The organism is Phenylobacterium sp. FG114, assembly GCF_057809855.1.
The window spans coordinates 217,991-328,846 of sequence record NZ_JBMDKU010000002.1 but is presented as its reverse complement, the minus strand read 5'-3'; the positions used below and the strand labels follow the sequence as shown (position 1 = coordinate 328,846).

Annotated in this window: 110 protein-coding genes (2 of these 110 only partly in view); 61 read left to right on the top strand and 49 right to left on the bottom strand. The window is 69.0% G+C overall.

Features of this window, described 5'->3' with window-relative positions:
- Positions 1-928, bottom strand: partial view of an Rv3169 family protein gene (locus ACODSY_RS04645; protein ID WP_488950487.1) — the 5' portion only. It extends 146 nt beyond the left edge of the window; 928 of the gene's 1,074 nt are visible here — the first part of the coding sequence; the start codon lies at positions 926-928; its stop codon lies beyond the left edge, outside the window.
- Positions 929-1,062: 134 nt separating this feature from the next.
- Here ACODSY_RS04645 and ACODSY_RS04640 point away from each other — a divergent pair, with 134 nt between their 5' ends.
- The 4 genes from ACODSY_RS04640 to ACODSY_RS04625 all read left to right on the top strand — a co-directional run bounded on the left by ACODSY_RS04640 (position 1,063) and on the right by ACODSY_RS04625 (position 4,067).
- Complete coding sequence (locus tag ACODSY_RS04640; RefSeq protein WP_488950486.1) at positions 1,063-2,361, top strand: cytochrome P450; 1,299 nt, start codon at positions 1,063-1,065, stop codon at positions 2,359-2,361.
- A gap of 19 nt (positions 2,362-2,380) precedes the next feature.
- Positions 2,381-3,409 (top strand): phosphotransferase family protein, encoded by a 1,029-nt coding sequence (locus ACODSY_RS04635; RefSeq protein ID WP_488950485.1) that lies wholly within the window; start codon positions 2,381-2,383, stop codon positions 3,407-3,409.
- Positions 3,406-3,789 (top strand): hypothetical protein, encoded by a 384-nt coding sequence (locus tag ACODSY_RS04630; protein ID WP_488950484.1) that lies wholly within the window; start codon positions 3,406-3,408, stop codon positions 3,787-3,789. Before ACODSY_RS04635 ends, ACODSY_RS04630 begins: the two co-directional genes overlap by 4 nt.
- A 104-nt stretch (positions 3,790-3,893) precedes the next feature.
- A complete protein-coding gene (locus ACODSY_RS04625; RefSeq protein WP_488950483.1) occupies positions 3,894-4,067 on the top strand; it encodes a hypothetical protein in 174 nt (57 codons plus the stop codon).
- Between the two features lie 13 nt (positions 4,068-4,080).
- Here ACODSY_RS04625 and ACODSY_RS04620 read toward each other — a convergent pair whose 3' ends face one another.
- Complete coding sequence (locus tag ACODSY_RS04620) at positions 4,081-4,389, bottom strand: NIPSNAP family protein (RefSeq protein ID WP_488950482.1); 309 nt, start codon at positions 4,387-4,389, stop codon at positions 4,081-4,083.
- A gap of 102 nt (positions 4,390-4,491) precedes the next feature.
- On the opposite strand from ACODSY_RS04620, the gene ACODSY_RS04615 reads away from it, so the two are divergent.
- Complete coding sequence (locus ACODSY_RS04615; RefSeq protein WP_488950481.1) at positions 4,492-5,190, top strand: ArsR/SmtB family transcription factor; 699 nt, start codon at positions 4,492-4,494, stop codon at positions 5,188-5,190.
- Here ACODSY_RS04615 and ACODSY_RS04610 read toward each other — a convergent pair.
- The 3 genes from ACODSY_RS04610 to ACODSY_RS04600 all read right to left on the bottom strand — a co-directional run bounded on the left by ACODSY_RS04610 (position 5,187) and on the right by ACODSY_RS04600 (position 7,704).
- A complete protein-coding gene (locus ACODSY_RS04610; RefSeq protein WP_488950480.1) occupies positions 5,187-5,774 on the bottom strand; it encodes a hypothetical protein in 588 nt (195 codons plus the stop codon). The two genes, ACODSY_RS04615 and ACODSY_RS04610, sit on opposite strands and share 4 nt — an antisense overlap.
- Positions 5,775-5,867: 93 nt before the next feature.
- The gene (locus ACODSY_RS04605) at positions 5,868-6,299 is read right to left on the bottom strand and encodes a DUF1810 domain-containing protein (RefSeq protein WP_488950479.1); all 432 of its coding nucleotides are present in this window, start codon (positions 6,297-6,299) and stop codon (positions 5,868-5,870) included.
- Between the two features lie 10 nt (positions 6,300-6,309).
- Positions 6,310-7,704 (bottom strand): Gfo/Idh/MocA family protein, encoded by a 1,395-nt coding sequence (locus tag ACODSY_RS04600; RefSeq protein WP_488950478.1) that lies wholly within the window; start codon positions 7,702-7,704, stop codon positions 6,310-6,312.
- A gap of 262 nt (positions 7,705-7,966) precedes the next feature.
- Here ACODSY_RS04600 and ACODSY_RS04595 point away from each other — a divergent pair, with 262 nt between their 5' ends.
- From ACODSY_RS04595 to ACODSY_RS04565, 7 genes are all read left to right on the top strand, one after another.
- On the top strand, positions 7,967-9,559 hold the full coding sequence (locus tag ACODSY_RS04595) for a flavin monoamine oxidase family protein (protein ID WP_488950477.1): 1,593 nt from the start codon (positions 7,967-7,969) through the stop codon (positions 9,557-9,559).
- A gap of 5 nt (positions 9,560-9,564) precedes the next feature.
- On the top strand, positions 9,565-9,969 hold the full coding sequence (locus ACODSY_RS04590; protein WP_488950476.1) for a c-type cytochrome: 405 nt from the start codon (positions 9,565-9,567) through the stop codon (positions 9,967-9,969).
- Between the two features lie 87 nt (positions 9,970-10,056).
- Positions 10,057-10,902 (top strand): hypothetical protein, encoded by an 846-nt coding sequence (locus tag ACODSY_RS04585; RefSeq protein ID WP_488950475.1) that lies wholly within the window; start codon positions 10,057-10,059, stop codon positions 10,900-10,902.
- Positions 10,903-11,013: 111 nt separating this feature from the next.
- Entirely contained in the window at positions 11,014-11,421 is a 408-nt protein-coding gene (locus ACODSY_RS04580; RefSeq protein WP_488950474.1) for a Zn-ribbon domain-containing OB-fold protein, read from the top strand.
- Positions 11,422-11,426: 5 nt separating this feature from the next.
- Complete coding sequence (locus tag ACODSY_RS04575; protein WP_488950473.1) at positions 11,427-12,575, top strand: thiolase C-terminal domain-containing protein; 1,149 nt, start codon at positions 11,427-11,429, stop codon at positions 12,573-12,575.
- 268 nt (positions 12,576-12,843) lie between these two features.
- Positions 12,844-15,366, top strand: a complete 2,523-nt coding sequence (locus tag ACODSY_RS04570; protein ID WP_488950472.1) for a TonB-dependent receptor — start codon at positions 12,844-12,846, stop codon at positions 15,364-15,366.
- Between the two features lie 175 nt (positions 15,367-15,541).
- Positions 15,542-16,969 (top strand): CehA/McbA family metallohydrolase, encoded by a 1,428-nt coding sequence (locus ACODSY_RS04565; protein WP_488950471.1) that lies wholly within the window; start codon positions 15,542-15,544, stop codon positions 16,967-16,969.
- Here ACODSY_RS04565 and ACODSY_RS04560 read toward each other — a convergent pair.
- Positions 16,966-19,461 carry an ATP-binding protein gene (locus ACODSY_RS04560; RefSeq protein WP_488950470.1) on the bottom strand — a complete coding sequence of 832 codons (2,496 nt, stop codon included), beginning with the start codon at positions 19,459-19,461 and terminating at the stop codon, positions 16,966-16,968. The genes ACODSY_RS04565 and ACODSY_RS04560 overlap by 4 nt on opposite strands.
- Positions 19,462-19,539: 78 nt before the next feature.
- On the opposite strand from ACODSY_RS04560, the gene ACODSY_RS04555 reads away from it, so the two are divergent.
- Both ACODSY_RS04555 and ACODSY_RS04550 read left to right on the top strand, forming a co-directional pair.
- Positions 19,540-20,439: an NAD(P)/FAD-dependent oxidoreductase gene (locus ACODSY_RS04555; RefSeq protein ID WP_488950469.1), complete on the top strand. Its 900-nt coding sequence runs from the start codon at positions 19,540-19,542 to the stop codon at positions 20,437-20,439.
- Between the two features lie 95 nt (positions 20,440-20,534).
- Complete coding sequence (locus ACODSY_RS04550) at positions 20,535-21,728, top strand: Gfo/Idh/MocA family protein (RefSeq protein ID WP_488950468.1); 1,194 nt, start codon at positions 20,535-20,537, stop codon at positions 21,726-21,728.
- Here the strand turns inward: ACODSY_RS04550 and ACODSY_RS04545 are convergent.
- Together ACODSY_RS04545 and ACODSY_RS04540 are read right to left on the bottom strand one after the other, a co-directional pair.
- Positions 21,687-22,439, bottom strand: coding sequence for a PIG-L deacetylase family protein (locus tag ACODSY_RS04545; protein WP_488950467.1), 753 nt, complete (start codon positions 22,437-22,439; stop codon positions 21,687-21,689). The two genes, ACODSY_RS04550 and ACODSY_RS04545, sit on opposite strands and share 42 nt — an antisense overlap.
- Positions 22,439-22,864, bottom strand: coding sequence for an Lrp/AsnC family transcriptional regulator (locus tag ACODSY_RS04540; protein WP_488950466.1), 426 nt, complete (start codon positions 22,862-22,864; stop codon positions 22,439-22,441). The genes ACODSY_RS04545 and ACODSY_RS04540 overlap by 1 nt, the downstream gene beginning before the upstream one ends.
- 119 nt (positions 22,865-22,983) lie before the next feature.
- On the opposite strand from ACODSY_RS04540, the gene ACODSY_RS04535 reads away from it, so the two are divergent.
- The 7 genes from ACODSY_RS04535 (at position 22,984) to ACODSY_RS04505 (ending at position 30,220) form a co-directional block, all read left to right on the top strand.
- Positions 22,984-24,093 (top strand): saccharopine dehydrogenase family protein, encoded by a 1,110-nt coding sequence (locus ACODSY_RS04535; protein ID WP_488950465.1) that lies wholly within the window; start codon positions 22,984-22,986, stop codon positions 24,091-24,093.
- Between the two features lie 3 nt (positions 24,094-24,096).
- Complete coding sequence (gene amaB / locus ACODSY_RS04530) at positions 24,097-25,620, top strand: L-piperidine-6-carboxylate dehydrogenase (RefSeq protein WP_488950464.1); 1,524 nt, start codon at positions 24,097-24,099, stop codon at positions 25,618-25,620.
- 41 nt (positions 25,621-25,661) lie between these two features.
- Positions 25,662-25,949: an Ada metal-binding domain-containing protein gene (locus ACODSY_RS04525; RefSeq protein WP_488950463.1), complete on the top strand. Its 288-nt coding sequence runs from the start codon at positions 25,662-25,664 to the stop codon at positions 25,947-25,949.
- A 38-nt stretch (positions 25,950-25,987) separates the two neighbouring features.
- Positions 25,988-27,019, top strand: a complete 1,032-nt coding sequence (locus ACODSY_RS04520; protein WP_488950462.1) for a hypothetical protein — start codon at positions 25,988-25,990, stop codon at positions 27,017-27,019.
- A gap of 12 nt (positions 27,020-27,031) precedes the next feature.
- A complete protein-coding gene (locus tag ACODSY_RS04515) occupies positions 27,032-27,808 on the top strand; it encodes a peptidoglycan recognition protein family protein (RefSeq protein ID WP_488950461.1) in 777 nt (258 codons plus the stop codon).
- A gap of 86 nt (positions 27,809-27,894) precedes the next feature.
- A complete protein-coding gene (locus tag ACODSY_RS04510; protein ID WP_488950460.1) occupies positions 27,895-28,848 on the top strand; it encodes an AAA family ATPase in 954 nt (317 codons plus the stop codon).
- Positions 28,849-28,858: 10 nt separating this feature from the next.
- Positions 28,859-30,220, top strand: a complete 1,362-nt coding sequence (locus ACODSY_RS04505; protein ID WP_488950459.1) for a vWA domain-containing protein — start codon at positions 28,859-28,861, stop codon at positions 30,218-30,220.
- Positions 30,221-30,223: 3 nt separating this feature from the next.
- On the opposite strand, the gene ACODSY_RS04500 is transcribed toward ACODSY_RS04505, so the two are convergent.
- From ACODSY_RS04500 to ACODSY_RS04490, 3 genes are all read right to left on the bottom strand, one after another.
- A complete protein-coding gene (locus tag ACODSY_RS04500; RefSeq protein WP_488950458.1) occupies positions 30,224-31,708 on the bottom strand; it encodes an MFS transporter in 1,485 nt (494 codons plus the stop codon).
- 75 nt (positions 31,709-31,783) lie between these two features.
- Complete coding sequence (locus ACODSY_RS04495; protein ID WP_488950457.1) at positions 31,784-33,262, bottom strand: MFS transporter; 1,479 nt, start codon at positions 33,260-33,262, stop codon at positions 31,784-31,786.
- A gap of 82 nt (positions 33,263-33,344) precedes the next feature.
- Positions 33,345-34,787 (bottom strand): MFS transporter, encoded by a 1,443-nt coding sequence (locus ACODSY_RS04490; RefSeq protein WP_488950456.1) that lies wholly within the window; start codon positions 34,785-34,787, stop codon positions 33,345-33,347.
- Positions 34,788-34,949: 162 nt separating this feature from the next.
- On the opposite strand from ACODSY_RS04490, the gene ACODSY_RS04485 reads away from it, so the two are divergent.
- Positions 34,950-35,513: a dihydrofolate reductase family protein gene (locus ACODSY_RS04485; protein WP_488950455.1), complete on the top strand. Its 564-nt coding sequence runs from the start codon at positions 34,950-34,952 to the stop codon at positions 35,511-35,513.
- A gap of 16 nt (positions 35,514-35,529) precedes the next feature.
- Here ACODSY_RS04485 and ACODSY_RS04480 read toward each other — a convergent pair whose 3' ends face one another.
- The 6 genes from ACODSY_RS04480 to ACODSY_RS04455 form a co-directional block, all read right to left on the bottom strand.
- Positions 35,530-37,740: a xanthine dehydrogenase family protein molybdopterin-binding subunit gene (locus ACODSY_RS04480; RefSeq protein ID WP_488950454.1), complete on the bottom strand. Its 2,211-nt coding sequence runs from the start codon at positions 37,738-37,740 to the stop codon at positions 35,530-35,532.
- Between the two features lie 3 nt (positions 37,741-37,743).
- Positions 37,744-38,208: a (2Fe-2S)-binding protein gene (locus ACODSY_RS04475; RefSeq protein ID WP_488950453.1), complete on the bottom strand. Its 465-nt coding sequence runs from the start codon at positions 38,206-38,208 to the stop codon at positions 37,744-37,746.
- Between the two features lie 90 nt (positions 38,209-38,298).
- On the bottom strand, positions 38,299-39,291 hold the full coding sequence (locus ACODSY_RS04470; RefSeq protein ID WP_488950452.1) for a sensor histidine kinase: 993 nt from the start codon (positions 39,289-39,291) through the stop codon (positions 38,299-38,301).
- 117 nt (positions 39,292-39,408) lie between these two features.
- A complete protein-coding gene (locus tag ACODSY_RS04465) occupies positions 39,409-40,122 on the bottom strand; it encodes a TPM domain-containing protein (protein ID WP_488950451.1) in 714 nt (237 codons plus the stop codon).
- Complete coding sequence (locus ACODSY_RS04460) at positions 40,122-40,925, bottom strand: TPM domain-containing protein (protein WP_488950450.1); 804 nt, start codon at positions 40,923-40,925, stop codon at positions 40,122-40,124. The genes ACODSY_RS04465 and ACODSY_RS04460 overlap by 1 nt, the downstream gene beginning before the upstream one ends.
- Before the next feature lie 153 nt (positions 40,926-41,078).
- On the bottom strand, positions 41,079-41,741 hold the full coding sequence (locus ACODSY_RS04455) for a LemA family protein (RefSeq protein ID WP_488950449.1): 663 nt from the start codon (positions 41,739-41,741) through the stop codon (positions 41,079-41,081).
- Between the two features lie 83 nt (positions 41,742-41,824).
- On the opposite strand from ACODSY_RS04455, the gene ACODSY_RS04450 reads away from it, so the two are divergent.
- Complete coding sequence (locus ACODSY_RS04450; RefSeq protein ID WP_488950448.1) at positions 41,825-42,592, top strand: class I SAM-dependent methyltransferase; 768 nt, start codon at positions 41,825-41,827, stop codon at positions 42,590-42,592.
- Here ACODSY_RS04450 and ACODSY_RS04445 read toward each other — a convergent pair.
- Complete coding sequence (locus ACODSY_RS04445) at positions 42,589-42,837, bottom strand: hypothetical protein (protein WP_488950447.1); 249 nt, start codon at positions 42,835-42,837, stop codon at positions 42,589-42,591. The genes ACODSY_RS04450 and ACODSY_RS04445 overlap by 4 nt on opposite strands.
- Positions 42,838-42,926: 89 nt before the next feature.
- Between ACODSY_RS04445 and zapE the strand changes: the two genes are divergently transcribed.
- Positions 42,927-44,042: a cell division protein ZapE gene (gene zapE / locus ACODSY_RS04440; protein ID WP_488950446.1), complete on the top strand. Its 1,116-nt coding sequence runs from the start codon at positions 42,927-42,929 to the stop codon at positions 44,040-44,042.
- A gap of 85 nt (positions 44,043-44,127) precedes the next feature.
- A complete protein-coding gene (locus ACODSY_RS04435) occupies positions 44,128-46,203 on the top strand; it encodes an ATP-binding protein (RefSeq protein ID WP_488950445.1) in 2,076 nt (691 codons plus the stop codon).
- Here the strand turns inward: ACODSY_RS04435 and ACODSY_RS04430 are convergent.
- The gene (locus ACODSY_RS04430) at positions 46,200-47,081 is read right to left on the bottom strand and encodes a LysR family transcriptional regulator (RefSeq protein ID WP_488950444.1); all 882 of its coding nucleotides are present in this window, start codon (positions 47,079-47,081) and stop codon (positions 46,200-46,202) included. The genes ACODSY_RS04435 and ACODSY_RS04430 overlap by 4 nt on opposite strands.
- 254 nt (positions 47,082-47,335) lie before the next feature.
- On the opposite strand from ACODSY_RS04430, the gene sdhC reads away from it, so the two are divergent.
- The 6 genes from sdhC (at position 47,336) to ACODSY_RS04400 (ending at position 53,183) form a co-directional block, all read left to right on the top strand.
- Positions 47,336-47,743 carry a succinate dehydrogenase, cytochrome b556 subunit gene (gene sdhC / locus ACODSY_RS04425; protein ID WP_488950443.1) on the top strand — a complete coding sequence of 136 codons (408 nt, stop codon included), beginning with the start codon at positions 47,336-47,338 and terminating at the stop codon, positions 47,741-47,743.
- Positions 47,743-48,126 carry a succinate dehydrogenase, hydrophobic membrane anchor protein gene (gene sdhD / locus ACODSY_RS04420; RefSeq protein ID WP_488950442.1) on the top strand — a complete coding sequence of 128 codons (384 nt, stop codon included), beginning with the start codon at positions 47,743-47,745 and terminating at the stop codon, positions 48,124-48,126. Before sdhC ends, sdhD begins: the two co-directional genes overlap by 1 nt.
- A 4-nt stretch (positions 48,127-48,130) precedes the next feature.
- Entirely contained in the window at positions 48,131-49,918 is a 1,788-nt protein-coding gene (gene sdhA, locus ACODSY_RS04415) for a succinate dehydrogenase flavoprotein subunit (RefSeq protein ID WP_488950441.1), read from the top strand.
- Positions 49,919-49,936: 18 nt separating this feature from the next.
- Positions 49,937-50,719, top strand: a complete 783-nt coding sequence (locus ACODSY_RS04410) for a succinate dehydrogenase iron-sulfur subunit (RefSeq protein ID WP_488950440.1) — start codon at positions 49,937-49,939, stop codon at positions 50,717-50,719.
- Between the two features lie 121 nt (positions 50,720-50,840).
- Positions 50,841-51,203 (top strand): endonuclease domain-containing protein, encoded by a 363-nt coding sequence (locus tag ACODSY_RS04405; RefSeq protein WP_488950439.1) that lies wholly within the window; start codon positions 50,841-50,843, stop codon positions 51,201-51,203.
- Between the two features lie 144 nt (positions 51,204-51,347).
- Positions 51,348-53,183: a DUF885 domain-containing protein gene (locus ACODSY_RS04400; protein ID WP_488950438.1), complete on the top strand. Its 1,836-nt coding sequence runs from the start codon at positions 51,348-51,350 to the stop codon at positions 53,181-53,183.
- Here the strand turns inward: ACODSY_RS04400 and ACODSY_RS04395 are convergent.
- Together ACODSY_RS04395 and ACODSY_RS04390 are read right to left on the bottom strand one after the other, a co-directional pair.
- On the bottom strand, positions 53,180-53,758 hold the full coding sequence (locus tag ACODSY_RS04395) for a TetR/AcrR family transcriptional regulator (protein WP_488950437.1): 579 nt from the start codon (positions 53,756-53,758) through the stop codon (positions 53,180-53,182). The genes ACODSY_RS04400 and ACODSY_RS04395 overlap by 4 nt on opposite strands.
- A gap of 17 nt (positions 53,759-53,775) precedes the next feature.
- On the bottom strand, positions 53,776-55,050 hold the full coding sequence (locus ACODSY_RS04390) for a cytochrome P450 (protein ID WP_488950436.1): 1,275 nt from the start codon (positions 55,048-55,050) through the stop codon (positions 53,776-53,778).
- Between the two features lie 208 nt (positions 55,051-55,258).
- On the opposite strand from ACODSY_RS04390, the gene ACODSY_RS04385 reads away from it, so the two are divergent.
- Positions 55,259-56,491, top strand: a complete 1,233-nt coding sequence (locus ACODSY_RS04385; protein WP_488950435.1) for an NAD(P)/FAD-dependent oxidoreductase — start codon at positions 55,259-55,261, stop codon at positions 56,489-56,491.
- Between the two features lie 23 nt (positions 56,492-56,514).
- Positions 56,515-56,835 carry a 2Fe-2S iron-sulfur cluster-binding protein gene (locus ACODSY_RS04380; RefSeq protein ID WP_488950434.1) on the top strand — a complete coding sequence of 107 codons (321 nt, stop codon included), beginning with the start codon at positions 56,515-56,517 and terminating at the stop codon, positions 56,833-56,835.
- A 72-nt stretch (positions 56,836-56,907) separates the two neighbouring features.
- On the opposite strand, the gene ACODSY_RS04375 is transcribed toward ACODSY_RS04380, so the two are convergent.
- Positions 56,908-57,654: a glucose 1-dehydrogenase gene (locus ACODSY_RS04375; protein ID WP_488950433.1), complete on the bottom strand. Its 747-nt coding sequence runs from the start codon at positions 57,652-57,654 to the stop codon at positions 56,908-56,910.
- Positions 57,655-57,778: 124 nt separating this feature from the next.
- Here ACODSY_RS04375 and ACODSY_RS04370 point away from each other — a divergent pair, with 124 nt between their 5' ends.
- Positions 57,779-58,123 carry an ArsR/SmtB family transcription factor gene (locus ACODSY_RS04370; protein ID WP_488950432.1) on the top strand — a complete coding sequence of 115 codons (345 nt, stop codon included), beginning with the start codon at positions 57,779-57,781 and terminating at the stop codon, positions 58,121-58,123.
- A gap of 7 nt (positions 58,124-58,130) precedes the next feature.
- Here the strand turns inward: ACODSY_RS04370 and ACODSY_RS04365 are convergent, their stop codons facing one another.
- Positions 58,131-59,651, bottom strand: coding sequence for a M20/M25/M40 family metallo-hydrolase (locus tag ACODSY_RS04365; RefSeq protein WP_488950431.1), 1,521 nt, complete (start codon positions 59,649-59,651; stop codon positions 58,131-58,133).
- A 79-nt stretch (positions 59,652-59,730) separates the two neighbouring features.
- Between ACODSY_RS04365 and ACODSY_RS04360 the strand changes: the two genes are divergently transcribed.
- On the top strand, positions 59,731-60,243 hold the full coding sequence (locus ACODSY_RS04360) for a DOMON-like domain-containing protein (protein WP_488950430.1): 513 nt from the start codon (positions 59,731-59,733) through the stop codon (positions 60,241-60,243).
- Here the strand turns inward: ACODSY_RS04360 and ACODSY_RS04355 are convergent.
- Positions 60,240-62,561 carry a sensor histidine kinase gene (locus ACODSY_RS04355; RefSeq protein ID WP_488950429.1) on the bottom strand — a complete coding sequence of 774 codons (2,322 nt, stop codon included), beginning with the start codon at positions 62,559-62,561 and terminating at the stop codon, positions 60,240-60,242. The genes ACODSY_RS04360 and ACODSY_RS04355 overlap by 4 nt on opposite strands.
- Before the next feature lie 134 nt (positions 62,562-62,695).
- Here ACODSY_RS04355 and ACODSY_RS04350 point away from each other — a divergent pair, with 134 nt between their 5' ends.
- The 5 genes from ACODSY_RS04350 (at position 62,696) to mmcB (ending at position 66,108) form a co-directional block, all read left to right on the top strand.
- Positions 62,696-63,262, top strand: a complete 567-nt coding sequence (locus tag ACODSY_RS04350) for a hypothetical protein (protein ID WP_488950428.1) — start codon at positions 62,696-62,698, stop codon at positions 63,260-63,262.
- Positions 63,255-63,665, top strand: a complete 411-nt coding sequence (locus ACODSY_RS04345; RefSeq protein WP_488950427.1) for a metallopeptidase family protein — start codon at positions 63,255-63,257, stop codon at positions 63,663-63,665. The genes ACODSY_RS04350 and ACODSY_RS04345 overlap by 8 nt, the downstream gene beginning before the upstream one ends.
- A 138-nt stretch (positions 63,666-63,803) precedes the next feature.
- The gene (locus ACODSY_RS04340) at positions 63,804-64,931 is read left to right on the top strand and encodes a ferritin-like domain-containing protein (protein WP_488950426.1); all 1,128 of its coding nucleotides are present in this window, start codon (positions 63,804-63,806) and stop codon (positions 64,929-64,931) included.
- A 157-nt stretch (positions 64,932-65,088) separates the two neighbouring features.
- The gene (locus tag ACODSY_RS04335; RefSeq protein ID WP_488950425.1) at positions 65,089-65,616 is read left to right on the top strand and encodes a lipocalin family protein; all 528 of its coding nucleotides are present in this window, start codon (positions 65,089-65,091) and stop codon (positions 65,614-65,616) included.
- Between the two features lie 45 nt (positions 65,617-65,661).
- Positions 65,662-66,108 carry a DNA repair putative endonuclease MmcB gene (mmcB, locus tag ACODSY_RS04330; RefSeq protein ID WP_488950424.1) on the top strand — a complete coding sequence of 149 codons (447 nt, stop codon included), beginning with the start codon at positions 65,662-65,664 and terminating at the stop codon, positions 66,106-66,108.
- A gap of 4 nt (positions 66,109-66,112) precedes the next feature.
- Here the strand turns inward: mmcB and ACODSY_RS04325 are convergent, their stop codons facing one another.
- Together ACODSY_RS04325 and ACODSY_RS04320 are read right to left on the bottom strand one after the other, a co-directional pair.
- Positions 66,113-66,670 (bottom strand): ActR/PrrA/RegA family redox response regulator transcription factor, encoded by a 558-nt coding sequence (locus ACODSY_RS04325; RefSeq protein WP_488950423.1) that lies wholly within the window; start codon positions 66,668-66,670, stop codon positions 66,113-66,115.
- A gap of 70 nt (positions 66,671-66,740) precedes the next feature.
- Positions 66,741-68,093: an ActS/PrrB/RegB family redox-sensitive histidine kinase gene (locus tag ACODSY_RS04320; protein WP_488950422.1), complete on the bottom strand. Its 1,353-nt coding sequence runs from the start codon at positions 68,091-68,093 to the stop codon at positions 66,741-66,743.
- Between the two features lie 39 nt (positions 68,094-68,132).
- Between ACODSY_RS04320 and ACODSY_RS04315 the strand changes: the two genes are divergently transcribed.
- The 3 genes from ACODSY_RS04315 (at position 68,133) to ACODSY_RS04305 (ending at position 70,982) form a co-directional block, all read left to right on the top strand.
- A complete protein-coding gene (locus ACODSY_RS04315; protein ID WP_488950421.1) occupies positions 68,133-68,744 on the top strand; it encodes an SCO family protein in 612 nt (203 codons plus the stop codon).
- 99 nt (positions 68,745-68,843) lie between these two features.
- A complete protein-coding gene (locus ACODSY_RS04310) occupies positions 68,844-70,172 on the top strand; it encodes a polyhydroxyalkanoate depolymerase (RefSeq protein ID WP_488950420.1) in 1,329 nt (442 codons plus the stop codon).
- Positions 70,173-70,229: 57 nt separating this feature from the next.
- The gene (locus tag ACODSY_RS04305) at positions 70,230-70,982 is read left to right on the top strand and encodes a M48 family metallopeptidase (RefSeq protein ID WP_488950419.1); all 753 of its coding nucleotides are present in this window, start codon (positions 70,230-70,232) and stop codon (positions 70,980-70,982) included.
- On the opposite strand, the gene ACODSY_RS04300 is transcribed toward ACODSY_RS04305, so the two are convergent.
- Complete coding sequence (locus ACODSY_RS04300) at positions 70,983-72,983, bottom strand: transglycosylase domain-containing protein (protein ID WP_488950418.1); 2,001 nt, start codon at positions 72,981-72,983, stop codon at positions 70,983-70,985.
- A 348-nt stretch (positions 72,984-73,331) separates the two neighbouring features.
- On the opposite strand from ACODSY_RS04300, the gene ACODSY_RS04295 reads away from it, so the two are divergent.
- The 9 genes from ACODSY_RS04295 (at position 73,332) to ACODSY_RS04255 (ending at position 80,261) form a co-directional block, all read left to right on the top strand.
- Positions 73,332-73,673, top strand: a complete 342-nt coding sequence (locus ACODSY_RS04295; protein WP_488950417.1) for a DUF8200 family protein — start codon at positions 73,332-73,334, stop codon at positions 73,671-73,673.
- A 297-nt stretch (positions 73,674-73,970) separates the two neighbouring features.
- On the top strand, positions 73,971-74,525 hold the full coding sequence (locus ACODSY_RS04290; RefSeq protein WP_488950416.1) for a F0F1 ATP synthase subunit delta: 555 nt from the start codon (positions 73,971-73,973) through the stop codon (positions 74,523-74,525).
- Between the two features lie 5 nt (positions 74,526-74,530).
- The gene (gene atpA, locus ACODSY_RS04285) at positions 74,531-76,063 is read left to right on the top strand and encodes a F0F1 ATP synthase subunit alpha (RefSeq protein WP_488950415.1); all 1,533 of its coding nucleotides are present in this window, start codon (positions 74,531-74,533) and stop codon (positions 76,061-76,063) included.
- A 26-nt stretch (positions 76,064-76,089) separates the two neighbouring features.
- Positions 76,090-76,962, top strand: a complete 873-nt coding sequence (locus ACODSY_RS04280) for a F0F1 ATP synthase subunit gamma (protein ID WP_488950414.1) — start codon at positions 76,090-76,092, stop codon at positions 76,960-76,962.
- A 16-nt stretch (positions 76,963-76,978) separates the two neighbouring features.
- Positions 76,979-78,514 carry a F0F1 ATP synthase subunit beta gene (gene atpD / locus ACODSY_RS04275; RefSeq protein ID WP_488950413.1) on the top strand — a complete coding sequence of 512 codons (1,536 nt, stop codon included), beginning with the start codon at positions 76,979-76,981 and terminating at the stop codon, positions 78,512-78,514.
- 5 nt (positions 78,515-78,519) lie between these two features.
- On the top strand, positions 78,520-78,783 hold the full coding sequence (locus ACODSY_RS04270; protein WP_488950412.1) for an ATP synthase F1 subunit epsilon: 264 nt from the start codon (positions 78,520-78,522) through the stop codon (positions 78,781-78,783).
- Between the two features lie 100 nt (positions 78,784-78,883).
- Positions 78,884-79,582 carry a hypothetical protein gene (locus tag ACODSY_RS04265; RefSeq protein WP_488950411.1) on the top strand — a complete coding sequence of 233 codons (699 nt, stop codon included), beginning with the start codon at positions 78,884-78,886 and terminating at the stop codon, positions 79,580-79,582.
- 1 nt (position 79,583) lies between these two features.
- A complete protein-coding gene (locus ACODSY_RS04260) occupies positions 79,584-79,832 on the top strand; it encodes a CBU_0592 family membrane protein (RefSeq protein WP_488950410.1) in 249 nt (82 codons plus the stop codon).
- A gap of 108 nt (positions 79,833-79,940) precedes the next feature.
- Positions 79,941-80,261, top strand: coding sequence for a DMT family transporter (locus tag ACODSY_RS04255; protein ID WP_488950409.1), 321 nt, complete (start codon positions 79,941-79,943; stop codon positions 80,259-80,261).
- Here ACODSY_RS04255 and ACODSY_RS04250 read toward each other — a convergent pair.
- The 18 genes from ACODSY_RS04250 to ACODSY_RS04165 all read right to left on the bottom strand — a co-directional run bounded on the left by ACODSY_RS04250 (position 80,236) and on the right by ACODSY_RS04165 (position 96,210).
- A complete protein-coding gene (locus ACODSY_RS04250; RefSeq protein ID WP_488950408.1) occupies positions 80,236-80,997 on the bottom strand; it encodes an alpha/beta hydrolase in 762 nt (253 codons plus the stop codon). The two genes, ACODSY_RS04255 and ACODSY_RS04250, sit on opposite strands and share 26 nt — an antisense overlap.
- A gap of 71 nt (positions 80,998-81,068) precedes the next feature.
- Positions 81,069-81,560, bottom strand: a complete 492-nt coding sequence (locus tag ACODSY_RS04245) for an RNA pyrophosphohydrolase (RefSeq protein WP_488950407.1) — start codon at positions 81,558-81,560, stop codon at positions 81,069-81,071.
- Positions 81,557-82,681: a divergent polysaccharide deacetylase family protein gene (locus ACODSY_RS04240; RefSeq protein ID WP_488950406.1), complete on the bottom strand. Its 1,125-nt coding sequence runs from the start codon at positions 82,679-82,681 to the stop codon at positions 81,557-81,559. Before ACODSY_RS04240 ends, ACODSY_RS04245 begins: the two co-directional genes overlap by 4 nt.
- A gap of 163 nt (positions 82,682-82,844) precedes the next feature.
- Positions 82,845-84,236: a S41 family peptidase gene (locus ACODSY_RS04235; RefSeq protein WP_488950405.1), complete on the bottom strand. Its 1,392-nt coding sequence runs from the start codon at positions 84,234-84,236 to the stop codon at positions 82,845-82,847.
- 75 nt (positions 84,237-84,311) lie between these two features.
- The gene (locus ACODSY_RS04230) at positions 84,312-85,172 is read right to left on the bottom strand and encodes a murein hydrolase activator EnvC family protein (RefSeq protein WP_488950404.1); all 861 of its coding nucleotides are present in this window, start codon (positions 85,170-85,172) and stop codon (positions 84,312-84,314) included.
- Positions 85,172-85,636, bottom strand: a complete 465-nt coding sequence (gene rlmH, locus ACODSY_RS04225) for a 23S rRNA (pseudouridine(1915)-N(3))-methyltransferase RlmH (protein ID WP_488950403.1) — start codon at positions 85,634-85,636, stop codon at positions 85,172-85,174. Before rlmH ends, ACODSY_RS04230 begins: the two co-directional genes overlap by 1 nt.
- A gap of 4 nt (positions 85,637-85,640) precedes the next feature.
- Positions 85,641-87,032 (bottom strand): amidase family protein, encoded by a 1,392-nt coding sequence (locus ACODSY_RS04220; protein ID WP_488950402.1) that lies wholly within the window; start codon positions 87,030-87,032, stop codon positions 85,641-85,643.
- A 71-nt stretch (positions 87,033-87,103) separates the two neighbouring features.
- Positions 87,104-88,174 (bottom strand): aspartate-semialdehyde dehydrogenase, encoded by a 1,071-nt coding sequence (locus ACODSY_RS04215; RefSeq protein WP_488950401.1) that lies wholly within the window; start codon positions 88,172-88,174, stop codon positions 87,104-87,106.
- Between the two features lie 220 nt (positions 88,175-88,394).
- Positions 88,395-88,814: a ribosome silencing factor gene (gene rsfS / locus ACODSY_RS04210; protein WP_488950631.1), complete on the bottom strand. Its 420-nt coding sequence runs from the start codon at positions 88,812-88,814 to the stop codon at positions 88,395-88,397.
- Between the two features lie 94 nt (positions 88,815-88,908).
- Complete coding sequence (locus tag ACODSY_RS04205) at positions 88,909-89,559, bottom strand: nicotinate-nucleotide adenylyltransferase (protein WP_488950400.1); 651 nt, start codon at positions 89,557-89,559, stop codon at positions 88,909-88,911.
- Positions 89,560-89,567: 8 nt separating this feature from the next.
- Entirely contained in the window at positions 89,568-91,148 is a 1,581-nt protein-coding gene (locus ACODSY_RS04200) for an aldehyde dehydrogenase family protein (RefSeq protein ID WP_488950399.1), read from the bottom strand.
- Positions 91,149-91,193: 45 nt separating this feature from the next.
- Complete coding sequence (proB, locus tag ACODSY_RS04195) at positions 91,194-92,336, bottom strand: glutamate 5-kinase (protein WP_488950398.1); 1,143 nt, start codon at positions 92,334-92,336, stop codon at positions 91,194-91,196.
- Positions 92,324-93,361: a GTPase ObgE gene (gene obgE, locus ACODSY_RS04190; RefSeq protein WP_488950397.1), complete on the bottom strand. Its 1,038-nt coding sequence runs from the start codon at positions 93,359-93,361 to the stop codon at positions 92,324-92,326. Before obgE ends, proB begins: the two co-directional genes overlap by 13 nt.
- Complete coding sequence (locus ACODSY_RS04185) at positions 93,358-93,897, bottom strand: biotin transporter BioY (RefSeq protein ID WP_488950396.1); 540 nt, start codon at positions 93,895-93,897, stop codon at positions 93,358-93,360. The genes obgE and ACODSY_RS04185 overlap by 4 nt, the downstream gene beginning before the upstream one ends.
- A 19-nt stretch (positions 93,898-93,916) precedes the next feature.
- Positions 93,917-94,453 (bottom strand): GNAT family N-acetyltransferase, encoded by a 537-nt coding sequence (locus tag ACODSY_RS04180; protein WP_488950395.1) that lies wholly within the window; start codon positions 94,451-94,453, stop codon positions 93,917-93,919.
- Positions 94,454-94,592: 139 nt separating this feature from the next.
- A complete protein-coding gene (rpmA, locus tag ACODSY_RS04175; RefSeq protein WP_488950394.1) occupies positions 94,593-94,868 on the bottom strand; it encodes a 50S ribosomal protein L27 in 276 nt (91 codons plus the stop codon).
- Positions 94,869-94,902: 34 nt separating this feature from the next.
- The gene (gene rplU / locus ACODSY_RS04170; protein WP_488950393.1) at positions 94,903-95,562 is read right to left on the bottom strand and encodes a 50S ribosomal protein L21; all 660 of its coding nucleotides are present in this window, start codon (positions 95,560-95,562) and stop codon (positions 94,903-94,905) included.
- Between the two features lie 123 nt (positions 95,563-95,685).
- On the bottom strand, positions 95,686-96,210 hold the full coding sequence (locus ACODSY_RS04165; RefSeq protein ID WP_488950392.1) for a GNAT family N-acetyltransferase: 525 nt from the start codon (positions 96,208-96,210) through the stop codon (positions 95,686-95,688).
- A gap of 112 nt (positions 96,211-96,322) precedes the next feature.
- On the opposite strand from ACODSY_RS04165, the gene ACODSY_RS04160 reads away from it, so the two are divergent.
- The 3 genes from ACODSY_RS04160 (at position 96,323) to ACODSY_RS04150 (ending at position 97,768) form a co-directional block, all read left to right on the top strand.
- Positions 96,323-96,676 carry a hypothetical protein gene (locus ACODSY_RS04160; RefSeq protein ID WP_488950391.1) on the top strand — a complete coding sequence of 118 codons (354 nt, stop codon included), beginning with the start codon at positions 96,323-96,325 and terminating at the stop codon, positions 96,674-96,676.
- Positions 96,673-96,960, top strand: a complete 288-nt coding sequence (locus ACODSY_RS04155; RefSeq protein ID WP_488950390.1) for a hypothetical protein — start codon at positions 96,673-96,675, stop codon at positions 96,958-96,960. Before ACODSY_RS04160 ends, ACODSY_RS04155 begins: the two co-directional genes overlap by 4 nt.
- Before the next feature lie 73 nt (positions 96,961-97,033).
- A complete protein-coding gene (locus ACODSY_RS04150; protein ID WP_488950389.1) occupies positions 97,034-97,768 on the top strand; it encodes a hypothetical protein in 735 nt (244 codons plus the stop codon).
- Positions 97,769-98,244: 476 nt separating this feature from the next.
- Here the strand turns inward: ACODSY_RS04150 and ACODSY_RS04145 are convergent, their stop codons facing one another.
- Together ACODSY_RS04145 and ACODSY_RS04140 are read right to left on the bottom strand one after the other, a co-directional pair.
- Positions 98,245-98,424 (bottom strand): hypothetical protein, encoded by a 180-nt coding sequence (locus tag ACODSY_RS04145; protein WP_488950388.1) that lies wholly within the window; start codon positions 98,422-98,424, stop codon positions 98,245-98,247.
- Positions 98,425-98,652: 228 nt separating this feature from the next.
- The gene (locus ACODSY_RS04140) at positions 98,653-99,081 is read right to left on the bottom strand and encodes an EamA family transporter (protein ID WP_488950387.1); all 429 of its coding nucleotides are present in this window, start codon (positions 99,079-99,081) and stop codon (positions 98,653-98,655) included.
- A gap of 178 nt (positions 99,082-99,259) precedes the next feature.
- On the opposite strand from ACODSY_RS04140, the gene ACODSY_RS04135 reads away from it, so the two are divergent.
- The 4 genes from ACODSY_RS04135 (at position 99,260) to ACODSY_RS04120 (ending at position 106,246) form a co-directional block, all read left to right on the top strand.
- The gene (locus ACODSY_RS04135; protein WP_488950386.1) at positions 99,260-101,638 is read left to right on the top strand and encodes a TonB-dependent receptor; all 2,379 of its coding nucleotides are present in this window, start codon (positions 99,260-99,262) and stop codon (positions 101,636-101,638) included.
- A gap of 119 nt (positions 101,639-101,757) precedes the next feature.
- Positions 101,758-102,441 (top strand): Fe2+-dependent dioxygenase, encoded by a 684-nt coding sequence (locus ACODSY_RS04130; protein WP_488950385.1) that lies wholly within the window; start codon positions 101,758-101,760, stop codon positions 102,439-102,441.
- A gap of 87 nt (positions 102,442-102,528) precedes the next feature.
- The gene (locus ACODSY_RS04125; protein WP_488950384.1) at positions 102,529-103,719 is read left to right on the top strand and encodes an acyl-CoA dehydrogenase; all 1,191 of its coding nucleotides are present in this window, start codon (positions 102,529-102,531) and stop codon (positions 103,717-103,719) included.
- A gap of 166 nt (positions 103,720-103,885) precedes the next feature.
- The gene (locus ACODSY_RS04120; RefSeq protein ID WP_488950383.1) at positions 103,886-106,246 is read left to right on the top strand and encodes an ATP-binding protein; all 2,361 of its coding nucleotides are present in this window, start codon (positions 103,886-103,888) and stop codon (positions 106,244-106,246) included.
- A gap of 10 nt (positions 106,247-106,256) precedes the next feature.
- Here the strand turns inward: ACODSY_RS04120 and ACODSY_RS04115 are convergent, their stop codons facing one another.
- Both ACODSY_RS04115 and ACODSY_RS04110 read right to left on the bottom strand, forming a co-directional pair.
- The gene (locus ACODSY_RS04115) at positions 106,257-106,880 is read right to left on the bottom strand and encodes a LuxR C-terminal-related transcriptional regulator (protein WP_488950382.1); all 624 of its coding nucleotides are present in this window, start codon (positions 106,878-106,880) and stop codon (positions 106,257-106,259) included.
- Positions 106,877-108,499 (bottom strand): sensor histidine kinase, encoded by a 1,623-nt coding sequence (locus ACODSY_RS04110; protein WP_488950381.1) that lies wholly within the window; start codon positions 108,497-108,499, stop codon positions 106,877-106,879. The genes ACODSY_RS04115 and ACODSY_RS04110 overlap by 4 nt, the downstream gene beginning before the upstream one ends.
- A 258-nt stretch (positions 108,500-108,757) precedes the next feature.
- Here ACODSY_RS04110 and ACODSY_RS04105 point away from each other — a divergent pair, with 258 nt between their 5' ends.
- Positions 108,758-109,399 carry a PEP-CTERM sorting domain-containing protein gene (locus ACODSY_RS04105; protein WP_488950380.1) on the top strand — a complete coding sequence of 214 codons (642 nt, stop codon included), beginning with the start codon at positions 108,758-108,760 and terminating at the stop codon, positions 109,397-109,399.
- A 126-nt stretch (positions 109,400-109,525) separates the two neighbouring features.
- On the top strand, positions 109,526-110,856 hold the 5' portion of the coding sequence (locus ACODSY_RS04100) for a DUF885 domain-containing protein (RefSeq protein WP_488950379.1). It continues 478 nt past the right edge of the window; 1,331 of the gene's 1,809 nt are visible here — the first part of the coding sequence; it begins with the start codon at positions 109,526-109,528; its stop codon lies beyond the right edge, outside the window.

Below are 110,856 nucleotides of genomic sequence, written 5' to 3'. Positions count from 1 at the left end.
CGGCGTCGAGATCCTCGCGGGCCACCGCCAGCTCACCCTTCAGCCCCCCGTGGCGCCAGTCGCCGCCATAGCCGATGCCGCGCATCAGGAAGGTCGCCACCGGCTCGATCTTCACCGTGGCCGCCCCCTGCTCCATCGGAATGGTCAGCACACCGCCCTTGGCGTGGCGGGTGCCGGGGATGAGCTCGGTCGCCATGGTCGCGGTGTCGGTGTGGTAGCCGCCTTCCGGCCCCGCGCCGTCCTCCAGGATCACTGCCCGCGTGTTCCACGGCTTGCCGTCGGGATCGGCGTTGATGTGGAAATAGACCGAGCGGTCGGCGAAGTTCAGCGGGGTCCACTGCCAGAAGAAGCCGGTGATCCCCGCGCCCGGCGTCGGCTGCGGATCGGGCGCCCCGACCGGCCGGATGCCCCATGAGCGATCGCGCGTGCCGACCCAGCCCGATACCTCGATCCGCTCGCCGTCGACCTCCAGCCAGCCCGAGGCGCGGACGTTCTGGGTGAGGCGGGTGTAGTCCATGAACAGGCGCGGGCCGTTGCGCTTCACGAACCGCGGCTCCTCGATCGGGAAGGCGCGGCCCTCGAAGACGATCTCGCCGGCGATGCCCTCGGCCTTGGCGACGGTCACCTTCAGTTTCTGCAGCGGCTCGAGGATGTCGATGGCGATCGGCCCGACGCTCAGGTCCATCCGCTCCAACCCCAGCACCCGCGAGGCGTGCAGGCAGCGCTCCTTGCCGTCCTTCACGATGGCGATGTGGGCGTCGGCCACGTTCAGCGCGGGATAGACGCCATAGGCGATCGCCACGAACGCCGAGCCGTCCGGGGCGTAGGCGTTGAAGAAATAGCGGTCGTAGAAATTGCGGTCCGAGCCGGCGTAGGCGATCGGTTCCGGCGTCTGGTGGATCGGATAGTCGTCGCCCTTGGTCAGCATCGCTTTGGCGCCTCCGGTTGACGCGCGGTCATGCTTGCGGGCCGTCGCGTGGGGGTATCAACTCCGCCCACGATAAGAACAACGGGAGGCGTCGTCCCGCGTGACCTCGCGTCAGGCCGGCGACGATTTTGCGAATGGGCGTGATGACACCGACCGACCACCGGATTCCGCAGCCGCTGGCGGACACCCTGGCGACGCCCCAGGCCTATGCCGACGGGACGATCCACGAGACCTATCGCTGGCTGCGTGAGAACGAGCCGATGGGCGTGGCCAAGATCGAGGGCGTCGATCCGTTCTGGGTGGCGACCAAGCACGCCGACATCCTGGAGATCAGCCGGCAGAACGACCTGTTCCACAATGGCGACCGCTCCCCCACCCTGACCAGCCAGGCGGTGGACAAGAAGGTCCGCGAGATGATGGGCGGCAGCCCGCACCTGCTGCGGACGCTGATCCACATGGACGCGCCCGACCACCACAAGTACCGCGCGCTGACCCAGGCGTGGTTCATGCCGCAGAGCCTGAAGAAGCTGGAAGACCGCATCCGGGTGATCGCCCGGGCCTCGGTGGACAAGATGGCGGCCAAGGGCGGCGAGTGCGACTTTGTCAACGAGGTGGCCCTGCACTTCCCGCTGCACGTGATCATGACCATCCTGGGCGTGCCGGAGAGCGACGAGCCTCGGATGCTGAAGCTGACCCAGGAGCTGTTCGGCGCCGCCGATCCGGAGCTGGGCCGCGGCGGCGAGGCCGCGACCTTCGTGGACGCCCCCGACCGCGACTTCGACTTCGGCGTGATCGTCGACTTCTCGAACTATTTCCGCGAGCTGTCGGAAGCCCGTCGGAAAAATCCCACCGACGACCTGGCCACCCTGATCGCCAACAGCCAGATCGACGGCCAGCCGATCTCGGACCTGGAGGCGATGAGCTATTACATCATCGTCGCCACCGCCGGGCACGACACCACCTCCTCCTCCACCGGTGGAGCCATGTGGGCGCTGGCCGAGAACCCCGACCAGTTCCGGAAGGTGAAGGCCGACCTGTCGCTCATCCCGGGCCTGGTGGACGAGAGCATCCGCTGGACCACCCCGGTGAAGACCTTCATGCGCACGGTGACCGCCGACACCGAGTTCGCCGGCCGCCAGATGAAGAAGGATGACTGGCTGATGCTCTGCTACGCCTCGGGCAACCGGGACGAGGAGGTCTTCGAGGCGCCGAACGAGTTCAGGATCGAGCGCAAACCCAACAAGCACCTGGCGTTCGGCTATGGCGCGCACCTTTGCCTGGGCCAGCACCTGGCAAAGATGGAAATGCGGATCCTCTGGGAAGAGATGCTGCCGCGCCTCCAGTCAGTGGAGTTGGCCGGCGAGCCGGTGAACAGCCAGGCGGTGTTCGTGAACGGTCCCAAGCGGCTGCCAATCCGGTTCAAGATGTCCTGAGCGGCGCGAGGGCGTCGCGTTGAGCCATCCCCTGGAACCGCGTCTCGCGGCCTACATCGCCGGCAAGATTCCAGGCGCTTCCGATCTGACCGTCTCGTCGCTGGAGCGGATCTCGGGTGGGGCCAGCCGTGAGACGTACCGCTTCACCCTGGCCTGGAGCGAGGGCGGGCAAGCGAGAGCCCGCAAGCTGATCCTGCGCCGCGATCCGCCGGCCAGCCTGATCGACACCGAACGGCGCGTCGAGTTCGAGGCCTATCGCGCCTTCCGCGGCTCCGCCGTCCCGGTGCCCGAGATGCTATGGCTGGAGGAATCCGACGCGGCCCTGGACCATCCGTTCTTCGTGGCCGAGGAGATCGCGGGCTTCCAGGCCTCGCCGCAGATGCTGCTGTCGGGCGCCTTCGACGCCGTGCTGCCCCGGGTGGCCGAGCGCAAGTGGACGATCCTGGGCGAGATCGCCAAGGCCGACCCGGCCGCCGTCGGCCTCACCCAGTGGATGGAAGCGCCGGCGTTGGACGGCTGCTGGAGGCGCGAGCTCGACCACTGGGAAGCGTTGATTGACAAGGACCAGGCCGAGCCCCTGCCCGTCACCCGCGCCGCGATCCGCTGGCTGCGGGCCAACCCGCCGCCACCGGCCCAGAAGCTGAGCGTGGTGCACGGCGACTACCGGACCGGCAATTTCCTGTTCGACGAGGCCGGCGAGATCCACGGCGTGCTGGACTGGGAGATGAGCCACCTGGGCGATCCGCTGGAGGATCTGGGCTGGAGCCTGCAACCGGTGTGGAGCTTCGGCCGCACCGGCAAGGCGGGCGGCCTCTGCGACCGTGACGAGGCCGTGGCCATCTGGGAGCGGGCCAGCGGGCTCAGGGCGAACCCATCGGCCCTCCACTGGTGGATCCTGTTCAACTGCGTGAAGGGCCAGGGCATCTGGGTGGGCTCGGCCGCCGCCTTCAACCGCGGCGGCAATCGGGCGCCGATCATGGTCTATCCCGCCTGGTGGCTGATCAATGCTCAGGACCGGGCCATGCTGCAGGTGATGGGGAAGCTATGAACCCGCCCGTCCCGTCCGTGCTGGCCGAACTGGCCGGCCTCTTGATGAAGAACGCCATGCCGGGCGTGCCCGAGGCCGAGCGCACGTCGGACCTCTCGCTGTCGGCCATGCTGCTGATGCTGACCGGCGAGATGTGGGACCGGCAGGCGCACATCCTGGTGGAGGAGAATCGGGCGATCCGCGCCCTGCTGGGCGAGTCCGGAGAGGACGCCGACCTTCACCTGTCCGTCCTGAAGACCGAGAACGACCGGCTGCGCGCCGCGCTCATCGAGGCACAAGCCGCGGCCGAGGCCGCTGGCGACACGGCGCGGCAGGACGCGATCTGGGCCGAGCTCGCCCTTTCGACGGAGCGGCGCAAACTATCCACAGCCCCGGTCTAGGCTGCGACGGGACGCCGCAATTTATCCACAGGCCTCGCGCCCGCCCGTTAATCGGGGGGAAGCCACGCCTGGCGCATCCTCCGCCGCAACGAGAGAGGTGGGTGATGGCGGCGAACGCGAAGCTCAAGCCGGCGGAAGTCGATCCAGTGATCGAGAAGCTCGAGAACGGCGAGTACGAACGCCAGCTCGACCTTTTTCACGACGTCATCGACGAGGCGGCCGCCACCCTGCGCCGCGCCTATGAGGCCATGAAGGCCGAGAACACCCTGCGGAGCTAGGCCGCGGCCAGTTTCAGGCCGCGACCGGCGTCAGCCACGTCCGCTCCTCCGACAGAATGAAGCGCTTCTCCTGGGCCATCGCGAAGTTGGCGCGGCCGGCGGGATCGGTCTTGAGGCGCGCGCGGTAGGCCTCGTAGGCGGCCAGGCTGTCGAACGAGATCATCGCCATGGCGACGTTGTTGGTCCCTTCGTGCGGCAGGAAGTAGCCCAGCAGGTCGCCGCCGCAGGCCGGGATGATGGTCAGCCAGTTGCGGGCGTAGGCCTCGAAGGCGTCCCTCTGGAAGGGGTCGATCACATAGCGGATACAGCAGGTCACGGTCATGGACGGCTCCGGTTGAACACCCAAGCCGTAGCCCCTGAGACGCCGGCCGCGTTTCGACGCGGGCCGAAGCATCCCTGCGCGCGAGCCGCTATGATAACCGCCATGAAGCTGGGTCCCGACATCACCCGTATCGCCGCCCTGCTGGGCGACCCGGCGCGGGCCAACATGCTGTCGGCGCTGATGGGCGGCCAAGCCTTGACCGCCGGCGAGCTGGCGCGTGAGGCCGGCGTCACGCCCCAGACCGCCAGCGCCCACCTGGCCAAGCTGGAACAGGGGGGCCTGCTGACCCGCCGCCATCAGGGTCGGCACAACTACTTCGCGCTGGCGGGCACGGACGTGGCGGAGGTTATGGAGCAACTGGCCGTGCTGGCCGACCGCGCGGGGCATATGCGCACCCGCCCCGGCCCGCGTGACCCGGCGATGCGCCGGGCGCGGATCTGCTACGACCACTTGGCCGGGGACGCGGGTGTAGCGATGCTGGACGCCCTGGTCGCCCAGGGCCGGATCCGCGACGAGGGCGGGTCGTTGTCGCTGACCGAGGCCGGCCGCGCCTTCGCCCGCGAGTTCGGCGTGGCGGTCGAGGCCTCGGGCCGGCGGCCGCTGTGCAAGGCCTGCCTCGACTGGAGCGCGCGGCGCAGCCACCTGGCCGGGATCATGGGCGCGGGCCTGCTGACCCGGATCTACGACCTGGGCTGGGCGCGACGCCTGGACGGGACACGGATCGTCGCGTTCAGCGCGCCCGGCCTGCACGCCTTCGAGCGGACGTTCGGCCCGCTCCAAGGCGTGGCGGACGCCGCCTAGAAAAGCGCGCCGGAAAACAGCGAGCCACCCTGGACCTGGGCGATCTGGGCCCAGACGCCGTCGCCGTCGGGATCGGCGAAGAGGGTCTGTTCCACCTGGCCATCGTCGAGCTCGGTCTTCACCACGAAGCCGTTCACCCGCTCATAGCTCTCGCCGCGTTCGATCTTCTCGAGGTCCAGCCGGCCATTCCGCTCCAGCTCGGCGACGGCCACGATCCGGCCCAGCGCGTCGAAAGAGAAGACGTACTGGTCCGCGCCCGGGGGCGCGGCCACCGGCGGCGCCGTTTCGGCGGGCTCGCCGCGCAGCAGGGCCAGCAGGCCGGCGTCCGGCGCACCTTCGCCCTCGGCGATCTCGGCCCAGCGGCCGTCGCCATCGGGGTCGGCGTAGGCCGTCCAGTCCTGCTCGCCGCCGTCGATCTCGGTCTTCACGACCAGGCCATCCTGGAGGCGGTAGCTCTCGCCGCGCTCGATGCGCTCGTAGTCGAGACGGCCGTTGCGCTCGATCTCTGCGACCGAGGTCACCGCGCCGGCGGCGTCGAAAGTGAAGGCGTAGAGGTCGGGTTGGTTGTGGGCGCCGCGGGCCATGAGTGCTCCTGGGTGAAGGCGTGCGATGGCGCACCTTCACCGCGGCGCTTCAGGCGTTTCTCACGGCAACATTTGATTTCGCCCATCTTGGGCTCAGGCGGGCCCGAGCCGCTCCAGGGTCGCGGGGTCAGGCGCACCCTCGAAGTAGCGATCGAGCGCAGCTTCGAACGCCGCGCCGCCGCCCGCCTCCGCGAAAAGTGTGAGACAGGAGCGCAGCTTGAGGTCGTCCGGGCTGCCCATGATCTCGTGGGCGCTCCTGCCCTGCACGCCGTTCACCGCCGCCACGCAGGCGCGCAGGCGAGGCCCCAGCGCCGGATGTGCCAGATAGGCCCGGGCCTCCGCCAGGTCGGCGATTGCGTAGCGCTGAGCCATGGTGCTGTGACCCAGGCCGGCGAGCTGGGGGAAGACGAACCACATCCAGTGGGTGCGCTTGGCGCCCGCCGTCAGCTCGGCGAGCGCCTGTTCGTAGATCGTGGTCCCGCCGGTCGGCGCGTCCTGGGCATCAAGGAAGCGCTGCAGGTCCATGGTCGCGCGCCTAGAGCTCCCAGCCCTTGCGGTACTGGCGGCTGAGGTACTGGTTGGCGTCCGGCGCGTTGGTGACCCGGCCCGCGACGCCGTCGTACTCGATGGCCTGGTCGGCGCGCAGGGCCACCACGCCCAGGATCATCGTCTCGTTCAGCGGCACGGCGTATTCGAACGGGCAGGAGGCCTTCTCCTCGCCGCGGATGGCGCGGATCCAGTTCATCTCGTGGCCGCCAAGGCCGCCGGCGACGCGCGGCAGGGATTGCGGGATCTTCGTGGCCTTCTCCTCCAGCCCTTCGCCGATCAGGGTGGGTTTCTCGCCATAGGTCTCGTGCATCAACATGCCCTTGGTCCCCACGAAGAGGACGCCGCCGTCGGGGCTCATCTTCAGGTTCGCCGGGAAGCCCTTGGGCGTCGGCGGCAGGATCCCACCGTCGTACCAGGTCATCTGCAGGGGCCCGCCCTTCGCCTTGCCGAACTCGTAGTGGGCGACGCTGGCCAGCGGGTAGCCGGTCAGTTCGGCGGGGCGCTTCGAGTCCCAGAGGCTCGCGCCGCCGGGCCAGCGCGAATGGCGGGTCTCGATGCGCGTCGGCAAGCCGGGTTCCAGCGCCCAGAACGGGAAGTCGATCAGGTGGGCGCCCATGTCGCCCAGGGCGCCGGTGCCGAACGGCACCCAGCCGCGCCAGTTGAAGTGGGCATAGTCGGGATTGTAGCCCCAGTCGACGTTGGCCGGGCCCAGCCACGTCTGCCAGTCCAGGCCGGTCGGCACGGGGACCGGCGGCGGCTTCGCCACACCCTGTGGCCACACTGGCCGGTTGGTCCAGACGTGGACCTCGGTGACCTTGCCGATCAGCCCGCCGCGGATCAGCTCGACCACGCGCCGGCCATCGTCGCCCGAGTGGCCCTGGTTGCCCATCTGGGTGACCAGCCCGGGGTTCTTCTTCGCCAGGTCGAGCAGGCGGCGGCCTTCTTCGACCGTGTAGGTCAGCGGCTTCTGCACATAGACGTGGATGCCGCGCTCCATGGCCATGCGGGCGGCGACCGCGTGGTGATGGTCGGGCGTGGCGATGACGACGGCGTCGATGTCCTTCTGGGTGTCGAACATCCTGCGGTAATCGCCGTGCTTCGCGGCCTTGTCGTACGCCTCCTTCAGCGGCGCACGGTCCGGGATCATGCGGAACTGGCTGTCCAGCAGCGAGCGGTTCACCTTGCCGTAGTCCACGTCGCACATGGCCACGATGTTCTGGCTCACCAGCTTGGACATGTTGGACGCGCCCTGGCCGCCGGCGCCGATCACTGCCACGTTGACGCGGTCGCTCGGCGCGAGCTTGCGGGCGCCGAAAGCCGGCGCGGCGAGCGCCCCGGCGGCCAGCCCCGTCGCCGCCCCCAGCAGGCGCCGGCGCGACATGCCCGACGTTGCCAGGACCTCACCGTTTCCTCGATACGCAACCATGGCCGTCCCTGCCCTGTATGATTTGCGCGGCATCTGGCCCGGCGTTCGGGCCGCTTGCAAGACCCGCCACGGCCACGCCTGCCCACGCTCTGGACACCGGCCGCCCGTTTCCGCGCATTCGATAGGATTTCGCGGCCGCGGGGCGCACTGTCCCTCCCCAGGGCCCCCGCGGCGTCTGTAGGCCGGAGGCCAAGAACCGGGCGAACGAGGGGTGAGCATGGACACGGGGCGCGGCACGCCGACGAGGCGGCAACTGCTGCACGCCATCGGGCTGATGGGCGGCACGGCGGCGGTCTACCAGATGATGACCACCTTCGGTCATGCGGCGGAGACGCGGTTCCCCGGCCCGCCGAAGCTGGAGGGTGCGCGCAAGGGCTCGACGGTGATCGTCCTGGGCGCGGGCCTGGCGGGGATGCTGGCCGCCTACGAGCTGCAAAAGGCCGGCTACAAGGTCCAGATCCTGGAGTTCCAGAACCGGCCCGGCGGCCGCAACTGGTCGCTCTACGGCGGCGACAAGTACACCGAGATGGGCGGCGCGACCCAGAACGTAGGGTTCGCCAAGGGCAACTACCTCAACCCCGGCCCCTGGCGGATCCCGCACCACCACAAGACGCTCCTGCACTATTGCAAGGCGTTCGGCGTGGCGCTCGAGCCGTTCATCCAGTTCAACCACAACGCCTATGTCCACAACGTCGACGCCTTCGGCGGCCAGCCGCAACGCTTCCGGTCGCTGGCGGCGGACTTCGAGGGCGGGATCGCCGAGCTGCTGGGCAAGGCCATCGACCAGAAGGCGCTGGATACGAAGCTGACGCCCGAGGACACCGACCGCCTGAAGGAAGCGCTGCGCTCGTGGGGCATGCTCGACAAGGACATGCGCTATGTGAAGGGCCTGGCGTCCTCCAGCCACCGGGGCTTCGAATTGCCGCCCGGCGGCGGCGTGAACGGCGCGCCGAAGCCGTCGGACCTGCTGCCGTTCGACGAGGTGCTGAAGTCGGGCATCGCGGCCAACATGGCCTTCTTCATGAACGACGAATTCCAGACCACCATGTTCCAGCCGGTGGGCGGCATGGGGAAGATCGGCGAGGGGTTCGCCCGGCAGGTCGGCCACCTGATCACCTACAACGCGAAGGTGACAAAGCTCTTCCAGGACAAGTCCGGCGTCAGCGTCACCTATGCCGACACCGTCAAGGGCGGGACCGTCACCGCGAAGGCCGACTTCTGCGTCTGCACCATTCCGCTGACGGTGCTGAGCCAGATCGAGACCAATCTGTCGGACAAGAAGCAAGCCGCGATCTCGGCGGTGCCCTACACGAACTCGGTCAAGATCGGCCTCGAGATGCGGCGCCGGTTCTGGGAAGAGGACCAGGACATCTTCGGGGGTCACTCGTTCACCAGCCAGGAGATCGGCCTGATCTCCTATCCCAACAACAACTTCTTCCAGGATGGCCCCGCAGTGCTGCTGGGCGCGTTCGCGGGCGGCCCGGGCGGCTATCGGCTGGGCGGCATGACCCCGGAGCAGCGGATCGAAGTCGCCTTGGCGCAGGGCTCGGTCTTCCACCCGGAGCAGTACCGCAAGGAGTTCCTGAACGGCGCGTCGGTAGCGTGGAACCGCGTCCCGTGGGTGATGGGCTGCTGCGCCCGCTGGAACGAGGAGACCCGGCGCGAGCACTACCAAGAATTGGTGTCGCTGGAGGACCGCATCGTCCTGGCGGGCGAGCATGCCTCCTACGTCGGCTGCTGGATGGAGGGCTCGCTGCTCTCGTCCATCGACGCCATCACCCGCCTGCACAAGCGCGCCCTGGAGGCCTGAAGACCATGCGTCGCCTGCTCATCGCCGCCGCCGCCCTGGCCGCCGTCGCCGCGCCCGCTCTCGCAGACGAGCCCGGCCCCGGGGGCAGCAAGCCCCCCGTCGCAAAGACCGGCGAGGAGGTCTACCGGACCTATTGCCAAGCCTGCCACATGCCCGACGCCAAGGGGGCCGTGGGCGCGGGCGCCTTCCCGGCTCTGGCCCGCAATCCACGGCTCGGCACGACCGCCTACGCGTCCTACATCATCGCCAACGGCAAGGGCGGCATGCCCTGGTTCAAGGATGCGCTGAGCAAGGAGCAGGCCCAGGCCCTGATTGGATATCTGCGGACCCACTTCGGCAACGACTACAAGGAGCCGGTGACGGCAGCCGACGTGGAGGCCTTCGGCCAGCGGCCGACCAGCCGGTTCTAGCCAGTTCCCGCCGGTTCCGGGCGGTTGCCCGCCGCGCCGCAAACAGCCTATGCCCTAGCCGCGCAATCCAGCCGTGCGGACCGATCCATGCCTGTGCCCGTCGAAAAGATCCTCGAGCGTCTGAGCGCGCAGATGCAGCGGAACAACGGCTACCAGGCGCGGGCCGAAATCGAACGCCTGCTGACGCCGCTGCGCGAGGACCCGAAGCGCCTCGAACCCTACGGTTTCAAGGTCTACAGCCAGGCCGACGAGGACGGCATCCTGGAAGAGATCTTCCGGCGCCTGGGGATCTCGCAGGGGCGGTTCGTCGAGATCGGCGTCGAGAACGGGCTGGAGTGCAACTCGCTCTACCTGATCCACAAGGGGTGGCGGGGCGCCTGGGTCGAGGGCGATGCGCGACGGCGGGCGGCGATCGAATCCAAGTTCGCCTCGATCCTGAACCGGCGCTTGGTGCTGGCGATCGGCATGGTCACCGCCGACAACATCAACCGGCTCTTCACCGACCTCGGCGTGGCCGACGACCTCGACTTCCTGTCGATCGATATCGACGGCAACGACATCTACCTGCTGGAGAGCCTGGCCGCCCGCCCCAAGGTCGTCTGCATCGAGTACAACGCCAAGTTCCCGGCGCACCTGGCCAAGCAGCAGACCTATGACCCCCGGCGAAGCTGGGCGGGCGGCGACTATTTCGGCGCCAGCCTGAAGGCGATCGCGCGGACGTCGGAGGCGAAGGGCTACCGGCTGGTCGGCACGAACATCACGGGGTCGAACGCCTTCCTGGTGCGCGAGGACCTGGCCGGCGACCTCTTCCCCGCCGACGCGTCCTCCGAGCATCTCTACAATCCGCCGCGCTATTGGCTGTGGACCGACCACTTCCTGCGGATCGGCCACCTGCCCGACTTCGGGCCCTACGTGGATCTGCTCGCGGACTGACGCCATCCTCCCGAACGGCGCGTGACAAGCGCGCCGGTCTCGTCTTTGTTGGCGCGCCTGCTATTGCGCGGGTCAAAAACAAACCGAGATTTCGAAGGGACGGATTTCAGGATGCCCCCACGTATGCTGCCGGAGCCGACTCCGGAGACGCGCCATTTCTGGGACGGCTGCAAGGCGGGCGAACTGCGCCTCCAGCGCTGCACGTCCTGTAAGGACAGCTACTTCCCGCCGCGTCCGTTCTGCCCGAAGTGCGGCGGACGCGACGTCGAGGTCTACAAGGCCAGCGGAACCGGCGTTCTGTGGTCCTACGTCATCAACCAGCGGCCGCGCCCCGACATGGGGACCGAACCCTACGCCATCGCGGTGGTGAAGCTGGCCGAGGGACCGACCATGATGACCAACATCGTGGACTGCCCGCAGACGCCCGAGGCGCTGCAGCTCGACATGCCGGTCCAGGTCTCGTTCGCCAAGCAGACGGACGACATCAGCCTGCCCCTGTTCGCTCCGGTGAAGGGGTAAGCGCCATGAGCTGGATGCAGAAATCCGTGGCCGTGGTCGGCGCCGCCGAGACCACGAAGATGGGCAAGATCCCGGACGTCTCGGTGATCGGCCTGCACGCAGACGCCGCGCTGAACGCGATGGCCGACGCCGGCCTCAAGCCTTCCGACATCGACGGGGTGGCGACCGCCGGGATCAGCCCGGTCGAGCTCGCCCATTACCTTGGGATCAAGCCGACCTACGCCGACGGGACGTCGGTGGGCGGATGCTCGTTCATGCTGCACGTCCGCCATGCGGCGGCGGCGATCAATGCCGGGCTGGCGACCACCATCCTGATCACCCACGGCGAAAGCGGCCGCTCGCGCGTCGGCGCCGCCGGCTTCGGCCGTTCGCCCTCCAGCCTCATGGGCCAGTTCGAGATGCCCTACGGCCCGGTCGGCCCGCCGACGATGTTCACCGTGCCGGTGCTTCGCTACCTGAAGACCTATGGCCTCACGCCCGAGGACATGGCGCCGGTGGCGACGATCCAGCGCGAATGGGCGGCCAAGAACCCGCGCGCCAGCTACAGGGACCCGATCACCGTCGACGACGTCATGAACGCCGACATGATCGCCTGGCCCTTCACGAAGCTGATGTGCTGCCTGGTCACCGACGGCGGCGGCGCGCTGATCCTGACCTCGGCCGAGCGGGCGAAAGACTTCCCGCAGAAGCCGGTCTACATCCTGGGCGCGGGCGAGAGCGTCGAGACGCCGATGGTGTCGCAGATGTACGACTTCACCTCTTCGACCGCCTTCAAGGTCTCGGGGAAGAAGGCGTTCGAGACGGCCGGCATCACCCACGCCGACGTCGACCACCTGATGATCTACGACGCCTTCGCCCACCTGCCGCTCTACGGGCTGGAGGATCTGGGCTTCGTGAAGCCGGGCGAAGCGGCGGGCTTCATCCGGGAGCGAAATACGGCGCCGGGCGGGAAGCTGCCGCTGAACACCAACGGCGGCGGGCTCTCCTACATGCACTCCGGGATGTACGGCATGTATGCCCTGCAGGAGAGCGTGCGGCAGATGCGCGGGACCGCCGCGGCCCAGGTGCCCGGCGCGAAGATCAGCGTCAGCCACGGCGTTGGCGGCATGTTCGCCGCCTCGGGCACGATCGTTTTCTCGAACGAGGCCCCGTAGCCCCGACGGGTCACATCGACGAACACCCGGGACGCGGTCGCCATCGGCGGCCGCGTTCTGCGTTTCCGCGCGTCCCTCGGGCGGCGAAACCGCTCCGGAAAAGGCTAGCGATTCCTATCCGATTTTGAGCGGCTGGCGCCAAAACCACGACGGATGGATATTTCTATTCCATCCACACAATGGATTGCATATTCCATCAGCATGTCATGTAATCGATAACATAGGAGTCTAAGGGGGCTCCTTTCGATATGCACCCAGGGGGTTCTCGATGAAGTCCATCCTCTTCGCCGCGGCAGCGGCGTCCGCGCTCGCCTGCGCCCTCCCCGCCTTCGCGGCCGACGCCGAAGACGCCAGCACCGTCGAGGAACTGGTCGTCACCGGTCGCGCCGGCTCCGAAGCGCAAAAGAAGATCGAGGCGTCCTACGCCATCACGGTCGTCAACGAAGAGAAGATCCGCATGCAGTCCCCGCCGAGCGTGGCGGAGGTGCTGAAGAACGTCCCGGGCCTCTGGGTCGAAGCCTCGGGCGGCGTCGGCGGCGCCAACATCAGGGCGCGCGGCATCCCGATCGAGGGCTTCGCGGCCATCGCCCTGCAGGAAGACGGCCTGCCCGTGCAGCATGACGGCGGCCTGGGCTTCCTGAACACCGACTTCTCGTTCCGCATGGACGAGACCATCAACCGCGTGGAAGTGGTGCGCGGCGGGCCCTCCTCGATCTTCGCGTCCTACGCGCCGGGCGGCACCATCAACTTCATCACCCGCAAGGCGACGCAGCCCTTCGAAGGCATCGCCAAGGCCGAGATCGGCGATTGGGGCTATTGGCGCGGCGACGCCTGGGTGGGCGGCACGGTCAACGGCTTCCGCCTCGGCCTGGGCGGCTACTACCGCCAGGACGACGGGGTCCGCGACCCCGGCTTCGACGCCAACAAGGGCGGCCAGATCCGCTTCCAGGTCGGCCGCGACTTCGAGAACGGCTCGATCGACTTCAACGTCAAGCACATCGACGACAACACGATCTTCTACCTGCCGGTGCCGCTGACCTTCGATTCGAAGGGCGACACGGCCGAGATCCCGGGCTTCGACGCCAACTATGGGACCATGGCCGGCCCGGAGACCGAGCGCCTGACGTTCCGCACGAACCGCGGCCCCTACGCGTTCGACCAGGGCAAGGGTTCCGACCTGAAGCTGACCCAGTACACGGCCCAGGGCACGCTGGACCTCGCGGGGTGGCAGATCAAGGAAGGCTTCCGCTATCGCACCAGCGACCTGACCCGCTCGGCGCTGTTCCCCAACACGCCCGAAGCGGCCACCACGCGCATCAACCGCGACGTGGCGCGCGGCGCCGCGCTGGGCGTGGTCTCGGGCCGGCTGACCTACGTCAACGGCGGCGGCGCCTTCGACGTGGCCAACCAGAACGGCACTGGCCTGGTGATGGACGCCGCCATGCGGACCCAGGACATCAGCCTGGACGAGATCATAAACGACCTGCGCTTCCAGCGCCGGTTCGAGATGGGCGGCCAGAGCCATGACGTGGCGTTCGGCATCTACTTCGCCCGCGCGAAGGAAAGCTTCTTCCAGGTCGGCTCCCAGGTGCTGCTCGACGTTCGCGAGCAGGCCCGGCTGCTGAACCTGCAGGGCCTGAACGCGTCGGGCGCGGTGGTGGCCGACTTCACCGAGAACGGCTTCTCCCGATACGGCAGCCAGTTCAACAACGCCGAAGGCAAGTCCAACACCTGGGCGCTCTACGCTGCCGATGAATGGTCGATCACCGACAAGCTGCGCGTCGACTTCGGCGCCCGCTGGGAGCGCATCAAGCTCACCGGCCGCAACGAACGCAGCGCCACGATCAACCTGAACCAGACGACCAGCTTCGCCGACGACCAGGCCATCAGCGGCAACGGCATCTTCGATCCGCTGGACCGCAAGTTCGACGACTGGGGCGCCACGGTGGCCGTGAACTACCAGTTCATGCCGGACTTCGGCGCCTACGCCCGCTACACCAAGGGCTTCCGCCTGCCGTCCCTGGGCGACTTCATCACCAACCCGACCCGGACCGACCCTCGCTCGTCCACCAGCGACCTGTACGAGGCCGGTCTGAAGCTGTCGCGGCCCGGCGTCGCGCTCTACCTGACCGGCTTCCTGACCAAGTTCGACAGCCAGGGCTTCGGCGAGACCCGGTTCGACCCGGCGACCAATAGCTTGGTCAGCCGGACCGAGTTCGCGTCGACCGAAACCTACGGCTTCGAACTGGAAGGCACGGTGCGGCCGACCGACTGGTTCGACACCAGCTTCAGCGCCACCCTCCAGGATCCGCACCTGGGCAAGTTCATCTTCAACGAGTCGGTGGCCAAGGTGGGCGGCGCGACGGGGACCTGCCCCTTGCCGAGCGACACGAATGTGCCGGGCGGCAACTGCCTGCGGCCGCGCGACTTCACCGACAACACCATCACGCGGACCCCCAAGGTCAGCCTGCGTGTGACGCCCGGGATCAACCTGCTGGACGGCAAGTTCCGCGCCGAGGTCGACCTGCAGTACTTCGGCAAGCGGTTCTCCGACCTCGCCAACACCCTGACGATCCCGGACTACTACCTGCTGAACGCCCAGGTCCGGTACAATGTGACCGACCAGGTGACGGTCTACGGCTACGCCACCAACCTCACCAACGAGATCGGCCTGACCGAGGGCAACCCCCGCGCCGGCCAGTTCATCTCGGGCGAGGCGGGCTCGCGCTACTACCTGGCCCGTCCCGAGCTGGGCCGGACCTTCAAGGCCGCGGTGCTTTACCGCTGGTGATCTCTTAAACCGCGCCTCCCCCGCCAGTGCCTCGGGTGCTGGTCCCCCTCCGGCCCATGCGGGCGCCTCCCCCGGAGGGGGAAGAGGGAGAGCGGGCTTGCGAAGATGTCGGGTGAGGGGCCGTATCGGCGCCTCACCCCTTTTCATGTGTACGAACCTGCAAGGCGAGAACGCGATGCGACCCCACATCCGTCACCCTTCGGACGCTACCCTTCTCCGCAGGACCTGGGGGCTCGCAGGGGCGGTCCTCGCCGCGATGCTGTGCGTCACGCCCGCCGCCGCCGAGACCCTGACGCTGACCGGCGCCATGACGGGCGCTGACCACCAGACCTACCGCGAGGTTCCGTTCAAGGTTCCGGCCGGGACCACCTCGGTGACGGTCGACTTCGCGTACACCGGCAAGGAGCAGAAGTCGGTCATCGACCTGGGGATCCGCGATCCACAGCGGTTCCGCGGCTGGAGCGGCGGCAACAAGGCGAAGTTCACGATCACCGACACCTGGGCGACGCCGTCCTACCTGCCCGGCCCGCTGCCGGCCGGGGAATGGAAGCTGATCCTGGGCGTGCCCAACCTGCGCAAGGACGGCCGCGCCGACTACACCGCCAGGATCACGCTGAGCCGCGACCCGGTGTTCCACGGCTTCGCGGACGCGCCGCTGAAGTCGGGCCCCGGCTGGTACCGCGGCGACCTGCACATGCACACCCAGCATTCGGACGGCTCGTGCAGTTCGCGCACCGGCAAGCGCATCCCCTGCCCGCTGTTCCGCACGCTGGAGGCGGCCACGGCGCGCGGCCTGGATTTCGTGGCGGTGACCGACCACAACACGCCGGCCCACTTCCAGGACCTGGCCGAGCTGCAGCCCTATTACGACGACCTGCTGCTGATCCCGGGCCGCGAGATCACCACATTCTACGGCCACGCCAACGTCTTCGGCGTCACCGCCCCGCTGGACTTCCAGCTCGGCGGGCCGCGCGCGCCCGACCTCAACAGCATCATCGACCGGGTCGAGGCTGCCAAGGGCCTGATCTCACTCAATCACCCGGCGCTGCCGTCGGGCGAGGCGTGCATGGGCTGCGGCTGGACCGCCAAGACCGACTTCGCCCGCATCCCCGTGATCGAGGCTATCAACGGCGTGAACGCCGAAGGTCCGCTGTCCGGCGTCGCCTACTGGGAGGCGCAACTCAACGCGGGCCACCGGATCACCGCGATCGGCGGCTCCGACAATCACGACGCCGGCCTGCCGCCCGCGCGCGGCGTCGGCACGCCGACCACCGTGGTCTACGCCGACAACCTCAGCCAGGACGCCATCCTGGCCGGCATCCGAGCGGGGCGGGTGTTCGTCGACGTGGCGGGCACGCACGACCGGCTGCTGGAGGTGAAGACCGAAGGCGGGAGACTGTCGGTGCGGGTGGCCAAGGCGGCCGGCGGCAAGCTGGCGTTCGCAGGTCCCGCCTCGGCCGGGCTGGCCGACGACAAGCCCTTGGGCGACGACGACACGCGCAGCTTCGACCTGGCTGGTGGCCGCAAGGGCTGGCTGCGGGTCGACGTGCGCGGTCCGGACGGCAAGCTCTGGCTGCTGGGGAACCCGGTCTGGCTGAACTAAGCCGCCGCCTCGTCGGCGCGCGCTTCGCTCTCGGCCATGGCGTGGATGATGGCCTCGATCAGAGCATCGGCGCGGATCGGCTTGGAGAGGTGCTGGTCGGCGCCGGCGTCCAGGCTGGCCTTCACGTGCTCGTCCAGGGCATTGGCGGTCAGCATGATCACGGGCGTGCGCGGCAGGCCCTGCTCCTGTTCCCAGACGCGGAGCTGGATCGTGGCCGACAGGCCGTCCAGCTCTGGCATCTGCATGTCCATCAGCACCACGTCGAAGCGCGCAGCGTGCAGCGCCTCCAGCGCCAGGCGGCCGTTCTCGACGATGACCGGGTCTATGCCGACAGAGTCCAGCACGAGCTGAACGACCTTCTGGTTGGTAGGGTGGTCCTCGGCCAGCAGGACGCGGGCTCCCGAGATGTCGAAGGCCTCGAACGGATCCTCGGCGACCTCCTCCGCCTCCCCCTCCACGCGCTCCAGCGGAACCTGGGCTGAGAAGGTCGAGCCGCGGCCCAGCTCCGACGCGACGTCGATCGAGCCGTCCATCAGCTCCACCAGGGAGCGGCTGATCGCCAGCCCCAGGCCCGTGCCGCCAAAGCGGCGGCGGATCGACGCGTCGGCCTGTTCGAAGCGGCGGAACAGGCGTTCGCGCACCTCGTCGTCGAAGCCGATCCCGGTGTCGGCCACGGTGAAGCCCACCACGCCACCGGCGGCGTCGACCTCCAGCCGAACCTCGCCGGCTTCCGTGAACTTCACGGCGTTGGACAGCAGGTTCGACAGCACCTGGGTCAGCCGCACGGTGTCGCCGGCGAAGCGGCGGTCGGCCTCGGGCGAGACCGACCAGCGGAAGTCCAGGCCCTTGGCCTCCGCCGAGGCGCGGTGCAGCTCGGCGATCCGGCCGACCAGGGTGGTCATGGCGAACTCGTCGCGCGCCAGCTTGATCTCGCCGGCCTCGATCTTCGAGAAGTCGAGGATGTCGGTAAGCACCCGCTCCAGCAGGCGGCCGGAGGAGACGATCAGCTCGGCCAGCTCCTTGCCTTTGGGCGTGTCCTGCTGGCGCGACAGGGTTTCGGAGACGGCGATCACGCCGTTGAGCGGCGTGCGGAGTTCGTGGCTCATGTTGGCCAGGAAGCGGCTCTTCTCGGCGTTGGCGCGCTCGAGCTGGGCCGTGCGCTCCTGCACGCGGTCCTCCAGCGAGGTCATCGCGGCCTCGGCCTTCTCGCGCTCGGCGCGCAACGAGCGAGCCAGGACGCCGATCTCGTCCATCCTGCGCTCCTCGGCGGCCACGTCCGGACGATGGTCGTCGTTCGCTTCGCAGGACTCCGCGAGCCGCTGCAGCGGCCAGGTGATGGTGCGGCGCGCGAGGAAGACCACCAGGGCCGTCTGCAGCGCCGTGGCGATCGCGCCCAGCACCAGCACCCACGACGCCGACAGCGCCGCCGAGGCCGCGACCTGGGCCTTGGGATAGGTCAGCATCAGATACCAGTCGGGCCCCGCCAGCCGCCCGAAGGCGACGATCTGCTGGCCGTCGGGACTGTCGATGACGCCGCTGCCCTGGCCGGTCTTCGCGATGGAGGCGACCATCTGCTTCAGGCCCAGGCGGCGCTCGTATTCCGCCACGGTCTTCTCGGCGGCCTTGCCCGGCATGGTGTAGCCCGGATAGGCGATCAGCTCGCCCTTGCCGGTCACCAGCAGCGAAGAGGCGCCGGGCAGCGAGGTCTTCACCGCGTTGGCCAGGAAGCCCGAGAGCTCGATCGACGAGCCGAACGAGCCGACGTAGCGACCGTCCACGTAGGCTGGGGTGAGGCAGGCCGTAGCCAGGCGCTCACCCACCTTGTCCTGGATCAGCCGCTGCAGGTTCGTGCAGCGGGTCAACCGCTGGGGGTCGGCCTGCGGCGTCGTCAGATTGGCCATCTCCTCCTTGGAGATGTCCAGGTCGGCCGGCGCGTCGTGGCGGTAGAACATCAGCCTGTCCGGCCGATCGGGGCCGAACAGCACCAGCCGCGTCTGCGGCGGCGAGAAGAAATAGAAGTTGTCGTAATCCTTGCGGGCGGCTTGTCCGAAGTTCGCCACCAGCTCGAAGGCGGCGACCATCGCCTTCTTCTCCCGGGGGGTCATCGCCTCGGCGCGGCCGATGAGCGCGCCCATGCCGTAGATGTAGTCCCCGTCCCGCATCGTCCCGTCGAAGTAGGCGTCGCGGCTGCGGCGGGTGCCGTCGGCGCGCAGCGGGAAATAGACGTCGGCCAGCCGATCGACCTCGGCGGAGGGGAGGCGGTCCATGCGCCGCTCCAGCTCCTCGCCGGCGGCCCGATGCAGGGCGGTAAGGTTCGAGAAGCGGCGCTCGACGTTGCTGGACCGCTCCCGCACATAGTCGGCGAGGAATAGGATCTGGCGGTTCGACAGCTCGCGCTGGAACACCACGAACGCGCCCAAAGCGCCGAGGATGGTCACGATCAGCGACATGATGCCGACGCTGATCAGGAACCGCCGGGAAAGGGATTTCATCGACGTGGAACCTATATCAGCGCTTAGTCTTGAACCTTGTTCATTGAGGTCCAGTAAAGGCAGCAAATTCCGATACCTATGGTGAAGGTGCAGCGACCGGATTGCGTGGTGGTCGGGGGCGGCCCCGCAGGGCTGACGGCGGCGATCTACCTTGCGCGGTTCCGGCGCAACGTCCTCGTCGTGGAATCCGGCGAGAGCCGGGCCGCGTGGATCCCGCGCAGCCACAATCACCCCGGCTTTCCGGAGGGCGTGCGCGGGCCCGTGCTGCTCGACCGGATGCGCCGGCAGGCGGAACGCTACGGCGCCCGCATCGTCACCGGTCGCGTTGAGACCCTCTCCGCGCACGGCGACGAGTTCAGGCTCGAGGGCGAGGCGGGCCCGCTCGTGGCGCGCCGCGTGATCCTGGCGACGGGGGTCCAAGACAACGCGCCGCCGATCCCCGGGTTGGAGGACGGCGTGGCCCGCGGGCTCGTGCGCATCTGCCCGATCTGCGACGGCTACGAGGTCATCGGCCAACGGGTGGGCGTGATCGGCCTCGACGATCATTGCGCGCGGGAGGCGGTGTTCCTGCGGACCTATTCCGACCACGTCGCCTTCATCCACGTGGGATCCGGACCTCTACCCTCGGCGACCGCGCGCGCCCTCGGGGACGCTGGGGTCGAGATCATCGAGAGCGCGCTGCGGCGCGTACGGATCCGCGGGCGCCGGATCACCGCCTTCGACTTCGAGGCGGGCGAACCCAGGACCTTCGACGTGGTGTACTCCGCGCTGGGAGTCACGCCGCGCACACGGCTGGCGGTCCAGGCCGGCGCGAAACTGGATGCCGGCGGACGCCTGGTCGTAAACGACCACCAGGAGACATCCGTGCCGGGCCTCTATGCCGCCGGAGACGTGGTTCGCGGCCTCAACCAGATTTCCACCGCGCAGGGCGAGGGAGCGATCGCGGCGACCGACGTCCACAATCGGCTCGGATCGTGAAGGCGCGGCGCGCGTAGCGCCCTAGCCCGGTCGGGAAAGGGCGCCCCTTCACGGCCGTAGATGACGAGCAGTGTGGGTCGAGGCATCCTCCCCACATGACCACATATCGCATCGGCGTTATCGGCCTTGGCCAGCGCATCGCCCACGTGCTCGCCGCCATGCAGGAGGTGGGTTGGAACCTGGACCTGGTCGGGCATGTGGACCCCGCTCCGGTGGGCGCGCCGATCCTGGAAGCCGCCGGCGTCCGCATGGGTCGCGCCTTCGCGACGCCAGCCGAACTGATGAAGGCCGGTCCTTTCGATCTGCTGATGCTGGGGGCGCCCAACCACCTGCACTTCGAGCACCTGGCCTTCGCCCTGGACCAGGGCGTGCCGATCTTCGCCGAGAAGCCGATCGTGCGAACCGAGGACGAGACCGAGGCGCTGGCGCGGCGACTGGCCGACCAGGGCGCTCCGCCGGTCTATGTGGGCCTGGTGATGCGGTCGCTGCCGATCGTGCGCGAGGTGATCAAGCGGATCGACGGGGAGGAGCTGGGCGAGCTCGTCTCTATCGACGCAACCGAGCATCTGCCGCCCGAGCACGGCGGATACCTAGCCCGCAACTGGCGGCGGAAGCAGGCGTGGGGCGGCTCGTACTTCCTCGACAAGGTGGTGCATGACTTCGACGTTTTCGGCCGTCTGGTGGGCGCGCGGCCGGAACGCGTGGCCAGCTTCGGCGGCCGACGCATCTTCACGCCGGCGCGCGCCGACAAGCCGCGGCTATGGGAGGACGGCTCGGCCGCCTATGCGTTGCGTGACGCCGGCTGGGCTGGGGCCAACGACGCCTTCCAGTCGGACATGGACGTCACGGATCACCAGGTGGCGATGGTGGAGTACGCCAATGACGTGCGCCTGAGCTTCCACGCCAACAGCCACACGGCCCTGACCGAACGGCGCTGGTACCTGGCGGGGACCGAAGGGACGCTGATCGCTGATCTGGTACGCAACAAGCTGATGGTTCGCCGCGCGCTGTTCCGCGGCAAGCCCGAGAAGCTGGAGTACGGCAACGTCACCGCCGACGCCCACAATGGCGCGGACCAAGCGATGGCGCTGGACCTGCTGGCGGCGCTGGAAGGCCGGGCGGCGTTCCCGGTCACGCCCTACGAGTCCATGGAGGCCGGCCTGACGGTCATGGCCATCGACCGGGCGATGGAGGCGCGGCAGGTGATCGAATGCGCGCCGATGTGGGAACGCTACGACGCCGCCAGATCAGGGGTTGGCCAGCAGCGCGTCGCCGACGAGCTCCTGTAGGACCGCAGCCTTCGGATAGGGCGGCTGGCGATACTGGCGGAAGCCCTCCGCGAGTTCGACGCCGAAGTCGCGGCCGACGCGCCGGGTCCAGGCCTCCATGTCGGCGCCCAGGTCAGTGATGCCGTGCTGCTTCAGCACCCAGGCCGCCTGGCTTTGGTGTTTGGCGAGCATGGCGCGCTTGGTCGCGAAGGTCGCCGCCACCGCCACGCCGAAGTCTCGCGGGATACGCTGGCCCTGACGGTCGCGGCCGCCGATGGCGTCGGTGAAGTAGAGGGCCGGGATGCCGCCCAGCGCCGCCGAGCGGCCGGTGCGGTAGTTCGCCACCGGGGCGGCGAAACAGGCGTCGCGGACCAGCACGCTGATCGCCTCGTGGTCGGGATGGTAGTCGGCCGGCGAGCCGGTGATCACCACGTCGGGCCGCGCCTCGCGCACCAGCTCGGTCACCGCGCGCCGCGAGGGGTCGTCGTTGAACACGCCCAGGTCTGGCAGGCCCAGGCAGCGGTACTCCGCCCCGATCAGCGCCGCCGACGCGGCGGCCTCCGCCTGGCGGATGCGACCGGTCTGCTCGGGATCGAACTCCGCCGAGCCGCCCTCGCCCGCCGTGGCGGTGACGATGCGGACGGCGTGACCCGCGCCCGCGAGCAGAGCCAGGGTTCCGCCCATCAAGATCTCGACATCGTCGGGGTGAGCGTGGACGGCCAGGACACGCATCAGCGGTCGAATTTCGTGGAGAGGACGAGCGAGGTGTTCGTTCGCTCGACGCCCTTCACGGCGCCGATCTCGTCGATGACCGCGTCCATTTCGGCGACGCCCGAGGCCTCGACGGTCGCGATCATGTCGAACGGCCCGCTGACCGACTGCAGCCGTCGCACGCCGGGCATGCGCTTGAGGGCCGCCGTGACCGCCGCCGCCTGCTTGGGCTCGACCGTCAGCATGATGAAGGCCTGCACCCGGCCGGCCTCGTAGGCCCCGGCCAGCTTCACGGCATAGCCGGCGATGATCCCCGAGCGCTCCAGCCTCGCCAGGCGGCTCTGCACCGTGGTGCGCGAGAGCCCCAGCGCCCGAGCCAATTCGGCCACGGGAGCGCGCGCGTTGTCGCGCAGCTTTGCGAGGAGATGCTCGTCCAGGTCGTCCATCGGCGTTCCGATCAATCATCTCGGCGTTTCGCCCACAATAGACCCGCATATCGCCGGGACGCCAATTGAATGTGGCCTGGCCGCGCGAGATTCTGGCCGCACGTCGGAGGAGACATCAGATGCGCAAGGTTGCTGTCGTCGGAGCGGGCAAGATCGGGTCCACCGTGGTGGATCTGTTGGTGGGGTCGGGGGCCTACGAGGCCGTCCTGATCGACCAGTCGGCCGAGGCCCTGGCCGAGTTCGCGGGCCGCGCCCACGTGGCCACCGCCGCCATGGCCATCGACGAGTCCGGCGCCCTCACCGCGAAGCTGGCGGGCTGCTTTGCCGTCGTGAACTGCGCGCCGTATCACCTGACCACCGCCGTCGCCCGCGCCGCCAAGGCCGCCGGCGCGCACTACCTGGACCTCACCGAGGACGTCGCCGCCAGCCGGATCGTCCGCGAGCTGGCCAAGGATTCCGAGACCGCCTTCATCCCGCAGTGCGGCCTGGCGCCGGGCTTCATCACCATCGCCGCCTGGGACCTGATCAAGCACTTCGACCAGTTGCACGATGTGCGGCTGCGCGTGGGCGCCCTGCCCCGCTATCCGTCGAACGCACTGAACTACAACCTCACCTGGTCCACCGACGGGGTGATCAACGAGTACTGCGAGCCCTGCGAGGCGATCACCAACGGCAAGCTGCGCGAGACCCCGGCGCTGGAGGAGTGCGAGGAGTTCGCCCTGGACGGCGTCACCTACGAAGCCTTCAACACCTCCGGCGGCCTGGGCACCCTGTGCCACACGCTGGACGGCCAGGTGCGGAACCTAAACTACAAGACCATCCGCTATCCGGGCCACGCGGCGATCATGAAGGCACTGCTGAACGACCTGAACCTGCGCAACCGCCGCGACGTGCTCAAGGACATCCTGGAGAACTCGGTCCCGGCCACCATGCAGGACGTGGTCATCGTCTTCGTCACCGTCTCGGGGATGAAGAAGGGCCACCTGATGCAGGAGACCTACGTCAATAAGGTCTTCTCCCAGGAGATCGGCGGCGAGGTGAAGAGCGCCATCCAGATCACCACCGCCGGCGCGATCTGCGCGGTGCTGGACATGCTGACCGACGGTTCGCTGCCGGCCAAGGGCTTCATCCGGCAGGAGGATATCCCGCTGCATGCCTTCCTCGCGAACCGCTTCGGGCGCTATTACGCGCAGGACGACGTCCTCCCCCTCCGCGCCGCTGCCGAGTAGACCATGACCGTGCAATCCAAGATCACGTCCGCCTCGGCGGAAGCCGCCGCCGTTCTGGGCCGCCTCGGGGTCGCCGAAGCCCTCTGGACCGGCGGCGACCGCCCCGTCCGCTCGCCGGTGACCGGCGAGGTGATGGCCCAGGTGCACGACGCCTCGAAGGCCGAGGTCGACGGCGCCATCGAGGCCGCCCACGGCGCCTTCCTGGCCTGGCGCAATGTGCCCGCCCCGCGGCGCGGCGAGCTGGTCCGGCTGTTCGGCGAAGAACTGCGCTCGGCCGAGGCCGACCTGGGCGCCCTGGTGACCCTGGAAGCCGGCAAGGTGACGTCGGAGTCCCTGGGCGAGGTCCAGGAGATGATCGACATCTGCGACTACGCCGTGGGCCTGTCGCGCCAGCTCTTCGGCCTGACCCTCGCCACCGAGCGGCCGGACCACCGGATGATGGAGACCTGGCATCCGCTGGGCGTGGTGGGCATCATCTCGGCGTTCAACTTCCCCGTGGCCGTCTGGTCGTGGAACTCGGCCCTGGCCTTCGTCTGCGGCGACGCCTGCGTTTGGAAGCCGTCGGAAAAGACCCCGCTGACCGCCCTGGCCGTCCAGGCGCTGTTCGAGCGCGCCTGCGCCAAGTTCGGTGAGGTTCCGGCCGGGCTGTCGTCGGTGGTCATCGGCGGCCGCGACGTGGGCGAAGCCCTGGTCGACCATCCGAAGGTCCCGCTGGTCAGCGCCACCGGCTCCACGGCCATGGGCCGCGCCGTCGGTCCCAAGCTGGCTCAGCGCTTCGCCCGCGCCCTGCTGGAGCTGGGCGGCAACAACGCCGCCATCATCGCGCCGACCGCCGACCTCGACCTGGCCATCCGCGGCGTGGCCTTCGCCGCCATGGGCACCGCCGGCCAGCGCTGCACCACGCTCCGCCGCCTGTTCGTGCACGAGAGCCAGTACGACGCCTTCCTGCCGCGACTGAAGGCGGCCTACGGCTCGGTGAAGGTGGGCGATCCCCGTGAGGCCGGCACGCTGGTCGGCCCGCTGATCGACCAGCAAGGCTTCGACCTGATGCAGAAGGCCCTGGCCGACGCCAAGGCGGCCGGCGGCAAGGTCACCGGCGGCGAGCGCGTCGAGATGGGCGAGGCCTTCTACGCGCGGCCGGCCCTGGTCGAGATGGCGAGCCAGGCGGACGTCGTGAAGCGCGAGACCTTCGCGCCGATCCTCTACGTCATGAAGTACCGCGACCTGGACGAGGCGATCGCCCTGCAGAACGACGTGCCCCAGGGCCTGTCGTCGTCGATCTTCACCAATGACATGCGCGAAGCCGAGCTGTTCATCTCGGCCAAGGGTTCGGACTGCGGCATCGCCAACGTCAACATCGGCCCCTCGGGCGCGGAGATCGGCGGCGCGTTCGGCGGCGAGAAGGAAACCGGCGGCGGTCGCGAGGCCGGCTCCGATTCCTGGAAGGCCTACATGCGCCGAGCCACCAACACCCTGAACTACGGCAAGACCTTGCCGCTGGCCCAGGGCGTCACCTTCGACGTCTGATTTCCGCGAGCAGCCCGGTCGCCGCGGCGCGATGATCGGGCATGTTCCAGCTGATCGGTCCTGATGGGCGGCTCTATGAAAGCGCTACCCCAGGGGCGTTCGGCGGTCACCGCCGACTGAAGGGATACGGTCGGCTGGACTGCCCGAGCGCGCTGCGCTGGATCGCGGCCGGCCACTACGTCCGCCATCGCGTGTTCTTCGCCGACGAGGCCGACGCCATCGCCGCCGGCTACCGTCCCTGCGCCCGCTGCCTGCCGGAACGCTACGCCGTCTGGAAGACGGATCGCGAAGACAAATGCAGAACAAGGTTGCAACCTAAGCTTTTATAGATCAGCGTTACACCAGATTGCCGGGGGAGGGCTCTGTGATGCTGGTCGCCGACATCAAGCTGGGCGCGACGGACTCCGCGGGCGCGACCGTAGAGGCGGTCTACGCCTCGCGGCCGCCCAACTATACAGTCTATCGCACCAAGGACCGGCTAATGATCCACTTCGCCGACGCGCCGGCGAAGGAGGCCGAGCAGCGGACGGCGCTGGCCTGCCTCGGCCCGCTGCGGGGCGAGATCAACGGCCTGATCGATGGCTGGCGCAGCAGCAGCAACCTGCGGGACCGGGCAAAGGCGACCGCACTCGATCGGCGCGGCGCAGACGCCCTGGTCATGGCGCTCGAAGGCCAGCCGGAGGGGGCGATGGCCCTGCTCGAGGCCATCAAGGCGGATGTCTACGACATGCGCGTGTCGCGGGCGCGGTTCCAGTATCTGATGGTGGCTTCAGCCGCGCTGGCGGTGGCGGTGATCCCGATCATCGTCCTCACGTCCGACTGGTACGCGCGGGCGGTCTTCGCGTTCAAGCCGACGACCTATCCGCTCTGGCTCGCCGCGGCCGCCGGGGCATTCGGGGCCTTCTTCTCCGTCGCGACGGGCATCCGCAACCGAACCGTGCTGCCCGACCTGCGGGCCGGGGACAACTCGGCGGACGCGGTGCTGCGCGTGGTCATCGGCGTCATTGCGGCGACCGTGCTGATCTTCCTCCTCCAGTCGGGCGTGGTCGCCACCCCCTCCTTCGGCGGCAAGACCGTGGTGCACGACCCCGCGGGCGGCGCGGCCTATTCCTGGGCCATGGTCGCGGTGGTCGCATTCACCGCCGGCTTCCTCGAACGGCTGGTGCCGGACCTGCTGGCGGACAGCGCCATCGCGACACTCAAGCCCGCCAAGCCCTCTGCCGCAGCTGCCGCGGCGACAGCAGCGACGACAGCAGCGGCGGCCCGCGTGGCGGCAGCCGCCCCCACGCCCTCCGAACCCAGCGAGGACGAGGACAGCTGCGTCGACCGCCACGACGGCGCGGACGACACGCCCGACGAAGAACTCCCCGCCGCCCGCGGCGGCGTAGCCAACGTCTAAGGAGAACCGGCCATGTCCTATTCCCTGACCTGGCTGCCCGACGTGCTGGAAGCCGCGGGCCTGAAGGTCGCCGAACAGCCGGGCTGGCTGGATCGCGGCGTCGGCGACGTCGGCCCCATCAAGGGGGTCATCTGCCACCACACCGGCGGCGGAGCGAAGGGCAACATGCCGAGCCTGGGCGTGATCACCAACGGCCGACCCGGCCTGCGGGGTCCGCTCGCCCAGTTGGGCCTCGGTCGCGACGGCGCCTACTACATCGTCGCCGCCGGCCGGGCTCAGCACGCCGGTGCGGGGCTGTGGGGCGGGGTCAGCACAGGCAACAGCAGCTTCATCGGCATCGAGGCCGAGAACACCGGCCTGACCAGCGACCCTTGGCCGGACGTCCAGATGGACGCCTACCGCCGCGGCGTGGCGGCGATCCTGCGCAAGATCGGCGCGAACGAGAGCATGTGCTGCGGCCACAAGGAATATGCCCTGCCCAAGGGGCGCAAGCCCGATCCCCTGTTCGACATGGACGTCTTCCGGACCGGCGTGAAGGCCCTGCTGGGCGGTGGCGGGCCCGTCACCCCGCTGATTCCGGCGGTCGACAACAAGAAGCGGCCGACGCTGCGGCGCGGCGCGAAGGGCGATCCGGTGGTGGTGCTCCAGAAGAAGCTCAAGCTCAGCGCCGACGGCGTCTTCGGACCGCGCACCGAGGCGGCGGTGCGCGAGTTCCAGCGGTCGGTCGGCGCGGTTCCCGACGGGATCGTGGGTCCCAAGACCTGGAAGGCGCTGGACGCGGCGCCTTAAGCCGCCGCGTCAAACGGGCGTTTGCCTGACCGGCGGCGGCGCGGCACAATCGGGCTTTCATCGTTTCATTTCGAAAGACCGTTGCTTTGACCATTTCCAACCCGGCGGCCGCGGCCAACGCCGCCGACCCGCTGGCCTCCGTCGACGCCCTGATCGAGGGCCTGGGTTCGGTCGGCTACATCGCCTCGCGCCGCATCGCGACCGCGCTCTACATGGCGGTGAAGCTGGAGAAGCCGATCCTGGTCGAGGGCTCGGCCGGCGTCGGCAAGACCGAGCTGGCGCTGTCCACCGCCGCTCTGCTCGGCCTGCCGCTGATCCGGATGCAGTGCTACGAGGGCCTCGACGAGTCCAAGGCGCTGTACGAGTGGAAGTACGGCAAGCAGCTGCTCTACACCCAGATCCTCAAGGACCGGATGGGCGAGACCCTGGCCGACGCGCCGGACATGGACGCCGCCATGGACCGCCTGCACGGCATGGGCGACCTGTTCTTCTCCGAACCCTTCCTCGAGCCGCGCCCGCTGATGAAGGCGTTGCGCGAGGACGACGGCTGCGTGCTGCTGATCGACGAGGTCGACAAGTCGGACGAGGCGTTCGAAGCTTTCCTGCTGGAAGTGCTGTCGGCCTACCAGGTCTCGGTGCCCGAGCTGGGCGTGCTGAAGGCCAAGACCCCGCCGCTGGTGTTCCTGACCTCGAACAACGTCCGCGACCTGGGCGACGCCCTGAAGCGCCGGTGCCTGCACCTGCATATCCCCCTGCCCGAGGCGGCGTTGGAGGAGAAGATCGTCGCCACCCGCGTGCCGGGCATCGAGGCCAAGCTGACCCGCGAGTTGGTGGCCTTCGTCCAGACGCTGCGCACGCTGGACCTGCGCAAGTCGCCCTCGATTTCCGAGACGGTGGACTGGGCCCGCGCGCTGGTCCTGCTGCACGCCGACAGTCTGGCGCCGGAGGTCGTTCGCGACACCCTGAACGTGATCCTCAAGTTCGAGCAGGACATCGGCGCGGTCGAGCCGCAGGTGGTCGAGCTGCTGCATCGCAAGTGAGCGGGCGCTGATGCAGCACACCCTCGAACAGTTCTTCCGCGCGCTGCGGGCCGCCGACGTCAGGGTTTCTCCGGCCGAGGCGATCGACGCATCGCGGGCGGTCGCGGTCACCGGCTATGGCGACCGGGAGCTGTTCCGCGACGCCTTGTGTTCCACGCTGGCGAAGTCCGCGGACGAGGTCGGCCGGTTCGAGACGGTGTTCGAGACCTTCTTCGCCCGCGACGCCCTCTCCATGCCGCCGCCGTCCGCTTCCGAGCAGGGCGAGGCGTCCGACGAGGACATGGCGGCGACGGAGAGCTCGCCGCTGGCCCAGGCTGTGCTGCAGGGCGACGCAGCCCAGATCCAGCAGTCGATGGAGGAGGCCGCCGCCCGCGCTGGCGTCGCCGACATCCGCCTGACCACCCAGCGCTCGCGCCTCACGCGCCGTCTGCTGGAGGAGATGGGGCTGGAGGAGATCGAGCGGATCATCGCCAACGCCCGGCGCCTGCCGAATGGCGAGGGCGAGGGCCTGGCAGACCGGCTGGATCAGGCCCGGCGCGACCTTTTCGCCGAGGCCCAGGCCTATGTCGCGCGGCAGCACGACCTCTACGCCGCGGGCTCGGCGCGTGAGCTTCGCGAGGAGCGGCTGGCGCGCAAGCAGCTCAACGCCGACGGCGGCGTCGACCCGGTCGACTACCAGCTCATGCAGGCGCTGGTGAAGAAAATGGCCAAGCGGCTAGCCGCGAAATACTCCCGCCGCCGCCGCGCCGCGCAGAAGGGCCACCTCGACATCCGCAAGACGCTGCGACGGTCGATGGCCCATGGCGGCGTGCCGTTCAACATCGAGTGGAAGGTCAAGAAGGTCGACCGCCCGTCGATCGTGGCGATCTGCGACGTGAGCAAGTCGGTGGCGGCGGCCGCCCAGTTCCTGCTGACCTTCCTCTATTCGCTGAACGAGGTGGTCGACCGGATGGACGCCTTCGCGTTCTCGGGCCGGATGATCAGCGTCAACGACATCCTGGACGACAACGGGGTCGAAGGCGCGATCCTGAAGGTGCTGCAGGAGATCGGCTTCCAGCAGACCGACTACGGCCGCTCGCTGCAGGATTTCGCCGACCAGCACCTGGACAGCCTGGACCGCCGCACCACGGTGATCTTCCTGGGCGACGGGCGCTCGAACTTCGCCGACCCGCGCCTGGACATCATGCGCCAGATCCACGACCGCAGCCGCGCGGTGATCTGGCTGAACCCCGAACCGGAGAGCTACTGGGGCCAGGGCGACAGCGTGATGAACCGCTACGCCCGCTTCTGCCACGTGGCCAAGCAATGCGGCACGATCGAGCAGCTGGAACGGATCATCGAGGACGTGCTGCGTTCCTACGTGCCCCATTAGGTCCTAGGAACTGCGTCCTGCCCGCACGTCGTCCGCCCGCTTGAGCTGCAGCCGCGCGGCGAGTTCGGCGTGGCGCTCCCGGGTGACGGCATAGGGCAGCAGCGACAGGCCGGCGGCTACGGCGAACAGCGCCGCCAGCGGCCCCCAGGCCAGGATCAGCAGGCGCAGGGTATGCTCGGGCGGCGCGGCCCCGACCACGTGGCCCGCCGCCTTGGGGAAATCCAGCGCGTCGAGGGCGAAGCCGGCCGCCATCTGGCCGAAGCCGCCGGCCGCCTTGGACGCGAAGCCCAGGCCGGCGAAATAGAGCCCCTCGCGCCGGGCCCCGAACAGGACCTCGTGCTCGTCGGCGGCGTCGGCCATCATCGCGGGATAGGCCACCACCAGGAACCCGATGCCGACGCCGGCGATGGCGACATTGACCATGAGCCAGGGCACCACTTCCGCGCCGGTCAGCATGAACAGGCCCATGGCGCGCAGCCCGTGCAGCACCGTCATCGATCCGACCATCAGGGCCAGGCCCAGCAGGATCACCGACTTCTTCTCGAACCGGTTCAGCAGCGGGCGGGTGAGCGGCACGCCCACCATGATCGCCAGGTAGAACGAGACGTTCACCGACTGGATCATCTGGGGCGGCATCTTCCAGACGAAGGTGTAGGCGTGGTTGTTGAGCGCGCCGTTCACGCCCGCCGCGATCCAGAACAGCAAGGCCGAGAGGAAGAGCGAGCGGAACGAGGCGTTGCGGAACACTTCCGGCGCTTCGCGCGCCAGGCCCGCCATCAGGGTGGCGCCCGGCGTCGTCGGCTGGGGCAGCCGGCGCGCGAAGCCCCAGACCCCCGCACAGCAGATGGCGCCGGCCGCGAAGAGGAGCGCGCCCATGCCGGCGCCGAAGGCCGGATAGTAACGCTGCTCCTGCAGGCCGCCTGGGCCGGCGAAGAACACCGAATAGGCGAGGATGGTCACCGCGAGGCTGATCACCACGCCGAAGGCGCCGCGATAGGCCACGACGCTGGCCCGCTCGGCATAGCCGCTGGCCATCTCCGCCCCCAAGGCCGCGTAGGGCAGGTTGTAGAGCGAAGCGACGCCACGCAGGGCCATCTTGAACGCGACAAGCCAGGTGAACAGCAGCAGCGGCTGCAGGCCCAGCGGTGGCGAGAACAGCAGCCAGAGGCTCAGACCCGTCAGCGGCGCGCCCAGCGCCATCAGCGGGAGGCGGCGGCCGAACCGGCTGCGCAGATTGTCCGAGAACGACCCGATCAGCGGATCCATCACGGCGTCCAGGCACATGCTGATCGCGAGCGCTACGCCCACCATGCTGCCCGAAAGGCCCAGGACGGCCGTGTAGTAGAAGAACACGAAGCCGGCGACGATCAGATAGCCGGACTCGATGGCCTGGCCGAACGCGTAGAGCAACTTCACATGGAATGGCGGCTTGAGCTCGCCTTCGACAACGGCGGGCGCGGGCCCGCCTAACGCGTCAACCGCCGCCACACCGTTCCTCCGACTGAACGCTTCATTGGAAAGAACGGTATCCCTCTGGGGGCGGCTGGCAACTCTGACGCTGCGTCACACGGCGGCGGCGCGCCGCGCGCGCAGCTCGGCGGTGATCTGTTCGTGCCGGGCGCGGGTGATGGCGTAGGGCGAGAAGGCCAGCCCGCCCAGGCCGACCAGCGCCGCCGGCGCCCAGCCCCAGGTCAGGACCAGGTGGGACAGCACGTCCGGATCGACCACGGCGTTCACCTGCCGGCCCACCTCGCGGGGGAAGCGCAGCAGGTCGAGCGCGAAGCCGCCGATCAGGAGACCCATCCCGGCCGCGGCCTTGCCTGCGAAGCCCAGGCCCGAGAAGAACAACCCCTCGCGGCGTGAACCGTGGAGGTGCTCGTGCTCCTCCGCGGCGTCGGCCATCATAGAGGGGAAGACGATGAAGATCAGTCCCGACGCCACGCCGAACACCAGCGACGACAGCGACAGCCACGGCAGGGCCGCGCCGCCCTCGGGCGCGAAGAGCCCTAGGCCACGAAGGCCGGGCAGGACCAGCCAGCCGGCCGCCACCACCACGAAGCCGAACGAAGCCACGGCCTTCTTCTCCATCCTTCGCAACAGCGCCGGCGTGAGCGGGACGCCGATCAGGATGCCGGTGAGATAGACGTAGGTGATGACCTGGATCGTCTCGGGCCGCAGCTTCCACACGAAGATGTACGCGTGGTTGTTCAGCGCCTGGTGCACGCCCACCGCGCTGGCGAACAGCAGCATCGAGGTGAAGAGGATCACGAACGTCCGGTTGCGGATCATCTCGGCGACTTCGCCGAGGAACCGGCGGGCGATGGGCTCGGGCGGGACGACGGGCTGCGGCAGGGCCGTGGCGAAGCGCCAGAGGCCGGCGCAGGAGATCAGGCCGCCCGCCAGCACCAGCACCGCGATGGTCCAGCCGAAGGCGGGATAGTTCTCGGCCCGCTGCAGCCCGCCCTCGCCCGCGAAGAAGACCGAATAGCCGATCGCGGTGATCATCACGGTCACGAGGATGCCCGAGAGCAGGCGGTACGAGACGATCCGCGAGCGCTCGACGTAGTCGTCCGACATCTCGCCGCCGAGGGCGAAGTACGGAATGTTGTACATCGAGGCGAAGGCCCGCAGCGCGCCCTTGGTGAGGGTGAGCCAGACGAACAGCAGAATGGGCGTCATGCCGGACGGCGGGGCGAAGAGCAGGCCCATGGTCACCATGGTCAGCGGCGCGGCCAGCAGCATCGCGGGCAAGCGGCGTCCAAAGCGGGAGCGGATACTGTCGGACCAGGACCCGATCAGCGGGTCCAGGGCAGCGTCCACGGTCATGCTGATCGCCATGGCCGCGCCCACCAGGCTGCCCGAAAGGCCCAGCACCGCCGTGTAGTAGAAGAAGACGAAGGTGTTGACCGCCAGGTAGCCGGACTCGATGAACTGCCCGATCGAGTAGAAGAACTTCACGCCAGCGGACGGCTTGGCCACGCCGCCAGCCTGTGCGCCGCCCGCCGTCACCGCAGGCCCGCCGATACCTTCTGCGACCGCCACCTGGTGTCCTCCCGTGCGGTTCTTGTTGGGAGAACGCTATTCCCCTTGCGCGGCGTGGCAACCGTGACGCCACGTCACGGCCCTATTCCGCGGCGGCTCCGTTGCGCAGGCGGAGGGCGGCGGCCACCTCGGCGTGGCGGCGGCGGGAAATCGCATAGGCGGCGAGGATCGCCATCGAGCCGAAGACCATCACCGCGCCCAGCGGCCCCCAGGCGAACAGAACCTTCTGCTGCAAGCTGTGGGGCAGGACCGCGCTCACCTGGCGGCCGATCTCCTTGGGGAAGCCGATCAGATCCAGGGCGAATCCCGACAGCAGCACCCCGAGGCCGGTAGCGGCCTTGAAGGCGAAGCCCAGGCCCGCGAAGTAGAGCCCCTCACGTCGGCGGCCAAACAGGTGCTGATGCTCGTCCGCGGCGTCGGCCATCATCGAGGGGAAGGCGATGGCGCAGAAGCCCGCCCCCAGCCCGGCCACCGCGACCAGCCCCGCCAGCAGGGGCAGGGCCGCGCGCCCCTCGGCGGTCACCAGCCCCACGATGCGCGGCAGGCCGAGAAGGATCCACGCGCCGGCGACGAGCCCCATGCCGATCATCGCCACCGTCTTCTTTTCGAGCACCCGCGCCACGAGCGGGGTCGCCGGAACGCCCAGGAACAGCCCGCCCAGGAACGAGAAGGTCGCCGTCTGGATCATGTCGGGCTGGAGCTTCCAGACGAAGACGTAGGCGTGGCTGTTGAAGGCCGAATTCACGCCGACGGCCGTGTAGCAGACGCCCGCCGAGAAGAAGAGCGTGCGGAACGAGGGATTGCGGAAGATCTCGGCCACCTCGGCCGGCAAGCGGCGCAGCAGGTGTTGCCCCACCCTGGGCGCGCCCGGCAGCGAGGCGGCATACCTGGCGGAGCCCAAGGTCGAGATCAAAGTCGAAGCCGCGATGATCGCCGCGATGGTCCACCCGAAGGCGGGATAACCGTCCGGCCGCTGGAGGCCGCCCTCGCCCTTGAAGAACACCGAATAGGCCAGGCCCGTCGCCGTGCCGGTGGCGATGATCCCGAAGACCGTGCGCCAGGCCACGACGCTGGAGCGTTCGTGGTAGTCGGCCGACATCTCTGCGCCCAGGGCCACGTAGGGCACGTGGAACATCGACACGCCGGCGCGGACGACCATCGCCCAGCCCGCCAGCCAGGCGAACAGCGCCAGCTCGGGCAGGCCGGCCGGCGGGGCGAACAGCATGCCCACCGACAACGCCATCACCGGACCGCCGAAGGCCATCAGCGGGATACGGCGTCCGAAGCGCGAATGGATGTTGTCCGACCACGAGCCGAAGAACGGATCGACCGCGGCGTCGGCGCACAGCCCCAGGAACAACGCGGCGCCCACCAGACTGCCCGAGAGTCCGAGCACCGCCGTGTAGTAGAAGAAGACGAAGGCCACCGCGGCGATGAACGAAGCCTCGCCCATGGCGCCCAGGCCGTAGAGGAACTTCACCGGCAGCGCCGGCCGGCGCGTCGTCGCGTCGATCCCCTGCGCCACCTGCTTCCTCCGCCCGCTTCGCAAGCCGACCGTATTCGCTGGCTCGCGGCTGGCAAGCCATCTGCGACACGGTCGCAGAAATCTGATTGCATTACGCAACCGGTATGGATATTTGGTTCGTCAGCCGGCGCGCGCCGCCGTCCTCCCACAAGGCCTCCCCCGATGCGCAAGCTGATTGTTTCGCAGGTCGTCAGCCTCGATGGCTTCACCACCGGTCCCGATGGCGCGTTCGTGCCGCCACCCTGGTCCGACGACGTGGCCGCGAAATGGTCCAACTGGGCCATGGAGACCAGCGACCTGTTCGTCTACGGGCGGGTCAACTTCGAATACATGAAGGCCTTCTGGCCGGCGGCCGAGACTGACGAGGCCATGCCGCAGGACATGCGCGACTTCGCGAAGGCCTATAACCAGCGGGCGCGCGTCGTCATCTCGAAGACCCTCTCCGGTGATCCCGGTTGGAACGCGGAACTGCTCACCGATCTCGGCCAACTCGCGGCGCTCAAGGCGCAGCCTGGCGGCGCCATCGTCTGCTTCGGCGGCGCCGACCTTGCCCACAGCCTGGCCGAGGCCGACCTGATCGACGAGTACCGGCTCATGCTGGCGCCCTACACCCTAGGCGGCGGCAAGAAGCTGTTCGAAGGCGGGCCGCGGCGCGACTTCGAGCTCACGGAAGTGATCTCCACCGACGTCGGCTCGCTGATCCTGACCTACGCGCGAAAGCGGTAGGCCAGGCCGGCCTCCCCTACGCCTTGAGCATCTCCGGCGTGACCGGCAGGCTCCGGACGCGCTTGCCCGTGGCGGCGAAGATGGCGTTCGTCAGCGCCGGGATCGCCGGCGGCAGGGCGGGTTCGCCCAGGCCGGTGGGCGGGAACTCGGTCTTGAGGAACTTCACCTCCACCGGGCACGACTCCGAGATCCGCATCAGCGGATAGTCGGTGAAGTTGCTCTGCTCGGTCGCGCCGTTGGCGATCGTGATCTGCTGGTGAAGGGCCCCCGAGAGGCCGTCCAGCACCGAGCCCTGCACCTGGTTTATGGCGCCGTGCGGATTGATGATCTGGCGGCCCACGTCGGCGGCCACCCAGACCTTCTTCACCTTCACCGCGCCCTCAGCCGAAACCGCGACGTGCGCCACTTCGGCGAAGTAGCCCAGGTGGCTGAAATAGCAGGCGACGCCCATGCCTTCGCCCTTGGGCAGCTTGCCGCGATTGGCCCAGCCGGACATCTCACCCACGGCCTTGAGGACGCCGCGCATGCGGCCGGCGGCGTAGGCGGCCGGGGCCTCGCCCACCACGTCCTTGTCGCCCAGCAGCTTGATCTGGAACGCCAGAGGGTCGGCGCCCGCCGCGTGGGCCATCTCGTCGATGAAGGACTGGAAGGCGAAGGCCAGGGCGTTCGAACCCGGCGCCCGCAGCGGACCGGTGGGCACGCCCAGCGGGATGGTGCTGACGTCGTAGCGGCAGTTGGGCACGAAGCGGGCAGGGAACTCGGCGGCCGACATGCCGGCGCTGGGCGCCGTCGGGCCGGAGCCGCTGGCGAAGGTGACGAAGTGGTCCTGAAGCGCCACGAGGTTGCCCTGCGCGTCGAGGCCGCCCTTGAAGAAGTGGAAGCCGCCCGGCCGGTAGTGGTCGTGCTGCATGTCGTCTTCGCGGGTCCAGACCAGCTTGACCGGCGCCTTCGCCTCGCGGGCGATCCAGGCCGCCTCGACCATGTAGTCGTTGGCGAGCCGCCGGCCGAAGCCGCCGCCGCCGCGGACCATGTTCACGGTGATGTCCTCGGGCTTCATGCCCAGGGTCTTGGCGCAGAGCTGGCGGCCTGGCTCCGGGTACTGGGTCGGCGCCCAGACCTCGAGCTTGCCGTCCTTGAACTCGGCGGTGCAGTTCTGCGGCTCGAGGTTCGCATGGCTGAGGAACGGATAGGCGTAGGCCGCCTCCACCGTCTTCGCCGCGCCCTTCAGGGCGGCCTCGACGTCGCCGTCGTTGCGCGCGTTGCGCATCGGCTTTCCGGCGTTGAGCGCGGCGGCCTGCTCGGCAAAGCCCTTGCTGGACTGGCTGGACGTCGGGTGGTCGGCCCACTTCACATTGAGCTTGTCGCGGCCCTTGCGCGCCGCCCACCAGCTGTCGGCCACCACGGCCACGCCCGGCATCAATCCTTGGCCGATATGGCCGCCCGCCGGCGCGAACGCGTCGTCGGCGCCGGCGACGATGAAGGCCGCCTTCACGCCCTTCACCGCCTTGGCGGCCTCGAGGTCGGCGCTGGCCACCTTGGCCCCGAACACGGGCGCCTTCACGTAGGTGGCGTACAGCATCCCCGGCCGGCGCTGGTCGATGCCGAACAGGGGCTGGCCGGTGACGATCTTGGCCGTGTCGTACTGGACCTTGGGCTTGCCGACGATGCGGTAGTCCTTGGCGTCCTTCAGCGGCACCGTCTTCGGGTCGGGCGGCGTGATCGTGGCGCAGGCCATGGCCAACGAACCATAGGTCCGCTTCTTGCCCGACGGCTTGTGGATCACCTCGCCCGGCGCGGTCGTGCAGTCCCCGGGGCCGCAGTTCCACGCCGTCGCCGCCGCCTGGATCAGCATGGCGCGCGCCACGGCGCCCACGCGGCGCAGGTCGTCCCAGTGCATGGGCGTGGCCATGCTGCCGCCGGCGAACTGGCGGCCGTAGGTCTTGGGATCGTTCGGCGCCATCTCGATGCGCACGTCCTCCCACGCCACGTCGAACTCCTCCGCGATCAGCATGGGCAGCATGGTCTTCACGCCCTGGCCCACGTCGGGGCTCTTGGCGAGGATGGTCACCTGGCCATTCGGCGCGACGGTGACATAGGCGTTCAGCGGCCTCAGCGCGTCGTCCTGCGCCTCGGCCTTGCCGGCCATCGAGAACGCCAGCGTGAAGCCGCCCGCGCCGACCGAGGTCAGGATCTCGCGGCGATTGGCCTTCAGGTCATGGTAGGTCATGGCTCAGGCCTCCTTCTGGCCGGAGGCGCGCTTGATGGCGGCCCGGATGCGGACGTAGGTGGCGCAGCGGCAGATGTTGCCGTTCATGGCCTCGTCGATCTGGGCGTCGTTCGGCTTCGGCGTCTTCGAAAGCAGCGCCGTGGCGCTCATGATCTGCCCGGCCTGGCAGTAGCCGCACTGGGCGACGTCCAGTTCGGTCCACGCCGCCTGAACCTTCTTGCCGACGGGATGGGCCGCCATTCCCTCGATGGTGCTGATCTTGGCCTTGCCGACGCTCTCGACGGGGATCTGGCACGAGCGCATCGCCTCGCCGTCGACATGGACCGTGCAGGCCCCGCACGCCGCGACGCCGCAGCCGTACTTCGTGCCCACGAACCCGAGGGTATCGCGAAGAACCCAGAGGAGCGGCGTGTCGCCGTCCACGTCGGCGGAAACCGCCTTGCCGTTCACATTGAGGGAATAGGCCATGCCCGCGTCTCCGACCGTTCGCGTATGATGCTACCTGTCGGGTGGGCGGCGTGAAAGCTCCGCTAGATGACAGAGCCGTAATGTTTGGTCCTAGCCGCGTGCGGCGGGGAAATGGATGTCGGCCTGGAAGCCTGACGGTTCGAACCGTGCCACCACGTGGCCTCCGTTGTTGCGCAGCGAGATGTCCAGCAGGCGGCTGCCGAAGCCCTTGCGGGTGACGGGCCTGACCTCGGGGCCGCCCTTTTCCGTCCACTTCAGCTGGGCCTTCTCGCCCGGCGCATGGCTGAGGTCGAGCCGCACCCGGCCGGCCGGAGCGGACAGCGCGCCATACTTGACGGCATTGGTCGAGAGTTCGTGCAGCAGCAGGGCCATGGCCACGACCATCTCGTTCGAGATGCTGATCTCTCGGAGCTGCGGATCGATGTCGAAGCGCGAGCTGTCGAAAGGATCCAGCGCCCGGTCCAGCAGGTCGGCGAACCGCAGCGACCGACCCGCGGCCTGGGTGACCAGGTCCTGGCTGTCGGCCATGGACTGCAGCCGCGCCATCAGCACCGCCTCGAAGTCCTCGACCGTCGAGACGCCCTTGGCCGTCTGGGCGACGATGGTCATCATGATGAGGATGCCGTTCTTGGCTCGATGCGCCAGCTCGCGCAGCACCAGGCTGCGACGCTCCTCGGCGGTTTTGCGGTCGGTGATGTCGAGGTTCGAGCCCACGGCCATCCGCACGCCCTCGGCGTCCTTGAGCAGGCGCCCGCGGGTCAGGATCCACCGCGACTTGCCGTCGGGACCGGGCCGGGCGCGGTGCTCCATGCCGAAAAGACTGTCCTCGGGCCCGTCGCTGGCTCGGAGGTACGCTTCGCGGACCACCTCGCGATCGTCGGGATGCACCAGCTCGGGATAGTCCTCGATCGTCAGCGGGCGAGAGTGGGTGACACCGAACAGTTCGCGATTGCGGTCGTTCCAGACGAGTTCACCGGTGCGGACATCCCACTCCCAGAGGCCCAGACCGGTCGCGTCGACCGCGGCTTCCAACCGGCGGAGACGTTCGCGAAGCGCGTCAAGGTTGTCTTTGTCGTCGCTCACGCCCAAACTCGGCCCCAACGGCCACGCCCTACAGCCACGCCCAATCTGGGGCCGAGGCGCCAGGGTCACAACAGCCTATGTGAATTCGTCGCAGCTTCAGCGTGCAACTGCCTCGCCTCAGGGGCGTGGGAGCACAACCACCGCGTCCGGCAGCTCATTGGGGTTGTCGCCGAACCGCGCGGGGAACTTCTCGGCCAGCACATTGGCGCAAAGGCCGATGGCTTCGGCAAACCCTTCCGCCGCCCGACCGCGCTTGAGCCCGGCGGTCAGCGCGCCCATCGCCCTGTCCCAGGTGTCGTCAGCGACCTGGGCGTGGATGGCCTCGTCGGCGATCAGCTCGGCCATGCGTTCGGCGGCCGAGACATAGATCAACACGCCCGTCCGTTCCCGAGTGGCATGCAGGTTCTTCGCGATGAACTGTTCCTCGGCGCGCATGCGGACCCGGTCGCGCTTCATGCCTCTGGGCGTGAGGCGTCGCCGCACCGGTGGGATGGCCACGAGGAACAGAGTCGCCACGAACAGGAAGGCCTGCAGCAACAGCGTGCCGATCAGCGCCGCCCGCGCGGTAGCCTCGCCCACCTCCTCGACCTGGTCGGCCGTCCAGCCGCCGAACATCCGCAGGTCGGGCGCGGTCACGTGTATCCCGAACAGCAGCAGGATGGCCGGCGCCAGCAGGGCGACGCCCGCCGCCCAGGCCAGCGGGGTCGCGTGGTAGTCCGAGCTCTCCTCGGCCAGCACGCAGTAGATCTCGCCCGTGGTCCGCACCTCGGCGGCCCGCACGGCGGCCTCGATCGCGGCCAGATCGTCGGACGTCAGGCTGAGCTTCGACATCACCAGCTCCCCGAGGCGCCGCCGCCTCCCCCCGATCCGCCGCCACCGGAGAAGCCGCCGCCACCACCGCCCGACCAACCTCCACTGCTCCATCCGCCGCCGCGCCGGCCGCTGGAGCCCGGGCCGGAAAGAATGAAGGGCAACAACCACCAGAGGCCGCTGCCGCCGAACCGCCGCCGCGCGCCGAACGCCCGCAGCAGGCCGCTCAGCACCCAGACGACGACGATCACGATCACGAACAGGGGGATGCCGCCGCCGCTGTCGCCCGACTGGTCGGCGATGGTCACCTGCGGCCCGGCCGCCTCGGCCTCGGCGATCGCCGCCTTCTGCTGGTCGGGCGGCAAGCCGATCTGCCGGGCGATGGCCTCGGTTCCGTCGACGACGCCCTTCTCCATGTCGCCGGCTTTGAAGGCCGGCAGGATCGCGCGCTGGATGATCAGGCTGGACAGCGCGTCGGTCAGCACCGGCTCGAGGCCATAGCCCACCTCGATGCGCACCTTCCGCTGGTTGGGCGCGACGATCAGGATCGCCCCGTCGTCCTCCGCCTTGCGCCCGATGCCCCAGGCGCGCAGCAGCTGGTAGCCGTAGTCCTCGATCTCGTAGCCCTGCAGGTCGGGCAATGTCGCGACGACCAGCTGGTGGCCGGTCTGCTGCTCGAGGGTGGCCAATTCCTGCGTCAGGCGAGCTTCCGTCGCCGGCGAGAGCATGTTGGCGTCGTCGACGACCCGGCCGGTGAGCGGCGGAAACTTGGGCGCGGCCAGGGCTGGGAGCGCGACAAGGAGGCCCAGAAGCAAGGCGATCACCCCTACCCTTCTCCCCTTGCGGGAGAAGGTGTCGCCCGAAGGGTGACGGATAAGGGGGCGGGCGGCGAGGGGAGCGAAACCCCTCATCCGACCCGTTGCGCGGGCCACCTTCTCCCGCAAGGGGAGAAGGACGCGTAAGGCCGTCGGGAACACCTACTTCGGCGGCGGCGAGCCGGGCGCGGCGCCGGCTGGCGGCGCGGCGGCGGGGGCCGCGGGCGCGAAGTCGACGGTCGGCGCGGACTGGGCCGTCGCCGTGGCCTGGAACAGCTGCATCGGCTGGCTGGAACTGTACATCGTCTTCGCCCAGATCACCTGCGGGAAGGTGCGGAGCGTCGTGTTGAAGTCGCGGACCGCCTCGTTGTAGTCGCGCCGGGCGATGGCGATCCGGTTCTCGGTGCCCTCGAGCTGCGACTGCAGGGCCATGAAGTTCTCGTTCGACTTCAGGTCCGGATAATTCTCCTGCAGCACCCGCAGCGGCGCCAGGGCCAACGAAAGGTTGTTCTGGGCGGCCGCATAGCGCTGGAAAGCCGCTGGATCGGTGGTGATACTGGCGTCGGACTTCACCTGCATCGCGCTGGCGCGGGCCTGGCTCACCCCGATCAGCACGCTGGACTCCTGGGCTGCGTAGCCCTTCACGGTCGCCACCAGGTTCGGGATCAGGTCGGCGCGGCGCTGGTACTGGTTCTGCACCTCGGCCCACTGGGCCTTGGCCTTCTCCTCCTTGGTCGGGATCGTGTTGATCCCGCAGGCGGCCAGCGCCAGCGGCGCTATGAGCACGAGCGCGAGGCTCCGGAAGCGACGGATCAGGCTGGTCATCGAGGTCCTCTCACAGCGGAGCCTTTGGCCGGATATTTGGCCTGCACATTGATCCCGCGCAATCGCGGCGGCACAAGCGACGGATGGCGAAGGCCAAACCCTACTACGCAGCCGGCAGCCTCAGCGCCGTGTTCTACGACCGGATCACCGGCGCCGACGCGCGCCTGCTGGGCGATGAGGACATCTACGCTGGCCTGGTTCCGGCCGGCGGGGCGATCCTGGAACTGGGCGCAGGCACCGGCCGCCTCACGGCCGGATTCGCCGAGCGCGGCTTCGAGGTGTGCGGCGTGGACATCTCGCCCACCATGCTGTCCCAGGCAGAGGCGCGCATCGCGAAGCTGGGCCCGGACGTACGCGAGCGCGTTACGCTCCGCCAGGGCGACATGACTTCGCTGGACGTGAAGCGAACCTTCGACCTGGTCGTCTGTCCCTTCTTCACGCTCGCCCACGTTCCCACCGGCGCCGCCTGGAGGAATACCTTCGCGGTGGCCGCCCGCCACCTCGCGGTCGGTGGGCTGGCGGCCTTCCATCTCCCGAAGCTTGAGCTGATGCGGGGCCTTGAACCTCCGGACCCTCGCCGTCCGGTGCTGGACCAGCACCTTGGGGACGGCCGGGCTCTGCTGCTCTTCGTGCTGGAGCGCAGTTTCAAGGAAGGCGTGAACCGTCTGGAGCAAGTGATCGAATACGTCCTATCCGACGAGGCGGGCCGCATCGCACATCGCAGCGCCGAGCGGCTGACCTACTACATGACCGACCCGGAACCGTTGGCCGCCCCGGCCGGACTCGTCCCCGACCGCCCGCCCATCGACCTGGGCGGGGTCGGCGACATCTTCGTGTTCCGGAAGGCCTAGGTCCGGCGGCTGATCTGATCCTTGGTCGCCTGGCGGGTCTTGGCGCCCTGGCCGCGCAGGGCCTCGGTCCGCTCGGGCCGCGTCGTATGGTTCGAGCCATATTGCGCCTCGGCGTCGGGCGGTTCGCCCCAGGCCTCCTCCGGCCGGTCGCTCTGGCCCAGCTTATGGACGTCGACGTTCGCGGGGGTCCCTTCGCCCAGTTCGGGAGCCTGCGGCTTGAAGGTGCGGTCTTCTTGATCGGCCATGCGCGTCCTCCGTGGGTTGGATAACCACAACCCGCGCGGACGCGGCCCGTTCCTTGCGCTCCGGCGTTGGCGCGGCTAGGCCGGTGGCGATGGCCTCAGCCCTGCAAGCCGCCTACGACGCGCGTGTCCGCGAGGGCTCGATCCGGCCGGACCCGGCCCAGGCCGCCGCCCTCCAGGCCCTTGTGCGGCTGGAGGCGGACCTGGCGGCCGACCGGCCCAAGGGTGGCCTGAAGAAGCTGTTCCACAAGCCAGAGGGCCAGCGCGGCGTGTACCTCGTCGGGCCGGTCGGGCGCGGCAAGTCCATGCTGATGGACCTCTTCTTCGAGACGTCGCGAGAGCCGTCGCGACGGCGCACCCATTTCCACGTCTTCATGGGCGAAATCCACCGGCTGATCGACGCCTGGCGCAAGGGCGACGCCGCCGCACGCAAGGCCAGGTTCGGCCAGCACAAGGGCGACGATCCGATCCCGCCGGTGGCCGATGTCGTGGCGAACGAGGCGCGCCTGCTGTGCTTCGACGAGTTCCAGGTCACCGACATCGCCGACGCCATGATCCTGGGCCGGCTGTTCGAGGCGCTGTTCGCGCGCGGCGTCACCCTCGTGGCGACGTCCAACCGCGTGCCTGACGAGCTCTACAGGAACGGCATCAACCGCCAGCTCTTCCTGCCTTTCATCGACCTGCTGAAGAGCCGGGTCGAGGTGATGACCATCGCGGGTCCACACGACTACCGGCTGGATCGGTTGCGAGCGACGGGGACCTGGTTCTCGCCCGTCGATCCCGACAACGAGCGCCATTTCGACGCGCTGTGGCGCGAGATGCTGGGGCCGGAAGAGGAGAGCGGCGAGACCCTGGAGGTGCTGGGCCGCAAGGTGCACTTCCCCCATGCCGCCGGCGGCCTGCTGCGCGCAACCTTCGGCAGTCTCTGCTCGGTGGCGCTGGGCCCGAATGATTACATCGCCGTGGCCGAGCGGTTCCACACCGTGTTCCTCGACAGCCTGCCGAGACTGACCGCCAACCGCCGGGAAGAGGCGCGCCGCCTCGTGATCCTGATCGACGCGCTCTACGAGGCGAAGACCCATCTGATCGTGCTGGCGGAGTCCGAGCCGACCCGGCTCTATCCAGAGGGCGACGGCGCCTTCGAGTTCGAGCGGACGGCCTCGCGCCTCCAGGAAATGCGCTCGGCGGACTGGCTCGAGGACGAATAGCGGCTCAGGCTGAACAGCCTTAAGGCTTCCTTCGCGCCCCGCCTCCTAGGCTGGTCGCGCGTCAGCACGCACCGAGGAAGCGTCAGTGCCCCAGATAGACAGGCGTCACGGCCCGGCGATCATCGCGGGCCTGCTTTGCGCTGGCTACACCCTGAACCTGTGGCTCACCAATGTGCTGCGTGAGCAGGCCGGCGGGGTCGATACGATCTGGACGGCCAACGCTTTCGTCATCGGCGCCGTCCTGCTGCTGCCGCGCCGTTGGACCCCAGCCTGCCTCGCCGCCGGCTTCATGATCCAGCTCGCCGTCGTGCTGGCGTTCAGCCATTCGCTGTTCGACGCGGTCGCCTATTCGCTGCTGAACACCGCGGAGGCCGTGGTCGTCGCCACCCTGGCCCGGCGGCTGAACGCCGTGCGCCTCACCACGCCTGGCCGCTTCGCGCGGCTGATCTTCCTGGCGCTGCTGCCGATGCTGCTGGTGGGCAGCGGGCTGGTCGGGCTGGTGGTGCTGGGGATGAAGGGCGAGTTCCCGCTGGTGATGGTGGCGAACCGGCTGGCCGCCAAGTTCCTGGGCATGTCCCTGGTGCTGCCTGCGATCCTGCTGCTCGGCCATCGCGGAACCGGAGCGGCGGCCAAGCGCCCGTGGGAGCTCGTGTCCGGCGCGCTCTTGGTCTCGGCGCTGGCGGCCCTGATCTTCACTCCGTTCGGCGTCCTGGCGCTGCTCGGGATCTTCCCCGCCGTGACTCTGCTGGGCCTGCGCCTCGGCCCGCGCGCGCTCACCCTGGCGATCGCCCTGCTTTGCGCGGTGATGCTGACACTGGCCATGGCGTTCGGGCCGCCGCCCCTGCTCTCCGACTATCCGGACATCAACCGCAAGGTGACGATCTCCCAGGTCTATCTGGCGATGGTGTTCGCCACCGGGATCATCACGGCCCTCATGGCGACGCACCAGCAGCGGCTCCGCGCCCTGCTGACGAACCGTGCCCGCGCCGACCGACGCGCACGCGACCGCGCCGACGCCGCCTCGATCGCCAAGACCGATTTCCTGGCCACCATGAGCCACGAGATCCGCACGCCGCTGAACTCGATCATCGGCTTTGCGCAGGTCCTGGAGCGCACCTCCCTGCCCGAGGCGGCGCGCGACCAGGTGGGCGTCATCCGCCGCTCCGGCGCCGCCCTGCTGACGGTGGTCAACGACATTCTGGACTTCTCCAAGGTCGAGGCCGGCCGCCTGGAGCTGGACCCCAAGCCGGTGGACCTGACGCAGGTCTGCCGCGATGCCCTGGCGATCGTGAACGAGGCGGCCGAGCGCAAGGGCCTGGCGCTCGAGATGACCGTCGCCGGGGACCTGGCCGGCGCCTACGTCTGCGACGACCATCGCCTCTGCCAGGTGCTGCTCAACTTCCTCAACAACGCCGTGAAGTTTACCGATGCCGGCGGCGTGACCCTGACCCTCACCGCAACGGCCGGCGAGGCGGGTGACCGCATCCGTATCGCCGTCATCGACACCGGCGTCGGCATCCCGTCCGGGGTGCAGCCCATCCTGTTCGACCGTTTCCGCCAAGTGGACAGCTCGATCAGCCGCACCTACGGCGGCACCGGCCTGGGCCTCGCCATCGCCAAGGGCCTCGTCGAGGCGATGGGCGGCCGGGTGGGCGTCATCTCGACGCCGGGGGCCGGCTCCGAGTTCTGGATGGAAGCGACGCTGCCGCGCGCCGCCCAGGCGACGACCGCGGCCGCCGACGATGCGGAGGCGGGCGCGCTGGCCGCCCACGTCCTGCTGGTCGACGACCACCCCGTGAACCGCGAGCTGGGCGTGGCGGTGCTGACCCTGCTCGGCTGCACCGCGGACGTCGCCTGCGACGGGCACGAAGCGGTCCAGGCCGCCCGAGTGGCGCGCTACGACGCCATCCTGATGGACGTGCACATGCCGGGGATGGACGGCCTCGCCGCCACCCGCGCCATCCGCGCCCTGGATGGCCCCGCGAGTGCGACGCCGATCATCGCGATGAGCGCCGACGTGCTGCCCGAGCAGCTCGCCCGCATGCGCTCCGCGGGCATGATCGACAGCGTCGAGAAGCCGATCGACATCGAGGCGCTACAGGCCTGCCTGCTGCGCTGGGTCGGCCGCGACGCCGACGGCCGCGCCATCGCGGCGGCCTAGGCGCGCAAACTCTCCACCAGCTCCCGCGCATAGGGCCGCAGCTCGTCCGCCGCCCGAACCACGATGGTCAGTTCTCGCAGCGCCCAGTCGTCGGCGAGGTCGATGACGGCCAGGGACATGGTCTTGGCGGCGCGCGAGGCCGTGGTGCGCGGGACGACGCCCACGCCGACACCCGACTCCACCATGCGGCAGACGGCGTCGAAACTGCGGAGCTGGACGCGGGCCCGCAGAGGGCGACCTTCGCGGGCGGCCTTCGAGGTGAGGAAGCGCTGGAGCGAGCTGGAGCGCTCCAGGCCCACGAAGTCGTATTCCAGGACCTCGGCGAACGAGACCCGGCTGCGGGCGGCCAGCGGATGGCCCTTCGCCGCCACCACCACGAAGCGGTCCGAGCGGAAGGGGTAGGTCTGCAGGCCGCCCACATCGACGGTGCCGGCGACGATGCCCACGTCGCCCACCCCCTCGGCGATCAGGCCGACGATCTCGTCCGACAGCCGCTCCTCCAAGTCGACGCTGACGTGCGGATGGGCGGCCAGGAACGAACTCAGCGCCTCGGGCACGAACTCGGTGAGCGCATTGGTGTTGGCCAGCAGGCGCACCTCGCCCGATAGGCCGCCGGCGAAGGCCGACAGATCCTCGCGCATGCGCGCCGCCTGCCCCAAGATGGTGCGGGCGTGCTTCAGCAGCGTGCGACCCGCGGGCGTGGGCGTCACGCCCTGTCGCGACCGGGTGAAGAGCGCGGCGCCCAGCACCGCCTCCATGTTGCGGATGCGCGTGGAGGCCGCCGCGAGCGCCAGGGCGCTCTTCTCGGCGCCTGCTGTGATCGAACCGGCGTCGACCACGTCGCAGAACAGACGGAGATCGGTGAGATCGAAGCGCATCCTTCGCCTTTCGCGAAGGAACCCTAACTTGATCGCGCATTGCCTCCAAGCATGCCGCGAGGAAGACTTCGGGGAATACGAACGGAATGGCGTAGTCTGCAGCTTCGGATAATGCGAAGCATTCGCAACTGAAGGCGTCGTAAGTTCGAACTCGAAGCGCGGTCGGCGTGTCACATGTCGGCCGTTCGTTGACACCCCTTTTCCGGCGCTTAAAACCGCTGGGCCGAGGGCTTTAGGGGAGGCGACGGCTCGCCATGTCTACCGTTCCACGCGGTCCCGCCGACCGTCCGATGTCGCCGCACCTGCAGGTCTGGCGCTGGCACATCACCATGGCCACCTCGATCCTGCACCGGGTCACGGGCGTGGGCCTTTACCTCGGCGGCCTGATCGCCGCGGCCTGGGCTATCTCGCTGGCCGCCGGGCCCGAGAGCTACGCCGCGTTCAAGGGGCTGCTCGGCTCGCCGTTGGGCAAGCTGGTGATGTTCGGCATGACCGTGTCGGTCTTCTATCACCTGGGTAACGGCGTGCGGCACCTGGTCTGGGACTTCGGCCACGGCCTGGACCTCAAGAGCGCGAATTCGTCGGCCTGGACGGTGTTCGGCTTCACCATCGCCGCGACCCTCGCCACCTGGGCGATCGCGTTCCAGATCGGAGCCCTTTGATGAGCTTCCGCACCCCCCTTTCCACGGCCCGCGGGCTGGGCTCGGCCAAGCACGGCGTCGGCCACTGGCTCTCGGAGCGCGTCGCCGCGGTGGCGCTGGTCCCGCTCGTCCTCTGGGGCGTCTACAGCGTCATCCTGCTGGCCCGCATGGACTACTACGAAGCCGTAGAGTGGATCCGCAGCCCCGTGAACGCGACGCTGATGGTGCTGACCCTCGGCATCAGCTTCATGCACATGCAGTCGGGCCTGCGCGTGGTCATCGAGGACTACGTCTATTCGCACCTGAACAAGGCGGCCTGCTTGCTGGCCAACCTGTTCGTCAGCGGCCTCGCGGGCGCGCTGGCCATCATGTCCATCCTCAAGGTCGCGCTGGGAGGCGGCTGATCCCATGGCGACCTATGAATTCATCGATCACAAGTTCGACGTCGTCGTGGTCGGCGCCGGCGGCTCGGGCCTCCGCGCCGCGCTGGGCTGCGCCCAGGCCGGCCTGAAGACGGCCTGCATCACCAAGGTCTTCCCCACCCGCTCGCACACCGTGGCGGCGCAAGGAGGCATCTCGGCGTCCCTGGGCAACATGGGCGAGGACGACTGGCGCTGGCACATGTACGACACCGTCAAGGGGTCGGACTGGCTGGGTGACCAGGACGCCATCGAATACCTGTGCCGCAACGCGCCGGCCGCCGTGTACGAGCTCGAACACTGGGGCGTTCCGTTCAGCCGCACGACCGACGGCAAGATCTATCAGCGCGCCTTCGGCGGCATGACCAAGAACTATGGCGAGGCTCCGATCCAGCGCACATGCGCCGCGGCCGACCGCACCGGCCACGCCATGCTGCACACCATGTACGGCCAGAGCCTTGCGCACTCGACCGAGTTCTTCATCGAGTACTTCGCCCTGGACCTGATCATGGACGAGGGCGTCTGCCGGGGCGTCACCGCCTGGAAGCTGGACGACGGCACGCTGCACCGGTTCCAGGCCCAGCTGGTGATCCTGGCCACCGGCGGCTACGGCCGCGCCTACTTCTCGGCGACCTCGGCCCACACCTGCACCGGCGACGGCGGCGGGATGGTGCTGCGCGCCGGCCTGCCGCTGCAGGATATGGAGTTCGTGCAGTTCCACCCGACCGGCATCTATGGCTCAGGCTGCCTGATTACCGAGGGGGCTCGCGGCGAAGGCGGCTACCTGACCAACTCCGAGGGCGAGCGTTTCATGGAGCGCTATGCGCCCACCGTGAAGGACCTGGCGCCGCGCGACATGGTCAGCCGCGCCATGACCATGGAGATCCGCGAAGGCCGCGGCGTGGGCCCGAAGAAGGACCACATCTTCCTGCACCTCGACCACCTGGATCCCAAGATCCTGGCCGAGCGCCTGCCCGGGATCTCCGAGAGCGCCAAGATCTTCGCCGGCGTCGACGTGACCAAGGAGCCGATCCCGGTCCTGCCGACCGTGCACTACAACATGGGCGGCATCCCGACGAACTTCTACTCGGAGGTCGTCACCAAGGCCGGCAAGAACCCCGACCAGACCGTGCCCGGCCTGATGGCCGTGGGCGAGGCGGCCTGCGTGAGCGTGCACGGCGCCAACCGGCTCGGTTCGAACTCCCTGATCGACCTGGTGGTGTTCGGGCGCTCCGCCGCTCTGCGCGCCGCCGACACGATCAAGGCCGGGGCGACCCAGCCCGAGCTGAAGCCGGCCATGACCGACGGCCACCTCACCCGCCTCGACCACTTCCGCAACGCCAACGGCTCGACGTCGACGGCCGAGCTGCGCCTGGAAATGCAGATGGCCATGCAGGAGGATGCGGCGGTCTATCGGACCTCCACGGCCCTCGCGTCCGGCGTCCAGCGCATGAACGCGGTGAACGCCAAGCGCGTCGACCTGAAGGTTACCGACCGCTCGATGGTCTGGAACAGCGACCTCATGGAGACGCTGGAGCTGGACAACCTGATCGGCCAGGCGGTCGTGACCGTTACCGGCGCCCACAACCGCACCGAAAGCCGCGGGGCTCACGCCCATGAGGACTTCCCGGACCGCGACGACAAGAAGTGGATGAAGCACACCCTGGCGTGGTTCGACGACGCCACCGGCAAGGTGAAGATCGATTACCGCCCGGTGCACGACTACACCATGACCAACGAAATCGCGCCCTTCCCGCCGAAGGCGCGGGTCTACTAGGCGAAGGGGAACAGACAGATGGTCCAGCTCACCCTTCCGAAGAACTCCGTCCCCAAGGGCGGCAAGCACTTCCCCGCCCCCGCGGGCGCGACGAAGGTCAAGACGTTCAAGATCTACCGCTACGATCCGGACAGCGGCCAGAACCCGTCGTGGGACACCTACGACGTCGACCTCAGCCAGTGCGGCCCGATGGTCCTGGACGTGCTGATCCACATCAAGAACAACGTCGACCCGACGCTGACCTTCCGCCGCTCGTGCCGCGAAGGCATCTGCGGCTCGTGCGCCATGAACATCGCCGGCCGCAACACCCTGGCCTGCATCCACGGCCACGAGGAATGCCCCGGCGACAAGGTCTCGATCAGCCCGCTGCCGCACATGCCGGTGGTGAAGGACCTGGTGCCGGACCTGACGCTGTTCTACGCGCAGTACGCCTCGGTGGAGCCCTGGCTGAAGACCGAGACGCCGGAGCCGCAGAAGGAATGGCGCCAGTCGCCGGAGGACCGCGAGAAACTGGACGGCCTCTACGAGTGCATCCTCTGCGCTTGCTGCTCGACCTCGTGCCCCAGCTATTGGTGGAACCAGGAGAAGTACCTGGGCCCGGCGGCGCTGCTGCACGCCTATCGCTGGATCATCGACAGCCGCGACGAGGCCACCGGCGCGCGCCTGGACGACGTGGAAGACCCGTTCAAGCTCTACCGCTGCCACACGATCATGAACTGCGCCCAGGTCTGCCCGAAGGGCCTGAACCCGGCCAAGGCGATCGCCGAGATCAAGAAGATGCTGGTGGACCGGGTGGTGTAGCTGGCTCAGCCCTCTGCGTTCGCGGAAGGCGATCATGGACCAATGGCGTCGAAGCCACCCACTCCTCTCCCCCGAGCGCGAAGCGCCGAGAGGGAGAGGGTAGGGAGAGGGCGCGTAGAGTATGGCGATCACAGGCCGCGCCAGGACGGATCGAGCTCGCGAACTGCGGCGCGAAGATACTCCGGCCGAGGCCCGCCTCTGGAACGCTCTTCGAGCCCATCGCCTCGGCGGCTGGAAATGGAAACGGCAAGTCCCGTTCGGCCCCTATTTCCTCGACTTTCTTTGCGTTGAAGCTGGCCTGGTGGTCGAGGTCGACGGTGGCCAGCACTCCGAGCAGGCGGACTACGACGCGCGACGGACTGCCTATCTGCAGCGCAAGGGCCTCAAGGTGCTGAGGTTCTGGAATTCCGACGTGCTGACCAACCGCGAAGGTGTGTGCGACACGATCCTCGATGCTTGCGGCGGGGAGCGCCCGGGAGGCTGAGACGCCTAGGCCCTCTCCCTACCCTCTCCCTCTCGCTTCGCGGGGGAGAGGAGTGCCCACCTCAACGGCCCGCTCCCCGGCACATTTCACCCGCGAAACCGCTCTCAGCTTGAGCACCGTGCCGTGCCATGCCTCATTGCGGGCATGCTGCGCACCCTTCCCGCCCTTGCCGCCCTTGCCCTCGTCGCCGCTCCGGCCGCGGGCGTCATTCTCGCCGTCCCGTCCGCCGCGATGGCGCAGGCGCCCGACGCCGAAACCCAGAAGTTCAACGCGTTCCTGGACGCCGAATTCGCCGAGGCCCTGAAGTTCAGTCCGCAGACGGCGACGATCATCGGCCGACGTGACGGCTACGACCGCCTGAACGACCAGAGCGAGGCGGGCGAACTGAGGGCGCTGGAATGGCGGCGCGGCAGCGTGGCGCGGATGAAGCAGGGCTTCCAGCGCGACAAGCTCTCGGACGAGGGCAAGATCAGTTTCGACATGTGGAGCCAGGAGCTTGACCGGGCCGAGCTGGCCTACAAGTTCCGCCGTTACGACTTCCCGTTCGGCGGCAGCGGGGCGCACGCCGGCCTGCCGTCGTTCCTGATCAGCTCGCATCTCGTCGACAGCGCCGCCGACATGAAGGCCTACAACGCCCGCCTGCGCGCCCTGGGCCCGGCGATGGACCAGGCCCGTGAGCGGGCGACGAGCGCGGCCGCCGACGGGATCCGCATGCCGCGCTTCGCCTACGAGCGGATGATCGGCGAGAGCAGGAAGCTGATCTCCGGCCAGCCCTTCGCGGCCGACGGCCCGGACTCGCCGCTCTGGACGGACGCCAAGGCCAAGGTCGCCAAGCTGACCGCCGCGGGCAAGGTGACATCCGCCGAGGCCGACGGCCTGCTCGCGGAGGCCAAGGCCGCGCTGAGCACCGACATGAAGCCGGGCTACGAGCGCCTCATCGCCTGGGGCGAAGGCGACATCGGCAAGGCGCCGTCGGGCAAGGTGGGCGCCCTGACGCTGCCGAACGGACTGGCCTGGTACCAGGCGGCGATCACGCTGCAGACCACCACCACGCTGACGCCCGACCAGATCCACACGCTGGGCCTTTCGGAGGTGAAGCGGATCCAGGGCGAACAGGACGCCCTGGCCAAGCAGGCGGGCTTCAAGAACGCCGACGCCTATTACGTCGAGCTGAACCGCGCCGACCCACCCAAGCCCTACACCGACGAGAACCGCGCCGAGATACTGGCCTATTCCAACAGTCTGATCGCCACGGCGCGCGAGAAGCTGCCGCTCATGTTCAACAAGCTGCCGGAACACCGGATGGAGGTGATCCGCGAGCCGTCGTTCAGCGAGGTGGCCGGCGGCGCGGCCCATGCCAGCGGTCCCAGCCCCGACGGCGCGCGGCCGGGACGCGTCTATCTCCACATGCTGGGCACGACGCAGTTGGGGGCCAGCCTGGCCGACCTGATGTGCCACGAGGGCGCGCCGGGCCACGTGATGCAGGGCGACATCCGCGTGCGCCAGCAGGGCGCGCCGCAGTTCCGCCTGGCCGCCCGCAACGCCGCCTTCAACGAAGGCTGGGGCCTCTATTCCGAGCTGCTGTGCAAGGAGATGGGCGTCTATCCCGATATCGCGTCGGACTTCATGCGCCTGGACGCCGAGCTGTTCCGCGCCGCGCGCCTGGTCACCGACACCGGCCTGCACGCCAAGGGCTGGACCGAGGACGAGGCGATCGCCTACCTCAAGACCACCGGCCGCCGGGGCGAGGACCAGGCCCGCGCCGAGACCCGTCGCTACATCGTCAATCCCGGCCAGGCCACGGCCTACAAGATCGGCATGATCCGCATCATGCAGCTCCGCGCCGAGGCCCAGAAGGCGTTGGGGCCGAAGTTCGACATCAAGGCGTTCAACGACACGGTGATCGCCTCGGGCTCGCTGCCGCTGTCGGTGCTCGACCGCCGGATCAAGGACTGGGTGGCCGAGCAGAAGGCGCGCTAAGACCGCGGCGGCCGGAACAGGGTCTCCAGGCCGGCGATCACGTCCTCGATGAGCTCGCCGCCCTCGGGCGTGCTGGGCGCGAGGTCCGCGGCGCCGTGCGCGGCGGCCCAGACGGCCAAGGTGATGTGGCGCAGCGGCGGGTCGATCTGTCCTTGGCCGGTCGCCACCTCCGTCACGATCCGATGCAGGCCGGCCAGGGCCGCGGCCCGGGCTTCCACCACCTGCGACTGCTCGGCGATCTCGGGGTCGAACATCAGGCCGAACAGCCCGGGCTCGCGTCGCGCGAACTGAAAGTAGCCTACCGCCCAGCCTCGCAGTCGGCGGCCCTCGCCAGCCTCGCGGTCGGCCCGCTCGAGGTCGCGGCGCAGCTCCATGAACCCGCTGGCGGCCAGCTCGGCCAACAGGGCGGTCTTGCTGTCGTAGTGGTGGTACATCGAGCCGGCGGTGATGCCGGCCCGCGCGGCGAGCGCGCGCAGGTTCAACTGCTTGAGGCCGCCCTCCTCCAGCATCTCCCGCGCCTCGCGGATCAGGCGGCCGGGCAGGTCTCCGACGTGGTAGCGGCGTCCTTCCGACATCGACGCCGAGCTTACGCCTAATTCCGGCGCGGGATCACCACCGGCAGCGTCTCGTAGCCCTTCACGAACACCGAATGTGTGCGGAGCGGCTCGCGGACCAGACGGATCTCGGGGAAGCGGGCCAGGATCTCTTCCCAGATGATGCAGAGCTGCAGCTCGGCTAGCCGGTTGCCCACGCAGCGGTGGATGCCGAACCCGAACGACAGGTGGTTACGGACCCGCTCGCGCTGGATGTTGTAGCGGTTGGGCTCGGGGATCTGGGTCTCGTCGCGGTTGCCCGAGACGTACCACATCACCACGCGGTCGCCGGCCTTGATGGTCTTGCCGCCGATCTCGAAGTCGCGCGTCGCGGTCCGCGCCATGTGGGCCAGCGGGGTCTGCCACCGGATGGTCTCGGAGACCATGGCCGGGATCAACGACGGGTCGGCGCGCAGCTTGTCGTACTGGTCGGGGTTCTTGTTCAGCGCATAGACCGAGCCCGAGATCGTGTTCCGGGTCGTGTCGTTGCCCCCGATGATCAGCAGCACGACGTTCGAGTGATAGTCGTGGACGTTGAGGTTCCGGGTGGCCTCGGCGTGGGCCATCATCGAGATCAGGTCGAACTTCGGCGGCGCGTTGACCCGCTCGGCCCACAGGGCGTCGAAGGCGGCGAAGCAGGCGTCGGCCTGTTCGCGCTTGTGCTCCCAGCTCTTGGCGGGACCGAAGCCGGGCGTGTTGGTGAACATGTCGGACCAGAAGGTCAGTTCGCGCCGCTTTTCCTGCGGATAGTCGAAGAGCGTGGCCAGGGTCATGGCCGTGAGTTCCTTCGACACGCGGTCGACCCAGTCGAACTCCTCGCCGATCGGCAGGCTGTCCAGAATCTTACCGGCCTCGCTCCGGATGATCGGGCTCATCGCCTGGAGGTTCTGGGGCGCGACGGCGGGGCTCACCGTCTTACGCTGGATGTCGTGGCCCGGCGGGTCCATGGCGATGAAGCTGTTGCCGCGGGGCCGCTTGTCGGCCTCGGCTTTCTGCTCCAGCGACTGGAGCACGATGCTCTCGGCCGAGGAGAACACCTCGTGATTGGTGTCCACGGCCATGATGTCCTGGTAGCGGCTGATCGACCAGAAGCCGTCGTATTCGTCACCGCGCGGCGTCCAGTGGACGGGCGACTCCTTCCGCAGCCGGTCGAAGATCGGCCACATGGCGTCGTTGGCGAAGAGGTCGGCCTGGGCCGGGTTCAGCGCCTCGATCGGCGTGGCCCACACCTCGGCGGCGGCGGCCTCACGGAACTCGACTGATCCGTCGTCCATGTCTTCCTCCTCGGGCGCTGACGGCCCTTTGGGGTATGGGGCCCATCCAAACACCGTTCGGCAAGCCTTACCTGCCGATAGGGTTCCTGGACGTCGCCAGGATTGCCCTCCGCAGGGTCACGGGGCAAAGAGTGGCCGGCGCCGGGGCGTGGGCAGCCGGGCCGCTATTGAAGTTGACGCCAGCGTCACTTTTGTGCATCGGAGAAACATGAGCGGGTCGGACGGACATGTCGTGATCGTGGGCGCAGGCCATGCCGGCGGCACGGCCGCGGCCTTGCTTCGCCAGTACGGCTACGAGGGCCCGATCACGATGATCGGGGACGAGCCGATCGCGCCCTACCAGCGGCCGCCGCTCTCGAAGGCGTGGCTGAAGGGCGAGGCCGACGCCGATTCGCTCGCGCTGAAGCCGGTGGAGTTCTACGCCGAGAACCAGATCGATTTCCGGCCTTCGGTGACGGCCACCGCGTTGAACCGCGGCGCCAAGACCGTCGCCCTCTCCGACGGCTCGACGCTGGCCTACGACATCCTGATCCTCGCCACGGGCGCCCGCGCGATCGCGCTGCCGATCGAAGGCGCAGACCTCAAAGGCATCCTTTTCCTCCGCACGGCCGCCGACGCCGAGGCCCTTAAGGCCCAGGTCGGTCCAGGCAAGACCCTGGCCGTGGTGGGCGGGGGCTACATCGGCCTGGAAGTGGCCGCCTCCGGCCGGGCGCTGGGCGCCGACGTGGTAGTGCTCGAGCGCGAGGACCGCATCCTGGCCCGCGTCGCCTGCCGCGAGCTGTCGGACTTCTTCACCAGCTACCACCGCAAGCATGGCGTCGCCTTCGAACTGGGCTGCAGTGTCGTGGCGTTCGAGGGCAAGGACGGCCATGTCGCTGGCGTGAAGCTGTCGGACGGCCGCACCATCCCCTGCGACGCCGCCGTCGTCGGCGTGGGCGCCCATCCGAATGACGAACTGGCGAAGGACGCGGGCCTGGAGTGCGCGCGCGGCGTCGTGGTCGACCTGGACGCGCGCAGCGTCACCGACCCTTCCGTCTTCGCGATTGGCGACGTGGCTCACCGGCCGATGCCGATCTACGATCGCATGTTCCGCATGGAGAGCGTGCCCAATGCGCTCGAACAGGCCAAGCAGGTCGCCAGCGCGCTCGTCGGCAAGCCGCGGCCGCCGGGAGAGTGCCCCTGGCAGTGGAGCGACCAGTACGATCTGAAGCTCCAGATCGCCGGCTACGCCTTCGACGTGGACGAGGTCCTGGTGCGGGGCGACCCGGCCACCGGCAAGTTCGCCGTCTTCCACCTCAAGGGCGACCAGGTGCAGTCCGTCGAGGCGATCAATTCGCCGCCCGAGTTCATGATGGGCAAGATGCTCATTCTCAACCGCAAGCCCGTCGACAAGGCCAAGCTTGCGGACCCATCGGTTTCCATGAAAGAGGTCGCCAAATGAACGGCGATCAGTGAGGGGCGTCCATGGCCAAGATCACCTACATCGAGCATGACGGCACCAAGCACGAGATCGACGTGAAGCCGGGGCTGACCGTCATGGAAGGCGCCGTGAAGAACAACGTCCCGGGCATCGACGCCGACTGCGGCGGCGCCTGCGCCTGCGCCACCTGCCACGTCTACGTGGACGAGGCGTGGCTTTCCAAGACCGGCACGAAATCGACCATGGAGGAGTCGATGCTCGACTTCGCCGAAGGCGTTCAGGAGAACAGCCGCCTCTCGTGCCAGATCAAGGTGAGCGACGAGTTGGACGGCCTGGTCGTGACCATGCCGGAAAGCCAGCACTAAGCGGATCGGGAAGCCTTCCTGCTGGGGAGGCGGAGGCGACGGCGGCCCCCGGTGGGGACCGCCGCGCGTGCTTCAGCGAAGGCCGCCGGTGGCGAGCAGCTTCTCGCCCGTCAGCCAGCGGGAATCGTCCGAGGCCAGGAACACCGCGATGTCGGCGATGTCGTCGGGGCGGCCAACGCGACCCAGCGGGGTCTGGGCGACGAAGCCCGCTTCCATTTCAGATCCGATGATGCCCGCCGACTGCGTGCCTTCGGTGTCCACCACGCCGGGATTTATCGCGTTCACGCGGATCTTGCGCGGGGCGAGCTCGTTGGCGAGCACGCCGTTGATCGCGTCCAGGGCCCCCTTGGTGCCGGTGTAGACCGCCGACTCCGCCATGAGCAGGGTGGTGACGCCCGAGCTGATGTTGATGATGCTGCCGCCTTCGCCCAGGTGCTTGGCTGCGGCCTGGGTGACCAGCAGAACACCCAGAACATTGATGTCGAACTGGCGGCGGAACTCGGCCTCGGTGATGTCGGCCAGAGCGCCGAAAGCGTAGACGCCCGAGTTGTTCACCAGGATGTCGAGCCGGCCGTACGCTTTCACGGCCGCGTCGATCAGGCCCTGTGCGTCCGCCGCCTTGGAGACGTCGCCGCCGACCGCGATCGCCTTGCCGCCGGCCGCCGTGATCGCCGCCACGACCGCGTCGGCGCCGGCCTTGCTGGAGGCGTAGTTGACGACCACCGACGCGCCCTCGGCGGCCAGCGCCTTGGCGATGCCGGCGCCGATCCCCTTGGAGGCGCCCGTGACGACGGCGACCTTGCCTTGAAGCTTGGACATGGAGTGTTTCCCTCTGAATACGCTGGGACGGGCGGCAGTCGCCGGGATGGCGGGGTCGTCGTCCTGAAGTTCAGGAAATCGGAACTATTGAACCAAGGCGCAAGGGGGCCTATCTTGAAAAATCATGAGGCCGCTGCTTCACCCCTCGATCGAAGACGTCCGGCTGGAGGCCATCCTCCACGCGTTGTCCGATCCCGTGCGCGTCGCCATCTTCGCCGACATCGCGGCCGCCGATTGCCCACAACGGTGCTCGGCCTTCTCCTCGGTTGGCGACCGGGCCATCCCCAAGTCGTCGCTCTCGCAGCACTTCAAAGTGCTGCGCGAGGCGGGCCTGATCCGCTCGGAGCGGCAGGGCGTGGAGATGCGCAACACCTCGCGCTGCCCGGAAATCCAGGAACGTTTCCCCGGCCTGATCCCGGCCATCCTCGACGCCCATGTGGCCGAGGCGAAGGCCGGCCAGGCGGCCTAGCCGCCCGTCAGCCCAGGGCGGCGACCTGGTAGAGGAAGTCGACGAAGCCGAGCGCCGCTTCGTCCATGCCGGCCACCTTGGTCGGATTGGCGCTTTCGATCAGGAAGATCTCGTTGGGCGCGTGGGCGCCGTTGCCGTAGCCCAGTCCGAACTGCCCGGCCGGCAGGTTGAGCGGCGGGCCGGTGAAGACCACGCCCGGCCAGCTTCCCGCCAGTCGCGGATATAGCGTCACCGCCGCGCCGAAGCGCTTGTAGGCGGCGACTTGGGCCTTGGTGAGGGCGGCGTCCTCCGGTGTCTCGGTGGGGCCGTACCCTCCGGTGACGTTGACCTCCACGTCGGTGAACCCGCGCTTGTCCAGGTGGGCGCGCAGTTTCCGGATAGTGTCCTCCTTGGTCATGTTCGGGACCATGCGGATTTCGAGCTTGGCCGTCGCCTTGCCGGGCAGGATCGTCTTGCCGCCCGGGCCGGTGTAGCCGGCGATCAGGCCCTGGATGTTGACCGTCGGCACGGCGGCCAGCCGCTCGAGCGACTGCTCCCAGGTCATGTCATCGATCCAGCGCGAGACGCCGAGCTGCGCCTTGGCGTCGGCCTCGCTGGTGCGCGCGGCGGTCTGGGCGATCAGCTCGCGCTCGCGGGCGGTGAGCGGGCGGACCATCTCGGGGATGCCGTCGATCACCACGGTGTTGCCGTCCGGACTGACCAGCGACGACAGCGCCGCCACCAGCCGCCAGGGCGGGCTGTCCACGCGGGCCTTCTGGCTGGAATGGATGTCGCCCTTGGGTCCGCGCCCCCACTTCTCGCCGGAGACCACAAGTTCCATCTCCAGAGCGCCCTTGGCGCCGAGGTTGACGGTGACGGCGCCGGTCGAGGGGCTCTGCGAGGCGAACGGGATGATCACGCCCACGGTCTTCTTCAGGGCCGCCGCCACCTGGGGCGCGGTCACGATCTCGTGGAAGTTCGGCGAGGCGATCTCTTCCTCGCCCTCGGCCACCAGAACGAGGTTCACCGGCAGCTTGCGGCCGGCGGCCTTCATGGCGTGAAGCGCGGCCAGGACCGTGGCCTCGGGCCCCTTCTGGTTCACCGCCCCGCGCCCCATGACCACCTTGCCCAGGCCCGGTCGATCCAGGATCCGGCCCTCCAGCGGCGGGCTCTCCCACTCCTTCGGGTCGAACTGCTTCACGTCGTACATGAAGTAGAGCCCCAGGGTCTTCTTCGCGCCCGCATCGTAGGTGGCGAAGACGCCGGGTTTGCCCTTGGACGGCACCAGCTCGGCCTTCTGGAAACCGGCGTCGAGGGCCAGTTGCTTCATGTAGTCCGCGCCTTGCGGATAGTTCAGGTTCTCCGCGGCGATCGACGGCAGGGCGATCCAGTCCTGCAGCCGCTTCACGGCCGCGCCGTGGCCGGCCGCGAGGGCCTTCTTCACGTCGGCGTAGCTGTCGGCCGCGAACGCCGCCCCAGGCGCGAGACCTGCCAGGCCCGTGGCCGCCGCACCCGCCAGCAGCGCGCGCCGATCCGTCGTCGCTTTCATCGCCGATCCCCCAGACTCCGATGCTCTACCGAAAGGGGTATCGCGTGCGGCGGGGATCGCAAGTGGCTAGCATCGACCGATGCGTCGCGCGCTCCAGGCCCATCCCGTCACACCCTGCCCCGTAGTCCGTAGTCTGCAGGCCGTGGCCGAGCGTGAGGGCCAGCTCCTGCGCCTGGGCTTCCAGGTGGCGGCCGATCTCGAAGCCCTGTCGATCCCGCCCCCCGCCGAACCGGCGCGAACCGACGGTCAGTGGGCGCACACCTGCTTCGAGGCCTTCGTGGGCCTGGGCGGCGACGAGTACCTGGAGTTCAACCTGTCCCCCTCGGGGCGGTGGGCGGCCTACCGCTTCGACGCCTATCGCGAGGGCATGGCGCCGCTGCACGGTATCGAGGCGCCCCGGATCGAGGTCTTGCGCCGCGACGGCGGGCTGGAACTGCGGGCGATCCTGGACCTGCCGACAGCCGGGCCGATCCGGCTGGGCCTGACGGCGGTGATCGAGGCAAAGGATGGGGCGCTCTCCTATTGGGCCCTTGCCCACGCGTCGGGGCCACCGGATTTCCACCGCGCCTATGGGCGCGTGCTGTCCCTCTAGCTCGCGAAGCCCAGTTCCGGCTGGCTCACGGCGGTGGCGACTTCGGGCAGATGGCAGGTGAACTTCGCGCCGGCCCCCGGCTCGCTCTCCAGCGCCACCCAGCCCCCATGCAGCTCGGTCAGCGCCTTCACCAGCGCCAGGCCCAGGCCCGGACCGCCACGCTCGCGGCCGATGAAGCGGTCGAAGATATGCGCCTGGACGTGGAATGGGATCCCGCGCCCAGTGTCGGCCACCTGCAGCTGCACCTCGCCCAGCGCCTTGCGCGCGGCCAAGGTCACCGTGCCGCCCGGCGGCGTCTGGCCGATCGCGTTCTCCATCAGGTGATCCAGGATCTGGCTCAGCCGGCGGCGGTCGCCGCGGATGGCGCCCACCGTTTCCGACGGCTGCATGACGATGGACACCTTGGCGAGCTCGGCCTCGGGCTTCCAGCGCGCCGTGGTCTCGATCAGCAGGTCCGCGACGCTCACCTGGGTCAGATCCAGCGCCATTTCGTCGGCGTCGATCTGGGCCATGTCCAGCACGTCGTCGATGGAGCGCGCCAACTGGGTCGCCGCCGATTTCACGGCCGCCGCATAGCCCCGCGCGCGCTCGGTGAGGCCGTCGCCCGAGTGCTCCAGCAACTCGGAATAGCCGATGATGGTGGTGAGCGGGGTTCGCAGTTCGTACGAGACGTTGCCCACGAAGTCCCGCTTCAGCCGCTCGGCCTCGCTGAGCGCCTGTTCGCGATCGGCCAGGGCGCTCTCCAGTCGTCGGGCGTCGGTGACGTCGGTGAAGGCCACCAAGGTCGCGCCGTCCGGCAAGGGGCGCGTGCGGTATTCGACGGTCCGGTCGTCGGAGGTCTGAGCCTCACCGGTGATCGGCATCCGCGCGGTCGGGTCAGGATCGGCCACCCGCCCCTTCAGGTCCTTCCAGAACGCCATGTCGTGGAGCTTGTGGACGCAGAGCTCGACCACGCCCTCGAAGTCGCCCGCCGCCTCGAGCTGCAGCGGCGTGATGTTCCAGAACCGTTCGAAGCTCTCGTTGTGCAGGCGCAGGCGGCCGTCCGAGCCAAACACGGCGACCGCATCGCTGAGCTTGTCCAGCGTCGCCTGTTGAACCTGGATCAGGGCGTTGTACTGCGCCTTCATCCGCAGCTCGACGGTGATGTCCGCGAACAGCAGCAGCAGGCCGCCCAGCGGGTGCGACTGGCGCACCACGCGCAGGGTGCGGCCGTCGGGCGTGCTCCACATGTCGTCCGGCTGCTGCTCCAGCCGCTCGTAGCGGTCGAGCTCCGAGGCCTTCCATTTGGCGTAGTCGGCCGTCTCGGGCAGGCGGCGGCGCTGGCGCAGGCGGTCGAGGATCTCGCCGTGCGTGGGCCGCTCGGTCAGCCAGGCAGGCTCGAGGCCCCACAGTTCGGCGAAGGCGGTGTTATGGAACGACAGCCGCTTGGCGCCGTCGAAGATCACCACCGCGTCGTCCAACCGGTTCAGCGTCTCGTCGTGCGCCTCGACGTTGCGTTTGGCGGCTTCGCGGGCCTCCTCGAGATCGGTGAGATCGTCGGTCCAGACGCCGACGCCGCCCCCCTCCAACGGCTGGGCGGTGATCTGGAAGGCGCGGCGGCGGCCTCCGAACGACAGCCAGCGCAGGGCCTCGCGCCGCTGGCCCATGTTCGCCGCCTCGCTGGCGATGGCGTCCGCGCCCTTGTCGAAGGCGACGCCGCGCTGCGCCGCCTCGTCTAGGCTGGCCGCGTCGACCGCCTTCAGCCACGCGGCGTTGACCCATACGGGCGAACCGTCGGCCGCCGCGATCCAAGCCGGGCAGGCGCGCGAATTGAGGAAGGCGGCGAACCGCGGCGCGGTCGGCAGGCCCTGGTCCTCGCCCAGCACCGCCGAGACCCGCAGCCAGGCGAGGGCGCCCGCGGCCCGGCCCTCGACCGTCACCACCCCGGCCGGCCCCTTCACCTCGAACGCCACCGCCTCGCCGCGTTCGAACAGCCCGCGCAGGCGCCGCGCGTGGTCGGGGTCGGCGCGCATCAGCGCGTTCAGGAGGTACTGCGGATCGTGCTCGGAAAGGCCCAGCGCCTCGCAGCAGATGTTGAGGCTCTCCTCGCCCGAGGCCAGCAGGGCGTGGCCATCCTCGACCGCGAGAAGCGCGGAATCGAAGGCTTCCGCCGAGGCCTGGGCGGTCTCGGCGCCGGCTTCGAGCTGACGGATGCGCGTCTTCAGGCCCGCGATCCGGCGATCGGACGCGCGGCGCTGGGCGAACGCCCATAGGACGGCGGAAATGGCCAGGCTCACCGCGCCCGCCGCCGCCGCCAGCATCAGTTCGTGCGCACTCATCGACGCCCCGGCGAATCGTTGGGCCAGAGCTTAGGGCCTGCCGGCCCCGGCCGCACGTGCAGCGTCGTCGCGGGACTTGCCGCCCCTACTTGCCCTGCTGTTCTGGCCGTGGCCTTTGCGCGAGAATGACGCCGATGACGGCCATCCTGTATCCCGTGGCGACCAATGCCGAGCAGGCGCTCAGCCGCCCGCTTGGCCGCGCCGCGCGCGAGAGCGATGCGCGCCGCCGAGCCGGCGAGGCCGTGGCCTTCGCCACCGATCCCGTGGGTCCGGCCTTCGCGAGACGGGAGGCGGCGCTGGACGCCTACGCCGGCCGCGTGGAGGATGAACGGACGGGCGCCATGCCCGAGAGCGAGGACCGCTGCTGCCGACTGATCGAACAGGTGGCCGAAGGCGCGCCGCGCCCCAGGACCGTGGAGCCTACCTATGCCGATGGCCATCGCTGGCCAACCCCGCCCAGGCCGACCCGCACGGTCTGGCGGCTGGTCGTCTCGTACTGGCGGATCGGCACGGCGGAGCGGCCGCTCGACCCGCCACAGGCGCGGCTGGCGCGAAAGAACGGCCAGGACCTGGACCCCGACACCCTGCGCGCCATCGCCCGCACGCCGCTGCGCCCGACCAAGCCGCAGCAGCCGTTGGACATCGGTCTCTTCGAGATCCGCCCGCCGGAGGCCCCCCACATCGTGATGCCGGATGAGTGAAGACCTGTTTGCGGGGCGCGCGCCCTCGCTCGACGACCTGGCCGAACTCGCCGAGCGGGCCTTCGCCGCCCTGCCCGAGGGCTTCCGCAGCCTCGCAGGCGAGGTGGTCTTCCGGGTGGACGACTTTCCGCCCGACGAGGTGCTCGACGAGCTGGGCATCGAGGACCCGTTCGGCCTGACCGGCCTCTACTCCGGCGTCAGCCTGGCCGATCGATCCGTCTTCGGCGCCGCCGCCGAACCCAGCCGCGTGTTCCTTTATCGCCGCCCCATACTCGACGAGTGGGCCGAGAACGGCGAGATCACGCTGGAGGAACTGGTCACCCACGTCCTCGTCCACGAGATCGGCCACCACTTCGGCCTCAGCGACCCCCAGATCGACGCCATCGAGGCGGCGGCGGAGTAGCGACGGCGTTCGCGTCAGAGACGGGCAAGGGAAGAAGAAAGACAGGGTGAAGCGAAAGTTGACGCCCCCGTCACCTTCCTTGACTGATCACCGTTCAGATCGCATGGTGGGCAAAAGCACCAGGTGAGGAGCATCCCCATGGCCGCCGACGGCAACATCACCAAGGACCTGATCTACGACGCCGTCGCGCCGGACGACTTCGAGTCGATGCTGGAGCTGGACCGGTACAACAATCGCTCGACGGCGTTCGACAAGATCATCTCGGCGACGCACGACCACTTCTGGGATCCGCTCGACAAGAAGTACATCGACTTCGACGAGCCGTTCGACATGGAGAACCAGTCGGTCCTGCCCGAGGACATGGTCGTCTCCCTGCAGACGAAGTACGTCTCCGACCGTCTGTCCAACCCGAAGGACCGCATCCGCTTCATCAACCAGTTCGCTCTGCGCAGCTTCTCCTCGATCCTGCATGGAGAGCAGGGCGCGCTGAACCTTTCGGCCAGCCTCTGCCACGTGCTGAAGGACCAGGGCGCGCAGGAATACGCCGCCAACCAGACGCGCGAAGAGGCTCGCCACGTCACGGCCTTCGCCAAGTACATCAAGGCCCGCTGGGGCCGTCCGGTCGAATGCGGCGCGACGCTCAAGGCCTTGCTGGTCGACATCATCGGCAGCCCTGAGGTCTACAAGAAGATCGTCGGCATGCAGATGCTGGTCGAAGGCCTGGCGATGGGCGCCTTCGCCACCTTCTTCAAGGTCTCGAACGACCCGCTCGCCCGCAAGCTGATGCAGCTGGTGATGACCGACGAGGCCTTCCACCACAAGTTCGGGAAGATCTGGGCCGACCGGACGATCCCGCACCTGTCGGAGAAGGAGCACGAGATCATCGAGCTCTGGGCCGCGCAGTGCTTCCAGACCCTGCTCTTCAACCTGGTCGGGCCGTCGCAGCAGCGCAGCCTGTACGAGGAATTCGGCCTCGACCCCGACAAGGTGATCGAGGAACTGGCCTCGATCATCACCGACGAGAGCCGCCGCGAGGGGATGAAGGAGCAGACCAACATCTTCCGCGTGCTGGTGAAGACGCTGCTGAACGCCGGGATCATCACCGAGCGCACGCGCGCCTTCTACGCCATGTACGTCGACATGGACGAGCTCAAGGCCGAGGGCGACTCGATGGTGGGCGACGCGATCGCCGAGGAGGGCATCCGCTACCTCCAGGAGATCAACTTCGCCGACAAGGCCAAGCAGGTGCTCATCGCCGCCGAATAGCGCGGCGCGCATCGCCGGAATTTCGGGCGCCCGTCGGACAGATCCGGCGGGCGTTTACCTTTTCGCCTCGCCCACGCCACACTGCGTCCCTATATCGCGTGGGGTGACGCCCAGGGGGCGTTCCGTCCGCCCGCACCTTCCTATATTGCACCGCAACATGATCCAGCGTCTCATTCTCGCCGCCGCCGCGGCCTGCCTGATGCTCGCTCCTGCCGCCGCGCAGGCCGCCGTCGAGCCTACGGGCCGCATAGAGCTGTCGAAGATGATGGGCCGCTGGTACGAGGTCGCCCGCGTGCCCAACGTCCTGCAGAAGGACTGCCAGGCGGGCGCTTCGGAGTGGACGCCCCAGGCGCAGGGCTTCGCCGTGGTGCAGTCATGCCGCAAGGACACGCCGGACGGCCCGCTCAAGACCTGGAAGGCCAAGGCGACGGTCGCCGATCCGCGCACCAACGCGAAGTTCAAGATGGCGTTTTTCGGCGGCGTGGTGACTCAGGACTATGTGGTCGTGGAGCATCGGCCGGAACAGGGCTGGCTGGTGCTGGCCACCGCCAACGGCAAGTACCTGTGGCTGATGTCGCAGAAACCGACGCTGCCCGCCGCGATCAAGACCCAGGCGCTGGCCCGCATCCGCCAGCTCGGCTTCGACGTCGGCCGGCTGGAGTTCCCTCTGCCGGGCCGGAGCTAGCCGCAACGCTTGCCAGCGGAACGTAGGCGGAACAGAGTGGCCGCCATGGACGTCACCGTCGTCATCTCGAGGCCCGAGACCACCGCCACCGTCACCCGCGGCGCGGCGCGCCTGCTGACGGCCTTGGGCTATGCGCCGCTCGCCGAGGTGACGCTGCCGAACGGGCGGCGCGCCGATCTGATGGCGCTCGGCCCAAAGGGCGAGGTCTTCATCGTGGAGGTGAAGTCCGGGATCGACGACTTCCGCGTCGACGTGAAATGGCCCGAGTATCGGCCGTATTGCGACGCCTTCGCCTTCGCGGTCGCGCCCGAGTTCCCCCGTGAGATCCTGCCCGACGAGCCCGGCCTCATCGTCGCCGACGGCTTCGGCGGCGCCATCCTGCGCGAGGCGCCGGTCGAGTCCCTGGCCGGCCCGCGGCGCAAGGCCCTCACGCTGGCGTTCGCGCGACTGGCGGCGCTGCGCGCAGGGGGAGTCCAGGCGACGGAGTTGTGAGCTCCTAACGCGGCGCCCGCTTGGCGAGGATGCGCTGCAGGGTCCGCCGGTGCATGTTCAGCCGCCGGGCGGTCTCCGAGACGTTGTGGTTGCAGAGCTCGTAGACGCGCTGGATGTGCTCCCAGCGGACGCGATCGGCGCTCATCGGATTGTCCGGCGGGGCGGGCGCCGCGTCGCCGCGGGCCAGCAGGGCGCGGACCACGTCGTCGGCGTCGGCGGGCTTGGAGAGGTAGTCCACCGCCCCCGCCTTCACCGCCTGCACCGCCGTGGCGATGTTGCCGTAGCCGGTGAGCATGATGATCTTGGCGTCGGGCCGGGCGTCGCGCACCGCCTCGACGACCTTCAGGCCCGAGCCGTCCTCCAGCCTCATGTCGAGCACGGCATAGGCGGGCGCGTGGGTCTTCACCGCCGCGATGGCCTCCTGCACGCTGCCGACGAGAGTGGGCTCGAAGCCGCGTTGCTCCAGGGCTCGTCCTAATCGCGTGCGCAAAGGCGCATCGTCGTCGAGCACCAGGAGGCTCTTGTCGGCCAGGGCCGTAACTTCGGCGGACAGGTCGGTCATGCGTCGTGCCTCCCACTTGCGGCAGAGTGTCGCACCTGTGTGCATTTCTGCAAGCTTTGCCGCGTGTACATCAAGTGACCTCAACCAATGAGCGAGGCCATTTCGCAGCTACAACGGCGCCGCGAGGCTTCGCAGTATGAAATGTCACGACCGCCCCGGTCCGTTCCAACAAGGTCTTGGAAATGAAGAAGCCCAGGCCCATCCCGATGTGCCCGGTTCGCGATCCTTCGGCGCCGGGACGGCTGGTGACGTAGGGCTCACCGAGCTTGGCGAGGATCTCGGGCGAGAAGCCCGGGCCGTCATCGCGGACCTCGATGATCACGCTTTCGGCATCGAAGCGCGCGGAGACCAGGATCTCGGACTTCGCGAAGTCGACCGCGTTTTCCACGAAGGTGGTGAAGGCGTGGGTAATCTCGGGCAGGCGGCGGATGTCCGGGGTCTTCACATCCTTGGCGCCGGTGACGATGGCCTCGACGCGCACTTCCTTCGAGGCGTTGGCGTGCGGCTCGATCACCTCCTGTACGAGCTGGCGGAGCGACAGCCGCTCGTGCACCTCGTCGGTGGCCTCGTCGGGCGTGGCGGCCAGCCGCTTGAGGATCTCGCGGCATCTTTCGGCCTGAGCGATCAGGAGCTCGGCGTCTTCCTTGACCTGCGGGAGCGTCGCCTCGCGGGCCATCTCCTTGGCGACGATCGAAATGGTGGCCAGGGGAGTGCCAAGCTCGTGGGCGGCCGCGGCGGCCAGGGCGCCCAGGGCCGACAGCTTCTGCTCGCGGGCCAGCACGGTCTGGGTGACGTCCAGCGCCAGCGCCATACGCGCCGCCTCAACCACCGATTGGCGTACATAGCCGGCGACCAAGGCGATGCCCGCCACGTTGGCGATGCCCGCAGCCAACCGAAACTCGAGCGTCAGCCTCGGTTCGACCGTCGCCGACGGGTAAGGCAGGGAGACCACGCCCAGCAGCATCGACAGGATCGACGCCAGTCCGCCCAGGATCAGCAGCGGGCGCAGCGGCAAGGTGGCTGCGGCCAGGGTCACCGGCGCCAGCAGGATCAGGATGAAGGGGTTCGCGGTGCCGCCGATCAGGCCCAGCAGCAGCGACATCTGCAGGATATCCAGCGACAGCTGGGCCATGGCCTCGCGGTCGCTCATCACCCGCTGGGGCGGCGAAGCGACGCCCGTCAGCACGTTGACGAAGGCGCCGGCCGCGACCACCGCGGCGCAGAGGAAGTAGGGCGCCTCGTAGCGCAGGGCGAAGGCCATGGCCGCCAGCAGGGCCACCTCGCCGCCGATGACCACCCAGCGCAAAGTGACCAGGGTGCGCACCCGCAGATGGCCCCGGCGGATCGCCGCCGAATCCCAGACGTCTTGCGCGCCCGCGGGCGGAGCCGTATCGAGGCCGGCGTTCGCGGGCTGAGCGCTCATCGGCGCCAGCCCCGCGCGGCGTCAGCGAGGAATGCCTCCATGTCCAGGAAGATCCTGGCCCTCATTGCGGTCCTGGCGCTCGCGCTCGCCATCCTTACCGGCCTCGCCGTCCGCAAGGGCGTGCTTGGGCCCCAACCCCAAACCGTCGCCGTCGGCGGACCGTTCCAGTTGGTGGATACTTCGGGGCGTGTGGTCAACCAGGACATTCTGAAGGGCAAGTGGAGCGTGGTGTTCTTCGGCTTCACCCACTGCCCCGACATCTGCCCCACCACCCTGTTCGAACTGGGCCAGGTGGAGCCTTTGCTGGGCTCCGACGCCGCCAAGGTCCAGACGGTGTTCATCTCGGTCGACCCGGCGCGCGACACGGTCGCCCAGATGAAGGCCTATGTGGAGAACGACGCCTTCCCGAAGCGGATCGTCGGCCTGACCGGTTCTGCGGCCCAGGTGGACGCCGCGGCCAAGGCCTATCGCGTGTACTACCAGAAGGTCGGCGACGGCGACTCCTACACGGTCAACCACGCGGCCTACAGCTATCTGATGAACCCTAAGGGCCGCTTCGCCTGCGTGCTGCCCTATGATCTCACGCCCGATCAGACGGCGGCCAAGATCAAGGCCGCAATGCAGCGTGGCGACAACGCCGACAGCTGCTGACGACCTGCTTCGAACATCCGGTGCGACGATCTCACCGTAGAGCTTGCGGAGCCTATTAACGTTCCGCATGTTATGTTGCGGCGCACAAAGGCAGGTCGAATGCTCTATACGCTCTACGAAGCCGGCTACTATGCCGCCTCCCCGTTGCGGTTCGCGGCCCTGGCCGCGCGCGACTTCTGGAGCTCGCCGCTGAACCCGGCGGCCGAGAGCGAGCTCGGGCGGCGCATCTTCGCCACCTCGGACCTGTTCGCCAACCTGACGCGCCGCTACGGCAAGCCCGAGTGGATGGTCGACAGCGTGCAGATCAACGGTCGGCCGGTGCGCGTTCGCCCGACGACCGTCTGGTCCACGCCGTGGTGCAAGCTCACCCACTTCGCCCGCGACATGAGCGACCTGCGGCGGGCCGGGAAGACCGAGATCGAGCCGGCGGTGCTGATCGCCGCGCCGCTTTCGGGCCACTACGCGACGCTGCTGCGCGGGACGGTCGAGGCCTTCCTGCAGGACCACGAGGTGTTCATCACCGAATGGACCAACGCCCGCGACGTGCCGATCGTCGAGGGCCGCTTCGACTTCCACGACTACATCGACCACATCCGCCAGATGCTGCGCCAGATGGGCCCGCGCCCGCACGTGGTGGCGGTTTGCCAGCCCGGCCCGCCGGTGCTGGCGGCCGCGGCCCTGATGGCCGAGGACAGGGAGGAGAGCCGTCCGGCCTCCATGACCTTCATGGGCTCGCCGATCGACGCGCGCCTCTCGCCGACCGTGACCAACAAGCTGGCCGAGGAACGTCCCTTCGCCTGGTTCGAGTCGAACATGATCTACAACGTGCCGCCGCCCTATCTGGGCGCCGGGCGGCGGGTCTATCCGGGCTTCGTGCAGCTCGCCAGCTTCATGTCGATGAATCTGGACAAGCACCAGGAGGCTCACCGGCGCTATCTCTCCCACCTCATGCAGGGGGACGGGGACAGCGCGGACAAGCACCTGGAATTCTACGATGAGTACCTGTCGGTCCTGGACCTGACCGAGGAGTTCTACCTCCAGACGGTCGATGTTGTGTTCCAGCGCTACCTTCTGCCCAAGGGCGAGCTGTTCCACGGCGACCGGCGCGTGAAGCCCGAACGGATCACCGACATCGGCCTGCTGACGGTCGAGGGGGAGAACGACGACATCTCGGGCATCGGCCAGACCCAGGCGGCCCACAAGCTGTGCCTCAGCCTGCCGATCGAGATGAAGGAGGACTACATCCAGCCGCACGTCGGTCACTACGGCGTGTTCAACGGCAAGCGCTTCCGAGAGGAGATCTACCCCCGCGTTCGCGCCTTCGTGCGCCGGATGGAACAGGGCCTGCCGCGGTCCCAGCCCGTGGACGCCACCGCGCCGACTTCGGCCGACGTCGTGCCGATCCGCCCGCGCACCGCGAAAAGCTGATCTGTCGCGGCGGCGCGGGTCTTCGCGGCGTCGCATGTACATCCTAGATTCAGGGCGATGAGTCTTTTCGCCCGCAGCCCGTCGTCAAGGAACTGGGCCGACGGTGACCGGCTTGAGGTGGCCGGCGCCGCCGTGCGCCTGAAGGTGAACGGGCGCGCGCGGCGCGTTTCCCTGCGGCTCGACCGCACCCGGCGCGAGATCGTCGCCACCGCGCCCTCGGTCCGTCGCCTGCCTGAAGCCGCCGCCTTCGCCCGCGAGCGCGCGGGCTGGATCGCGGAACGGCTCGCCGAACTTCCCAGCGCCGAGCCGCTGTCGCCAGGGACGCTGATCGAGGTGTTCGGCCGGCCGGTTCGGCTCGAGTCCGGCACGGGGCGCGCCCGCTGGATCGAGCCGATCGACGGCTCGACGCCCCGCATCGTGGCCATGGGCGAGGGCGAAGGTTTCACTCGCGCCGTGATCCTGGTGATCCGTAGGAAGGCGCTGGAAGTGCTCACGGCCCGCACCGCCCATTATGCGCGCGAACTGGCCGCGCCCATGCCGAAAGTCACCGTGGCCGACGCCAAGTCCCGCTGGGGCTCCTGCAAGCCTGGGCCCCGCGGGACGCCGGGAAACATCCGCTATTCCTGGCGCCTGGCGCTGGCGCCGTTCGAGGTGGCCGATTACGTGGCGGCCCACGAGTGCGCCCACCTGCTGGAGCTGAACCATGGCCCGCGGTTCTGGGCCAACGTCCGCAACCTGGTGGGCGACGAACGCCGCCACCGTGAATGGCTGCGGGCCGAGGGCGCCAAGCTCCACGCCTTCGGACGCTAGCTAGAACGGCGGGTCCTGTTGCCGCTGGCGTTCCCGGGGCGGCGGCGCGCTGTTGTCGAACTCGGATGGCGGGGTCTCGTCGCGGTCTCCCCGGAAGAGGTTGCCGACGCCTTCCAGGATCTCCTCGATGGGCCCCTGTTCCTCGATCTGCGGAATGTCGCCGCCCGGGATCGGCTGAACCTTCAGGCGTGGCAAGGCGGCGGTCATATAGTCGCGCCAAATGCCGGCCGGCGCGCCGCCGCCGGTGACCCGCTTCATCGGCTTGTTGTCGTCCTTGCCCACCCAGACGGCGGTGACGAAGCCGCCCGTGTAGCCCACGAACCAGGCATCGCGGTAATCGCTGGTGGTGCCCGTCTTGCCGGCGAGGTCATAGCCCGGAACGTTGGCGCGCGTGCCGGTGCCGTGCTGAACCACGCCGCGCATCATCGTGACCATATAGGCCAACGCGGGCTGGCCGATGACCGCCGCTCGCGGGGCCCGGTCGACGCCGCGGTCATAGAGCACCCGGCCCGTGGCCGTGCGGATCCGTTCGATGCCGTAGCCCTTGGCGAAATAGCCCCCGTTGGAGAACGGGGCATAGGCCTGCGCCATCTCCAGCGGGCTGACCTCCACGGCGCCCAGGGCCATGGAGGGGTCGAGCTGGATGGGCGAGCTGATGCCGAGGCGGCGCGCGGTGGCCGCCACGTTCGACGTGCCCACCTCGTTGGCGAGGCGCGCGGCCACGGTGTTGATCGACTGGGCCAGGGCCTCGCGAATGGTCATGGGGCCGAGGAACTGGCCGGTGTAGTTGCGCGGCTCCCAGTTGCCGATCTTGATCGGCTCGTCGACCACGGGCGTGTCGGGCGTGCGGCCCGCCTCCATGGCGGTGAGATAGACGAACGGCTTGAACGCCGAGCCGGCCTGGCGGCGCGCCATGGTCGCCCGGTCGAACTGGGTCTGCAGGTAGTTGGTCCCGCCGACGTAGGCGCGGATGCGCCCTTCGCCGTCCAGCGACACCAACGCGCCCTGTTCCACTCCCTGCCCCCTCGACGCAGCGACGCCGGATTGAATGGCCTGCTCCGCGCTGGCCTGCAGCGGCAGGTCCAGGGTGGTCTCGACGACAAGGTCCTCGGTGGGTTCGCCCACCAGGGTGCGGACCTGGTCGTCGACCCAGTCGGTGAAATACTGCGCGCGCTGGTTGGCCAGCACCGGATTGACCCGGACCTTGGTGCGGATCGCCTGGTCGCGTTCGGCGGGCGTGATGAACTTGGCCTGCACCATCTCGTCCAGCACGATCGTGGCGCGGCGGGCGGCGCGGTCGGTCGAGGCCACCGGCGAGTAGCGCGACGGGCCTTTCATGATCCCGGCCAGCAGGGCGCTCTCGCCCAGCGTCAGCTCCCGGGCCGGCTTGCCGAAGTATCGCTGGGAGGCCGCTTCGATGCCGTAGGCGCCGGCGCCGAAATAGACCCGGTTCAGATAGAGCTCGAGGATCTGCTTCTTGGAGAACCGCGCCTCGAGCCAGACGGCCAGGATCAGCTCCTGGGCCTTGCGGCGATAGTTCTGGTTGGGCGTCAGGAACAGGTTCCGCGCAAGCTGCTGGGTGATGGTTGAGCCGCCCCGCAGCGGGCCGCCCTCGCCCTTGTGCCGCATATTGTAGATCTGGCTGCGGGCGATGCCCCACGGATTGAACCCGAAGTGCCAGTAGTACCAGCGGTCCTCGATGGCGATGAACGCCTTCGGCACGTAGGGCGGAAGCTTGTCGAGGTCGACCGGCGGCGCGTACTGGCTTCCGCGCACCGCCAGCAGGGCGCCCGAGCGGTCCAGGTACGACACCGAGGGCTGGCGTTTGACGTCGTAGAGCTTGGAGGTGTCGGGCAGGTCGACGGCGAACACCGCGAAGAACGCCACCAGGAAGATCAGGCCCCAGACGCCCAGCACCAGCGTCCAATAGATGAGGGTCTGCAGGGGCGTGCGTTTTGCGCGCGGTTCGCGCCCGCGCCGCGGCGGCTGCGCATTGGCCATGGATATATGTCGTCCTAACCGGTCTTCAGCCGCCCGCCGGCCCTATAGCTCAGGGTGACGGAACGCCAAACATGATTGACGGTGTATGAACGGCGCCGGGCCTCCGCGTCCGCCCCACAGGTTGCCCGCAGGTTTACGCCACGGGCGCCAACGCCGAACGGCTCTGCATTTGCGCATAGCAGATGCGAACAAATAGCAGTTGCGGACTCGATCTTAACACCGTTATCTTAGCATTGCTCAGTTCGAAGTGCGCCGACGGAGGGGATACCCGAGGCGAACAAACGCGGCGAACCGGGCCGGTACTCAAATCCTTGGACACCGACAACTCCCCGAACGCTGGAGGGCTCAATGAAGCTCCAAATCCTTGCGGCCTGCGCCGCCCTCGTCACCTTCTCCGCCGGCTCCGCTCTGGCGGGCGATCCGATCACCGCGAAGCTGGCCTCGCCGGTCGCCGAGAAGACCAAGTTCATCGCCGGCGGCGCCATGTTCAACTGTGAAGGCGACGCCTGCGTCGCTCTGGCCCCCACCTCACAGACCTTCGCCGGCGCGACCTGCAAGACCATCGCCGACAAAGTCGGCGTGGTGGCTTCCTTCGAAGGCCGCAAGTCGCTCGACGCCGACAAACTGGCCGCCTGCAACGCCAAGGCCATCGCCAAGGCCGGCGGCGCCACCCAGCTCGCCAAGCAGTAAGGCGAACAAGTCTCCCAGCAGCTCGTCACCAGAGCTTCTGTCGCACTGGCCCGCCGGGAGACCGGCGGGCCTTTCTTTTTTCGGCGCTGACGCCTGATTTCTTTAGCCTACCGCTGCGGAACCCCCGCCCCCCCTCGGTTGCGGCGCACAACATCGCGTGCTAGTAGGCGCGCGGCTTTGGGCCGGGGGACATATTAAGCCCCTGGACCGATGTGCTTTTTTCAAGCGCTTTCAAGCCTTTAGTCGCGGCGGGACGATCCGTTCGCGGCACGTGAAACGCGACCCGGGCGGATAATAGTGGCGGACGACTCCAACGTTTCGAATGTGGGCTCACGGTACGCCCAAGCCCTGTTCGATCTGGCGAACGACCAGAAGCAAGTCGTGGCTGTCGAGAAGGACCTGAAGTCCCTCGCCGCCGCGCTCGAGTCGTCGAGGGACCTGCGCGTCCTGATCGGCTCGCCCACCTTCAGCGCCGAAGACAAGGCCAAGGGCCTGGTCGCCATCGGCGCCAAAGGCAAGTTCAACCTGACGACGCTGAAGTTCCTGGGCCTGCTGGCCGAGAACGGCCGCGCCGCCGCCCTGCCCGGCGTGATCAGCGCCTTCGCCAAGCTGTCGGCCGCCGCGCGCGGCGCCGTCTCGGCCGAGGTCACCACCGCCGTGCCCCTCACCTCCGCCCAATCCAAGGGCGTGGCCGCCGCGCTGCGCCAGGCCCTGGGCAAGGACCCTGAAATCACGACCCGCGTCGATCCGGCCCTCCTGGGCGGGATCAAGGTGAAGGTCGGTTCCCGTCTGTTCGACGCTTCGCTGCGCTCGAAGCTCGACTCCCTGAAATTCGCCCTCAAGAGAGCGTAAGAACCATGGATATCCGCGCCGCCGAGATCTCGGCCATCCTCAAGTCGCAGATCGCCAACTTCGGCGAAGAAGCTGACGTTTCCGACGTCGGTTCGGTGCTCAGCGTCGGCGACGGCATCGCCCGCGTCTACGGCCTGGACAACGTGCAAGCCGGTGAAATGGTGGAGTTCCCCTCCGCCGGCGTGAAGGGCATGGCCCTGAACCTGGAACGCGACAACGTCGGCGTCGTGATCTTCGGCGAAGACCGCGCCATCAAGGAAGGCGACGAAGTCCGCCGCCTTAGCGAAATCGTGGACGTGCCGGTGGGCCGTGGCCTGCTGGGCCGCGTCGTGAACCCGCTGGGCGAGCCGATCGACGGCAAGGGCCCGATCCAGAACGTGGCCGAACGCCGCCGCGTGGACGTGAAGGCCCCGGGCATCATCCCGCGGAAGTCGGTGCACGAGCCCGTGCAGACCGGCCTGAAGGCCATCGACACCCTGATCCCGATCGGTCGTGGCCAGCGCGAACTGGTCATCGGCGACCGCCAAACCGGCAAGACCGCCGTGGCGATCGACACGATCCTGAACCAGAAGTCGGTCAACGCCGGCACCGACGAGAGCGCCAAGCTCTACTGCATCTACGTCGCCATCGGCCAGAAGCGCTCCACGGTCGCCCAGATCGTGAAGACGCTCGAGGAGCGCGGCGCGCTGGACTACACGATCGTCGTGTCGGCCACGGCTTCCGAACCGGCTCCGCTGCAGTTCCTGGCCCCCTTCGCGGGCTGCGCCATGGGCGAGTGGTTCCGCGACAACGGCATGCACGCCGTCATCATCTACGACGACCTTTCCAAGCAGGCCGTCGCCTACCGTCAGATGTCGCTGCTGCTGCGCCGCCCGCCGGGTCGCGAAGCCTATCCGGGCGACGTTTTCTACCTGCATAGCCGCCTGCTGGAGCGCGCGGCGAAGCTGAACGAGGACAACGGCGCCGGTTCGCTGACCGCGCTCCCGGTCATCGAAACCCAGGCCAACGACGTGTCGGCCTACATCCCGACGAACGTGATCTCGATCACCGACGGCCAGATCTTCCTTGAGACCGATCTGTTCTTCCAGGGCATCCGCCCCGCCGTGAACGTCGGTATCTCGGTGAGCCGCGTGGGCTCTTCGGCCCAGATCAAGGCGATGAAGGCCGCGTCCGGCCCGATCAAGGGCGAGCTCGCCCAGTACCGGGAAATGGCCGCCTTCGCGAAGTTCGGCTCGGACCTCGACGCCGCCACCCAGCGCATGCTGGCCCGCGGCGAGCGCCTGACCGAGCTGCTGAAGCAGCCCCAGTACGCGCCGCTCGCGGTGGAAGAACAGGTGGCGGTGATCTACGCCGGCACCCGTGGCTACCTCGACCGCGTCCCGACCGCCCAGGTCGGCCGCTTCGAACGCGAACTGCTGGCGCACCTGCACGGCAAGCACCAGGCCCTGCTCGACAAGATCCGCGTCGAGAAGGACCTGAAGAACGTCGAAGACGACCTCAAGAAGGTCCTCGCCGGCTTCGCTGAAACCTTCGCCTAACCGACCACAGGAGCGGGTAGCCGGCGATGGCCAGCGTCAAGGAAATGCGCACTCGGATCTCTGCGGTGAAATCCACCCAGAAGATCACGAAGGCGATGCAGATGGTGGCGGCGGCCAAGCTGCGCCGCGCGCAGAACGCCGCCCAGGACTCGCGGCCCTACGCCGAGCGCATGGCCGCGGTCATCGCCAATCTGGCGGCGGGCGTGTCGGGCGACGGCGCGCCGAAGCTGCTCGTGGGCACCGGTTCCGATCAGCGCCACCTGGTGGTGATCGCGACCTCTGACCGCGGTCTGGCCGGTGGCTTCAACTCCTCGATCGTTCGGGCCGCGCGCCTGCGCATCGATGAGCTGCTTGCCGCGGGCAAGGACGTGAAGATCATCACGGTCGGCCGCAAGGCGCGCGACCAGCTGCGCCGCCTGCATGCGGCTCGCCTGATCGAGACCTTCGAAGTCGGCGCCAACCCGTCGCTGGGCGTGGCCGAAGAGGTGTCCAACAAGGTCCAGGAGATCTTCGAGGCGGGCGAGACCGACGTGGTCACGCTCTTCTTCAGCCAGTTCAAGTCGGTGGTCACCCAGACCCCGACCGCGAAGCAGCTGATCCCGGCGGAGGTCGCCGCCGGCGGCCCGAAGATCGACCTCAAGGGCGCCGCCTACGAGTACGAGCCGGACGAGGCCACCATCCTGGCCGACCTCCTGCCGCGCAACATCACCACCCAGCTGTTCTCGGCCATGCTCGAGAACCAGGCGGGCTTCTTCGCCGCCCAGATGACGGCGATGGACAACGCCACCCGCAATGCCGGCGACATGATCGCCAGCCTCACCCTGCAGATGAACCGTGCACGCCAGGCGCAGATCACCAAGGAGCTGATCGAGATCATCTCCGGCGCCGAAGCGCTCTAGTTCGAGAGAGACCGCAATGTCTGAAGCCGCTACCGCCAAGAAGCCCGCCGCGCGCAAGCCGGCCGCCAAGAAGCCCGGCATGCCCCTGGCCGCTCCGACCAGTGTCGCCACCGGCAAGCTGGTGCAGATCATCGGCGCCGTCGTGGACGTCGAGTTCACCGGCCATCTGCCCGCGATCATGAGCGCGCTGGAGACCACCAACACCGACCAGCGGACGGGCCAGCCCTTCCGCCTGGTGCTGGAAGTCGCCCAGCACCTGGGTGAGAACACCGTCCGCGCCATCGCCATGGACACCACCGAAGGCCTGACCCGCGGTCAGCCTGTGGTCGACACCGGCAAGCCGATCACCGTGCCGGTGGGCCCGGGCTGCCTCGGCCGGATCATGAACGTCATCGGCGAGCCGATCGACGAAGCCGGCCCCATCCCGACCACCTTCACCAGCCCGATCCACCGCGAGGCGCCGTCGTTCGCCGAGCAGTCGACCTCGGCCGAAGTGCTGGTCACGGGCATCAAGGTGATCGACCTGCTCTGCCCCTACACCAAGGGCGGCAAGATCGGCCTGTTCGGCGGCGCCGGCGTCGGCAAGACCGTGACGATGCAGGAGCTGATCAACAACATCGCCAAGGCCTACGGCGGTTACTCCGTGCTGGCCGGCGTGGGCGAGCGGACCCGCGAAGGGAACGACCTCTACCACGAGATGATCGAGTCCAACGTGAACGTGGACCCGAAGGCGAACAACGGCTCGACCGAAGGCTCCAAGTGCGCCCTGGTCTACGGCCAGATGAACGAACCCCCGGGCGCCCGCGCCCGCGTGGCCCTGACCGGCCTGGCCCAGGCGGAGTATTTCCGCGACCAGGAAGGCAAGGACGTGCTGCTGTTCATCGACAACATCTTCCGCTTCACCCAGGCGGGTTCGGAAGTGTCGGCGCTGCTGGGCCGCATCCCCTCGGCCGTGGGCTATCAGCCCACGCTGGCCACCGAGATGGGCAACCTGCAGGAGCGGATCACCTCGACCTCGAAGGGTTCGATCACCTCGGTGCAGGCCATCTACGTGCCCGCCGACGACCTGACCGACCCGGCGCCGGCCACCTCGTTCGCCCACTTGGACGCGACGACCGTGCTGAGCCGCGACATCGCCGCCCAGGCCATCTTCCCGGCCGTGGACCCGCTGGACTCGACCTCGCGGATCATGGACCCGCTGGTGATCGGCGAAGAGCACTACAACGTCGCCCGTCGCGTGCAGGAGACCCTGCAGCAGTACAAGGCGCTGAAGGACATCATCGCCATCCTGGGCATGGATGAGCTGTCCGAAGAGGACAAGCTGATCGTGGCCCGCGCCCGGAAGATCCAACGCTTCCTGTCGCAGCCGTTCCACGTGGCCGAACAGTTCACCAATACGCCCGGCGTGTTGGTCAGCCTCGAAGACACCATCCGCTCGTTCAAGGCGCTGGTGGACGGCGAGTACGACCACCTGCCCGAGCCGGCCTTCTACAACGTCGGCAACATCGAAGACGCGGTCCGCAAGGCCGAAGCCCTGGCGGCGGAAGCCTAAGGACGATGGCCGAGAAGCTGCACTTCTCCCTGGTCTCGCCGGAACGGGAACTGTTCTCGGGTTCGGTGGACCAGGTGGATGCGCCGGGCTCCGAAGGCGACTTCGGGGTGCTGGCCGGCCATGCGCCGTTCATGACCGCCCTCAAGGAGGGTTCGGTCCGCGTGCACAACGACGGGAACGTGAAGGTCTATGAGGTGCGCGGCGGTTTTGCCGACGTGACGCCCGAGGGGCTCACGATCCTGGCGGAACATGCGGTCGAAGCCGCCTAGACGGGCAACGAAATCACTGCCGTAAATTGGGCGCCGTCAGGCCTTGCCTACGGCGCCTTGCTTGAGTTTGATGCCGGGCCGAAAAGTCAGGGGAACTTTCATGCGTATCGCCCTCTCCAGCCTGATCCTCGCCGCCGGTCTCGCGACGGCTGCGCATGCCCAGGACCCGGCGGCTCAGCCCGCACCCGCCACGCCCGCGCCAGCGGCCCAGCCAGCCGCCCCCGCGCCGGACGCGGCGCAACCGGCCCCGGCCGCGCCTGCGCCAGCGGCCGAGGCGCCCGCCGCTCCGGCCGAAGCCGCTCCGCCGCCCACCCTGCCCACCAGCGGCTATGGGTTCGAGGCGATCCAGATCATCGAGAAGATCTGCGTCCCGGCCGTGCGCGGCCAGGGCGTGGACGTGGTCGCCAAGGCCAACGGCTTCAAGCAGAACCGCCGCGATCAGACCTGGACCAAGGCGTTCGGGACCGAGAACAAGGCCTATCAGGTGGTGGCTTTCCCGTCGGGCTCGAACAAGTCCGTCTGCAACGTCGAGCTCCGCTATCCGATGGGCGCCGACGCCGAGATCGCCAAGGCGCTGAACGTGTGGTCGTTCATGCACCAGCCGCCGCTGGACCCGACCGCCAACTACACCCAGCCCCAGGATCCGGACGGCCTGAAGCGCGTCCGCCGTTCGTGGGAGTATCTGACCGCGAACCAATCGGTCGGCCTGAACTTCTCGACCGTCCGCAAGCCCGACGATACGCAGGTCAACAAGGCCTACGACATGGGCACGCTGCAGTACCAAGAGCGCACCTTCTAGGATGACGCTGACGGACGCCGCGGGCCTCCTCGGCGTCCTGGTCATCCTGGTCGCCTACGCCGGCGCGGCGCTAGGCAGGCTCGACGCGGAAAGCCCCATCGCGCTCGCCTGCAACCTGGTCGGGGCGTGCCTCATCCTCTGGGGCCTGCTGACGGAACACTTCAACCTGTCCGCCACTGTCATGGAGGGCTCCTGGGCCCTGGTGGCCGCCATCGGTCTGGCGCGCTGGGCCCTGCGGCGCAAAGCCTAGATCGCCCCCGGCTCGCGGGGGTTCATTTTACCGAGCGGGGCCACGTCCTCCCACCCCTCCAGGGTGCTTCAAGTCCGGGACGGCCCGGCCCTTTCAAGGAGGGCCACCGTGGCCTGGGTCATGCTCTTCGTCGCCGGACTGCTGGAAGTGGTCTGGGCCTATTTCATGAAGCAGTCGCACGGGTTCACCCGTCTGTGGCCCAGCATCGCCACCTTCGCGGCGATGTTCGCGAGTTTTGGCCTGCTCTCCGCGGCGATGCGCAGCCTGCCGCTCAGCGTGGCCTATATGGCTTGGACGGGCGTCGGCGCGGTCGGCGCGTTCATCGTGGGCGTGACGGTCCTGGCCGAGCAGGCGAGCGCCCTGCGGATCGCGGCCGCCCTGATGATCGTGGGCGGCCTGGTGCTCATGAAGCTGTCGTCACCGACCTGACCCGGCTCTCCAGCCAGTCCAGGGCGATCTCGGCCACCTCTTCCCAGCCTTCCTCGCCGATGAGCCAATGGCTCATGCCCGGCATGACGCGGAATTCGGCCCCGATGCGCTCGGCGGTCTGGCGTACGGTGGCGGCCGGGTGGACCACGTCGCGGTCGCCCGCGACGGCCAGCGACGGCATGGGCAGGCGGCCGGCGCCGACGCTGGTGGTCATGAACGGATCCAGCCACCAGTTCAGCACCTCGCGAACCGCGCGCCCACTTTCCGGGACCAGGCGATCCAGCACCGCATCGCGGACAGTCTTGGAGGCGCGGTCGAGGCTGTGGTGGCGCATCAGATGACGGTCCGGCGAGACGGCCCCGGCCCAGAACGGATCGGCCAGGTGCACGCCGAAGGCCGTGATCGCCTCCTCGATGGACGAGCCGGTCACGCCCCACGGGGGCGACGGCGCGAGCAGGACCAGGGCCCGGGCGTTCGCGCGCCGAGCGGCCAACTGGCAGACCAACCCGCCCATGGAGTGACCCAGCAACACCGGCGGCTCCGGCTGCTCGGCGCACAGCTTCACCAGGCTCTTCGCATAGTCGGACATCGACAGGCCAGCCACGCCGCGGGCCTGTCCGTGGCCCGGCAGGTCGGGGGCCACGACCGTCCAGCCCCGCGCCTCGAAGGGCGCGCGGAAGGCCTCGAAGGCCCAGCCGCCGCAAAAGGCGCCGTGCGTCATGACGACAGTCGGCATCAGGAACCTGCTCCCCCCGGAGCTCACCGGAGACGTATTCTAGACTGAAGTCGCTAAGGAGGGGTGTGGTTTCAGGCGGTTGCGCTATCGGTCGCAGCGAAGGCGGCGAATGCGCTGGCGACCGTCTCATAGGCGGTCCGCTTGAACGGCACGATCAGCACCGGCGCCTCGGCCAGGTAGCCCCATCTCCAGGTGTCGAACTCCGGCTCGTGGTGCGCCTCGAGATCGAACTCGGTTTCGTCGCCGTCGAAGCGGAACGCGAACCACACCTGCTTCTGCCCCCTGAACCCCCGCACCAATTTCGGCCCCGAGACGTCGGCCGGGAAATCGTAGACGATCCAGCCGTCGGTGCGGCCCAGGTAGCTTACCGTCGAGGCGCCTGTCTCCTCGGCCAGCTCGCGGCGGGCGGCGGCCTCGAAGTCCTCGCCGGGATCGACGCCGCCCTGCGGGAACTGCCAGTTGTGTGGACCCGGCGTGTGCGCGCGACGGCCCAGCCAGACCCGGCCGTCGGGATGGAAGAGGACCACGCCCACGTTCGGACGGTATTGGCTGAGATCGGTCATCTTTTGCTGGTCAGGGCCGAGGCGGGCGCGAGCTGGTAGCCCCTCGTTTCCACCTCGTTGGCCCAGGCCGCAACCTTCTCGAGCGTGATCGGATAGGCGAATCCGGAACCCAGGGCCTGGCCGCGCTGCAGGGCGCCGCCTTCCAGCACCATCAGCTGCTGATCGATCGCCGGACCCGAAAGCTTGTCGTCGATCACCCGCTCGGCCGTGGCGCGGGGCATGCCGCCGCCCCGGCGGACCGCCGAGCCGTCGTCGATGAAGGCCAGCCCGCGCCCCTTCACCGAGCTGGCGAATGCCGCATAGGCCTGGTCGCTCGCGAGGAAGCGCGAGCCCAGGTAGTTGGTCAGCCCGAAGTAGCCGGTGGCCCGGGACAGGATCCACTCCAGCTTCTTCACCGTCTCGGGCGGTTGGCCGTCGGCCATCAGGGTGTAGGGACCCGGGTCGTTCTCGGGGTAGTCCACCGGCTCCATCGGGGTCTCGAGCAGCACCTCGTGGCCGCGGGCGCGAGCCATGTCGATCCAGCCCTGCAGCCCCTCGGCATAGACCACGAACGACAGCGTGATCTCGGGACGCAGGGTCTCGATGGCCTGGCGCGTCGCCCGCGCGTTCAGGCCCAACCCACCGATCACCAGGGCGACCTTGGGCCGGCCGTTCGGCGTGAACGGCCGCGCATAAGCCTGGGCCGGCGTGCGGCCGTCCTGGGCGATGATCGGCAGCGGCCCGCCGGGACCCGGGGCATAGAAGCCCGCGATAGGCGCGACGGGGAGGGCCTGGCCGGCCATCGACGGAAGGGCGCCCATCGCGCGGCCGCCGAGCGGATCCGCGGCGCCGGGCGCAAGGGGGCGTTCAGAGAGGCGAACGACGTCCTTATAGACATGCGGAGGCCCGTGTGCGGGCTTCAGCGCTTCGCGCCAGCCGGCCGGGGCCGAACGCAGCGGCTCGCCCAGCGGAATGCGGACATGGTCCGGCCCCGCGCCGACCGGCCCCAGCAGGTGGACGAGGGCGACGACCGCCCCGGCGAACAGAACGCCCGCACCGGCCAAGCCGGCGGCGGGACTCTTGAACAGGGCGCCCAGATCGATCTTGGGGACCTTCAGGTGCGGGAGGGCGATGGTGGCCAAGGCGTGGAACTCCTCAGCGTGGAGCCTCGTCGAACATGGTTAACGCGATCTCAATCGCGGCGCGCGCGCCAGCCGATGCGTCATCCCGCCGCCCGGGGTGATGAAACGCAAAAAGGGCGGCCCTGGCGGACCGCCCTCTCCCGTCGACTTCGCGCCGCTAGCGCTACTTCTGGGTCGTCTGCGGCGGCTTCACCTCGGCCACCTTGGCCTTCGAGACGATCTCGGCCAGGCGGGCGGTGGGCTTGGGCAGTTTCGGCGTGGCCGCGACCGAGCCGAACTTCAGCACGTCCTCGGCGCGGGCGATCTGGAAGTCCTTCTTCTCGTCGAAACTTTCGGGCGGCGCCTCGGCCGGCTCGTGGGCGCCCTTGCGAACCTTGCCCTCGTCGGCGTTGAGCGCGTTCTTGAAGCTGGCTTCCGAGAACTGGTAGCTGCGGTTCGCGATGATCTGGGCTTCCTCGCGGGTCAGCGCGACCTCGAGGTCGGGCTCGATGCCCGTCTTCTGGATCGAACGGCCTGACGGCGTGTAGTAGCGCGCCGTGGTCAGCTTCAGCGCCCCGTCGATGCCGCCCCGCAGCGGGATCACGGTCTGCACCGAGCCCTTGCCGAAGCTGGTGGTGCCGACGAGTTCGGCGCGCTTGCGGTCCTGCAGGGCCCCCGCGACGATCTCGGCGGCCGACGCCGAGCCCGAGTTGATCAGCACCACCATCGGCATGCCGTTGGTGATATCGCCGCTGCGGGCGTTGTAGCGCTCGACGTCGCGCGGATCGCGGCCGCGCTGGCTGACGATCTCGCCGCCCTCCAGGAACAGGTCCGAGACGCCCACGGCCTGATCGAGCAGGCCGCCCGGGTTGTTGCGCAGGTCGAGGATCAGGCCCTTGGCCTTGGGATTCTTGGCGCGCATCTCGGCGAAGGCCTGCTCGGCCTCGTCGGTGGTCTTCTCGTTGAAGCTGCCGATGCGCAGGATGATGTTGTCGCCGTCCAGCCGGGCGGTGGCCGACTTCGGCTTGATGATCTCGCGGACCAACTTCACGTCGAACGGGTCGGACTTCTCGCGAGCGATGGTCAGGGTGACCGTCTCGCCCGGGCGGCCGCGCATCTGCTTCACGGCCTCGGTGACCGTCAGGCCCAGAACGCTCTCGCCATTCACGGCGGTGATGTAGTCGCCAGCCTTCACGCCGGCCTTGAACGCCGGGGTGCCGTCCATCGGCGAGATGACCTTGACCACGCCGTCCTCGCTGGTGACCTCGATGCCGAGGCCGCCGTATTCGCCGCGTGTCTGGTCGCGCATGTCGTCGAAGGATTCGGGATCGAGGTAGCCGGAGTGCGGATCGAGCGAGGTCAGCATGCCGTCGATCGCGGCCTGGATCAGCTTCGTATCGTCGACCTCGGTGACGTACTGGTTCTCCACTGTGTTCAGCACGTCGCCGAACAGGCCCAGCATCCGGTAGGTCTTCGCCCGCGGCTGCGCCGTCGCGTTCGCCTGCTGGCTCACATAGGCCATGGAGCCTGCGCCGAGGACGAACGCCGATGCGCCGATCAGGAGATACTTCTTCATAGCCAGGCTCAGACTCCCTTGGACGGATGCCGTCCTTCTTATGGAGCAAGCTGAGACGACGGTTTTGAGGCCGTATCAGCCCGCTTTCTTGTTCGACCCCGGTCCTTTCACCAGCCACCTGGCCGGATCGACGGGCGAACCCTGCTCACGGACCTCCAGATAGAGCTCGGAGATCGCTTGGCGACCACCGTTAGCCCATCCGACCGGTTGACCCTCCGTGACGGATTGTCCGACCTGAACCGACGTTCTCTCCAGACCAGCAAGCACGAGATGATATCCCCCGGCTAGTCTTAATATCACGATGACGTCCCAGCCCTTCACTGGGCCCACGTACTGGACAAGGCCCGCCGCGGGGCTCACCGCACGCGCCCCTTTCGGAGCCGCTAGGGTGAGGCCGTTCGAACGGCCGCCCCCCGCCAGCGGATCCCCGAACCGCCGGACGACCGATCCTTCCGCCGGGTAGATAAGACGGACGGGCGGGGTCAGGTCGGTCGGATCGGCGCTCACTGCGCCCCTAAGCCGCAGGCCAGCGGAGGTGTCCGGGGCCGGCAGGGCGTCGGCGGCGAGGCTGTCACGCTCGAACAACGCCTCGCTTTGCACGGCCGCCAGCCTGCGCTGGCGCATCACCTCGGTAGCGCCCTGTGCATAGCCCTGAGCCCGCCCGGCCAGGTCGGGTGTGATCGCCTTGACGAGGATCGCGGCGCGCACGGCGTCCTTGGCGTCGTCGGGCGACACCAGCAGCGCCGGCGGCGGGTCCCGACGCAGTTGCTCGAGGACCGAGAGCAGGCGCGAGAGACGGTGCATGTTCGCGCCTTGATCCACCGAGAGCTCGGTCTCGGTGGCGTTGAGCCGCTCGAGCCGGTCCGAGTTGGCCGCGAAGGCCGCCGCGCCGAGGGTCAGGGCCACGAGGGGGCCGAAGAGGAAAATCCGCCGCATCAGTCCCGATGATACGGTGATCCGGCCAGAATGGAGACAGCCCGGTAGATCTGTTCGGCGAGCATGGCCCGCGCCAGGGCGTGCGGCCAGGTCTGGGGTCCGAACGCCAGCGTCCCCTGGACAGACTTCACCAGCTCGGGATCCAGGCCGTCGGCGCCGCCGATCAGGAAGACCAGGCGGCGCACGCCGCGGTCGCGGAGCTGGCCGATCTCCTCGGCGAAGGCGCGCGACGCCCGGGCCTTGCCGCGCTCGTCGCAGGCGATGACGTGGCTGTCCGCCAGATGCGGCCGCAGCGCCTCGGCCTCGGCGGCCTTGCCGGGCTTCCGGCTCTCCACCTCCACGATCTCGACTGGACCCAGCCCTAGCGATCGGCCGGCCGCGGTCGCCCGGTCGACGTACAGTTTCACGAGATCGGTCTCAGGCGAACGGGAGAGCCGCCCGACGGTGACGACAGTGATCTTCACGGGGTCAGGTCAGGCTCGGCGGCGCCTTGAAGCCGCCGAACTCCCGCTCAAGCAGGCCGGCGAAGGCGATGGTCGTGCGATCCTCCAGGTAGGGACCGACGATCTGCGCGCCGATCGGCAGGCCACCGCGGGTGAAGCCGATCGGGACCGCGGTCGCCGGCAGGTTGGGCAGCAACGCCACCCCGGGCCAGGCGATCTGGTTGAAGTAGGGTGTCGGCTGCCCGTTGACGGTGAGGAAGCGCTTGGCCCCGTCGGGCTCGTCCACGTGCTCGAACGCCACGACGCCGAAGGTCGGCATCAGCACCACGTCATAGGCCTCGAAAAGCGCCCGCCAGCGTCGGCGGAACGCCACCTGGGCGTCCAGCATGTTCATCCACTCGTGGGCGTTCATGGTCGTGCCGCCGGGTGAGCCGCGCGACATGGCCGCGCCCACCAGCGCCCCGAAGACCGCGTGCTGGGCGCCGAGGTCCGGCAGCAGGTCGCTGGACCGGTCGACGCGGGCGCCGAGGTCGTCCAGCCGCCGGGCCAGCCCAGCGAGAGCCTCGCGGATCTCGTCGTCGGTGGCGGCGAGCGGATTCTGGTCGACGACGAGCACGCGATGGTCCGCGAGCTCGGCGTGGCGCGGCGGTCGCAGGTTCAGCGAGTAGCCCACCGCCTCTTCAGGCTCGGGGCCGGCGGTGACGCCGAGCGCCAGGTCCAGATCGGCGGCGCAGCGGGCCAAGGGTCCGACGACGGCCAGCGCGATGGGGCCGCCGTCCAGGCCGGGCGGGGAATGGCCCCGCGTCGGGATCAGGCCGTAGCTGGGCTTGTGGCCGTAGACCCCGCAGAAGGCGGCCGGAACCCGGATCGAGCCGCCGATGTCGGAGCCGAACTCCAACGGCGTCATGCCGGCCGCCAGCGCCGCGGCGCTGCCGCCCGACGAGCCGCCCGGCGAGCAACCCAGGTCCCAAGGGTTCTTGGTGCGGCCGTAGACGGCATTTGTGCTCTGCCAGTCGGCGAGGAACGGCGGGACGTTCGTCTTCCCCAGGATGATCGCCCCAGCCGCCTTCAGCCGGGCCACCGCGACCGCGTCCTTCTCGGCGATCCAGCCACTGAACGCGGGGCTGCCCCAAGTGGATGGAAGGCCTTCGACCTCATTGCTTTCCTTGACCGTCATCGGCAGGCCGAGCAGCGGCCGGCGCTCGCCGCGCGCCAGCGCCGCATCCGCCGACCGGGCGGCGACACGCGCCCGGTCGAAGTCGCGCACCACCACGGCGTTGATCGGACCGTCGCGCTCCAGGATGCGGGCGATGGCGGCCTCGGTGAGCTCGAGGGCGCTGACCTGGCGGGCGGCCAGCGCCTCGACGATCTCGCCCGCCGTCTGGTCCAGCAGGTCGAGGCTGATGGTCTCGGACATGGTGCGTTCTCCTCAGGTCAAAGGGTGGCCCGCCGAACCGGGACAAGTCCAGTCCGGCGAGACCCCTACCCTCAGGACGCCGAGACGAGCTCGCTTGACCGCGATTGCGCCGCCGGCGCCGGCAACAGGCGTTCGGCGATCTGCACGGCGTTGAGCGCGGCGCCCTTCAGCAGCTGGTCGCCGGCCACGAACAAGGCCAGCGAGCGGCCCGAAGGATCGCCCAGGTCGCGGCGGACGCGGCCCACCAGCACATCTCCCTGCCCTTCCGCCTCGGACGGCATCGGGAAGTGATTGCTCGCGCGGTCATCAATCACCCGGATGCCGGGGGCGGCCGCCAGCACCTCTCGCGCCAGGTCCGGGTCGATCGGGCGGTCGAACTCGAGTGAAAGCGCAATGGCGTGGGCGCGGAGCACCGGCACGCGGATGCAGGTGACGCCGATGGGTAGTTCGGGCGCCGCCAGGATGCGGCGGCACTCCTCGATCACCTTCAGCTCCTCGCCATTGTAGCCGCTCACGGGATCGACGTCGGCGTTGTGGCTGAAGAGGTTGAAGGCGTAGGGGTGCGGCAGCACCTGTGGGGTGAACGCGGCGCCCGCGAGCCAGGCCTGGGTGGAGGCGCGCAGCTCCTCCATCGCGGCCGCCCCGGCGCCGGAGGCGGCCTGGTAGGTGGCCATCTGCACGCGCCGGAGGCCGAAGGCGCGGGCCAGCGGGGCGATCGGCACGGCGGCGATGATCGCCACACAATTGGGGTTGGCCACGATGCCGTTGTGGCCTTCCAGGGTCTCGGCGTTCACCTCGGGCACCACCAGCGGGCAGTCGGGGTCCATCCGGAAGGCTGAGGAGTTGTCGACCACGACGGCCCCGGCCGCCACCGCCTTGGGGCCGTAGACCTTCGACAGGCCGCTGCCGGCCGAGAACAGGGCGAGGTCGACGCCTTCGAAGCTGTCGTCGCCCAGCGCCTCGATGGTCAGGCTCTGGCCGCGGAAGCGCACCTTGCGGCCGGCCGAGCGGGGGGAGGCCAGCAGGCGCAGGCTGGCCAGCGGGAAGTTCCGCTCCTCCAGGCAGCGCACGAGCTCGACGCCGACGGCGCCGGTGGCGCCGACGATGGCGACATGCGGAAGGGCGGGAAGGGAAGCAGGCATGGTCTCAACGTCTCCAGTGGGCGGAGGCGCGAGGTCTGGCTTCTGGTGAGAGGCTGCCCCGCGCGTCGGCGGGGCTCTTCGGGTCGTGCCGCTGGTCTAGGCCATGCACGCACCCGTCGACGCCCCGCCGGAGCGGGTCGTTTTCAGGGTAATCGTAATGGTCATGACAGTGGTCATCGCCGCGCCTGTAGCGGTCGCAGGCGCGGCTGTAAAGGCCGGGCTAGTTCGCCGCGACGCCGCGGTGGTTGGAATCCACCGACCAGATCTTCTCGATATTGTAGAAGCTGCGCACCTCGGGGCGGAACAGGTGGACGATCACGTCGCCGGCGTCGATCAGCACCCAGTCGGCGCTGGGCATGCCTTCGACCCGGCACTTGCCGTAGCCCGCTTCCTTCAGCGCGCGCAGCAGATGGTCGGCCATGGCGCCCACGTGCCGCTGCGAACGGCCGGACGCCACGATCAGCCCGTCGGCGACGGGGCTCTTGCCTTTGAGGTCGATGAAGACGACGTCCTGGGCCTTGTCGTCGTCGAGGCGGCTGAGGATCAGGTCCTCCATCGCACCCAGCGAGCCCGGATCGGTAAGCGAAACTTCGGCGTCGGCCGAGGCTTCATGCGCACGCGGCGCAGATTCACGGTTCAGCGGGGTAGCTCCTTTGTTGTCCTCGCTGGCGAGACCCTAGCACATCGCGGGGGCCTGGTCAGGCGCCCACGCGATCACATCCTGACGCACCGCCTCAGCCCTTCTTGCGGGCTCGGAGCGCGGTCGAGGACTGGAAGTTGAAGCGGCCGAACAGGAAGGCCCAAGCCGGCGTCTTCGAATCGGCCAGGCGGATGGCCGCATGGGTCGGAACCCGGAAGCGTGCGAACCTCTGGGCGGCGGGCGAGAAGCGGCTCTTCAGCGAGATCCACGGGCGCGAGACCACGGCCACCGGGACCTCGTGCATGATCTGGGTCCAGCCCTTCCAGCGATGGAAGCTGGCTAAGCTGTCGGCCCCCATGATCCAGACGAACTTCACGCCGGGATAGCGCGCCTTGAGCGCCCGGATGGTGTCGACGGTGTAGTTCGAGCCCAGCTTGCTCTCGACCGCCGCCACGATCATGCCCGGCCCTTGGGCCAGCGCCTTGGCGCCGGCGATCCGCTCATCCAGGTCGGCCGTCTCGTGGCGAGATTTCAGCGGGTTCTGCGGCGAGACCAGCCAGATGACGCGGTCCAGGCCCAGGCGTCGCCGCGCCGTCTCGGCGACGTGGGCATGGCCATCGTGGGCTGGGTTGAACGAGCCGCCGTAGAGGCCGACCTTCATGCCGGGCTCGAGGTGGAAGCCCAGGCGTTGCGCCTGCGGGCGACCGGCAAGAGGCGCGCGGCGCGCCGGGCCTGCGAACCACATCCGCTCGGTCAGCTCTGGCGCGGCGGCGTCGGCGCGCCCCCGCGATCGAGATGGGTGTCGGTCTGGCGCACGCGGGCGCGGACGGTGAAGACGCCGTCGCCGGCCAACACCCCGCCGCGGGCGAACAGGCGGCCGTTCTCCCAGTTGGACAGGCCCAACTCGGGCTTGTTCAAGGCGTACTGGCCGTCGACCCATCGGGTGAAGCCGTCGCCCACGAACGGCGCGTCCACGGTGGCGTAGAAGCGGTCGTGGGCCGCGGGGTCCTGCGAGATCAGCGCGGCGGCGAAGCGCGGGCTATGGGCGTTGAAGAGCGTCACCGCCTCGGCCACGTCGTCGACGAGCTTGAGGCTGACCTCGGGGGTCTCCTCCCATTCCCATTCAAGGCCCAGGTTGGCGTCGGCGATGGGTTCGGCCAAGGCCTCCTCGACCGGGCCTTCGGCGCGGATCACCGTCGTGCGCGCCGTGCGCCAGGGTTCGGGCAGACGGGCGAAGTCGGCCTCCGCCACATGCAGCTTGCAGCCCCTGCGCCGCTCGCCGGCCCGCTCCAGCGCCTCCAGGAATACGGGCAACAGGCGGTCGGCCGCCGAGCGCTCGATGCAGCAGACGTTCAGGGTGTTGCAGACCTTGCGGTCCAGCGAGTGGTAGACGGCCGCGAAGAAGCGGTCGGACTGGGCCGTGGCGTCGGCGACCATCCAGGCGCCGCCCGTGCCGTGCAGGCTGACCGGCACGCCCGCCTGGCGGGCGATGGCGCCGAGTTGCGAAACCGCCGGCCCCGAACCGCGCGCCACGGCCAGCGCCAGGCGACTGTCGGCGAACATGGCCCAGCCCGCGGCGTGGGCGGCGGAGTCGACGAGGGTCGCGGCCCCCTCGGGCAGGCCGGCCTCGGCCAGCGAAGGGTTCAGCGCATGCGCGACGATGGCTCGCGCCGTGCCCAGGGCGTCGGAGCCGATCCGGAAGACGACCGTGTTGCCCGCGCGGATCACGCCGGTGGCGTCGGCGAAGACGTTGGGGCGGCCCTCGAACACAAAGCCCACCACGCCGAGCGGCGCCATCACCTGCTCGACCGTCCAACCCTCGTGGCGCACGGTCTCCAGCACCCGGCCGCGTGGGGGCTCAGCGTCGCGCCAGGCGTGGAGGCCGGCGATCATGTCGGCGCGCATGGCCGGCGTCGCGATCAGGCGGGTGGTCGAGCGGCCACGAGACTTTGCGGCCTCCACGTCGGCGGCGTTGGCCTCGGCGATCTTCGCCCAGACACCGTTGTCGGAGAGCTTGGCGGCGAAGCCTTCGAAGAAGGCGGTGACCGCGTCGTCGGCCACCTCGCCCATTCGGGAGAAGGCGGCGACAGCCCGACCGACGGCGGCTTGCGCGGCCTCTTGCTCACGAGCGGAAACGTGCAGCAGGTCGCCCGAATCCTGGACCACCAGCAGGCGGTCGCCGGAGCGGAAGGCGGCGGCCAGCTCGGCCGTCACATAGGCGACACGGTCACCTGCGAAAGGGATCGCCTGGCCGGGCGCGAGCGCTTCCAGCCGTCCGGTGCGGACGGGTTCAGCCTCCCTGCCTGACGAGCTGCCGTCCACGCCGGACCCCATTTGCTCAGGTTGAGAATTACCCCTACGCCGCCCGGCGCGGGGCCGCTAGCCTGACATAGCGGCATGGGCCGCCAGCGCGAGGTCGTCCACATGGATGACCGGGCCGGACGTGTAGCCCAGCGCCGGCTCGATCGCCTCCGACTTCAAACCGCAGATGCGCGCCGCGTGGCCCGACTCGTAGCGCACCAGACCGCGGGCGATCTCCCGGCCGTCGGGGTCCAGCACGCGCACGCACTCCCCCTTGTCGAACCGGCCGTCCACGGCGCGCACGCCAGCGGCCAGCAGGCTCTTGCCCTTCAGCACCGCCGCCACGGCCCCGGCGTCCACCGTCAGCGCGCCGGCCGGCGACAGCGAGCCGCCGATCCAGGCCTTGTAGGCGGCGCGAGGCGTAGTGGCGGGTTCGATCACTGTCGCCGGCGCGCCAGCCTCGATGGCCGCCAGCGGGGCGGCGCGCGTGCCCAGGGTGATGATGGTGGCGCAACCGGCTTGGCTCGCGATGCGGGCCGCTTCCAACTTGGTCGCCATGCCGCCGGTGCCGACCCCGGCCTGGGCGTTCGCGCCGCCCGCCATGGCCTCGATCTCGGGCGTCAGTCGCGGGACGCGCGGGATCAAGGTCGCCGAGGGGTCGCGGCGCGGATCGGCGGTGTAGAGGCCCTCGACGTCCGACAGCAGCACCAGGGCTTCGGCGCCGACGAGCTGTGCGACGCGGGCCGAGAGGCGGTCGTTGTCGCCGACGCGGATCTCCTCGGTGACGACGGTGTCGTTCTCGTTGACCACGGGGATCACGCCCAGGCCCAGCAGGGTCTCGACCGTCGCCCGGGCGTTCAGCCAGCGCCGACGCGTCTCGGTGTCGTCGCGGGTGAGAAGCACCTGGGCGCAGTTGAAGCCCAGCGGTCCCAGCGCCTCTTCCCACGCCCGCATCAACGCCGACTGGCCGGCGGCGGCGGCGGCCTGCTTTTCGGGGAGGGTCAGCGCCCGCTTGCCCAGGCCCAGGCGTTTGCGGCCCAGGGCCACCGCGCCGGAGGAGACCACCAACACCTGCTGGCCTCGCGCCCGCAGGCGCGCCACGTCGGCGGCGAAGTCGGCCAACCACGCGCCGTGCGCCGCCCCGTCCGGCCCCACCAGCAAGGCGGAGCCGACCTTGACGACAACCCGCCGCGCGGCGCCGAGCTCGCTCAAGGCCGCCATTCCTCGGGTTCGGCTTCCTCGGCGGCGATCTCGCCCTTGCGCTCCTGGACCAGGGCGTAGGCTTCCCGGAGCAGCTCGGTCACGCCCAGCTTGGCGAAGCCCGAGACGCGCCGGACCTTCACGCCGGCGGCGGCCTCGAGCTCGGCCACCTTCTCGGCGATCGTCTCTTCGTCGAGCGCGTCGATCTTATTCAGCGCCAGGATCTCGGCCTTGTCCTCCAGGCCCTCGCCGTAAGCCTCGAGTTCGTGGCGCACCGTGCGCCACGCCCCAGCCACGTCCTCCTGGGTCCCGTCCACGAGGTGGATCAGCACCGCCGTCCGCTCCACGTGGCCCAGGAAGCGGGTGCCGATGCCGGCGCCCTCATGCGCGCCTTCGATCAGGCCGGGGATGTCGGCGAGGATGAACCGCTCGCCCAGCGACAGGTCGACCATGCCCAGGTTGGGAGCGAGGGTCGTGAACGGGTAGTCCGCGATCTTGGGCCGTGCGGCGCTGGCGGCGGCCAGGAAGGTGCTTTTGCCGGCGTTCGGCAGGCCGACCAGCCCCACGTCCGCGATCAGCTTGAGGCGCAGCCAGATGGCCAATTCCTGGCCTTCCAGGCCGGGGTTGGCGTGGCGCGGAGCCTGGTTCACCGGGCCCTTGAAGTGGGTATTGCCAAAGCCCCCGTTGCCGCCCTTGGCCAGCAAGACCCGCTGGCCGGCGTGGTCCATGTCGACGATCAGGTTCTTGTCCTCGTCGAGGACCTCGGTGCCCACCGGAACCTTCAGCACGACGTCGTCGCCCGCCGCGCCGTGGCGGTTGCGGCCCATGCCGTGCACGCCGGTGCCCGCCCGGAAGTGCTGCTGGTAGCGGTAGTCGATCAGGGTGTTCAGCCCCTCCACCGCTTCGATCCAGACGTCGCCCCCTCGGCCGCCGTCGCCGCCGTCGGGGCCGCCGTATTCGATGTACTTCTCGCGCCGGAACGAGACGGCGCCGCCGCCTCCGTTGCCGCTGCGGACATAGACCTTGACCTGATCGAGAAACTTCATCGGGAAACCAGACGGACGGTGAGCGCGGCGGCGAGCGACTTGGCGGCCGCGCCGGGCAGGAGGGGAAGGACGCCGGTCTCGAACGCGGGGCCGGGGCTCATGAAACTGGCCAGCCCCGCCCAACCGACGGCGAGCACGATGGCGTGGCCGGCGACGAACAGCGCCGTCAGCGCGATCCAGCCCTTGGCCTTCTCGGCGCCGCGCCCGCAGACATATGCGGCGGCGGCCATGCCGGCCAGGAAACCGGCAGTGTGGCCGACGATGGCCTTCCAGCCGGCCGCGCCGCCGGCCAGCACCGGCAGGCCGAACGCCGCGCAGCCCAGCCAGGCCAGGACGATGCCAAGGCCCAGCCGGCCGCCGAACAGTCCCGCCAGCACGAACAACGCATAGGTCTGCAGCGTGATGGGCACGGGCCCGATGGGGATCGAGAACCGTCCCGCCGCCACCATCGCCACGACGCCCGCGACCACGATCGCCGCCTGGACGGGCAGCGCATGGCCGGAAGCGGCGGATCGGCGGGAAGCGGCGGCGGTCATGGGAGAGCGATTACCAGCCTTACGCGAGCCAGACCATCATGCGGGTGGGCACTGGGGCGCCGCCGCGGCCGGTGCTGGGCCGGGGCTCGACGTCGCCGGTGTAGAGGAAGCCCGCCTTGCACAGGACCTGGCCCGAGGCGCGGTTGTCGGCGAAGTGACCCGCCCACACCACGTTCTTGCGCCAGTCCGCCTTGGCCCAGCGCAGGGCGCCAGTGACCGCCTCGGTGGCGTAGCCGCGGCCCCAGAAGGGGCGGCCGAACCAGTAGCCGAGTTCGGGCCGGCCAGGCTCCATCTCGTGGAAGCCCAGCATGCCGATGACCCCGAACTCGCGATGCTCCACGGCGAAGACCGCCTCGGTGTGGGCGTTCAGGCGCGCCACGCCGCCCATGAACGCTTCGGCGTCGGCCTGTCGGTAGGGGTACGGCATGGTCGCCGTCATCCCGGCCACGCCCAGGTCGTTGGCGAGTTCGGTGATCGGAGCCACGTCGGCGGCGACCGGTCCACGCAGCAGCAGCCGCTCGGTGGCGACCGCGGGTCTCACGTTCAATGCACACATCTGACTTACCTCCCGGCCCTCTAGCGGAGCCCTGAAAACGACAGCGGGGAGCCCGGCTGACCGGACTCCCCGCGAAAGGTCGTCTTGTGTCCGGTCCGCCTTATTTGGTGAGGCGGAACCGGAGAGAGGAAGGTTCCGCCTATTCGGCTGCGATGACCTTCTCTGCCGGGACCACCGTGGCGTAGGTTCGGTTCTTCGCCTTGGTCACGAACTTCACCGCGCCGGTCACGAGCGCGAAGAGGGTATGGTCCTTGCCCATGCCCACGCCGTCGCCCGGCCAGAACTTCGTGCCGCGCTGACGTACGATGATCGAGCCGGCGTTGATGGCTTCGCCGCCGAACTTCTTCACGCCAAGGCGCCGGCCGTCGGAATCGCGACCGTTGCGCGACGAACCGCCAGATTTCTTGTGAGCCATGAGTCGCTCCTGTCCTTAACTGATCGCCGCCCGATTACTCGGCGGCGTCGTCCTTCTTGGCGGCGGCCTTCTTCGGCGCCGCGGCTTTCTTTTCACCGGCTTCGGCCTTCGGAGCGGCGGCCTTCTTGGCGGCCGGTTTCTTGGCTTCGGTTTCCACCGGGGCGTTCACCTGGGCGGCGGCGGCGGCTTCCTCGACGACGGTGTCCGTCACCTTGGGGGCCTTGGCCTTCGCGGCGGGCTTGGCGGCGGCGGGCGTCGCAGCGCCGGCCTTCAGGACCTTCTTCGACACGTTCAGCGTCGCGAAGTCCAGGCCACGGGCGCGGGCGTCGAGCTCGGCCTTGGTGGTCAGGCTCACCGTGCCGTCCCACTTGGTTTCCTTGCCGCCGGCGGTGATGCCGGTGACGCGCAGGACCGTTTCGTTCTGGCGGTGGCCGCGGGTGCGGCGATAGCCCTGACGGCGGATCTTCTTGAAGATCTTCACCTTGTCGCCCTTGCGGGTCTCGATCAGCGTCGCAGCGACCGAGGCGCCGTCCACCAGGGGCGCGCCGACGGTGACGGCTTCGCCATCGCCCAGCATGAGCACTTCACCGAAGGAGACGGCCGCACCGGCCTCGCCATCGAGCTTTTCGACAACCAGCAGATCGCCGGGCTGGACCCGGTACTGCTTGCCGCCGGTCTTGATCACCGCGTACATCGTTCGCGCCTTTGTATTTCTTCTTGATTGAAAGCGTTTTCGCGCCCCCGAGGCAGGCCCGGGGACGAGGAGGCGCGGTTATACAGAGCGGAGGCGAGGAGTCAACGGCGGCGGCGGCGCACGTCATTCGCACGGCTTGGAAGCCAGCACCCACCGCTCGACCTCCGCGGCTTTCTCGAACCCCAGCCGCTTGGCCAGCTGGATCGAGGCGGCGTTCGCAGGGTCGATGAAGGCTTCCACTTCGCCCAGCGGCCCCTCGGCCGCCAGCCAGTCCAGGGCGGCGCGGGCAGCCTCGCCAGCATAACCGCGGCCCCAGTGGTCCGGGTGGAAGTGCCAGGCCAGTTCGGCGCGCGGCGTCAGGCGATTGAAGCCCACGGCGCCGATAAACCCTTCGTCTGCGATCGCGGCCCAGCGGAAGCCCAGGCCCTGGGCGGCGCGGTGGATGAAGAAGTCGAGGATCCGGTCGCTGTCGTCCGGCGTCGCGGCAGGCAGCGGGATCGGCTCGCCCTGGAGGTCGCGGGCCGGCCCGGAATAGCGGCAGACCGGCTCCTGCGACCACAGCGCGAACATGCCCGGCGAATGGGCCCGCGAGAAGGGCTCAAGGACCAGGCGGTCCGTCCGCAGGAGGGGGAGGTGAAGCGCGGCCATCGGCTCGACGCTAGCGCGCCGGCCGCCCCGGCTCCATCGGCGCTTGGCCGGCCGCCGCGCCCATGCGGGGTGGGACTGGCGTTCGTCCCCCGCTCTCGCCTAAGAGCACGCCATGCAGACCGTGATCACCTGGGGCGGCCGGCTCGCCCTGCTGCTGGTGCTCGGCGTCGCCCTCGCCGGCGCGCTGGATCCGCACCACGACGCACGACGCCATGTGCCCGCCCCCGACGTCATCGAGCATATCGCCTATGGCTATCTGCTGACCGTGTTGACCATCGCCTCGCTGCCGCGGGTGAAGCCGTGGTTGATCGGCGGGGCCTATCTGACTGTGGGCGCGGGGTTCGAGGCCCTGCAGATCGTGGGCTGGGTGTCGGGGACGTTCCAGTGGAAGGATCTGGTCTCGAACACCGGTGGAGTGGCAGCGGCGCTGGCCCCCTTCGCGCTGGCGGGGAGGCGGGCGAGATGAGCGAGGGCACTGAGGAGCTTTACCTCATCCTGGGCACCGCGGCCGCGGGGCCGACGACGCGCTACCCCACCGGTGAGCGCCGGCGCGTCCTGCTGTTCGCACGGGCCGCTTCACATGACCAGGCGTTGGCGGTGGCGACGGCCGGGCTGGCCGAACAGGGCTGGGGCGAGCCGGCGTTCCAGAAGGCGGGGATCATCGAACTGGGCCCCCACCTGTCGGCCGACGACAGGGCCCCGGCCGAGCACGCCCTGGCGCACGGCTTCGCCCTGCGCGTCTATTCCTGAACGCGACGACGCCTTGCGCGCCGACCCAGGTTCCCGCAATCAGTTGACGTCGTTGCGAGAGGGAGCCGGAGTCATGCGCAGGATCAAGGGCGCCGGAGGCCTGGGATTCACGCTCGCGGCGACGCTGGCCCTGTCGGCCTGCTCCGGCGAGAAGCGCGCCGACACGGTGACGCAGGCGCCCGTCGCCCCGCCACCGGCTGCGGCGCCCGTCGCACCGGTCGCGCCCGTGACCCCGACGACCGCAGTCCTCCCTGAGAGCGCCCAGGCGATAGACGCGGCCCTGGCGGCGGCCAAGGCGTTCAACGCCAAGGCTCCATCCGACATCTCCGCCATCGACAAGGCGGAGAAACGCGTGCGCGAGCAGGCGGTGCGGGCGCTGGAGGCCGCGCGCCGCGGTGACCTGCCGCGCGCCACGGCGGCGCGCGGCGACGCCGAGGCGGCACGCAAGAGCCTGGTCGACGGTCTGGCCGCGTTCAATACTGCGACGGCGGAGCAGCAGGCGGCCGTCACCGCCGCGCTTGCCCTATGCGGCCCCCCGTCGCCCACGCCGGGATCGCCCGTCAGCGTCCCCGCGCCTCCGCCGCCGCCGGTGACCACGCCGACGCCCGGCGCGCGCCCGACGACAGCGCCCTCGGCGGTCGGCTACGAGGGCTGCGCGACCCTGGCGGCCGAGCAGGCCCTGATGACGCGCAACATCGATGCGGTCTCGAACCGCTACCGCGCCTCGGAGGCCGCCTTTCTACAGGATCGGCCCAAGTTGGAAGAAGCGGCCGCGATCCTTGCGCTGGGCAAGCTCGGCCCTTCCTAGCCGCCTCTTGTAACGGGCGAAATCGATCCTATCTCAGCCTCGATCGCGCTGGCGTCCGCTTCCCCCTTCGGACAGCGAGCGACGGGTGTGCGGCCCTGGCGCCTTCGATGGCCGCCGGGGCCGCCTTCGTTTTGGACGTGTCGAAGCCCGAACGGGCCAGCCGGACGACCGGGGGCGGCCGTCCGGCCTCGTCTCCGGTGTCCATTCGCCGTTGTGACGGCGCAGGACCTCCAGCAGCGTGCAGGCCTCAGCCGACGAACGTGGACGACGGGGGGTTTGCCGCCAGGCGCATCCCAGGGCTCGGCTTGCAAAACGACGTTACACGAAATGACGCCAGCTGTCTTAGTCTTCTGATCGAACGGAAGAAGGCCATCCGTTGTCACGGCCGGGGCTGAGGGCGCGGGAAACTGCAGACGAGGGCCGCGCCGACCGCGTTTGGCGAAGCTCCCTCCCGCGCCCTCGGCGCCGGCCGCGTTCTAGGTCGAGCGGAAGCGCGCCAGGGGCTGAGCTGGGGCAGGAGCCGAGATCCGGGCCTGTCCGTCGTCCGCTGCATAGGCTGGCGCGGTCAAGGCTCGACCTAGCGCAAGATATCCCACGAAGCCCGCGAAAAAGGCCACGCAGGCCAGGAGGAAATAGGGCTTGAGGACGTCGTTCATCGCAGGGGCTGCAGGCTGCTCTTCACCGATTGCACGACAGTCAACGGCCGCCCGGGACAAGGGTTGCGGCCGAGCCCGACCCTGGTTCATGCCGGCCGCCATTCGAAGGCTGACCACACCGCCGCCGCTGAACATCTTCCCGCCCTCGCGCCGCAAGCTTGGCCTTTCGCCGAATATCGGAGGTACGTGGCGGGCGGGGTTTCGGTTTCAGCGGATCTCCGCTTCGATCTATCGTCGGAGCGCGATCAGGATGGCGCCCGACGCGATGAGGGCCACGCCCGCCCAACCTCTCAGGTCGAGCCGCTCGCCCAGGAAGATGGCCGCAAACACGGCCACGAAGACCACCGACAACTTGTCGAGCGGCGCCACCCGGCTGGCCTCACCGAGCTTCAGCGCCCGAAAGTAGCAGAGCCAGGATAGGCCCGTGGCTGCGCCGGAGAGGATCAGCGCGCCGATCACCTTGCCCGATTGGAACGGGTTGACCGCCGGCGCCCCGGAGGCGACCCAGATGCCGCCCACCATCACGAGGATCACCAAGGTGCGGATGAGAGTGGCATAGCTGGGGTCTAGGTCCTCGACGCCCACCTTTGCGAACAGAGCCGTTAGCGCGGCGAAGGCCGCCGAGAGCAATGCCCAGCCCTGCCACGGAATTTGCATCGTCGCCTCGCGTCGTGATCCCCGCTGATGCTAGCGCGCCGCGACGCCAGGGTCAGCGCGAACGATCGCGAACGTCGCTTCGACAAACTTGCGAACAATTCTCATTGCGCAGCCTGTGTCTCAGAACTAAGAACGCCTCGCATTATCAGTCGCAATACTCCGAGGGGTTCCGGGGGCCATGGCCAGAGTTACGAGCGGCGTCGCCGCTAAGAAGAAGCGCGCGGCGGCGTACGCGATCGCAGGTCTGGCAGGCCTGTCGTTGGGGGGCGCCGCGCACGCCGCGGACGGCGCCGCGGCCGACGGAGCGATCGCCACGGCCGACGCCGACCAGGCTGGGACCGTCGACGGCGTCGACGTCCAGGGGGCCATCACCAAGCAGAACAATCCGAAGGTCACCACCGACGCCCTGAACAACCCGCAGACGGTTACCGTCGTCGGCCGGGGGACAATCGAGGCGCAGAACCTGCTCTCGCTGCGCGACATCCTCTCGACCGTCCCCGGCATCACCTTCGGGGCGGGCGAGGGCGGAGGCGGCTTCGGCGACTCGATCAACCTGCGCGGCTATTCCGCGAACAACGACATCACCGTCGACAACGTGCGCGACAGCGCCCAGTACAGCCGCACCGACCCGTTCAACATCGAGCAGATCGAGGTCACCAACGGCTCGAACGGCGTCTATTCCGGCGCGGGCTCGGTCGGCGGCACGATCAACATCGTCTCGAAGCGTCCGACGGCGCGGAACTCAGGCGTCGTGACCGGCGCGGTGGGGACCGAGAACTACTGGCGCGGCGCGATCGACGCCAACCGCAGGGTCGGCGACAACGTCGCCGTGCGACTGAACGCCATGGTTCACCGCAACGACGCGCCAGGCCGCGACGTGGAGGAGTTCAAGCGCTGGGGCGTCGCGCCGTCGATCACGGTGGGCCTGAGCGGACCCACCCAGTTCACGGCCATGTACGTCCACCAGGAGGACCGCAACGTCCCGCAGTACGGCGTGCCGTTCTACAACGGCCGGCCGCTGCCGGGCGTCGATAAGGGCAATTACTACGGCTACGCCAACGTCGATAAGCAGGACCAGGACGTCGACATCCTGACCGGCATCATCGACCACGCCTTCGGCGGCGGCCTCAAACTTCGGAACCTGTCGCGCTACCAGCGCGTGACCCAGCTCACGATCGTGGATCCCCCGCAGGGGACCTACTGCCTGCCGGGCGGCCAGAAACCGGCGGCGTGGAGCCAGTCGACGACGGCCACCAACATCACGGGCTTCACCGCCTGCCTGCCCACCGACCCGGCGCCGGGCTTCTACCAGCCCAGCGGGCCGCGCGGGAACCTGCGCGACACGAAGAACACCCTGCTGCACAACCAGACCGACCTGACCTGGGACGGCGAGCTGGGCGGCACGCATCACACCCTGGTGGTGGGCGCGGCGTTCTTCGAGGAGGACTTCCACCTCGACACCGGCAACGTGTTCCGAACCGCCACCGGCGCGCCGGTGGCCCTGCCGGCCATGAACATCGCCAACCCGGCGAACACGTACACGGGGCCGATCAACTTCACCCAAAGCAGCGCCCAGGACGGCCACCGCAAGAACCAGGCGGTCTACGTCTTCGACAACATCGCGCTGAACGAGCAATGGTCGATCAACGGCGGCGTCCGCTGGGAGCACAACGAGGGCGTCAACTCGACCGACACCTACAATACGACGCCGGGCGCCTCGCTGGGCGTGGTCACGCCGGGGCCGAAGTTCCGCAACAACGAGCACCTGCTCACCTATCGGGTGGGCGTGGTCTACAAGCCGGCGCCGAACGCCAGCCTCTATGTGGCGTACGCCAACGCCGAAACCCCCAGCCAGGCGACCGTGAACGGCTCGGGGGCGTGCACGCTGATCAGCTGCACCGTCGACCCGGAGAAGGCCGAGAGCTTGGAGATCGGCGGCAAGTGGGACGTGTGGGGCCGGCTGTCGCTGACCGCGGCGATCTTCCGCAACGACCGCACCAACTACAAAGTGGCCTCGGGCGACCCGACCGTGCCGGACCAGCAGCTGGACGGCTCGGCGCGCGTCGACGGCGTGGCGCTGGGCGCCTCAGGGCGGATCACCGACGAATGGTCGATCTTCGCGAACTACACCTATCTCGACAGCGAGGTGAAACGCGGCGTTTCGAAGTTCCTGGCGGCCCAGGGCCTGGACTTCACCAAGGGCGACCCGCTCACCAACGTGCCGGACCACGCCTTCAGCCTGTTCACGACCTACGACCTGACCGACCTGAACGTCCAGCTGGGCTATGGCGTAACCTACCAGGGCGAATACTACCTGACCCAGCATGCCCTGGTGGCGGGCTCGACCAACACGCGGACGACGATCCCGCTGGTGAAGGCCCAGGACTACATGGTGCACCGCGTGACGGTGGCCTGGACGCCCCGCCCGGACCTCGAGCTGCGGCTGAACGTCAACAACGTCTTCGACAAGGAATACTACCAGCGCGGCCGCAACAACGGCTGGGCCACGCCGGGCGATCGCCGCAACGCGAGGCTCACCGCCAACTACCGGTTCTGACCTCCCCCCAGATGAACCGGCAGTGCGCTGGTGCGGGACCACACAGCCCCCGCTCCGGCGCAACAGCGCCCCGCCTCCGCTGCTCGCGGGCGGGGCGCAATTTATTCTAGGGTGACGCCATGATGCTCCACATTCCGGGTGTGCTGACACCGGCGCAGGTGGCCCAGATGCGCACGCTCATCGACGCCGCCGACTGGGAAGACGGCAACGCCACCTCCGGCAAGCAGTCGCGGCTGGCGAAGCAGAACCTGCAGCTCCCCGAGGACTCCGACGCTGCGCGGAAGGCCGGGGCCCTGGTCCGCGAAGCCGTGACCCGAAGCCAGCTCTTCATGGCGTCCTCGCTGGCCCACACGGTCTATCCGCCGCTATTCAATCGCTATGGGCCGGGCAGCACCTTCGGCGACCACATCGACAACGCCATGCGTTTTCAGCGCGACCAGAACGTCCGCATCCGGACCGACCTCTCGGCGACGCTCTTCCTAACGGATCCAGACGACTATGAGGGCGGCGAGCTGGTCGTCGAGGACACCTACGGGTCTCACGAGGTGAAGCTGCCGGCGGGTGACCTGATCCTCTACCCGGCGTCCAGCCTGCATCGCGTCATGCCGGTGACACGGGGCGAGCGGGTGGCCAGCTTTTTCTGGATCCAGAGCCTGATCCGCGACGACGCCAGGCGCGCGCTGCTGTTCGACATGGACGTGGCGATCCAGAACCTGGCGCAGGACGTGGGGCTGGGCGCGCCAGCCATCGTCTCCTTGACCGGGACCTACCAGAACCTCCTGAGGATGTGGGCCGAGCTCTAGGCGCCTTTCAGCCGCGAAACGCGAAGGCGCTACACCCAGGCCTGAAAACCCGGTATCCCGCGCGCAGTTGACGTCAGGAGACCTCCCATGCCGCTCGATTCCGGCGCCCCGCAGAAGACCTACCGGTGGGACGATCCCCTCGACATGTCGTCGCGCCTCTCGGAGGAGGAGCGGATGGTCTGGGAGGCCGCCCGCCAGTACGCACGCGAGAAACTGCTGCCGCGCGTCGTCTCGGCCTATGCCGAAGAGCGGTTCGACCGCGAGATCATGACCGAGATGGGCGAGCTGGGCTTCCTCGGCCCGACGCTGCCCGAGGAATACGGCTGCGCCGGCGTGAACCACGTGGCCTATGGCCTGATCGCCCGCGAGATCGAGGCGATCGACAGCGGCTATCGCTCGGCCATGAGCGTGCAGAGTTCGCTGGTGATGTATCCAATCTATGCGTTCGGCTCGGAGGAGCAGAAGCGCAAGTACCTGCCCGGCATGGCCGCCGGGAAGATCATCGGCTGCTTCGGCCTGACCGAGCCCGACGGCGGCTCGGACCCCGCTTCGATGCGCACCACCGCCAAGAAGGTCTCGGACGGCTACGTGTTGAACGGGGCCAAGATGTGGATCACGAACAGCCCGGTCAGCGACGTGGCCCTCGTGTGGGCCAAGCTGGACGGCAAGATCCGCGGCTTCCTGGTCGAGCGCGGGACCAAGGGCTTCGAGACCCCCAAGATCCAGAACAAGCTGTCGCTGCGCGCCTCGGTCACCGGCGAGATCGCGCTGTCGGACGTGCATGTGCCGGAAGACGCCATGCTGCCGGGCGTGGAAGGCCTGCGCGGCCCGTTCTCGTGCCTGAACAAGGCGCGCTACGGCATCGCCTGGGGCGCCATGGGCGCGGCGGAGTTCTGCTTGCACGCTAGCCGCGACTACGTCTCCAGCCGCAGCCTCTTCGGCCGCACCCTGGCCTCGCGCCAGCTCGTGCAGAAGAAGCTGGCCGACATGTCCACCGAGATCGCCCTGGGCTTCGAGGGCGCCCTGGCCCTTGGCCGGCTGATCGATGAGGGTGCATGGGTTCCCGAAGCCATCTCGATGCTGAAGCGCAACAACTGCGGCAAGGCGCTGGATATCGCCCGCGTCGCCCGCGACATGCACGGCGGCAACGGTATCTCGGGCGAGTACCACGTGATGCGCCACGCCTCGAACCTGGAGACGGTCAACACCTATGAGGGCGCCCACGACGTGCACGCGCTCATCCTGGGCCGGGCTATCACAGGCGAGAGCGCGTTCTAAAGTCACGAGAAGTTAGAATTCTAAGTCTTGGAAAAATCGGCGGGAATGTCGGCCATGCGACGGAACGCCGATTTTTGGCACAACCTTAAATTTACACTCCCGGCCTAATCCTTCGCGCGCCTGACCAGCCCACAGCACGGGGAGGGCACAGGCACGGGGAGAACAGATGGTTCGGAAGAGCGCTGAAGGCGCCGCCGACAGGGCCCAGATGGCGCAGTGGCTGTTCGACAACAGCCGCGACCTGATGCAGGTCGTCGCGCCCGACGGGACCCTGCTGCAGGTGAACCAGGCCTGGGCGGAGTTCACTGGCCTCGGCGTGGCCGAGTTGATCGGCCGCTCTGTGTTCGACTTCTGCCACCCCGACGAGGTCACGGGCATCCGATCACGCGCCGACGTCGCCCGCCCGGGGGACGTGAGCGAAGCCGAGGTCCGCCTCAAGGACCGCCACGGCGCCTGGCGTTGGGTCGCCGCCCGCCGTCAGGTGATGGAGGACGGCTGCCACATCGGCAGCATGCGCGACATCAGCGCCGAGCGCGCCTATCGCGAGGAGAGTGAGGAGGCGCAGCGCACGCGCAAGGACCTGGGCGCCGCGGCCGGCATCGGGATCTGGGAATTCGACCCGCGCACAGGCGTCATCTGGTGGTCGGACGAGATCATGGGGCTGGTGGGCTTCGATCCCACCATCGAGTGGACCGCCAGCAAGTTCTACGAGGTCGTTCATCCCAGCGATCGCGCCAAGCTGGCGGCGGCCATGACCGACTCGGTGGAGACGGGACAGCCTCGCCGGGTCGAACACCGGATCTGGGCTCGCGACCGATGGCTGACCATGCGCGTCACGGTCCGAACCGAGCGCCTCAGCGATGGCGTCCATGCGCTCAAGGGGATTTCAGAGGACATCACCGAGCTGGCCGAAGCCCGCGACGCCGCGCGCAAGGGCGAACAGACCGCCCGCAAGGCCCGCCGCGACGCCCAGGCCCTGGCCGCCCGCCTCAACCTGGCGCTCGAAGCCGCCCAGGCTGGCGTGTACGAGATCGATCACGTCCGGAAGGCCTTCTGGTCGTCGCCCGAGTTCGAGCGGATCACCGGCCAGCACAATTCCAGCTACGAGGAAGCCACCCGCCTCCGCTATCCCGGCTTCCACGTCGACGATCTGCCTCACGTCCGCGCGTCGTTCCGCGCGCTGCACCGAGGCGACAAGAAGTCGGGGGAGAGCTTCGAGGCCCGCATCGTGCGGCCTGACGGCGCCGAGCGGTGGGTGCGGGTTCACCACCATCTGGTGACATCGCGGAACGGCCGATGGCTGAAGGCCGTGGGCCTCGTGCAGGACTGCGATGCGCTCAAGCGCCAGGAGATCGCGCTCAAGGAGGCTCAGGCCGCCGCCGAGGCCGCCGCCGAGGCCAAGGCCGCCTTCCTGGCCAACATGAGCCATGAGATCCGCACGCCGATGAACGGCGTAATGGGCGTCCTCCACCTGCTCAAGAACGAACGCCTCACCGACGACGGCCGCGGCCTGCTGCGCGAGGCGCTGTCGTGCGGCCAGATGCTAGCCGAGCTGCTGAACGACGTAATCGACTTCTCCAAAATCGAGGCGGGCCGCCTCGAGCTGGCCTGCGAGCCGGTCGATCCGGCCATGCTGGTCGAGGGGGTGGTGCGCCTGCTCGAGCCGCAGGCCAAGGCCAAGGGGCTGCAGCTCGTCGTCGACGCCGATCCCGCCGTGGGCTGGGTGAAGTCCGACCCGGTGCGACTGCGCCAGGCGCTGTTCAACCTGGTCGGCAACGCCGTGAAATTCACCGAGGCGGGCCGCGTGGTCGTCCGTTGCCGCAAGGCCGACGCGGGCGTGCTGCGCTTCGAGGTCGAGGACACCGGAGTCGGCATCCCCGAGGCGGCGCAGGATCGGCTGTTCGAACGCTTCAACCAGGCCGACGCCTCGACGACCCGGAAGTTCGGTGGCTCGGGCCTGGGCCTGGCGATCACCCGGCGTCTGGCCGAGATGATGGATGGCGACGTGGGCTTCAAGTCGGCCGAGGGCAGAGGTTCGACGTTCTGGATCGAGGTTCGCGCCGAACCCGCCGCCGCCCAGGTCGAGCCCGCCGAGGCCCTGGACATGCTCCTGGACGGCGTCCGCGTCCTGGTGGTCGAGGACAACCCGACCAATCGCCTGATCGCCACCAAGCTGCTCGAGAACCTGGGGGCGGCGGTCGAAACGGCCGTCGATGGCTATGCGGGCGTCGAGGCGGCGGAGAGGGGCGGCTTCGATCTGATCCTGATGGACATCCAGATGCCGGGTATCGACGGCGTGGAGGCGGCGCGCCGCATCAGGGCCCTGGGCGGCGCAGCGGCGGAGACACCCATCGTGGCGTTGACCGCCAATGTGCTCGCCCACCAGCGCCAGGCCTATCTGGACGCGGGCATGGATGGGGTCGTGGGCAAGCCCATCGCACCCGGACTGCTGCTGGCCGAGATCGCCCAGGCCGCCGCCAACCGCGACACGCCTGAGGACGCGCAGACGGATACGGCCGCGGCCTAAGGCCCCGACGTCAGCCCAGCTTGCGCTCCTGCGCGAGGATCGCGAGCTCGGTGCGCGAGGAGACCGACAGTTTCTCATAGAGATTGTGCAGGTGCATCTTCACGGTGCCCTCCGAGATGCCGAGGTCCCTGGCGATTTCCTTGTTGCGCCGGCCCTGGGCCACATGGCGCACCACGTCGGTCTCCCGCGGGGTCAGGGCCACCGGCTCAGGCTTGGGCGGCGCCGCGAGGATGCCGATCACCTGTTCCATCGCCTCCTTGTCGATCCACTGCGCGCCACCGGCCACCGCCTCCGCGGCCCGGACCATGACATCGGCGCTCGCGCCCTTGAGGATCAGGCCGTCCACCTTCAGGCGGATGGCCTCCACGATGGGCTCGGGCTCCAGACTTGCGGTGAGAAGCAGGATCCTGGTCGCCCATCCGTCGGCGCGGGCCCGGGCAAGCAGTTCGAGGCCGGTGACGCGGGGCATGTGGACGTCGAGGATCGCCAGTTCGGGCCGATGCTGCAGGATCGCGTCACGCGCCTGGGCGCCGTCCTGGCAGCGGGCGACCACAGAGAAGGCCGGCGGACGGAAGAGCCCCGCCACGGCGTCGAGCATGAGGGGGTGATCGTCGGCCACCACGAGGGTCGTCATCCGGCAACTCCCAGCGGCACATCGATCATCACGGCCGCGCCTTCGCCGCCCGAACGCAGCGCCAGCCGTCCATTCAGCGCCCGGACGCGCTCGAGCAGCGAGCGTGGGGCGCCGCCGCCCCGTTCGATCTGCTCGGCGGACAGCACGCCCTGGAACTCGAAGCCCGCGCCATCATCCTGGATGTCGATCGCCAGACGCCCCGCATCGGCGCGGGCCGAGACGGTGACCTTCCCTGCCCGCCCGTGGCGCACGGCGTTGGCGACGGACTCCCGCACGATGCGGCCCAGCTCGTAGCCGAACCGCCGAGACACCTTCAGATCCGCGGGCGCGACGTCGACGGTCACCGCGATCGTCCAGTAGCGCGAAAGCCGCTCGGCGAGCTCGGTGAGCTCCTGCCCGAGGGGCTGCTCGGAGGGGGCGTGGTCGCCGCGCGTGGGCCGCAGCGTAGAGATGAAGCCCCGCAACTCGCGCCGCTCCTCGTTGATGGCCTGGCGCAGGGTGGCGATCTGCACCTCGGCCTCCGGCGGCAGGTCGAGGCGAGACAGGCTGTCGAGCTGGAGGCCGGCGCCGGCCAGGAACTGCAGCACGCCGTCATGCAGGTCGCGCGACAGGTGGATGCGGTCCTCCGCTGCGGCGGCGGCGCGCAGCGTCCGCTGGGTTTCCCACCGCTCGAGGGCCACCGAGACCTGTGCGCTGACCATGGCGCCGATGGCGAGATCCTCGTTGGCGGGTTCCTCATGGTCGAAGACGAACACCCAGCCCGATAGGCTTGGGGTGAACGCCGGGATGACCAGCGCCCGCTCGAAGGGAACCTCCTTCAGGAGCGCGCCGGCCACGGGCGCGGGAGGTCCGGTGATCGTTCGCCGGCCCCGGCGTATCAGCGTCGTGGCGCCGCGGGGATGAAACAGGAAGACCGACTCTGCGGCCTCGGGAACGATCCAGTCCTCGCCGCCGGGGGGAAGGTGGAGGGTCTGGTAGCGATCATGATCGAGGATCGTTAGCGAGGCATAGGGCTCGTCGCCCTCCTCCCACAGGAACATCCCCCGCTCGGCTCCGAAGACCCAGAGCGCATGGCGCAGGCATTCCCGGACCGGCAGAGCCGCGTCGGCCTCGATCTCGGGCAGCGGATCCGACAGGCGGGACAGCTCCTCGACGACGCGTTCCACGTGGCGGCCGAACGCGATCAGCATGACCGAGACGACGGCCGTATAGCCCATGCGGAGCACGAAGGCCTGCGCGGCCGTGCCGTCGCGGTCGTGGCCGAACATCACCTGCCATCCGGCGGGCGCGAAGGCGAGCAGCGTCGCCGCCCCCGTGGCCAGCGCTCCCCGCGAGCCCCATTGGATCGTCGCGCCCAGGATCAGGATGATGAAGGGGCTGAAGAAGGGGCTGTCGGCGCCGCTGGTCAGATAGAGCAGCAGGGTGAAGACCGCGAAGTCGATGCCGGCCAGCGGTCCCGCGATGCGGGTGAGGCGATAGGCCAGGACCCGGCTCCGGCTCGCGCCCAGCACGGCCAGGCTCCAGCCGAGATTCCCTAGCAGCAGCAAGAGCACGAGATGGTCGGTCGCGGGCGTGACCGCGCCCAGCAGGAACGAGGCCAGGAGAAAGAGCGCGAGCACCGCGCGGCCAACGGCGACAACGCGACCGCTGCGGACGGAGAGCAGGTGACCGCCGTTCAAAAGCTCAGTTCCGACTTTCCATGGCCGGCGCGGTCCCGCCTGACGGCGCCAGTATTCCGGATCCTACGACGGGAAGACACCTGACCGAAAGATAGGGGTCGGGCCCTACCTTCAGCCCGGATTGCTGCGCCGCACACCATTCCAATACCTTCGGGTGGAGTGATGTCCCCGGCCTGTCGGGGCGATGGAGTCCCGACGATGAACACCCCGCGCAACGCCCTGGTCGCCGCCTGCCTGCTGGCCGCGGCCGCGACGCCCGCGCTCGCGGCGACGCCGATCCTCACGTCGCAGGTCACCAGCACGCCGCTGCCGGCCGGCATGTTCATGATCGACACCTTCGACAGCCCCATCGCGGCGGGCTTCACGCTGACGGGTGGCGGCTACATCCGCTCGGGCGCCCTCGGCGTGCTGACCGGCATGACGGCGCCGCCGCCGGGCGACGTGACCAACTATCTGACGGTGGCGGGCGGCAAGGCGGCGACCCTCGTCTCGGTCAAGCCGCTGAAGAAGATCAGCCTCTTCATGGGCTCGCCCGACAGCTACAATTCGATCCGGTTCATCGGACTGAACTACGACGTGACCCTGAACGGCTCGCAGCTGTGGCAACCGCTCGCGGCGAGCACCGGCGACCGGAGCTGGGGCCGTCGGCTGACCTACGACTTCGGTTCATTCGGCGTGACCAAGGTGATCTTCGCCTCGCGCTACAACTCGCTGGAGTTTGACGATCTCGCCGGGTCGTTCCAGGCGGTTCCCGAGCCCACGAGCTGGGCTCTGATGCTGCTCGGCTTCTTCGGCCTGGGCGCGATCCTCCGCTACCGTCGGGCGGTTCCCGCCGCCTAGCGGCAGTCCCTGCTCCGGCCCACACCCCCACTTGCGAGCGCCGGAGCAGGGGCGCTCGCGCCGCCGCCGGCTTGTCAGCCGGATCGGGTCGGCTAGGGTCCCCGCTTCGTTGCGTCGGGGACTTCCATGGATCGCAGGCTTTTCCTCCAGGGCGCCGCGGGCGTCGCGCTGGCCGCCGCTTCGCCGGCTTTCGCGCAGTCAGGGGAGGACGCCCGGCTTCGCGCCCTGCTCGACAAGTTCTGGGACGAGCAGATCGACGAGGCCCCTGAGGCGGCCAGCAGCCTGGGCCTGGACACCGGCCCCCGGGCCGGGCTGCGGGCACGGCTCAGCGACTATTCGCAGGCCGGCCGCGTGGCGATGTTCCAGCGCACCAAGGGCCGGCTCGCACGCCTGAAGGCCATCGACCGGGCGAAACTCTCGGCGGCCGCCCAGATCGACTACGACGTGGTCACCTACCAGTATGAGACGGCGGTCACTGGCGGCGAGCGCTTCCGGTTCGGCGAAGGACCCTCCGCCAGCTTCTCCTACGCCCCCTACTCGCCCTACGTGGTGAGCCAGCTCTCGGGGCCATACCAGGCCATACCCGACTTCCTCGACAGCAAGCACCCGGTGCAGACGGCGGCCGACGCCGACGCCTACCTTCAGCGGCTGCGAGCCTTCGCCACGGCGCTCGACGCGTCGACGGCCAGCCTGAAGGCCGAGGCGGCCAAGGGGGTGCTGGCGCCGGGCTTCCTTCTGGAGCAGACCAGCGTGCAGCTGGGCAAGCTGGCGGCGTCCGACAGCCTGGCGACGGCCTTTGCCAGGAAGGCCGCGGCGGCCGGCGTCACGGGCGACTGGCAGGCGCGCGCGGAGGACATCCTGGCGAAGTCGGTGAAGCCCGCGATCGCGCGCCAGAAGGCCGCCGTCGATGCGTTGCGCAAGACCGCCAGCGACGACGCGGGCATCTGGAAGATCCCGGACGGAGAGGCCTTCTACGCTGGCGCCGTCGGCTATCAGACGACCACCGCGCTGAAGCCGGAGGAAATCCACCAGCTCGGCCTGCGGCAGGTCAAGGAGCTCACCGCCCAGATCGACGCGCAGCTCCAGGCCCAGGGGTTGGCGGGCGGCTCGGTGACCGAGCGACTGGTGGCGCTGAACCACCGCCCAGACCAGCTCTACGCCAACACCGACGCCGGCCGCGCCGAATTGCTGGTCTACCTGAACACGCGGGTGCGGGACGTGGAGAAGCGCCTGCCGACGGTGTTCGCCACCATTCCGAACGCGCCGATGGAGATCGTCCGGGTGCCGCCGGCCATCGAGGACGGGGCGGCCAACGGCTACGCTCAGGGCGCCTCGCTGGACGGCAAGCGTCCGGGGCGGTTCTACATCAACCTCAAGGACACCGCGGAGTGGCCGCGCTATTCGCTGCCCAGCCTGGCGTTCCACGAAGCCTACCCCGGCCACCTGTGGCAGGGCGC

Bases quoted from the DNA above. Each gene is read 5' to 3' on its own strand.
- ACODSY_RS04145 (WP_488950388.1), bottom strand. From the start codon at position 98,424: ATGAACGACGTCCTCAAGCCCTATTTCCTCCTGGCCTGCGTGGCCTTT.
- sdhA (WP_488950441.1), top strand. From the start codon at position 48,131: ATGGCGACCTATGAATTCATCGATCACAAGTTCGACGTCGTCGTGGTC.
- ACODSY_RS04560 (WP_488950470.1), bottom strand. From the start codon at position 19,461: ATGAAATCCCTTTCCCGGCGGTTCCTGATCAGCGTCGGCATCATGTCG.
- ACODSY_RS04410 (WP_488950440.1), top strand. From the start codon at position 49,937: ATGGTCCAGCTCACCCTTCCGAAGAACTCCGTCCCCAAGGGCGGCAAG.
- ACODSY_RS04625 (WP_488950483.1), top strand. From the start codon at position 3,894: ATGGCGGCGAACGCGAAGCTCAAGCCGGCGGAAGTCGATCCAGTGATC.
- ACODSY_RS04340 (WP_488950426.1), top strand. From the start codon at position 63,804: ATGGCCGCCGACGGCAACATCACCAAGGACCTGATCTACGACGCCGTC.
- ACODSY_RS04400 (WP_488950438.1), top strand. From the start codon at position 51,348: ATGCTGCGCACCCTTCCCGCCCTTGCCGCCCTTGCCCTCGTCGCCGCT.
- ACODSY_RS04235 (WP_488950405.1), bottom strand. From the start codon at position 84,236: ATGAAGAAGTATCTCCTGATCGGCGCATCGGCGTTCGTCCTCGGCGCA.
- ACODSY_RS04585 (WP_488950475.1), top strand. From the start codon at position 10,057: ATGCCTGTGCCCGTCGAAAAGATCCTCGAGCGTCTGAGCGCGCAGATG.
- ACODSY_RS04535 (WP_488950465.1), top strand. From the start codon at position 22,984: ATGCGCAAGGTTGCTGTCGTCGGAGCGGGCAAGATCGGGTCCACCGTG.
- ACODSY_RS04445 (WP_488950447.1), bottom strand. From the start codon at position 42,837: ATGGCCGATCAAGAAGACCGCACCTTCAAGCCGCAGGCTCCCGAACTG.
- ACODSY_RS04120 (WP_488950383.1), top strand. From the start codon at position 103,886: ATGGTTCGGAAGAGCGCTGAAGGCGCCGCCGACAGGGCCCAGATGGCG.
- ACODSY_RS04610 (WP_488950480.1), bottom strand. From the start codon at position 5,774: ATGGCCCGCGGCGCCCACAACCAACCCGACCTCTACGCCTTCACTTTC.
- ACODSY_RS04395 (WP_488950437.1), bottom strand. From the start codon at position 53,758: ATGTCGGAAGGACGCCGCTACCACGTCGGAGACCTGCCCGGCCGCCTG.
- ACODSY_RS04375 (WP_488950433.1), bottom strand. From the start codon at position 57,654: ATGTCCAAGCTTCAAGGCAAGGTCGCCGTCGTCACGGGCGCCTCCAAG.
- ACODSY_RS04455 (WP_488950449.1), bottom strand. From the start codon at position 41,741: ATGACCAGCCTGATCCGTCGCTTCCGGAGCCTCGCGCTCGTGCTCATA.
- ACODSY_RS04150 (WP_488950389.1), top strand. From the start codon at position 97,034: ATGCGCAGGATCAAGGGCGCCGGAGGCCTGGGATTCACGCTCGCGGCG.
- ACODSY_RS04365 (WP_488950431.1), bottom strand. From the start codon at position 59,651: ATGAAAGCGACGACGGATCGGCGCGCGCTGCTGGCGGGTGCGGCGGCC.
- ACODSY_RS04550 (WP_488950468.1), top strand. From the start codon at position 20,535: ATGACCACATATCGCATCGGCGTTATCGGCCTTGGCCAGCGCATCGCC.
- ACODSY_RS04135 (WP_488950386.1), top strand. From the start codon at position 99,260: ATGGCCAGAGTTACGAGCGGCGTCGCCGCTAAGAAGAAGCGCGCGGCG.
- ACODSY_RS04315 (WP_488950421.1), top strand. From the start codon at position 68,133: ATGTCCAGGAAGATCCTGGCCCTCATTGCGGTCCTGGCGCTCGCGCTC.
- ACODSY_RS04430 (WP_488950444.1), bottom strand. From the start codon at position 47,081: ATGCGCTTCGATCTCACCGATCTCCGTCTGTTCTGCGACGTGGTCGAC.
- ACODSY_RS04580 (WP_488950474.1), top strand. From the start codon at position 11,014: ATGCCCCCACGTATGCTGCCGGAGCCGACTCCGGAGACGCGCCATTTC.
- zapE (WP_488950446.1), top strand. From the start codon at position 42,927: ATGGCCTCAGCCCTGCAAGCCGCCTACGACGCGCGTGTCCGCGAGGGC.
- ACODSY_RS04575 (WP_488950473.1), top strand. From the start codon at position 11,427: ATGAGCTGGATGCAGAAATCCGTGGCCGTGGTCGGCGCCGCCGAGACC.
- ACODSY_RS04590 (WP_488950476.1), top strand. From the start codon at position 9,565: ATGCGTCGCCTGCTCATCGCCGCCGCCGCCCTGGCCGCCGTCGCCGCG.
- ACODSY_RS04390 (WP_488950436.1), bottom strand. From the start codon at position 55,050: ATGGACGACGGATCAGTCGAGTTCCGTGAGGCCGCCGCCGCCGAGGTG.
- ACODSY_RS04270 (WP_488950412.1), top strand. From the start codon at position 78,520: ATGGCCGAGAAGCTGCACTTCTCCCTGGTCTCGCCGGAACGGGAACTG.
- ACODSY_RS04125 (WP_488950384.1), top strand. From the start codon at position 102,529: ATGCCGCTCGATTCCGGCGCCCCGCAGAAGACCTACCGGTGGGACGAT.
- ACODSY_RS04355 (WP_488950429.1), bottom strand. From the start codon at position 62,561: ATGAGTGCGCACGAACTGATGCTGGCGGCGGCGGCGGGCGCGGTGAGC.
- ACODSY_RS04615 (WP_488950481.1), top strand. From the start codon at position 4,492: ATGAAGCTGGGTCCCGACATCACCCGTATCGCCGCCCTGCTGGGCGAC.
- ACODSY_RS04545 (WP_488950467.1), bottom strand. From the start codon at position 22,439: ATGCGTGTCCTGGCCGTCCACGCTCACCCCGACGATGTCGAGATCTTG.
- rplU (WP_488950393.1), bottom strand. From the start codon at position 95,562: ATGTACGCGGTGATCAAGACCGGCGGCAAGCAGTACCGGGTCCAGCCC.
- ACODSY_RS04115 (WP_488950382.1), bottom strand. From the start codon at position 106,880: ATGACGACCCTCGTGGTGGCCGACGATCACCCCCTCATGCTCGACGCC.
- ACODSY_RS04280 (WP_488950414.1), top strand. From the start codon at position 76,090: ATGGCCAGCGTCAAGGAAATGCGCACTCGGATCTCTGCGGTGAAATCC.
- ACODSY_RS04230 (WP_488950404.1), bottom strand. From the start codon at position 85,172: ATGCGGCGGATTTTCCTCTTCGGCCCCCTCGTGGCCCTGACCCTCGGC.
- ACODSY_RS04515 (WP_488950461.1), top strand. From the start codon at position 27,032: ATGTCCTATTCCCTGACCTGGCTGCCCGACGTGCTGGAAGCCGCGGGC.
- ACODSY_RS04505 (WP_488950459.1), top strand. From the start codon at position 28,859: ATGCAGCACACCCTCGAACAGTTCTTCCGCGCGCTGCGGGCCGCCGAC.
- ACODSY_RS04475 (WP_488950453.1), bottom strand. From the start codon at position 38,208: ATGGCCTATTCCCTCAATGTGAACGGCAAGGCGGTTTCCGCCGACGTG.
- ACODSY_RS04265 (WP_488950411.1), top strand. From the start codon at position 78,884: ATGCGTATCGCCCTCTCCAGCCTGATCCTCGCCGCCGGTCTCGCGACG.
- ACODSY_RS04405 (WP_488950439.1), top strand. From the start codon at position 50,841: ATGGCGATCACAGGCCGCGCCAGGACGGATCGAGCTCGCGAACTGCGG.
- ACODSY_RS04605 (WP_488950479.1), bottom strand. From the start codon at position 6,299: ATGGACCTGCAGCGCTTCCTTGATGCCCAGGACGCGCCGACCGGCGGG.
- ACODSY_RS04140 (WP_488950387.1), bottom strand. From the start codon at position 99,081: ATGCAAATTCCGTGGCAGGGCTGGGCATTGCTCTCGGCGGCCTTCGCC.
- ACODSY_RS04160 (WP_488950391.1), top strand. From the start codon at position 96,323: ATGCAGACCGTGATCACCTGGGGCGGCCGGCTCGCCCTGCTGCTGGTG.
- ACODSY_RS04310 (WP_488950420.1), top strand. From the start codon at position 68,844: ATGCTCTATACGCTCTACGAAGCCGGCTACTATGCCGCCTCCCCGTTG.
- ACODSY_RS04350 (WP_488950428.1), top strand. From the start codon at position 62,696: ATGACGGCCATCCTGTATCCCGTGGCGACCAATGCCGAGCAGGCGCTC.
- ACODSY_RS04570 (WP_488950472.1), top strand. From the start codon at position 12,844: ATGAAGTCCATCCTCTTCGCCGCGGCAGCGGCGTCCGCGCTCGCCTGC.
- ACODSY_RS04600 (WP_488950478.1), bottom strand. From the start codon at position 7,704: ATGTCGCGCCGGCGCCTGCTGGGGGCGGCGACGGGGCTGGCCGCCGGG.
- ACODSY_RS04215 (WP_488950401.1), bottom strand. From the start codon at position 88,174: ATGCCTGCTTCCCTTCCCGCCCTTCCGCATGTCGCCATCGTCGGCGCC.
- sdhC (WP_488950443.1), top strand. From the start codon at position 47,336: ATGTCTACCGTTCCACGCGGTCCCGCCGACCGTCCGATGTCGCCGCAC.
- ACODSY_RS04385 (WP_488950435.1), top strand. From the start codon at position 55,259: ATGAGCGGGTCGGACGGACATGTCGTGATCGTGGGCGCAGGCCATGCC.
- ACODSY_RS04565 (WP_488950471.1), top strand. From the start codon at position 15,542: ATGCGACCCCACATCCGTCACCCTTCGGACGCTACCCTTCTCCGCAGG.
- ACODSY_RS04205 (WP_488950400.1), bottom strand. From the start codon at position 89,559: ATGTGGTTCGCAGGCCCGGCGCGCCGCGCGCCTCTTGCCGGTCGCCCG.
- ACODSY_RS04335 (WP_488950425.1), top strand. From the start codon at position 65,089: ATGATCCAGCGTCTCATTCTCGCCGCCGCCGCGGCCTGCCTGATGCTC.
- ACODSY_RS04165 (WP_488950392.1), bottom strand. From the start codon at position 96,210: ATGGCCGCGCTTCACCTCCCCCTCCTGCGGACGGACCGCCTGGTCCTT.
- ACODSY_RS04130 (WP_488950385.1), top strand. From the start codon at position 101,758: ATGATGCTCCACATTCCGGGTGTGCTGACACCGGCGCAGGTGGCCCAG.
- ACODSY_RS04485 (WP_488950455.1), top strand. From the start codon at position 34,950: ATGCGCAAGCTGATTGTTTCGCAGGTCGTCAGCCTCGATGGCTTCACC.
- ACODSY_RS04595 (WP_488950477.1), top strand. From the start codon at position 7,967: ATGGACACGGGGCGCGGCACGCCGACGAGGCGGCAACTGCTGCACGCC.
- mmcB (WP_488950424.1), top strand. From the start codon at position 65,662: ATGGACGTCACCGTCGTCATCTCGAGGCCCGAGACCACCGCCACCGTC.
- ACODSY_RS04370 (WP_488950432.1), top strand. From the start codon at position 57,779: ATGAGGCCGCTGCTTCACCCCTCGATCGAAGACGTCCGGCTGGAGGCC.
- ACODSY_RS04540 (WP_488950466.1), bottom strand. From the start codon at position 22,864: ATGGACGACCTGGACGAGCATCTCCTCGCAAAGCTGCGCGACAACGCG.
- ACODSY_RS04555 (WP_488950469.1), top strand. From the start codon at position 19,540: ATGGTGAAGGTGCAGCGACCGGATTGCGTGGTGGTCGGGGGCGGCCCC.
- ACODSY_RS04220 (WP_488950402.1), bottom strand. From the start codon at position 87,032: ATGTCCGAGACCATCAGCCTCGACCTGCTGGACCAGACGGCGGGCGAG.
- ACODSY_RS04520 (WP_488950462.1), top strand. From the start codon at position 25,988: ATGCTGGTCGCCGACATCAAGCTGGGCGCGACGGACTCCGCGGGCGCG.
- ACODSY_RS04180 (WP_488950395.1), bottom strand. From the start codon at position 94,453: ATGTGTGCATTGAACGTGAGACCCGCGGTCGCCACCGAGCGGCTGCTG.
- ACODSY_RS04345 (WP_488950427.1), top strand. From the start codon at position 63,255: ATGAGTGAAGACCTGTTTGCGGGGCGCGCGCCCTCGCTCGACGACCTG.
- sdhD (WP_488950442.1), top strand. From the start codon at position 47,743: ATGAGCTTCCGCACCCCCCTTTCCACGGCCCGCGGGCTGGGCTCGGCC.
- ACODSY_RS04450 (WP_488950448.1), top strand. From the start codon at position 41,825: ATGGCGAAGGCCAAACCCTACTACGCAGCCGGCAGCCTCAGCGCCGTG.
- ACODSY_RS04465 (WP_488950451.1), bottom strand. From the start codon at position 40,122: ATGTCGAAGCTCAGCCTGACGTCCGACGATCTGGCCGCGATCGAGGCC.
- obgE (WP_488950397.1), bottom strand. From the start codon at position 93,361: ATGAAGTTTCTCGATCAGGTCAAGGTCTATGTCCGCAGCGGCAACGGA.
- ACODSY_RS04640 (WP_488950486.1), top strand. From the start codon at position 1,063: ATGGGCGTGATGACACCGACCGACCACCGGATTCCGCAGCCGCTGGCG.
- ACODSY_RS04155 (WP_488950390.1), top strand. From the start codon at position 96,673: ATGAGCGAGGGCACTGAGGAGCTTTACCTCATCCTGGGCACCGCGGCC.
- ACODSY_RS04300 (WP_488950418.1), bottom strand. From the start codon at position 72,983: ATGGCCAATGCGCAGCCGCCGCGGCGCGGGCGCGAACCGCGCGCAAAA.
- ACODSY_RS04325 (WP_488950423.1), bottom strand. From the start codon at position 66,670: ATGACCGACCTGTCCGCCGAAGTTACGGCCCTGGCCGACAAGAGCCTC.
- ACODSY_RS04105 (WP_488950380.1), top strand. From the start codon at position 108,758: ATGAACACCCCGCGCAACGCCCTGGTCGCCGCCTGCCTGCTGGCCGCG.
- ACODSY_RS04620 (WP_488950482.1), bottom strand. From the start codon at position 4,389: ATGACCGTGACCTGCTGTATCCGCTATGTGATCGACCCCTTCCAGAGG.
- ACODSY_RS04260 (WP_488950410.1), top strand. From the start codon at position 79,584: ATGACGCTGACGGACGCCGCGGGCCTCCTCGGCGTCCTGGTCATCCTG.
- ACODSY_RS04630 (WP_488950484.1), top strand. From the start codon at position 3,406: ATGAACCCGCCCGTCCCGTCCGTGCTGGCCGAACTGGCCGGCCTCTTG.
- ACODSY_RS04295 (WP_488950417.1), top strand. From the start codon at position 73,332: ATGAAGCTCCAAATCCTTGCGGCCTGCGCCGCCCTCGTCACCTTCTCC.
- ACODSY_RS04320 (WP_488950422.1), bottom strand. From the start codon at position 68,093: ATGAGCGCTCAGCCCGCGAACGCCGGCCTCGATACGGCTCCGCCCGCG.
- proB (WP_488950398.1), bottom strand. From the start codon at position 92,336: ATGGCGGCCTTGAGCGAGCTCGGCGCCGCGCGGCGGGTTGTCGTCAAG.
- amaB (WP_488950464.1), top strand. From the start codon at position 24,097: ATGACCGTGCAATCCAAGATCACGTCCGCCTCGGCGGAAGCCGCCGCC.
- ACODSY_RS04200 (WP_488950399.1), bottom strand. From the start codon at position 91,148: ATGGGGTCCGGCGTGGACGGCAGCTCGTCAGGCAGGGAGGCTGAACCC.
- ACODSY_RS04380 (WP_488950434.1), top strand. From the start codon at position 56,515: ATGGCCAAGATCACCTACATCGAGCATGACGGCACCAAGCACGAGATC.
- ACODSY_RS04360 (WP_488950430.1), top strand. From the start codon at position 59,731: ATGCGTCGCGCGCTCCAGGCCCATCCCGTCACACCCTGCCCCGTAGTC.
- atpA (WP_488950415.1), top strand. From the start codon at position 74,531: ATGGATATCCGCGCCGCCGAGATCTCGGCCATCCTCAAGTCGCAGATC.
- ACODSY_RS04305 (WP_488950419.1), top strand. From the start codon at position 70,230: ATGAGTCTTTTCGCCCGCAGCCCGTCGTCAAGGAACTGGGCCGACGGT.
- ACODSY_RS04250 (WP_488950408.1), bottom strand. From the start codon at position 80,997: ATGCCGACTGTCGTCATGACGCACGGCGCCTTTTGCGGCGGCTGGGCC.
- rpmA (WP_488950394.1), bottom strand. From the start codon at position 94,868: ATGGCTCACAAGAAATCTGGCGGTTCGTCGCGCAACGGTCGCGATTCC.
- atpD (WP_488950413.1), top strand. From the start codon at position 76,979: ATGTCTGAAGCCGCTACCGCCAAGAAGCCCGCCGCGCGCAAGCCGGCC.
- ACODSY_RS04525 (WP_488950463.1), top strand. From the start codon at position 25,662: ATGTTCCAGCTGATCGGTCCTGATGGGCGGCTCTATGAAAGCGCTACC.
- ACODSY_RS04480 (WP_488950454.1), bottom strand. From the start codon at position 37,740: ATGACCTACCATGACCTGAAGGCCAATCGCCGCGAGATCCTGACCTCG.
- ACODSY_RS04245 (WP_488950407.1), bottom strand. From the start codon at position 81,560: ATGACCGATCTCAGCCAATACCGTCCGAACGTGGGCGTGGTCCTCTTC.
- ACODSY_RS04185 (WP_488950396.1), bottom strand. From the start codon at position 93,897: ATGACCGCCGCCGCTTCCCGCCGATCCGCCGCTTCCGGCCATGCGCTG.